This window comes from Phyllobacterium lublinensis (assembly GCF_020164435.1).
In the GTDB taxonomy this organism is placed as follows: Bacteria; Pseudomonadota; Alphaproteobacteria; order Rhizobiales; family Rhizobiaceae; genus Phyllobacterium; species Phyllobacterium lublinensis.
Window position 1 is genome coordinate 394808 of sequence record NZ_JAIUDQ010000001.1, and the last position, 108838, is coordinate 503645.

The window sequence follows — 108838 nt, forward strand, 5'->3', positions numbered from 1 at the left end:
CTGATCACCGAATGTGATTGATGCATTTTTCAGGTTGCGGCACAAAACAAAAACGGCTATTCGGAGTGCCGCAAGTGACACCGTTCGGAACGAAATTTCGTCACTTCCACAAGTAGTTAATTTCATTAACTATTTTGCAGTTGAGGCCTCGTGGCGGAGTGGTTACGCAGAGGACTGCAAATCCTTGCACCCCGGTTCGATTCCGGGCGAGGCCTCCATTCCTTCTATGCGCCACCCCAACTATTTGATTTTGCCTATCTTTTTCTCGGGTGTGGCAGTCTGGGACACCACCCCACCTTCAGGGTGTGGCAGTATGTTCCCGCTTTCACCCCAATCGATCTTCGAAACTGCCTGTCTGGCAAGCCGCGCACGCCGCGCATTCCGGGTGTAGATTTTCGACGCCTTGGCGTCCTTCCACCCAAACATTCCCTCGAGCATCAAATCGGTCGCTTCATTCTCTGCCATGTTCGTAGCGAGTCCCTTGCGGACGCTATGAGCCGTGAGGTGGGGGAGGCCAGCCTGCGTAAACCAATCGGACACGCGGTTCCCCAATCCCTTGATCGAGAATGGCCGACCGTATTCAGTCACCATGTACGACAGGTCAGTGACCGGGTGCAGCTTCAGCACAGCGTCGAGAATGGGATGCACAGGGACCTGTAGCGTTGTTGGGTTCTTGTTGCGACCCTTGAACACCCGGAAGGTCAAAACATCGCCACGGCGGTGTTGTGGACCTATTAACGCCAAATCCGATACGCGGACGCCGGTGTACATCAGGATCGTCAGAGCAAGCACGGCCTTTGATTGTGTGCCATGGCGAGCGACATACTGTGCGATATCGTCATCACGCATGGTTGCATGCCCGTCTGTCTTCACCCGAAATGATTCGACCAGTTTCGCTGTGTTGTGCATGACCAGCGGTTTTGGCTTGGCGGCCTTGCCGACCTCAAATATTTGACGAAGTATTTTTAACCGTTCATCGGCGGCGAATGGTGTGTCTTTCTTCCGATCGCGCAAAATCTCGATGTTGGTTACATCAAGCGCCGGGATGGGCATATGCGCAAACAGACGCTTATCTTCAGCACCGAGTGGTTCTAACAACATGCTGTCGATGATAGATCGGCGCTTTGACTGCGTTGTTGAATCAAGCTTCAGATAGGCTTGGCTGCCAAGGTAGTGCACGCAAAGGAAATGAAACGTGCCAGGCTGGGCGACGATCGGGACCGTGTTTTCCTTCTCCAGGGCAGTCTGAGCGGCTTCGTGTCCGTTACGAGCAGCCCAATATTTATCAGAGAATTCCTGACTGTCTGGATTGTCTGGAAGTCTGCATAGCCGCTTGCCATCGACGCGAAAATAAAACCGCTCCTTGCCGTGGCGGCTTCTGTTGGTCTCGATATAGGGCAGATCGATTGCAGCCACGTCTTTCATGCCGACGCTCTCCAATTCGAAACGTCGACCTCCTGTTCCCCGTCTACAGGCCATTCTGCCATAGCTGCTTCCAGTTCGGCGATGCGCCAGAACTTGCGGGTATGCCAACGCCGCGGGCGAGGGAGCATTCCTTCCCGGACCATTTCATCCACCGTGTTCGGCGCAACACCGATTGCAAGCGCGACCTCGGTCCTGCTCAGCCCAAGGCGCGGCACATTGCGGATGATGTCAATCTTAGCCATTCGGGTTATCCCCGCTATCCACCGCTGCGCCAGAGGTCAGCCATCTCTCGCGGTCGACCTGGGATCCGCTCATGCTGCAGTGCTCCTGAAGAATTCGCCTTGCGCTGGCATTTCGCCCCATTGATCGGCCATCGCCTCTGCAATGCCGGAGAAGAAGCGAGACCGTTCGCGCCAACGATCTGGACCCGGAGGCATGCGGTGGACACGTTGATCGCGGCCTCCAACAACGTTGGTTGGTGTCAATGGCTGGAGGTTCCTCAGCCAAAAACATGTCCGCTTCGTTTCACCGTGGCCAAATTGCCAAGGCTGAACTGACTGCGCTGGATCTCGATAATTTTTGATAAGTGCCTTGGCATGCCGATGCATAACAGGGTTTTCGACGCAAATGCGGTCGATCGGCGCATTCCAGAAGGCAGAGAACAGTGCCGCGCCTTCGCGCAGTTCCTCCTGCATCTGTTCCTTGGTTTTACCTGGAGGTGGTACTGAAAGCCAGCGCACGCCAGAATTGCACAATCTTGTGCAGGGTGGATGCGCTACAATGAGCAAATCCCATTCGTCTACGAGCAAGTCGCGAGCATCACCAACGATATGCTTGTTGCTACGATCTTCTGACGGCAAGAGATCGCATGACCATGCATCGTGTCCACGAGCTGCGAACGCACGCCTAACTGTTCCCGAAAATTCACATGCAACCAGAACTCGCAATTGTTTCATTTTAGCCCCGCGTTGATACAAACCCGCGTGAACGGATCTTCGCTTTGGATTTGGGATAGGTGCCGGTGTGCTTGGCAGCGACGCGCTTGACCTTGGCGATATCGCCCATGTCTGTGGCGGTCTTTTCACGATGGCATTTGACGTGAGCTACCTGCAGGTTCTCATCGCTGTCATCGCGGGAGATTGCCCAAGGGATTTCATGCTCGATTTCCCATGCCTCTCGCACACCATCGACTTTGCCATTGCAAAGATGGCAAACACCTGCGCGGAGCGAGAAAATGCGAGCCCGGTCTTTTTGATTGAAAGACTTCCGGGCCATTAGTTCATGTCCCACTTTTCATCCGACAGAACGCTGTCCAAGTGTTGGGCAAGGACACGTTCACAAGCGGCAACCTCTTGCTTCAGACGCGCGTGGGTTGCGTCGTACTGCCCGGCGAGCTTGCGGGATCGCCGGATTTCGTACGGGGCGAACAGGGGAATGGCAGTCATGCGGCCTCGCTTCGCGCTGTAGCGCCGTGCTCGACACCCAAAAGGTCATCGATGAAGTTGAGAACGGTTTCCTTGGACTTCTGGAATTCTGCGGCGCCCATGGCTTTCACTGATTGGCTCTTCGCCGTCATGACGTGAACGACACAGTTGAGCGGAACGACAACGCAATAGTCATCCATGGGACGGATGAAGGCGGCTACCCGTTCAGCTTCGGCTTTGGAGGCGCAGACGATCGAGCGCTCGTCGCGGTACCCGGTGCGGATCAGCGCTTTCTTACGCAGATGCCCGACGGTGGGATATTCGCCGAGCATGGAGTCGTGCAGATTATCAAAGCCGTTCTTGATCGATGCGAAATAGTGCCGATGTGAATTTTCCGAGTGGTCATGGTGCTCGATCAGCTTGTAGTGCCCGCCGATGACAAAATGCTCGTCGGCGACCTTGGCAAAGAAACCACTCGAAGGCTTGAAGATGCCTTCGCCTTCGTATTGGAGTGAGATGGGGCGAGGCGTCATGATCAACCCGCCGACATGTTCCGGACTAGTTCCGGCTGATCCATGATGTTCGTGGGCGGTGCCTTTCGCTTGGCAGTACCTTCGATGATCTTCTTGAGTTCAAGCGCATCGGTCGGCGATTTTGCCCAGAAGGTGCGCAGCGGTTCGCGATTGGCGTCAACCCATTTGGCAACGGTCAGCGGATCAGTTTCATTGATGAACTGCATTGCGCGGTCGAAGAATTGCCCGACCGGCACATTTTCAAGTGCCCATCCATCGCCCCAGGTAACGGTGATGGCATCGTTACCGGCAATCAGCTTCAAGCGGTGTTCTTCCCGCTCGTGCTCGACGATCTCGGAAGCAGTCAGGTCCAGCATCTTGGCGCGGTCCAGTTCGGCTTCGTCATAGAGGCCGGTGAACTGTTCGGGCCATCCGGCGCGTAGCGCCTGCATTTCGGCGCACTTGGCGATCATGAGGCGGGGCATCTTGCACCAGTTGCCGCTATCGTCGAGCGACGCAACTGCATCCGGTTTCAACGTCTTTTCGTACTTTGGATTGCCATCCGGCCAAGTCTCGCCGGTATCAACCTTGTTGTACTGGCTCGCGGCATAGGAAAGCGGGGCAAACTCATCCCAGAACGCCTGTCCGGCCACTTCGTACCATTCCGCAGTCTTGGGGTCCTGCTTCCACAGATACACGGTTGCGGAAACAATGCCGTGCGGATTTTGCGGTCCCTTGAGCTCAGTAACCGTTTCGTAGGTCGGTGTCTTGCTGGCTGGACGATAGTCGCCACAACGCTGCGCGATAACACGCTGCCCGTCGCGGCTGATGATAATTGTCATCTTCCGCTTCTTGGCGTTGTCCTTCGAGAAGATCATTGGAATGATCTGACCGAGGAAGGGATCAAGACCCTTTGCACGAGCCACTTCAATAAAGAGGTTGAACTCGCCGGTGTTGCAATCTTTGGCGACAGTGCTCTGGATAAGGGCGATTTGCTTCGATGAATGGGTGAATGGCGCTATAGCGTTCATCATTTCCTCCTGATGGAAATTGAGACAGAACCGTTGTCGAGGTGGGCACCTGGAATGTCTTCCTTGGCCTCCAGCGCTTCTTTCAGCGCCTTTTTGTCGAGCTTCGGTTCCACCTTTGGGATGGTCCAGAACGTGGCCGGAATGTCCGCCTCGTTGTCGATAACGATGTTGGGCTTACGCTTTGACAGGAAGATCGTTGCCGTAGGCAGCGTAATCTTCTCCTGTTCAGTGACCATCATGGCTTGTTCCATGGCGGCGCGTCTCCGTTCGATGCGCTGCTCGATCGCCTTGCGACGGTCGGCGTATGCCTCTTCCTTCGCCTTGAGCCCAATGATCAGGACGTCATCCTCATCGTTTGCGTCCATTGCCGCAGTCATGGCTTCGAAGAACGAGGTTTCACCTTCGATGGCGGTTTCAACGATCTCCTGATCGTCGGCGTCACCACTCTCCCTGAGGCTGGCTAGCAGTCGCTTGGCCGCTTCTGTCTGGCGGTGCAGGGAATGAGACGCATCGCTCATGCCAGTTCCTTCCGTTCAAAAACTGCGTTGAATGCGCGCTTCAAGGCGTATCTGACTGTCTCGTCAGGCTCGTTGAGCAATCGCTTTTCGATGTGCCGAAGCGCTTCGCCCCGCGAAAGCCTCTCGATAATGGCGCGGTCGGAGGCAATGCAGATCTGAGCCGCCGTCATATCGCACCATGGTTTCTGGCGATGAAGCGCCGGCAAAATGCAATTGCGCTGCGGAGCTCGTCATCGCTGGCGGTGTCGATGCCGTTCGGGACTGATCGAAGGATACGGGCGTTCTGCGCTTCCGTGCATTCGGTCAGCAGGGATTTCAGTTCAGATCGCAATTCGTCGGCGAGGGCGTCATACACGCGCTTCATGGCCTTCATGCTCATGGCAGCACCCAATAGGTCAGAACGGTCCAGAAAAAGCCGTTGCCCCAAAGGATGGCTGCCCGAATGGCGAAGGTGTCGCGAATGGTGGTGCGGGGCACGGTCATGCTGCTGCTCCACTGCGATCTTCGGCGTCAAAGACGAATCCAGGAACGATGGGGAGGGGAACGGTGCGCGAAGTGGTTAGAGCGCCAGCCTTGCGAAGCGCTTGCTCGATCTCGAGCTGCAGGCGCATCTCAGTGTTGGCCACGTAGGAAATGCCGTTGTGGTCAGCATCTGCGCGTTCCGCGAAATACTCGTGCGCTTCTTGCAAAGCTGAGATCATTGCTTCCATGGGAGTTTGTGAGCGGGTCATCAGTTCACCCTCGATTTGAAACCGTTGCAGATGATGTGAGTTTCGCGAGCCAGCAGCTCTTCGATGTCGCGCATGTGACCGAGCAGGGCGTACTGTTCGACCATCTGGTCAGCTGCCTTGCGATTGAGCGGGATCAGCGCTTCAAGTTGCTGGAAAACCGTCCACGTAGCGCGTGGTAGCTTTGCCAGAGCGATTGCTGTTTCTAGATCGCCAGTCAGATTGGCGTGGTCTGTGAAGAGAGATGATGCGGTGTTGCCGGATCCCGTCCGCACCCAGAACGCAGCCTTGCCGTCAGCCGCAGCGAAGCAAGCAAACTGTTTTGAATTGGTGTCTGGATAGGAGCGCAGCGCATCAGCAATGCTTTCGATGACAAAGCCTGTTTCTGCTTCAACCTGTTCCCGTGTTCTGAATTCTTGGTTGATGATGTTCATAGCATCCATCCCGTTGTTGATGGATGAATTATGCGATAATCGCACAATAAAAGCAATAACAATTTGTGCGAAAAAAGCACAATAATGCTATCGAGCCATGTACGTTCGTTGAAAATCCGACTCGACTAATGTTTTTCGATCTGCTTTTTGTCAGAACAAAAGGAGAACAAAATGAGCTTGGCGTTGGAAAATTATAACCGTGTATTTGCGCTGCATATTCGTTGTGCGAATTGCATTCGGGAGAGCGTGAAAGAGATATGCGGAGGGGAAGCGGGCCCCACAAATGTGGATGAGTTAGTCGAGAGCGGCCTGATCGAAAAAGTCCGGTTTGAATGCTTTCAATGCGAAAGCGTGATTGGACAACTAGTCGCGATTACTGAGCTTAAGGGGTGACGAATGGCAGGCATTAAGATTTTTCCTAGGATAACGCTTTAAGATAATTTTGGCTTTCGACGTGTCCTTGGCTGGCAGCCTTGTGCCACCATTCGGCCGCGGTGGCTGTGTTGGCATTCACGCCAAGCCCATCATGGTACATAACGCCCAGATTGAATTGTGCGTTGGCCGATCCTTGATCCGAGGCTCTTGTGAACAACTCTAAGGCTCGCTTGTAATCCTTGGTCACGCCTAGTCCTTGGAAATACATAAGCCCTAAAGATAATTGCGCCCCAGTGTGATCCCGTGACGCCGCCTTAGTGAAGTACTCCAAGGATCGAGCGTAGTTCAGAGAGATGCCTTTATCCTCGAGGTAAAACATGCCGAGATTATATTGAGCGGTGACATTTCCTTGGTCCGCAGCCTTGTTCAACCAAACAAGGGCTTTGACAAAATCCTGGGGGACACCCTTCCCGAAATAGTAATACGAGCCAATATTTGCCTGGCCGACGGCGTTTCCAAGCTCAGCAGATTTTCTATACCATTCTGCAGCCAATTCGTAGTTTTGCGGTACTCTTAACGATTTTCCGTACATAGCGCCAAGGTTATTCTGAGCCTGAGCATATCCCTGGTCTGCAGCCATCCGAAAGAGCGTAAAGGCCGCGGCATAATCTTGGGAAACGCCAAAGCCATTTAGAAAGAGCAGACCTAAGTCGTACTGCGCCTGTGCCGAGCCCTGTTCAGCTAGCGGTTTCCAGTGGTTGTAAGCCTCAATATAGTTATGAGCTTGGTATGCTGCATCGCCTTGTTCTTGTCCTGCACGAGCAATGTTCGGTACCGTAAATGTGATCATCAGGACCAGAAACGCAACATGCAACCACTCACCCCAAAGGCAAATCATTCACTATACGGCGCACAAGCATTATGATTTCAACGGTTGAACCATCATCGGCGTGCATGTCGCGAGTGATCACGATAGGCTTATGTTTTGCGTTGGTTGAGCGCGGATGGAACTCGGTCCGATCGTGATAAATCTCGATCTGTTTGATCGACCACTCGCGCGTATGGCCACCGTCGCGAGTGCGCTGAACGACGACAATCATGCCGTCGCGGAGGGTGGCTTCGTGAGCCACATCTTCATAAGCTACACCTACCGCGCGGTCCCCCGAAAAAATCGGTCGAGGCTTTAGGGCATTCATAGAATCGCCCTCGACATCAAATGCCATCTGCCTTGCACCCGGAAATCGATCATCCGGTGGGAGCGAAATAAAAACTTGTTCCGACTGGTCCAATTCATCCACCTCACGAAAGGAACCTGCTTCCGTTTTGCCAACGACCGGGACCGGGATCAGACCGCCGGCCGCGGCGCGGATCTCCGGCGTAGGGGGCGTTACACCAAAGTATGCTGCGGCTGCCGTGACCTCATGGGTCTTTAACTGGCGCTTACCTTTCACAACCTTGTTGATAGCCGATGGATGCAATCCGAGGCTTTCGGCCAGGCCGGTTTGGGTCTTGCCGGGCTGCTCAAGGTTTTCAACAACCCACTTTATGTAAGGATCTTCAATCATATGTGATTTTCGCACACGAAAAATCAGCCGTCTTGTGCGAAGATCGCATATTTAGGCTTGCGTTATTTGTGCGATTATAGCACAATAGAGTTATGACACACTCACTAGAGCCAGCAACGAGCATTATTTCCCGTCTCGGCGGATTGGGTATCGTCCAAGAAGTGACGGGGGCAAGTCGCACTCGCGTGTACCGTTGGACGCAACCAAAAGAGAAGGGCGGTACGGGCGGGATTATACCGTTGAACCATGCGCCTAAGCTGTTGTCATACGCTAAGGAGGCCGGCGTCGATCTTACCGCGAATGATTTTCTCCCGATCGAGGAGAACGCTGCATGAGCGCCGAGGCGGAAATCAAACAATTGATCGACCGCATTCTCCGCCTCAAGGAAGAGCAGGACGCGCTCGGCGAAGATATCCGCGAGGTTTATGCGGAGGCCAAGGGTAGGGGTTACGACAAGACCGCGCTCGGACACGTGGTTTCCCATGTCCGCAAGGTCCAGAAACTTGGCCAGGACACGCTGCATGAGCGCGAAGCGATCTTCGATTTGTACCTCACCGCGTACGAGACTGGTGGTCAGGCGCCCGCGTCTGCGCGCACACGAGAAAACATTGACGAATTTCCTTCCAAAGAACTTAGCAGCCAAGTGGCTGCCAACACAGGAGGCGACGATGTAGATGGCAGCGCGGCGCGCGCATCGACCCAAAACGAGGTGGACGTCGCTGGTCCCGTTAATGAAGCTTCCACATCCACGTTCAATCCGCCTGCATTTCTGCAGGATCAGACGAAGTCGATCCGCGACTATCGTCCACATTGTCAGAAGCCTGATGCCTGTGGCGCTTCCGGTCTGAAGCATTGCTACTCCTGTGCGAAATTGATTGCGCCGGAAAGCGAGGTCGCATGACGACCACGACCCTGATCAGCGAATGGCTTGAGAAGAACGGCGGTCCCCGCAAATTTGCGCAGGGTGACAACAGCGATTTCCTTGCGCTCCGCCGCTATCTCGAAAAGCACGGCTACCGCATCAATGGGCATCGCTATCATTACATCGTTTCCAAGGGAAAGTTCCGCAGGCAGTTTGAACGCCGTGGCTTGACCAAGTTCGTTGACGAGCTGCGTGTTGCAGAAGGCCTTCCTCCGATCCTGGCGAGGGCTTCCTGATGGATCGCGCCTCATTTGAGCTTCTGTTCTGTCCTGAAATTCTCGTTGGCGTGTCCTGCCAAGCTAACGCCGTTTCTGCGAATGCGCGCACGGACGTCCAGCCGCACAATCGAATTGCAGCCACCACCTCCCTGTTCCCCTCCCTGGCTGTAAAGACTGACGGAGGAAGCCGCGGCTTTGGCTTCCTCCGTCCCTTTTCTTGCCTTCACGCGGGACAGGAGTGCGCCGGCAAGAAATCCAATCTGTTTTTCGGACCAATCATCAACCTCGTGATCCCCATCGCTCTGGTTGTTGCGGTCGCTCGCCCTATCAAGGGCATCTTCTTTGTGCTTCGTCGCTGTCTCCGTTTTGTTCGGTGTCTCATCGCTCATGTGGTCAACGATATGAGCGGAGTCACCCAAAGTGCCGGAAACATCTCCCAAGCCCGTGGAAATCTCACCCAAGTTTTCGGAAGGTCTAGCCATGTCTGACGCCGATCTTGCCGCCAACTTGCTCGACGACGTCATCGGAAGTCGCGGAGTACGCGAGCCTGTCAAGAGCATGTTGGATCGTGCGTATCGCGCCTTGAACAAATGCAACGACGAATGGACGCGCCGCCGCGTCCGCTCGATTTTCAACAAAGAAACTACACGGATCGACCATCGCGAGATCGAAGAGATGCGCGCAGTGATCCGAGCGAGGGAGACGCATGCAGCATTCAAATCCGAGACCGCCGCTATTGCTGCGATGGCTGTCAACTCAGCGTCGTCTGAAAATCGCGGTGAAACTGCGCGATAAGGCAGCCTCGCTTGCCGAGTGGATTGCGCCTGAGATCAGGGGTGTGAAATGAGTAACTTAAGAGCCCTTGTTGGGACCGAAATTGCCCAGCTTCAAAACTTCGGAAAGATTGGGGGGCTCAATCGTATCTGGACCATGTCCGGGCGTTCTTCTGAACAATGCTTCCAGGACCAAAGGTCGATCTGCTCTAACATCTTTATCTTGTTCTACAAGATGAAGATAAGTCTCCAGCATAGTGTTTCGCTGTCTGGCGTCATCCATCAGCAGAAGCGATCGCATGTTGAATCTAACCACGATGCGAATGAGCCAGATAAAAAGGGCTACTGGGAGTGTTACGAGCACGAGGCGGCTAACAGCGGCGATCAAAATTGCGGTTTCGGTAGCATTTTCTGGAAGGTCGACCAGAACCGCTTGGCCGAGAGCATGGAAAAAGGCAAATATCGCCGCGGAGTTCAATATGGCCAAGACAGGAACGCCAACCAGCAGCAAGACAAGAACCACACAGGATGCAATGTAAGCATTTTTTGCGCGCTCAGCGCTTTGCGTCCAAAGCAGCCGAGCCTCTTTAAGTTTCAGTTCTTCCACTACGGTTGCCTTGAAGTTTTCAAACGCGGTTACCGGATCCCCGACCGTCTTTTGAAAATCATCCATTCTGCCTTCAAGGGTCATCAAATCGCGCGAAACGTGATTGTAACGATCGTCGATTGTGTCCGCAAAGACGCCAATATCCCGAAGCTTTTCCGCGCGTTTTTCGAGGTGCCGATCCACGAATTTGCCAATGACTTCCTCAGTCATATTCCGCCGACCACCGCCCAGCCCGATTTGTTCCTCAGGAAGCCCAAGATGATTGCTGCCTTTGGTCAGATTTTCTTCCTCAGCCATAACATTCCCCCCATTTCAGCCTTGCCAATTCATAGGCCGCTGGAAGCAACTATTGCAATGGCACAAAAGGGGGCTGGCGTGAACGACAACGACATCCCCGCTAAGCCTTGGGAAGTGGCGATCTGCATCGTGCTTTTGAGGCTGCTCGTTGTTCTGATTGTCCTCGACTACCTCTACACCGTTGAGGTGCAATGATGCACTTGTTTGACTGGCCCTTCGGCGACATCAACCCTCACAGCTTCGACATGATCATGGCCGATCCGCCTTGGCGATTTGTTGTCAGATCGCCGAAAGGGGAGGCGAAGAGCGCACAGTCGCACTACGAAACCATGCCTCTTGAGGAAATCAACGCCCTTCCGGTCATGGATCTTGCATCGCCGAATTGTGTGCTTTGGCTTTGGTGCACCGCGCCGATGCTTCCACAGCAGCTCACCACCGTAAAGGCATGGGGATTCGAGTATTGCACCGAGGGTGTTTGGGTAAAGATGACCAAACACGGCAAGGTGTCCTTCGGTACCGGTTACGGCCTTCGTGGTGCCCATGAGCCGTTCATTATCGCCAAACGAGGCGAACCGAAGCTTACCAAATCAACCCGATCGGTGATTCACGGAAAGGCGCGAGAGCATTCTCGAAAGCCTGAAGAAGCATATCGCGAAGCGGAACGTTTGATGCCTAGCGCATGTCGCATCGAGCTTTTCTCACGCACTGATCGGCCCGGATGGACCGTTTGGGGCAGTGAGACCGGCAAGTTTGGAGAAGCGGCATGATGGACCCCATTCCAAACCATGAGATGGCCGAGGAGCTGAACAAGCTCGTCATCGGGAAAGCCACGTGGCTTCAGGATTTCTCGGAAGGCCGGCGCAAACGTCCGCACCATGAGATTGAGACGAAGTGGCGGGAGCTTGCTGTCCTGAAACAGGCTGCATCCGATTATAGCCAAGCTGCCGAGCGAGACCGGGGTGCAGCATGAGTTCCGCTCCCGCCATGCCAGTGTTTCCAGACGCCTATCTGGCTGACACGACGCATCTTAGCACCGAAGAGCATGGCGCCTACTTTCTGCTGCTCATGGCCATGTGGCGGCGCAATGGGACGGTTCCTGATGACGACCGGGATATCGCCAGGATCGTCGGATTGGACTTGAAGGCTTGGCGCAAGATGCGGAAGCGTTTGATGCCGTTCCTCACCGTCGAAGGCGATTTTCTCACGCAAAAACGTCTCAAAAAAGAATGGGATTATGTGAGTGAAAAGCGCACCAAAAATGCGATCAATGGAGCACGCGGCGGCAGGCCTAGAGACAACATAAACAATCGCTTAGACAAAGCTAACGGTTCTCAAAATGAAAACCCAAACGATAATCGAAACGAAAGCCCCCATAACCCAGAACCCAATCCCATAGAAAAACTTGACAGTTTTTCAGAGCGCGCGAGCGCGCGAAAACCGAATGGATTTGTCCATGTTCGGAAATCAACAGATGCAGCACGTTCACTGATTCAGGAGCTCAAGGAAAATGAACAATTCGGAGAAGATCAAGGCGACAAAGTCATTGACCAAACTGTTCGGGAGTTTCCCGCAATCGCCCATGTCAGATCCTGATCTCCAGCTTCGTGCTTACCTCGATGCTGTCGAGGACTTCGAATGCGTCGACGTGGTTGCAGCCGTGGAGCGGTTCCGCCTGGGCGAGGTCAAGGAGGTCAACAAGGCCTATTGCCCGTCGACGGCGCAGCTCTGCGATGAAATTCGTTACCGCAAACAGATGCGGGAAATCATGGCCCGTGCCGGTGTGAAGCCGGGGCAGCCAGCTATCCAGTAGGAGTAAGCGTAATGTTTGAAATTGATGAAATTCAGGAACGCGCCAAGCGGCTCATCGCTGCCAGCCCTGCCTTGGCTCGTGAGATTGTGCGTCAGTACGATCCCAAGCCAAAAAGGCTGACCCATCGCCAGCAGCAGGCGCTAGACTTCATGAAGGCCTTTTCGAAGGAACATGGCGTGCCGCCGACGGACAAGGAGCTGGCTGGCTCACTGGGATGCTCGCCGGTTGCTGCTTTTCAGTTGCGACACCGGTTACAGGCACGTGGCCATATTGAGATAGAACCACGCCACAAGCGATCGATCATCTTCAAGGCAGCATGAGCAGTGTTGAGATTCTAAGGGCAGGAAATGAAAGCGGCGATCGATACAAGCAAACACTGGTACGTTGTGCGTACCACCGTGAAGGGCGAAGAGAAGGCTTTCGAAAATATTCGCAAAGCGGGGTATGACGTTTATTTGCCGCGCCGAAGGATGGAAGTGCAGCACAGGCGCACCAAGGCCTATGTCGTGAAGGATCAGCCGCTAATGCCGCGCTATCTGTTCGTAGGGCAGCCTAGGATAAATCCGGACTTCTACCGACTGCGAAAATGTGATGGTGTCGAGGGTGTGCTTGGCGTTAACGGCCGCCCGATCCGCGTTTCCGAATATAGCGTTGAAGATATCTACATCGCAGAAATTCAGATGGATTTTGATGATACCCGCGCAGCACGGATTCATAGAAAGGAAGAATTGGCGTCGGTGAAGGAGAACACGGCCCGCCAGTTCCCGCCCGGTCAGAGCATATTCGTGATCGATCCAGCAAATCCTTTTTCAGAGCATGCTGGTGTTGTCCAAGAAGTGACTAACGCAGGAAAGATCAGGGCCCTTATGCTAATATTTGGAAGAATGACACCAATAGAGTTTGATGCAAAACACCTTTCGTCTGCGGCGTAATCCGATTAACTGATAGGTATCCCGATTCTAGGAGTGAGTTGGCTTGCAATTTGAATACACCGATCCTCAGACTGAAATCGAGCAGATGTTTGGCGGTCATTTTTCGATTAATGTAATCGGGTTTATCGAACCTGGTGACGATATCAAGTTTCAAGAGTTTTTGGCACGCGTTGCGCCGCCACCCCGAACTGACATCTACATCAATTCATCTGGTGGCGACGTCGAGACGGCAATTAATATTGGAAGAATTATTCGAGGTGCTTGGTTTTCGACGAATGTTGGGAGTTACGTACTCGACCACGATAAGAACAGCCAATATTTTGTTGCGCGCAAGCTGTTGCCTGGCCAATGTATGAGTGCCGCAACTCTGATATTTCTAGGCGGGAAGCTTAGATACTTTAACAGTGGGTCAAAGTTTGGCGTCCATCAGTTTTCCTTTAGGGACCCCAAACCAGACCACATTGGTCTGTCGCAAGTGCTTTCGGCCAAGATTGCGCGCTATATAAGCGATATGGGTATTTCGCCGGATTTTCTTGACCTGTCGACCTCAGCGGGTAGCGATGCGATAAAGCTAGTTAACGAGGATGAACTTGAACGGATTGGGATCGTCACCGGAGGCGAAACTGACGTCACCTGGAGCATACAAGGGCGCAATAAGATCCTTTACGTGCGCGGCGAAAGGGACTCATTGTATGGGCACCATAAAGTTATGCTCGGTTATGTGCGCGATGAAGGCTTTTACTTTCACGCAGTGATTGAAGCCCAAGGTCGCGAGACGGAACTGACTGAATTTCCACTCGTGGAGATCGTGGTGAATGGAGAAGAGAGTAAAATCGACATTTCCAATAGGTCGGCGCGTTCCGTGGTTGGTATCTACGTCAATGTTTTTGCTAAACTGGATAAACAAGAAGCACAATTAATTGCGAACTCAAACAGTTTCGGTGTTCAGATAAGGGGATCTTCAGAAGCCGAGATGTTTTTAGGGATCAGAGCAATGAATACCGAAGGCGGAAAAGACCAACTACAGAGTTTCAATTACGTCCTGCAGTGAAACCGTTACAAATCGCAATCAGGAGAAAATAATCCTTCCAATAGGAACGAAATCAGGTTAAACACGAAGGTGGATGATTTGATGTTCAGTGCGGACCTAGGGACAGGGAATACTCGCCGGTCAAACCCAGTCCGAGCAGATTAGCTCGCGGCAAATGGATTTCTATGCGGAGTGGAGAAGTGGTGTCTCGGCCGGCTCATCAGCAGACCGGCGGCAAATCCGGCGTGCCGCAACGATCCCAGAGTGGCTTTCAACGTAAATCGTCATTTCGAGAGAGTGTACCCAATCGCGGCACCGATTGTGATGCCTACCACAATTCCGATCGAGACACTGTCAAACAACATGTTCCCCAGTGTCGCCCCGATTCCAATACCTAAACCCATCCCGAGAACCATTATCAACGCTCGCTAATGGTTGTGGCGGACATCGGGGCAATAAACTTGGACAATGTCTCGATCGTCAGCTTGGATTATCTCTACGCAGCCCCCCGCTTCGCTGCGAAGAGATATTTGAATGCTTTAGAGGGGGCGGTAGGTTCTGGCACGCTCACGCTCGCGCGCTAATTCTTCGTCAGTAAGATCAGGACTATCCCCATTAAATTGTTCCCAACCTTCCTCTCGGTACATTGCACGGCGTGCATCAATGTCCACAGGTCGGTTATCGTCGAGGATGGAGCGTGCAACGTCTGCCTTATCATCATTTACTCGCGCGGAAACGAGGGTACTGCCACGACGGACGCCTTCCGCATAAACGTGGGCCTCATCTTCATGAACGCCGGCGCTCGTCAACGAGCCAATAAGCCCCCCGGCTGCGCCGCCTGCCACTGCACCTGCCGCAACACCAGCTGCCGTTGCCGCGAGCCAACCCGCAGCGACAACCGGGCCAATACCGGGGATTGCCAGCATACCCAAGCCGGCCAGCAAACCCCCGGTTCCACCCACAACGGCGCCGACGCCAGCACCTGTAGCAGCGCCTTCGCCCGCATTACTTTCGTTGTCGAAGCCGTCACTATCCCGGCCAACAATAGTGATGTCCGAGGACGAAATGCCTGCATCCTCCAACGCGGTAACGGCTGCGCGTGCATCGGAATAGTCATCGTAAAGTCCAGCAAATGTTTGCATCGTCAAACCCTCCAATTTGTTGTTCTTATTTAGCGGCTTCAGTAATGTTTCCCTGGAAGTCCAATTTTACCTCAAAGGGTTTGCCGGACTTCATCGCGGTACCCGTCCAAATGCCATCTTCACCCTTGGTGAGGGCTGTGACATCGGTGTAACCCTTAGCCTCTATGCGTTCCTTGGCCTGACCCTCGGTGAAGCTGTTTTCGCCCGCTACTGGAGCTGCGGGATTCTGGGTATCGGGGGTTGCAACTGCCGGAGTTTGGGCATCTGTAGAGGGCTTGGTCGCATCTTGAGCGCTTGCCGTGGTAATCAGGGTCATTGCCGCTAGGGCTAATACTATGCGTTTCATGTATTTCTCTCCTAAGCAGGATTCTTTACGAGAGAATAACCCTCTACCTAAATGAAAGGTTCCGAAGCGGATCAAACCCTTGAAATTTTACGGCCTCTACGAACATAGCCAGTAGATCGTCGGTCCGAATTCGACCAGCCGCAACCAATTCGATAGCGAGACGCCGCGATTGCTCGCGGCGCTGCGTTTTCCACCAATGCATTCTTTGCCAGCGGAGAGCGGGCCTAATCGGTCATCTTTCGATGATATGCACGACCTTACGAGTCTGGGGGTCAATCAGTACGGTGCGACCGTCCATTTGGACGTACTGATACTTGTTCGGCAGCGTGTTGTCGGCAAGTGCGCCAGGCTTGAATACGTCCGGAATAATCGCCCCGATCACCAGTTCAAAGTTGGAGGGACGTTCGACTACGACCGGGTTGGTTGTCACATACTCTCGGACTACTGTTTCCTGCTCGGGCGTGACCACAACAGTCTGAGCAGCCGCAATAGCAGTTCCTGCAAGAAGGATGGTAATAGCAATCGTGTTTCGGAAAATCATATCGGTCTCCTGTTTCTAACGTATTGTAAAACCAATGCCGATCGAAAGGGTTCCGAACTATTCAGCGTCTGAAGCAATATGGTTACCGACGCCCGGCGGTACCGGCCAAGCGTCGGTTGCTGTCAACTGGTCATCTACGCAGTTTCGCGGATTTTAAGGATTGCCTCGCGGAATAGAGCGATTGTCTGAGAGCGTTCTGGGCGCCCAGATAAAACTACCACTTCAGTGGAAAAAATATGTCCAATCCGCTGAAGATCGGCAGCAAGTTCACCAAGGTTTCGTCCGTCCTCGATAACTAGAGGCGGAAGCGGTGGTGACGCGACGAACGTGATTTCGAACCTGGTCATTCTGCCTCCTCGGGGTTTGAAAAGAATCAAAGGTAATCAATCGTGGCAGGTGGTGGCAAGAGCGCGAGGCAGGGCGCAGGTCGAGAGCCTCCGCAAAGCGAACGCGCGCAATGGCGGATACGGCATAGGCCGAAGGCTTAACGCCGTTAGAGGTCATGAGGATTCTCGGCTATCGTAGGAGCGGGCGGTACTTGATGCCCGCTCCCAAGACCTTTTGTCAGATATGGGTTAGTCTTTCACTGACCTAAATCGATGCTTCATACACCCTCCCTTTGCCTTTCTCAGTATCTCAGCAATTGATTGCGGAGGCAGTGAGGTACCATTTGCTTGCGCCTTCACCTTCTGCAGGAGCTCCGGCGGTGCGGTCCGTTTCCCGATTGGCTTTGACGTGATAGCTTGCATGTCTGCAACTCTCTCGACTAGCTCAAGATCACGCCGCGTGGCTGTCTCTAACCTGCCTGGAGCTTTCGCCGGCGATCGTGTTGCCGATACCGCCGATGGCAATCCGGCGCGGCTTCATCTCCTCAGGAATCTCTTTTTTGAGCTCGATGACGAGTAAGCCGTTGTCGAGATGCGCATCCATCACCGTCACGTGATCGGCGAGTTCGAACCGATGAACGAAGGGACGCAGCGCCAATCCATGATGAAGGTACTGGAGTTCCTCGTCACCTGACTTGTCGCCTTTGACGACCAACATGTTCGGTTCATGGGTAATAGAAAGGTCATCCTGACCAAAACCCGCCACAGCGATGATGATCCGATATTTATCTTCGCCCACTTTGACGATGTCATAGGGCGGCCATTTGTCCGAACCCTGGGGCTGAGCAGAGTTTTCAAGCAGGTTGAATATGCGGTCGAAACCGACGCTCGACCGATAGAACGGGGAAAAGTCGACGTTGCTTCTCATAGCTAAGTCCTCCTTTGAGCAACATAGAAATGAGGGGCGCCAAGAAGCTTGGCGCTCCCTGACTGTCGGCCCAACCATGCGACCGACGGCAAAAAATTTGGTTATTGAAAAGTGCCCCGTCAAGGTTTTCCGACGGTCCAAGGAAAAATTTTTTCCCCGCTCGGAAACTCACCCAGGATTCAGTTTGTCGGAGTGGAGTAGTCTGGTAGCTCGCTTGGCTCATAACCAAGAGCGTCAGGTTCGAATCCTGCCTCTGCAACTAGATTAGCGCCTGAGTCTTAGGTTTTTCCGGGTTCGCGCTTCTGTTGGGCGGCCAGGCGCCTGCGCTTCATCCTGTCAAATACTATTATGGCGCCCAGAACTACCGGGCTGCCCAGCACCACGAGATACCATAAATAGAGAGTCATTGGTTCCTTATATGGTTCAGATGGTCGAACCTCTGACGCCCTGGAGTGGACAGGCAGTTGCGAAGATTACTATCTGCGTGCTTTTCGGCCACTGACAGACGCATTTATCCTCTCGCAGTCACCGTTGAATTTAATGATTAACTGCTCGGCATCATCCCTATTAAGCTGGAATGCTTCCATCAGGTGATCGACAGTGTACGTTTCTCCAACTTCCCCCGGAGCGCGATTCTTCCAATTGGCTGTTGGCTCTTTATCAGTCATTTCGATTTCCTTCCGCGCGTAACCCGCTTGCGCCTATGATAGCAACGCTTTCTCCCCCTTGGGCGTTCCGCCTCGCTTCGGTCAGTAAGGCCTCCCGCTCAGCGCGCGATTTGTCCTTCAGAAATTTGATTGACGTCTTGGAAATTCGAAATTGGCCGCAGTTAGGGCAGCTAAACTCAATCAAATCTTCTGCTCTCGGAAACACTTCATGAACTGGTTCGTCGCAAATCGGGCAAGAATAGTAGGTTTTGGGCATATCTCCTCCGTGGAAGCTTTGAGTGTACACCCAACACCGGCAATCACCTAAGAAACCGGTGGCCGCTTCGCGAATTACCGAGGTCTTCGAACAGGACGGGCAGCTGGCCCTGCATTAGGTATAGGGAAGTACCGTCCCGCGTCGGGAATGCCGTGGCATGCATCCTCATCCCCATTCGCATTACTCAGACTGCGCAAAGACTGATCGCGTCCGCTCAGGCCAGCAGAGGTGACGCATGCTCAATGACAGCAGACAGGCTTAGACCATGGCATTGAAGACTCTGAAGCCGAGGGTTAGCACCTTGTCCCCAAGGCTGAAGCGATATGCGCCAGGCGATGAGTCTGAGCGCTCACGTTATAGAGACGAAACCCAGGAGTGGCGGAAGTGGTACAAGACTGCCCGTTGGCAGAAGCTCCGGATGAGTATCCTTGTGCGCGATCTGTTCACCTGTGGGATGTGCGCAAAGATAGAGCCTATTACCTCCCAGTTGGTAGCTGACCACAAACTACCCCATCGTGGCAGCGCGTGCCTATTCTGGAAGGACACCAACCTCCAGTGCATATGCAAGACGTGCCACGATAGCGAGAAGCAGAGACAGGAGCGCTTGTCCTACTAAGCGTTCATTGGCGGTCTCATGAGATCATTCTCCAATGGCTTACTAACACAGACGGGGGGTGGTCAAAAGTCTGAAGCTGTTCCCCAGGCTAGACCCGCGTGCCCCGCATGGGCAGATTTTTTTCTGCTGGAGAGTTTGCACCTGCGAACCGAAGAGCGAGCAAGTCAATGACCACCAAAAAAATAGCAGTCAATTGGGCAGAGATCGAGAAGGACTATCGCGCCGGAACCATGGGTATACGGGAGATGGGGCGTTGGTATCAACTTTCCGACACAGCAATTCGCAAGAAGGCGAAGGCTGAGGGATGGGTTCGCAACGCGGCGAATCTTCGTTCGCAGGCGGTTCGCACATCGGAAGTGCACGTAGAGCCAGTCATTATGGCGGGGATTGATGCGACCAAACCAGAAAACATTGTTGGAAAGGGCCGAAACCTTATTGCTCGTCTACTTGAAGAATTGGACGCCGTTACCACGAATAATACCGACCTATCCGAAATGATCGAAGCAGAGGAGAGCGATCCCCGTCGACGAGCTGCCATGTTGAAGGCAATTGATCTGCCAAACAGGGCCAACGTCGTTAAATCACTGGCGACGGCTTTCAAGACCTTCTCCGAAGCGCAGGCTCCGGAAGGTAAGAAAGCTCAACGTCAACACCAAGCTGAGGAAGCGGCTGCGAGTGGCTCCAAATACGCCACGCGGTCCGGTCCGCGATTGGCGATCAATAACACCTGATGGAATGGACGACAGCTTGCCTCGATTGGAACGAGCGTATCGTTGCCAAACGGTCTCTAATCCCATTCTCGCCATTGTTTCCCGACGAGGCCGAACATGCGCTGAACGTTTTCAAATCGCTGCGCGTGGTGGACATTCCCGGGCAACCCACTTTTGGCGAAGTCTCTGAACAATGGGTATTCGATTTCGTCGCTGCAATTTTCGGCTCGAACGATCCAGAGACTGGACACCAGCTTGTCACAGAGTTCTTTCTACTAATCAGTAAGAAGAATGCGAAATCCACCATAGCTGCAGGCATCATGCTTACGGCTCTGATCATTAACTGGCGCCATAATGAAGAGCTTTTAATACTGGCGCCAACGATTGAAGTCGCGCAGAACAGCTACAAGCCGGCTGCCTCTATGGTTCGCGCAGATCCTGAGTTGGAGGAACTCCTCCTTGTCCAGGACCATGTGAGAACAATCACACACCGCGTAACCAAGGCAGCGCTAAAAGTTGTGGCGGCTGACACCGACACGGTTTCCGGCAAGAAGTCGGGTCGAATATTGATCGACGAACTGTGGGTATTCGGAAAACGACCAAATGCCGATTCAATGCTACGTGAGGCAACCGGGGGCCTGGTATCGCGACCAGAGGGCTTTATCATTTCGCTCTCAACGCAGAGCGATGAACCGCCAGCAGGGGTTTTCAAGGCGAAACTGGACTATGCGCGGGATGTGAGGGACGGCCGCATTCAGGACAAGAAGTTCTTGGGCGTACTGTACGAATTTCCCAAATCGATGATCCAGAATGAGGATTATCTCACACCGGCAAACTTTTATGTGACCAATCCGAATCTTGGGCGCTCGGTCCGCCAGGAATGGCTTGAGGACGAACTCCGCAAGGAACTCGCCAAGGGTCCGGAAACTCGTAACGTCTTTCTAGCAAAGCACCTAAATTTAGAAATAGGCCAAAACCTCAGAGCAAACCGTTGGGCTGGGGCCGACTATTGGTCGGCCAGATCTGATACCGCGATTACGCTCGACTACATTCTCGAGAACTGCGACGTGATCGTTCCGGGCATCGACGGAGGTGGCCTTGATGATCTTTTTGGACTCGCCATCGTCGGTCGGCAGAAACTGACAAGAGATTGGCTCTGCTGGTCTCACGCCTGGTGCCATGTCGGCGTGCTCGATCGGCGCAAGTCCATTGCGTCCAAGCTGCGGGACTTCGAGAAGGCGGGCGAACTGACGATCGTCGACGACAAGCTCGATGACCTTTCGGAGATCATCGAGATTATTCAGGACATCAAAGACCGCAACCTCCTCGCCGCGGTGGCAGTGGACCCGGCGGGCTTGGGCGAATTGGTCGACGCTCTCGATGATATCGGCGTAAACGACGAGGCCAAGAACATTATCGGTGCGCCGCAGGGTTACGCCATGATGAATGCAATCAAGACGACTGAGCGAAAGCTGACGAACGGCACGCTGCGCCACTCAGGCTCGGCGCTGATGAACTGGTGTGTTGGCAATCTCAAGATCGAGCCCACGGCTACGGCGATCCGCGCGACGAAACAGAACGCCGGCGACGCAAAGATTGACCCGGTAATGGCGTTGTTCGATGCCGTGACAGTGATGTGCCGCAATCCGGAAGCCAAGCGCGAACCGAAGTATCAGATGATCTTCGCATAGGGAGCACCCTACAATGAACAGAGCTTATTCCATCCTGACCGTGAAAGCGGTCGAGGATGACCGCCGTGTTATCCGCGGGACTGCCACCACACCGACGCCTGACCGGGTCGGCGACATCGTCGAACCTTTCGGTGTCTCCTTCAAGAATCCCATGCCACTGCTGTGGCAACATAAGAGCGACAAGCCTGTCGGCCTCGTGAAGTTCGATAAGCCCACCAAGGACGGGATCACGTTCGAGGCAGAACTTCCCCTGATTGATGAGCCGGGGACGCTCAAGGATCGCGTTGACGAGGCCTGGCAGTCGGTGAAAGCCGGCCTGGTCGCCGCGGTGTCCATTGGTTTCCGGGCAATCGAATACGCATGGATGGACGATGGCGGGATTCGCTTCGTCAAATCCGAAGTTTATGAGCTCTCCTTGGTGACAATACCGGCCAATGCCGACGCCACCATTTCACTGATCAAGTCGATTGATGCCCCAGTGCTTGCCGCGACAGGCAATGAGCCAAAGGACAGCGACCGACCTGTAAAACCCGGCGCTTCGGGTCGAGTAGTCAAAACAACCCCAGACACACCAGACCCGAAGAAAGGGACAGCAATGAAAACCATTGCCGAACAGATCGCTTCGTTTGAAGCAACCCGCGTTGCCAAGGCAGCGCGCATGGAAGAACTGATGAACTCTGCCGCTGAGGAGGGGGTCACCCTCGATGCAGAGCAGACTGAAGAATATGATGGCCTTGAGGCTGACGTGAAGTCGATCGACGCTCACCTTGTGCGTCTTGCAGCTCTCGAAACGTCCAATGCCGCCAAGGCCAAGCCAGTCGGCGACGTGAAGGACCAGCAGACCGGTTCGGATGCTCGCGGCGGCGCGGTTCCTGCCGTTGCAAAGACGGCTCTTCCAAAAGGTACCGCTTTCACGCGGTATGCTATCGCACTTGCACGCGGTAAAGGCAATCTTATGCAGGCCGCAGAAGTGGCCAAGGCTTGGGGCGACACACCGGAAGTCGAGATCGTCCTAAAGGCTGCGGTTGCCGCTGGCACGACTACCGATGCCGATTGGGCAAAGCCGCTCGTCGAATACGCGAACATGACTTCCGAGTTTGTGGAGCTACTGCGTCCGCAGACGATCATCGGCCGCATTCTCAACCTTCGTCGCGTACCCTTCAACATCAAGATTCCGCGCCAGACCGCAGGATCTGCTGCACAGTGGGTTGGGGAGGGCAAACCGAAGCCGGTCAGCGAGCTCGCATTCGATCAGATCACTCTCGGATTCGCGAAGCTCGCCGGTATCGTGGTGCTGACCGATGAACTGGTACGTTTCTCGAATCCCTCGGCTGAAGCGCTGGTCCGCCAGGATCTGATCAACACCATTGTTCAGACGATGGACAAGGACTTCGTTGATCCGGCCAAGGCGGTCTCTGCCGGCGTGTCGCCAGCTTCTATCACCAACGGTGTGACGCCCGTCGTCGCCAGCGGAACAGATGCTGACGCAGTGCGTGCAGACGTCAAAAAACTGTTTGCCAAGTTCCTGGCGGCCAACATGTCCCTTGCAGGGGCGGTGTTTATTATGACCGAAACGCAGGCTCTTGGTCTGGCACTCATGCTGAACCCTCTCGGTCAGCCTGAATTCCCGGGCTTGGCGGTCAATGGCACCAGCGGTGGCACGTTCTTCGGGCTCCCGGTTGTTCTCTCGGAGAACATTCCGGCAAATCCGGGTAGCGGCTCTCCTCTGGTTGGTGCTGGCTCGCGCATCATCCTCGCGAAGGCAACGGAAATCCTGTTGGCGGATGATGGCCAGGTGATGCTCGACGTTTCCCGCGAAGCTTCGCTCGAAATGGACAGTGCACCGACCAGCCCTGTGACTGCATCGACCGTCTTGGTTTCGCTTTGGCAGCACAACATGGTTGGCATCCGTGCAGAGCGGTTCATCAACTGGGCCAAGCGCCGCGCCAACGTCGTGCAGTACATCGACTCGGCGAACTACGGCGGCTGATACAGCGGAACATTTTGAAAGGCCGGGTCCGCCCGGCCTTTCTATCCCCATCGTTCGAGGAGGCCCAGATGAAGCTGATTGCGACCAAGTCCATGACCTATGCCACTCGCCGCCTACAGGCCGGTGAGCAGTTCGAGGCCGGTCCACGCGATGCCAGGCTATTGATTGCGATCAAGAAGGCCAAGCCAGGCGATGGCGATGGTGAAGCCGGCACATCCGTTCCCACCATTCCTGTGCCCGAACCGGTTGGTGAACTCGCGGTATTGCGCGCCGAGTACAAAGCTATTGCGGGCAAGGCTGCGTTCAATGGCTGGAATGCCGGAAAGCTGCGCGAGAAGATCGCTGAAGCCCAGGCAAAGGCCTGATCCATGCGAATTCTCGGCCTCACCATAACCCGCCAGAAGGCGGCGGCAACACTGTCTCCCGTCGACAATCGCGCTGGATGGTGGGGAATAGTGCGTGAATCGTTCGCAGGTGCATGGCAGCAGAATGTTGAAGTGAAGCTGGATACCGTCCTTACCTATTCGACGGTATTTCGCTGCATTTCGCTTATATCATCTGACATTGCCAAGATGCGCATGCGTCTCGTCCAAAAGGATGCGAACGGCATTTGGGATGAGGTGGACAATCCAGCGTTCTCGCCGGTGCTTCGCAAGCCTAACCGTTTTCAGAACCGCATCCAGTTCTATACATCGTGGATGGAAGCCAAGCTGATTCACGGCAACACATATGTGCTGAAACAACGCGATATGCGCGGAATTGTTGTCGCCCTTTATGTGCTCGATCCCCTCCGCGTGAAGCCCTTGGTGGCCGAGGATGGCGCGGTCTATTACGAGATGATGCGCGATGATCTTTCATCGCAGCACGCGAATAACGTGACAGTCCCGGCATCTGAGATCATCCACGATCGTTGGAACACCATCTATCATCCACTGGTCGGAACATCGCCGATATATGCTTGCGGGCTTGCCGCAATTCAGGGCATCCGCATCCAGTCGAACAGCGCGCAGTTCTTCGGCAACGGTTCTAATCCAGGCGGCGTCCTGACCGCTCCCGGCGAGATCGGGCCAGAGACTGCGCAACGTCTCAAAGACCATTGGGACGCGAACTACACCGGCAAGAATGTCGGCAAGGTCGCCGTTCTTGGCGATGGCCTGAAATACGAGGCCATGACCATGAAGGCGACAGACTCGCAGCTCATCGAGCAGCTTAAGTGGACATCCGAGGTCATTTGCTCGGTCTTTGGCGTTCCGGCCTTCAAGGTTGGAGTCGGGCCTGCACCACTGAATAACAATGTGGAGGCGCTCGATGCGCAGTATTATGCGCAGTGCCTCCAAGTCCACATCGAAAGCATCGAACTTTGCCTCGACGAGGGGCTGGGTCTCGATCGAGCCAAGGATGGCAAAACCCTTGGTACTGAGTTCGATCTCGATGATTTGCTGCGGATGGACACGGCCACCCAGATAGAGTCGTTAGCCAAGGCGGTCGGCGGATCGATCATGACGCCAAACGCTGCACTGAGGAAAATGAACCAGCCACCAATCGACGGCGGTAATACGGTTTATATGCAGCAGCAGAACTACAGCTTGGCGGCGCTCAACAAGCGCGATGAGAGCGATCCGTTCGCAAAGGTTGCAGCACCGGTTGCAGCGCCAACTCCACAAAATGACAACGCAGCGGAGGCCGCCAAGGCCCTTGATGAGATACGGAAAGGTTTGGCCTGATGTTTGATGGGAAGGCATTCGGCCAAGAGGTTGTGGAAATCGTCAAAGGGCATGTTGCAAAGGCTGTATCTGCTCTCACCACGCGAATTGACGCGCTGGAGAAGCGCGAGCCCCTGCAAGGCGACAGGGGCTGTGACGGGCAACCGGGGGCCGACGGTGCTCCGGGAAAGAATGGCCTGAACGGCGTCGATGGAAAGGATGGCGCGCCGGGTGCCCCGGGGAGGGACGGCGTCGACGGTGAACACGGTAAAGACGGACAGCCCGGCCGCGACGGCGTCGATGGAAAGGATGGCGCGCCGGGTGCCCCGGGAAGGGACGGCATCGACGGTGTGCCAGGTGAACACGGTAAAGACGGACAGCCCGGCCGCGATGGCGTCGATGGAAAGGATGGTGCGCCGGGACTTGACGGCAATGACGGCGAGCGAGGTGTCGACGGCCGCGACGGAAAAGATGGCGTCGGTCTTGCCGGCGCTCTCATAGACCGTTCCGGCTTCCTGGTCGTTACCCTGACCGATGGAACCACGCGCGACCTTGGTCCCGTTGTCGGGAAAGACGGTCAATCAGGTGAAAAGGGTTTGGATGGTAAGGATGGTGCGGACGGAAAAGATGGGGCGGATGGCCTCGGCTTCGACGACCTCGATGTCGTACATGACGGCGAGCGGGGATTCGCGTTCAAGTTTACGCGCGGCGACGTCGTCAAAAAGTTCAATTTCTCCATTCCCGCAATGATTTATCGGGGTGTTTTCAAGGACGGCACCAACTATTGCCGGGGCGACACCGTCACATGGGGTGGATCACTTTGGCATTGCGACGAAGAAACGATCGATAAACCCGAGCTCAACAAAGCCTGGACGCTGGCAGCCAAGCGCGGCCGTGATGGCAAGCAAGGCGATCGGGGTGGAGAAGGTCAGAAGGGCAAGGATGGCCGTGATGGCCGCGATCTTACCCAGCTTGGTGCCGATGGGAGCAAATGGTAATGGCCGATCTTGCCACACTCGCACAGGTTAAACAGGGGCTGCGTATCGACGTCACCAACACCGACGATGATGCGCTTCTCAACCTGCTGATCAAAGCGGCGTCTGAACGAATTGTAGGCTACATCAAAACGGAAATTCCAGATCCTGTGCCAAATGCCGTCGCTGTCGCGACGATTATTCTCGTCGGATACCTATATCAAAACACCGAAAGCGACCCGGATAAGGCATTTGACCTTGGCACATTGCCGTATCCGGTGACGTCGTTGATTTATCATCTTCGGGATCCTGCGCTTGCATGAGACCCGAGTGGTTTCCGGATTGGACCGGCGAGGATTGCGTAATAGTTGCATCGGGACCGAGCGCGTCTGAACAGCCAATCGAATTGGCTCGGAATCGATGCCGCGTCATCACAATCAACAACAGTTATAGGCTCGCGCCGTGGGCAGACGTTCTGTACGGCTCAGATGCCGAATGGTGGAAAGCAAGCCAGCCGGTATTTGACGGATTGAAGATCAGCCGTTGCACCGTCGACAATGTCCACAGGGTGGAATTGAAAAAGACAGCCAAGGGCGAGTGGCATCACGATCTGGTTCTCTTCGAGCCGGGCATCATTGGTGCCGGCGGTCACGGCGGTTTTCAGGCGCTTGATCTGGCCTATCAGTTCGGGTCGCGCCGAATCGCCCTCGTCGGGTTCGATATGCGTATCGATCTCGGAACTCATTGGCACGGCGATCATGCCAAGCCGTTGCGCAATCCCCATCAAGCCACCGCGGCTATCTGGATTGAGTGCACCGATCGGCAGGCATCCCGCCTGGTGGATGCGGGCGCTTCGGTAACGAATTGCTCTCCGGTATCGGCGCTGAGCGCGTATCCGAAGATGGGATTAGAGCAATGGTTGCTGGCGCAGACATGGCACGCCAACAGGATCGGAAAAGTGACCAATGGCAAAAAAAACTAACGCCGGAAGTCTCTTTTATACAGTCGCCTTCGACAAGCGCGTCCAGACCGACGACGGTTTCGGCAATACTGTGGCCAACTGGCAGGAACAGTTTCAAGCCCGGGCGGCATATCGTCATTTGCGAGGCGGCGAGGCGGTTATCGCTTCTCGACTCCAAGGAAAACACATCCAGGTGGTGACTGTTAGGGCCTATACCGCAACGAAGGCGGTGACGACGGACTTTAGGGTTCGAGACGCCCGAACCGGCCAAACTTTCAACATTCGGGATGTGACGCCGCACCTTGATCGGCAGTTCATCGACTTCCTTATCGAGAGTGGGGTCGCAGATGGTTGATGGTGTGAACGCTCTGACCGCGAAGTTGACGAAGCAAATCCCCGATCGATTGCGGAAATCAGCCATCGCCGCGATGGAAACAGGCGCGGACGAACTCGTTGCCATGATGAAAACGCTTGTGCCGGTCGAAAAGGGTGAACTGCGCGATAGCATTGGCTGGACATTCGGCAAGCCTCCGAAGGGAACTCGGGTTATTGGGCAGACCGATCCGAACTCGGGTGATCCCGTCATCACAATATTCGCTGGCAACGACAAGTCGTTTTACGCTGCCTTTCAGGAGTTCGGAACTGTCAACATGCAGCCGAACCCGTTCTTTTTCACGTCGTGGCGCACGTTGCGTCGTCGCATTCGAGCTCGCATCACGCGCGAAATTAACAAAGCGATCAAGAGTGGCTCGGTATGACGATCAGCGAAGAAATCCAAAAGATGCTTCTGGACACCTTAAAGGGTGATACCACGTTGATGGCTTTGGTGAATGGCGTTTATGACAGTCCGCCCACCGAATCTGTGAGATTTGCCGCTCCGAAAGAGGCTTTCATATCTTTCGGTCCCGCGGATGTGGTTGATGATTTCGCCGAATGCATCGACGGGGAGACACACACCATCCAGCTCGATGTTTGGTCGCGGACGGTTGGCAATATCGGATGCAAGCGGATCGTCGACATCGTCAAATCCATTCTCAATCGAGCAGACCTGTCACTCACTACGAACGCGCTCGTCCAAATCAGAACTCCGCTTGTGCGCGTTTTTCGTGACCCGGACGGGTTAACGAGCCACGGCGTTGTATCGGTCGAAATGATGGTGGAGGTGGCGTGATGGCTTGGGCGATCTTCAATGTAGAAAGCAACTGGTCGCGGCCAAACAGCCGTTATTCGTTCAACGCTCATCCGTCGCCGGATCCCCAAGAGCGTCCGCAGGATTTCATCGACTATTGCGTTGCGAAAGGATGGGCCAAGAAAGTCTCGAGCCCCTCGCGCGATCAGAAGCGCGCTCTTTTGAGCCGTAAGCGGGCGAAATAGCCCATCCCTGAAACCGGGCGTGTAGCCCTTCCTTGGCTGGTACCACCGGCCGCTTAGTTATGGAGAAAGCCCATGGCACGCGCCATTACCGAAAACTTTCATGAGTACGTCGTGGAAGTCGAGTCCGAGACGCCTGGCACTTATGCTGCAATTTGTGGCCTAACCACGCGCGGCATCAATCGGACATCCAATATGAGCACTTCGGAAGTCCCGGATTGTGACAACGAAGCCTTGCCGGCTGCCGTCGAGCGCGCTGTGCAGTCGCAGGAGGTCACTATCAGCGGTTCTGGTGTGTGGGCCTCGCAAAGCCACGAAATGATGATGGACTGGTGGTACTCAGGAGCCACCAAGAACATTCGCATCAAGCACACCAAGGCTGCAGTTGGCGATACCGAGATCGAATCCGGTGCCGCCTATCTGGTGAACCTTAATCATGCTGTTAATCGCGGCGAGAAGGTCACAGCCGAGATTGAAGTCCAGTTCGATGGACTCCCGACGCGTACCGCCAAGGCTGCTTGATGCGGCAGGGTAAGGAGATCGTTTGGCCTGGAGGTGAGCACACCTTCATGCTGAACATCGGCGAGCTGCGGGCGTTGGAGCAAAAGACCAACGCGGGCGCCTTCGTCACGATGACGCGGCTGATCTCGTCCCAGTGGAAGATCGACGATGTAATATCGACGATCCGCCTCGGCCTGGTGGGAGGGGGCATGTCGGAAAGGGATGCCCGTACTTTGGTCGACCACGCGTTCGATCTCGCCAGCGCCTACAAACTGGCGATCACGGCGGCTGTTATCCTCGAACATTCGCTGATGTGGGATGCAAACGACACGCCGGGGGAGCTGGCAGCGGGCGAGGGGAACGAGACCCGGACCCGCTCCCATACGGAATGACGCGGTGGTCGGGCTACTATGCCGCCGGCGCGGCCATGGGCTTCTCTCCCAGGCAAATTGACGAGATGTCGCTGTGGGAGTTTGGTGCTGTGATTGACGGCTACAAAAGAGCCAATGGTGTCGAGGAAGCACCACCCACGATGGCAGACGATCGCCTTTCGGAACTTGGCATTGTCGGATTTTGATCCTTTATGAACGGATTTTGTAATGGCCGATGAAACCGCTAACCGATTGCTTGTGCGCATTGAGGCGTCGCAGGCCAGATTTGAAAAGCAGATGGCTGCCATTGCCAAATCCGCTGCCGGTGGGGCCGACAAGATCGAGCATAGCTTCAAACGGGCAAACGACAATGCTGCCAAATCCGTTGGTGCGACACGTGCCGCGGTGTCGAACCTTTCGTTCCAGCTGAACGATATCGCGCAGGGGCTGGCCTCCGGAACTTCGCCGTTCACGATCATGGTGCAACAGGGCAGTCAGGTCACGCAAGCGCTTCAGGGTGCGGGCGGCGGTGTCGTCGGTGCCGTCAAAGCATTGGGCGGGGCATTCACCACAATGCTCAATCCGGTTTCCCTTGCCACGTTCGCGCTGATAGGACTCGGCGGTGCAGCCATTCAGTGGCTGACTTCTACGGGCGACAAGCTGCCAGACGTCCAGAAGCTGCTGGAAGAGCATGCTCGGCTGATATCGGAGATCGAGAAAGCATATGGCGGAGCCAAGCTTGCGAACACCGATTACACCGAGACGGCGCGTGCCAATCTCGACAAGCAGATTGCAGACCAGAACAAGGCGCTCGATGCCGCGCGCAAGGCTGCAGAAAAACAGGTGCAACAGCAGACGCAAACTGCAACTCCGACACTGACTGGATTTGAATTTTCTGGGGTCGCCGAACGTTTCAAACCATTTGAGGATGCGATAGTGCGCCTCAATCAGCAGATCAAAGAGGGAAAGCCAGATTATGATGCGTTTTACGCGTCCATCCGCAAAATCGCCGAAGGCGACAATACGGGCAAACTCGAAGGGCTCCGCCAGCAGCTGATCGGGATCACCTCGGATGCAGCCAGCGCCACGCAGGCTATTTCCCAGCAAGCATCGTCGGTTTCCAACTCGCAGATTGCATATGGTCAGCTTGCCGATGCGATCAAGAACATTGACGCCGGCACCGCGCGCGGAGAGCTGGAAAGGCTGGAAGTGCAGGCAAAAGCTGGCACAACGACCATAGCTCAGATCGAGCAAACGCTTCGGGAATTGTCGCACGCCAATCCGGATATGTCGGGACCGCTTGGCGCGCTGCAGAGGCTCTTTGATGCTGCGATCAAGACGAACGAAGCCATCGCCAACATCAATCGGGATGGCATGGGCGGGCGTATCACCGGTCCACAGCCTTTGAAGGATCTGAATTTCTCCCAACGGTTCGGCTTCGACGTGCCAGGGCTGGATGCTGCGAATAAAAAGATCGATCGCGAGGCCAAACCAAAGCGGGAAAAAAAGGACCGCGAAGACGAATACGAGCGCTTCACGCGTCGGTTGCGCGAACAGACGGCCGCCACCGAGGAAGAGTACAACGCTCAATCACAGCTCAATCCGCTGATTGACGACTATGGTTATGCGATGGAGGCCGCGAGGCTCTATCAGGAGGGCCTCAATGCCGCCAAACAAGCTGGCCTTAATCTCTCTCCTGCCGAACAGGAAGCGCTCAAACAGACGACCGATGGGTTAGCAGCGCTTCGAGCCGAACAAGAACGCCTTTCGGAAGAGCAGGGGAAGGTAAAACAGTCGTTTCAGGATTGGAACAACACCGCCAAGGATGCTGTTGGTGGCCTTATCTCGGATCTGACAAGCGGGAAGAGTGCAGCTGAATCCTTCGCCAATGCGCTTAAGAAAATCGCTGATCAGCTGATCGAAGTGAGCCTGAATTCTCTCTTTGATCCTAAGGGCGGGCTGATTGGAAGCTCGGGCGGTGGCTTTAACCTCCTCTCGTTGTTCGGTCTCGGGGCTAGCTCTGGCATCCCTGCTTTTGCATCCGGTACGAACAACGCGCCGGGCGGACTTGCCCTCGTCGGTGAACGGGGCCCGGAACTTGTTAATCTGCCGAAAGGCTCGCAGGTGATACCGAGCGTACCCTCGATGAAGGCGCTCGGTCGCGGTGGCGCAGTAAATGTCACCTACGCGCCTCAGAACAATTTCCAGGGCACGAGTGCTGAACTTGCTCAGTTTCGCAGGGAGCAGCTGAGGGACAGGCAGGAATTCTCCGCACGTGTCGTCGATACTGTACGCCGCGCTCAGAAGACGCGAAATCTCAAGAAGTAGCAGGACAAGATGGCGATCACGTTTCCGCTTTCGAGCGACTTCCTACATGACTTCCCCGGCTGGACACTTGATTTCGAACTCATGTGGCGTCAGGAGCAAAGCCGTTCCGCCGGTGGTCGAACCGTGGTCAAGGATCTCGGTTCGCCGCTCTGGAAGATGACGGTTCAGTCAAAGCCTCTCCAGCGTCAGGTTCTCGACACCTGGCGGGCACGTTTCAACGTGCTCGAAAATGGTCTCAATCAGTTCTACGCTTTTCCAAAAAGTCGGTGCTACCCAATCGCTTATCCGGCCGGTGTTGGAATGGGAGTCGTCACGGGTGCCCAGATCGACACCATGGACGCAAGCCGCAAGGCGATCCGGATTAAGAACCTCCCCGCCGGCTACACCGGCAAAGTCGGTGATTACATTCAGATCGGCACCAACAGCCTGCACCAAGTGGCGGAAGATTTCACAGCAAGTGGTGCTGGTCTGACACCCTTGTTCGAAATCCGCCCGCATCTTTGGCCGGCGGCGGCTGTCAATGACGCTGTGAAGGTTACGCGCCCGTCGTGTCTGATGACGCTTGTTCCTGGCTCATTATCGAGCACGGCTGAGTTGAATGGGTTCGGCTCGATTACGTTTCAGGCCATGGAGAGCCGCTGATGCGAAATATCTCGGCTGGCAACCTTGCCCTGATACAGGCGCGTAGAATTGTTGCGCGTGACTTTCTCTGGCTCAAAGCGCGCGCCATCGGGACCGGCGTACCCTTCAATTATGGGTTTTGGTCTGGTGTGGGTGATGTCCAGGTGCAGGTTGTGAATCCTGATACTGGCCTTGCCAACACGCGCAACTTCGAGGGTTCGGGCAGCCTGATCCAGATCAGTGACATCCCGCTCGTTGCCAATATCACAGTTCAGCAGGTGTCAATTTCAATGTCGCAACTCGATCCCGGTGTCGAGAACATCGTGCGCGGTTACGACTTAAAGCAAGCTGGCGTCGAGATTTATCGCGGCTTGTTTGACGTTGCCAGCAGGGAGCTCCTCGTGCCGGCGCTCTGCCGTTTCGTCGGGTTCGTGGATTCGGTAACGATCAATACGCCGGAAGAAAACGGCGACGGCGGCATTGAGCTTGCATGTGTCAGCCACACACAGGAAATGACGCGCGCCAATCCAGACACCCGCTCGAACGATAGCCAAAAGAGGCGCAGCGCCACTGACAACTTTTTTCAGGATGTAACGACTGTCGGCGAGACAGAATTCTTCTGGGGAGCCAAGCAAGGCAAGATAACGACAAAGGCATCCAACCGGCTCAACACCGCAATCGTGTTGAGGGGCATGTGATTAGGCGCGCGGCTGCAAACGACAAGGCTCGTTGCCTTGTCCTGGCGCGCAATTTTCATGCGTCCAGCGGTTTGCCCATTCCCTTCTCACCAGCGCACGCATCATTGTTATTCGACTTGTGCCTCGCAGATGCCGATCGACTATGCTTGGTCCTCGATAGTGAGGGTGGGGTCCAGGGTCTTTTGGCTGCGCAGGCCGGCCCATTGCCGCTTGCACCCGTCAAGGCTGCCACCGAACTTATCTGGTGGATTGAGCCGCATGCGCGGGGCAGGGCTGCCCTGGCGATGCTGGACGCTTACGAGGCATGGGCACGCGATCGCGGCTGCGTGTTTGCCAATATGGTCGGTCTTGGCTCCGACCCTTTACCCGCACGCCTCTACGAAAGCCGCGGCTATATCGCCGCCGAGCGCCATTATTCCAAGACTCTTTAAAAGCGCACACTAGGACAAGTACATGGCTGTATTTACCGGCTTGGCATCCGCCATTGGGGGATTGCTCGGCGGCACGTTTCTGTCTGGCGGTCTTAGCGCGGCACTGCTGAAAGCAGTCGTGGGAATTGGCCTCAGTTATGCCGCTCAGGCTCTGGCTGGCAAGAAGCCAGAGGCGGCACGGTTTAGCGTAAACGGCACGGTTCAATCAGGCGGCGATGTTGCCCGGTCGATCATCCTTGGACATACGACCACGGCCGGTTCACTCGTCTATGCCAATTCATGGGGAGAGTCGAACAAAACGCCCAACGCGTATTTCACGCAAGTTATTGCGCTTTCGGACGTTCCGATTACCGGTATCACCCAGCTTTGGGTGAACGGCGAGCCCGTGACTATCAACACCGCCGACTCGTCGTACATTATGGGTTACCCCATTACCCAGTACGCAACGAGCAAAGGGAATCACCTCTGGATCAGGTTCCACGATGGCACGCAGACGACTGCTGATCCTTTTCTGACCGGTACGGTGTCGAGCGGCACGCATCCTTGGGAAGCCACCCGCGTCGGGCATGGCGTTGCCTACGCGATTGTCACGTCCCAGATCAACCAGGAACTGTTCACCGGCTTTCCGCAGTTCAAATTCGAAGTGCAGGGCGCAAGACTGTACGATCCTTCGCGCGATACGAGCGTTGGCGGGGCTGGTTCGCAGCGCTTTGACAATCCGGCAACGTGGGGCGGCGACGGCGACGATCTACCGGCCGTACAGATCTACAATCTCCTGCGCGGCATCACATACGCCAATACCTGGCTGTACGGATTGCAGGGGCTTGCTGTCGCACGTGTTCCTGCGGCCGATTGGATTGCACAGATCAACAAGTGTCGCGCCGACATTGCGGGTCCATCCGGTCCAGAGCCAACCTATTACACTGGCGGTGAAATTGAGGTGGGTGCGCAGATCGCAGAAGCGATCGAGGCTATCCTGACGGGCTGCCAGGGCAAGCTTTCCGAGGCTGGCGGTGTTTACAAGGTTCGGGTCGGTTCTCCCAGTTCTGCGGTTTTCGCCTTTTCCGATGCAGATATTTTGTCCACGGAAGAGCAGGAGTTTACGCCGTTCTTCGGCCTTGCCGACACCATCAACGGTATCAGTGCGACCTATCCGGAGCCTGCCGAGGCTTGGAACACCAAGACTGCACCTGCGCTTTACAACACGACGTACGAAGCGCAGGACGGCAACAGGCGACTGATGGCCGATGTCCAGATGGACATGGTGTATCGCGCGAGCCAGGTGCAACGCCTGATGAAATCTGCTCTTGCTGAGGCAAGGCGTGCACGCCGTCACACATTGGTGTTGGGCCCGGCGGCGTGGCCACTCGAACCGGGCGACGTGATTGTTTGGAATTCAACGCGTAACGGCTACGAAGACAAGCTGTTTCGCGTCGACGGCGTGGCCGATCGCGGCAACCTCGATGTGATGATCGACATCACGGAAGTCGATCCATCCGACTACGATTGGGATCAGGAAACAGATTATACGCCGCCGATCTTCGGACCAGTTGGTCCGGTTCGGCCGCAACCACAGCCCATCGTTGATTGGGCGGCAGACCCTGCCGTGGTGCTCGACAACAATGGCAGTCCAAGAAGGCCGGCTATCCTGCTGACTTGGGATGGCGCGCAGCCCGATGTTATAGGTGTAGAGTTTGAGGTCCGCCTGGCATCCAGTCTGGTGACCGTCTATCAGGGCAGTACGCGCCAGCCGACTGTTGGTTCGATCATCATCAGTCAAGGATTGCTGCCGAATACCCTGTACGGTGTGCGTGGCCGATACATCCCCGGCACGCCGAGGCCGGTTGAATGGTCGGCCTGGCTGAATGTCACCACGCCGAATGTGCTGCTTGGCTCGGAAGACATCTACGTCGATGACATCGTTGATGAGGTGAACGAACAAATCGGGGAGCATTTGGAGTGGATTGGCGAAAGCACCCACTGGCCGCGAGATGAACTCGAGCGTCTAAATGCACTGGCGGCGAATGCCGGCGCTCAGTCAGCGCTCGATAAGTACGAAATACTCAAGGAAGTTGGCAACGTTAGCGCCAAGTATTCACGAGAAATACGGGTTGTTGCGACCGCCACCGAGGCAGCGGTAATCCGCATTGAAGAACTGACGGTCAAGGTTGATACCGACATAGCCAATGCGATCGACTCGCTGTCCGCCAGTATCGCGATTGTTGATGGCAAGGCGGAAGCCAATGCAGACGCCATTACGGCTCTAAATGTTTCGGTAGGCAACTTCTCGGCATCTGGGTTGTTTCGCGTTTCTGTCACGGCAACCGAGTCGGGAGCGCTGTCGACGATTGGTCTTTCCGCCGCGGCGACGGGTGGCGGCACAACTACATCGGCGGCGTTGTTTCTAAGCGCCAAGACGGGTGGCATCTCGACGGTAACCATTCTGGCAGACAGGTTTGTAATCTCGAATGGTACTACGCCTGAGTTTCCATTCATCTTCCAGAGTGGCGTCCTGACCATGAACGCAACGCGCGTGAATACCATCACGGCCGGAATGCTGCGCTCAAGCGATAGCAAGATGCAGGTCGATTTGACGAACCGGCGCATCCTCATTGCGGACTAAGCGGCAAGGATAGAAAAAGAATGACCAACCGCGTCCTTATCGGGGATTTTGGTGGCGGTGATTATCGGCTTCGTGGCTCCAAGCCAGGATACGATGTCACCGGCGCACTTGACCCTGAAAGACTGGCTTTCGACAGCGCCTGGACCGACACAGCCGTAATTTACATGAAGGGGCTTGTAGCGGTTCCTTCGACACCACCCTCTGGCTTTGTCCAAATCAACTTTGGCGAGACACTGCCAGCGGTCCCGTTTGTCATCTGCTTCAGGAAAATCGCAGGCAACGCCTATCGCATGGGATCGGACGATTCTACGGCGACAGTGTATCGACCCTACTTTTACACGGTGACCACCACCTACATTCGTTTTTGGCAAAATGAATCGCCAACAGGCGGTGGCGGCAACGCTTATACAGCAGGCTATCTGATCTTGCGGAGTATCGTTTAATGGTGAACCGCATTGTGGTTGGCGAGCACCCTACGTGGGGCATGGGAGCATTTGTCAGCAAGCCTGGTATCGACGCGATCAGCGCGAGCAAGTTCGATTTCATGTTTTCGACGATGTACGAGAACATGCAAATTCACCAAACCGGCTCGTTCACCATGAACGGGACATACGGAGCCTACACAACCTTCTCTTGGCCAGACCTTGGGTATTTTCCCCTGATCATGCTGGCCAGTCCTTTGTATGAAATTCAGCTTGAATACCTGTCGACGGCTGCAGCCAGAGTGAGGCGGCTGGCGTTTGGCGAAACCTTCTCTGGCATAACGACGGAATCGAACGCGCCGCTGTACTATGTCGTTCTGAAGACGCAACTGCCATGACCAACAGACTTTTGATCGATCCGAATGCCTTTCGGCTATCGAAGGCTGGCATCGATGTCCTGTCGGTCAGTTCCTACGATTCGCTGCTGTTTGATTCTAACTTTGGCTCACCGGCCAAGTTCATCAAGGGCTCAGTGTCGGCGAGCCGCTCGGGAAGCGGGACAACGACCACTTCGGCCGCATTCGGTAAAACCTTCTCTGGTCCGCCGACGTGCATCATCAATTTTACACCCACATCGGGCGCGAGTTTTCCAGGCGAGACGTACCCGATCAAGAACTTTAACGACAGCCAGACCCCGTGGAACAATATGATGTTCTCCTGGTCTCGGTTCAAAGTGAACGTCTTCACCGACCATATCGAATTCAGGTTCACGAGCTTTGGGTCGGCGGTGACCTACACCATCGATTACCTCGTCCTTGATTACAGGATTGGCCTCTAAGCAATGGGAAAACAATGTTAATCAATCATGATGAGCGCGGGTATATTTACCACAGGCGCAACGAACCCAATGACCCGGAAGTGCTTGCAGTGCTGCTGGCAGAGGATGGTGCAATGCTCGTTCCTGGCATTCAGTTGCCACCGGTCGTGGTGCGCGACGACGAAGGCAATCCTATCATCGAGGAGGGCAAGGTAAAGCGGGTATCGCCTGGTTATGTCGAGCCGACTCACGAATATCACATGGTGAAAGACGGCAAGGTTGTTGATCGTCCGCGGATTTCCGCAGGTGATGCCGAAATAAAGGCAGATGGCGTCGACGCTTATGTGGTGTCTGATCTGCCGGCCGGTAGCGTGATCCTGCTGGATGGCCAAGAGATTGCGCTGGACGACGGCACGCTCGAATTCACCACCACTGATGCTGGTACCTATGTCTTTGAGGCTGGGTTTCCGTTCGTCGACTGGCGAGCAAGGGTGGTGGCCGTATGAAGATTACGGGAAAGAAAGACCTAACAGTCGAAAGGCTGAGGGGTAGGGCGGCGGTTGACGCCGTGATGGTGCCGCGCATCAACGAGGCCATGGGGCCAAAGTTCGCGTTGTACCAAATGAAAGCAATGTTGGCCCAAACCGGATATGTGATGAGCGTAGGCGATGAAGCCGACGATATCCTGACGCGTTTTTCGTCTACAGCCAAAACAGTGGCCATCCTCGAGACCGAGCGCCAAGCCCTGCAGGCTCGGATCGACTCCGCCGCCACGGCCGCCGAAATCGACGCAATAGTCGCAGCCCTCTAGCCAACACTTAACATCCCAATTTTACAATCTGCCTCGCGGCGGCAAGGAGTTTCCAATGTCTGAATCCAAGCAGGTGCCGATCGCACCGCAGGCGGCGCTCAACGAGTACGCGGCGCTGAACGAATTTCAGCGCAATCGCAACCTGCTCCTTGCGCAGCAAGTCCACGAACTCTCCGCAACTGTCGACGTGCTTTGCGCTGAATTGGCTGAAACCAGGGCCGCGCTAGAGGCTGAGCTAAACAAGGACGGCGCTTAAATGGCTGTAAAACCTGATTACACCGCAGGAACGGTATCTGTATCCGCGGGCGGCACTGTCGTCACCGGTGTTGGCTCGTTTTGGGTTGCCGCAGATATTCAGCCTGGCGACACGTTCAAGGTAAAGAACCTTGACGCCATTATCCTGTCAGTCGACAGCAATAACCAGATCACCCTCAAGGAAGCTTGGACGGGTGGAGCGCTCGCCGCTAGTGCATACGCGATCCGCTACCAGCCTGACGGGAGCCGATTTACGGCAGCCACTCGCGAACTGATCGAGCAGCTTGGAAACGGTAACGTGTTGGCGCTATCAGGTCTGACGGGTGCTCTGGACGAAATACCAGTCTTTACTGGTGCCGGCGCTATGACGACGGTCAGTAAACAGGAGCTGACAAAAGGGATTGACGTTGACGCCAAAGTCGAGACTCTTGCAGAGCGAGACGCTTATGACGGTCAGGCTGAGGGCTTTACCGTCCTTGTCGCAGATGTCGGAGATGGACGTTCAGCAGTTTATTTCAAAGCATCCAACACGCTGGGAGATTGGTCGGAACCAGCCTTTCTGACCGGGCCGAATGGGTCGTTCCAATCCAAGGGCAATTACAGCGGGGCGACCGCATACGTGCTTGGTGATGTGGTGCGGGATCAAGGTTCATCATGGGTGGCTAAAGGCGATACGACTGGCAACGCGCCGCCGTCACTTCCCACCGATAACAACACCTGGTGGGAGCTGTTAGCCGAGGCGGGCAACGGTTTTGTGTTCAGAGGGGACTATTCAGGCGCGACAGCGTACGTGAAAGATGATGTGGTCTTTGATCAAAACTCGTCATGGATCGCGCTGCAGGCCACGACTGGAAATGCACCGCCTACACTTCCAACGACCTCAAATGCCAATTGGAAAGCGATAGCGGTCCGTGGTGCTGGTGACGTCAGCGGCCCGGCTATCTCCGTCGATGGCCGTTTGGTCGAATTTGACGGCACAAGTGGCAAAGCTATCAAAGATGGTGGCGTCACAATTTCCACGTTTGTCAAAACATTGCTGGACGACGCTAGCGCTGGGGCTTTCAGGGACACTCTTGGTGGCGTCGGTGCAGTTCGACAACAAGCTTTTGTTACGGGTTCACCTACTACTTACACACCGCACGCCAATATGATTTTCTGCATTATTGAATGCATTGGCGGCGGCGGTGCCGGTGGTGGTGTGCTTGGTGTCGCCGGACAACAATGTACCGCTTCAGGTGGTGGCGGTGGTGGCTATTCTCGCAAGCTTGCAACAAAAGCCCAGGTGGGTGCTTCGCAATCACTGACAATTGGTGCCGGTGGCGTTACCGGTGGTGCAACAGCGGGCGGCAACGGTGGCGCAACGAGTGTAGGGACACTCTGCAAAGCAAATGGTGGAACTGGCGGTCCGATAGGTCAGTCGGGTGTTGCCATTAGTAACGGTGGTCCGGGCGGAAGTGTCACCGGTGCGATTGGTGATATACAGATTCCCGGCGGTGACGGTGGCGGAGGTATGGGTTCAGCAAACACCTTCTTGTTTTGTGGTTGGGGTGGCGGGTCATTTTATGCCGGTCAAACTACACCGCCGTTGGCAGCTAACGGCAACCCCGGAAAGGTACTTGGTGGCGGCGGTTCCGCTGGCAATTCGCTCGGTGCCACAAGCTATGCGGGCGGCAACGGTGCAACCGGTGCAATTATCATCACTGAATTCTGTTCGTCTTAAAAGGGGTCGCCATGATGTTTCATGTTGAAGATTTTGCACCCATTGAAGGTGCGCCAAACCAATGGGTGCATTCCAGCCTGCGCGAAATGGAAGACCCGGAAACCGGTGAACCCATTGAAGTCCGGATCAACGACGGGTGGTTTACTGGTCGTCCCGGCCAGACCCTCGAAAGTTTTGTCGCGGAGTTGAATGACCCCGATCCAGCCCCACGCGTTATTATTCCTGACCGCGTGTCACGCCGGCAGTTTAGGTTGCAGCTCATCGACGATGGTCTTCTGGCCCTCGTCGAGGGTTGGATTGCCACGCAGGACGAGCGGACGCAGGCAGCATATGCCGACAGCGGCACATTCGTCCGCACTGACGCTATGTTGCAGGATGGTTTTGCGGCGTTGGAATTTGATAGCCTAAGGGTGGATCAGTTCTTTACTGCAGCTGCGAAGCTCTAGCAGTGAGGCTTGGCCGGCAGCGGATGGCTTCGAACCGACCAAGCCTTCATGCTGCTGGGTGAAGGGGAGCCCAACTGAACTAAACGCTATAATGCGGGATGGGTTCCCGACGGTTGAAGGCTCGGGGTAATGCCATCGGTGTAAACCGCCGATGCCACGATCACCATCGCCGCTATTATGATGAAGGCTAGGAGAACCACATCGCTCTTTGGCATACTTCGTAATGTCTCGTATCCCGATCGGTGGCGCCCTACAACGCCCAATCTACTAATCGCACTGCCAGGTAAAGCATCAAACAGATGACAAAGATCGCGAGCGCGAAACCCATCGCTTTTTCCATGTTCGCGCAAATCCTACAAGGGCGGCTTCAGTGGGGCCCGGCGTGTGTGGGCATTATATAGGCGCCAGGCCCCGGCTGACCGAATGTCAGCAAAGCTTATACGTCTCCGTCCGGCATTTGGTTCCGATGCCATGGCCCGTGCTCGGCGCAAGGCATGGCAAACCAGTCGGTTACACCGAGCCTCTGCCGGGGAGTTGTGGGCTCCCGACACTTATCCAATGCCTTCAGCCAGTACAAGTTCCGGCCATACATCGAACTGGCTAGTCCGAAATAAATGAGACCCAATCCACCAGAACGCGCCGAGGGACCGGGTCGAATGCTGAAAAACAGATGTGATGACTACCTGCGATCGCTGCAGTGGGCCGCCCATCATCCAATCGCATAAACAACCGCAACACATCGAAGGTAAAACATGAAAGCGAAGTTCTCTTCGGCGCTTGCGAACGTGCTCGTCCATGAAGGCGGCTATTCCAATCATCCCAAAGATCCCGGCGGGGCGACTATGTGGGGGGTGACGCAGCGGGTCTATGACAATTAGATCCCAAGCCAAGAAATCGCAACCAGTAAGGAACATCAATGCCGCCGAACGGGACGCGATCTATCGCAGGGTGATCAACTTCCGGCCGGCGTCGATTACGTCACACTCGATGGGCGGTTAACAGCGGTGTCTCGCAATCGGTCAAATGGGTACAGCGCGCGCTCGGTAGCTCATATAACGGCGCGATCGACGGCATCATGGGCGAACTTAAGCATCATGAAGAAGTGAAAGATCGCAAGCGCGATCGCTTCTACCGTTCAGTCAGCATTCGGATCCGTGGGCGATGAGGCTCGGTGCTGGCGCTTCTTGACGGCGGGTCTCACCGAGCCTCTCCCGGAAGTTGTGGGCTCCCGATATTGTTCCAATCCCTGGGAGTAAGACAGGTTCCGGCTGTACATCCAACTAGCTAACGATCGCCTACGAAGCTCAAAAGCCTGAAGCTTCACCGCCTAGTACAAGAATCTAATCGCCAACACTGACCGGTTCTTTCTGTCTTTCCAGAAGTAAAACCGCACACCTCCCAATATCCAAGGAATTAACCATGCGTCCAATCAACGAATTGATTTGGCATTGTACCGCCACGCCTGAAGGAAGGGAGGTATCAGTCGCCACAATCCGCCAGTGGCACAAAGACCGAGGCTGGTCGGACATCGGGTACCACAAGGTTGTGCATCTTGACGGCTCTGTCGAGGATGGCCGCCCTGAGAGCAAGGTTGGCGCCCACTGCGAAAACCACAACACAGGCACGATCGGTTACGTTTATGTCGGCGGGTGCGACAAGAACATGAAGCCGAAGGACACCCGCACCGACGCTCAAAAGAAAACGATGCTGGCAATCACAAGGGCGGCAATCGCCAAGTATGGAATCAAGAAGGTTACTGGCCACAACCAGTATGCGGCGAAGGCCTGTCCTTCGTTCGACGTCCGCAAGGACGAACTCGGCAAACTCATCTGACACCAATCTCTCAACGGAGGACTATATCATGCGCACACTGCTTTTCGCAGTGGCGGCGGCCCTTGCGCTGTCCGCCTGTAACACCACTAAGGTCGACGAAACGATTCAGAAGAACCTTCCGCGGACCTGTTCACTGATCAATCAGACTCATGCCGCATTCGTCACGGTTTCCATCAGCGGCAGCATCTCTGTCAAGACTGTAGCCAAGGAAGCAGCTGCTTATGATTCCGCCCAGAAGGTTTGCGCAGATCCCAGCTCGGTAACCGCGTCGACTGCACTGGTCAAAGCGGCCGAGGTCTATGCGACTATCGCCATCGCTCTGCGCGAAGCCAAGAACGCGAAGTAGGAGCGGCGGTTATGAATGTACTGTTCTTCTTTGCCGTCATGTTCGCGATCGTCCTCGCGGTTATCGTTGATCCTGCGTTCGCGCAGGATCTGACCGAAGCGCCGCCAGCGTGGTTCAATGAAATCTGGGTTATCCTGCAGCCGGTCATCGTCATGCTGGTTTCAACCGTCGGACCGATCCTGATCACCTGGCTCGCCGCGAAGCTTGCCTTTCTGTTGCAATCGACAGACGAGGCGAAGCGAAACGAAATTGAGGAACGATTGCGCGTTGCACTCCACACGTCAGCCTTCAATGCTTTGAAATACGCTGCGTCTCGATCGGGAATCCAACTTCCTGACATGCTGTCTTCTGCATCGCCGGCAGTGCTGAGCGCGATCGATTACATTCGGTCGAAAAACCCTGACGCTGTTGATGCATTCAAGCTATCCAACGAGCAGTTGGCCGAGATCGTTATCTCCAAGCTTCCTGACGTCAAAGCCATCATCGCCGCGGGGCAGCCGGCGGACGCCAAGCAGTAGTTTTGATGACCGAGCAAAGGGAGAAAGCCGATGTCAGGTGACGAAACCACTCTGAGCAGCCCGGATCTTCGGGTCCGGGTCAATGCTCTGGAACATGCTGATGCGGCGATCATTGCCCGGCTCAACACGCTCGAGCAGTGGCAGCGCCAATCCGAAATTGCCGAAGCGCACAAAAATGAGAAATGGCTGCACGTGGATTACAGATTCAACGAGCTCGAGAAGAAAATCGAAAAGATCAGCGGGATCCTCTCTAAGATCATGTGGTTGATCCTGGGCGGAATCGTCATGGCGTTTGTGGCTTTCGTCGTCAATGGCGGTCTACGCGTTCCCTGACAGCAATGTTTTCAACAAGTATCACCGCGCCTTTTGAGCTATGATCGTGACAAAGCCGCGGTGATATAGGATTGTTCTAATCATTTAGGATTAGACATGCCGAACCACTTGTTGATTGCTGGTACCGGTCGTGCAGGGACAAGCTTGCTTGTCCGATGCTTGGCGGAACTCGGTCTGGAAACCCAAATTGCAAACGTTGGTGATGCGTTCTGGTGGAGCGAAGATGCCAATGCGGGGTTGGAAGATTTTGTCCACCACAATGGCCGAAAGCTCAGCTACGTTGTCAAGTCGCCATGGCTTTATGAATTTATAGATGAGGTTCTGGAGCGCGAAGACATCACGATCGATGGCGTGATACTGCCAGTACGCAATCTAGCGGAGGCTGCAAGCAGTAGAACCATTCTGGAGATGCAAAACATCCATCGTAACAACACGTGGATGGCTGGCGAAGCGAGAACGTGGGAGACCTGGGCATTGACGCCAGGTGGCGTCATATATTCGCTCAACCCGCTCGATGAAGCGCGATTGCTGGCAGTGGGCTTTCACCATCTCGTGGAACGCCTCGCGAACGCAGGAGTACCCATATATCTCCTCGCATTTCCGCGATTCTCGCAAGATCCCGAATATTTTTACTCCATTCTTAAAGGGTGCCTTCCGTCTGCTGTCACAGTGGAAGACGTCAAGGCCGTACACGCCAAAGTCGTGGAACCTGAAAAAATCAGGGTAACCGCTGAAATTTCACAGCCGGTCGATGGGCAGCCCCTCAAGTCACCAGAAGGTTACCCGGCCTTGGAGGAGCTTGACAACATCGCATTGCGCCGCGAGTTGGAGAAACTCAGGAGTGAACACAACTCCACCTTGGCAGCTTGTTCATCGGCAACCAATGACGCCCAAACCACGCGATCCGAGCTGGTAGCCCTTCAGGAACAAGTCCAGGCGTTGCAGTATGAGATCGCATCAAAATATCAGGAAGTTGAAGAACGACGACAGCAGGTGGAAGCGTTTCACCAGAGCACTTCATGGCGAGCAATGGCTCCACTTCGAACACTTGCTGGGTTTGTCCGCAAAAAGTAGGTGCAATGAGTCAAGCTTCCACCAGTTGTGGCGAATCCGAACTCTAATGCGTTAGGTTAATAGATGCTCAAGGCGACTTACGACAAAATGCGTCCTGAATCGCGCTAATGACCAGCATTTCTGCGTTTTTGTCGCGATCGGCGGGGTGAGTTGCAAGATACCGACGAACAACGTCGGCGAGCTGACCGAGCTTTACCGAATGGCGTACACATTCGGTATCGCCTTCTCTGATGCGCCAGAGCTCCATGGTGTCTGACACTCCCGCGACATAAGCGATACAATAGCCATAGCCGGATGCCCCAGGATTGGCGCTACAGTGCTTATAGAGATCATTACCTTCGTAATATCCAGCATGCCCGGAGACACATGTGGCCGAAATCAACGCCGCGGCTAACATAAAGCGCCTCATAATTCACCCCGAATTAGCCACTCAGATCAAACATCTTGACTACCTCCTGAAATGTCAACCCACGCTGAAAGCTATGGGAGAACTGATGGCCAATTGTTTTGTGGCAAACTGTCTAGGTTACAAGGCGCTAATGCCGTTTAAGATTTCAGGACTGAAAAAAGAGCCACCGCCAACGCCGCCATGATTGCAATCGCAATCAGGGCAGAAATAATGACGGCAAATAATCGAACTCTCTTCTGGTAACGAGATCGACGTCCGCTCCAATCGTAACCTGGGTAGATGTTCAAGCGGAAAAGAATCCTCAGGTGGGAGAAAGGCTGAGGTCCGGATATGACGATCTGAAGCAAAGTCGGAGCCGGACCTCATGCCTGACATGTCGTTGTCAGACGTGGGTATCAAATCACCATATTCGGGCTGTGGCAATCGGTTCATTACTGTTTTGGCCTGCGATCCCTTGCCAGGGTATATTGGCGCTTGCCCCACCGCTGCAGCTTTCCGTTTCCCGCCGGCATAGGTTTATCCTCTACAAATATCCCAGCTTCTCGCGCCGCCTCCACAAAGGCCACAGAAGCCAAGGATACGGACACTGCGAAGCGATGAGGCCACTCAAATCACCTCGCTACTCGTATATTTGGTTTGCTATGGAACAAGCGCCTGTTCCGACGGTTGAAGTTCGTTGTAGTAAGGCAATTGAGGAGAAAGCAAATGCCAGACAATGAGGATCGGAAATCCAAGTCCGCCCAAGGCGGTAAAAGCAGTTCTGGGCAACAGAAGCAAGAGAGCGGTTCAAAAGGATCGCAACAAGGATCTGGGTCTACGCGCGGCGGTTCCCCAGAACAGCATTCAAAAGCCGGCCAACAAAGTAATAAGAACAAATAATGATCTGAAAAGCCCGTCAACGTAGTTGGCGGGCTTTTTGGTATTCTCGCCTGAGGCGTACTTAAACAACCTGTTTTGCGGCGGGAAGAAGAGCTTTCAAAATAATAAGTGAAGAAGAGTGGTCATTATTATCAAAGACTTGATTTACGATGCTGAAGATCTGGCTAGGATGCACACCGCGTATCATATGGCCTCTCTAATTCTTCGGCGCGATCCAATTTCCCACGAGCACGCAGATCGGCTCGCACGCATTGTCATAAAGATGTTTGATGAGAACATGCGCGATGTGAAAGCAATCGCCAGAAAAGCAGCCGCTTTGGAGGCAGCCATCTGCGGATCCAAGTTACCCCCTGATTGTGAAAAATCGGCCAGTAGGCTGAGGCAGAGCCGAATTCCCTTCCATTAGAACAGTCATATTTCTGCAGGGGATCTTGTATGTGACACCACGATTCACGCGGGGTTAAGGTCTGGTCGCAAAAAGACCCGGGCCGCCTCGCAAACGGGCCGGGTCTCTTTAACGTGGCTCGGAATTGGCTTCGCGGATGGCCACGTTGGCTGATGGGCAGCACAGTGTTGAAACGTGCTTCAGCGTTCAAGGTTCCACGACGATGGACGAGTTCAAAAACAGGCTCGGCGGCGGATCTATGGGCGGGGGTTGGGGGGACCGGCGCCGAGCCTATGCTACAAGGACGCAGCACTAGGCAATTATACGCTGATATCTGATCTCAACCATATACAAGAATGGGCTACGGCGACCCAATTCTCTTAACTCTAGCTACCGAACTCCAGCTTGCAGTCAATGGGTGGGGCTTACCGGCTCGATTTGGATTCGCATATACGGACGAGCTGACCGCGTGTTCCGATCTAAGCAACGCATTTTCGCTCAGATTTAGTCAATCCGTAGCTCAAAATAATTAGATTGGGCAGCTTTTACAACTGATACCGTCCTTTTATAATCCTTTCGGATTAGCAGTCCGTCGTCGCACACGTGCGTTCGTGGCTTGTTCGATTTCGCAGCGTCTAAGTCCAGTTTGCACGAGTTTAAATTTTTCCATCAGATCGGCCATCAAGGTATCCATGACTGGCCCAATGGATGCATTCGTCACTTTTTGATGAAACTCGTCGATCTGCAGGCGCATGACCGCCGCTTCTATGCCCAAGGTGTCAAACACGGACAGTTCCGGCATTGTCGATTTGTGCCTCATCGCTCATTCCTTTCGGTCCCGCTTATGAGCCTTGCGAATTAGATCGCGGTGATCATGTTGCGGCAATGAAACGCTGCTGACGGACTGCGGCCATCGCACTGGCGCGCTATCCTAAAATAGTCCTGTTGGATGATTTTTCATTTAAATATGACACGCTTTTGCAGACTAAACTTCGTCCCTCGCCTACGCGTTTTACCTTGGCTGCCATGTATCTTTGCTGCTGGAACCGCAGCTAAATAATTACGTTACTGGACATGGACACGATACACTTTTCCCCCGTCAAGTTGGCCATTACTGGCCAAGAGTTCAGGGTGGTGCGCTCAGTCCAGGAAGCGTGGACATTGCTTGCTGAGCAATGGCCGATGCGCCCGGGTAAGGCGCACCATAGAGCACTGACAATTTGTACTATAGCACTTCAGGGTCGAGCCGGAGCCGAGATCGCTCGTGAGGCGTTGATAGGAGCGGCGGCGGAGGCGGGCATTTACTTGTCGGCAGGTAGTCAGCCCCAAAAAGACACGTCCAATTTGTTGCGGAGCTCCCTTCCAGTTCCACACCTTATTGGGATCGGGCCTTCGTGCGATTGAAGATGATTTGTTCAAGGATCTGCTTATTCGACTTGAGCAAGCGGAGAGGGACCAGAGAGGACAGTGACCAAAAACAAAGCCTGGCTTATTCAGGTTACTGTCTTTGCCATAGTCCTTACTATCCTTTTCTTTGCATCCATCTATTTTTTGCCGTCGTAGTCGTCACCGGGCAATTGCATGGTTCGAAAACGAATGCCTGAAGCGCGCGTATTTGACAGGTTTGCGGGCTTCATTCCTTCCGGATTATCTGACCATCGTGAAGCTCAAAGACACCATGATGCCCACCTTGCCTATTGAATGCCTTTTCCAGATCGCCCCAACTAGCAAGAAAACCGCCGCAGCTGGTGCAGCTGATCGGAGTGTCGCTAGTAACGTTTTCTGGGATGTTGAGATAAACAGTGCCGCACTTGGGGCACTCCAGTTCTTGGTCCAACTTCTGATCCATCTCAGTTGCCCCGCAAAAAAGAAGAAGAACGGGAAAAATTATATTTTGGTTTTCTGATTTTTCAAGGCCGCGATATCGCTAAGGACGGGCACATCTCTAGATCTCCGCATCTCGCTTATGCTCGCCGCAGTACCACTCTTGGCCGTAACGCCTTTCGAAGCCAAACGCTCCCCACGCCTTGCAGCCCTCATGCATGCAGTAATGCTCGAATGTGCCAGCTGTCACACCGGGCGTTCAACCCTATGTTCATTTAGAAATCTGATCGGCAGCAGACACATTATCTCCTGATTGCCAATTCGATTGACACCTTCGCCTATGTGGCAGAGGATTAAGCATCGTCAAGTGCACCTTTTGGCCGCTGGCGCTTGAGAGATGCGATGTGCACCCGCCTGACCGTGAGCCGCGCAATGTATAAATTCTTTTATGATCACAAGTTCACGTCTGAAGAGTGCCAGACCCTCTCATATGCACACGACATGGCAGCTGCTATCCTACAGACTGACACTCGGATCATCTACGGCGACTTAAACCTTGGTCGCACTATCATGGAACTTTTCAACGAGGGTATACGCGACCCTAAGCAGATAGCGATCGCAGCGATCGATAGGCATCGCGCCTCAGAGCGCCTAATTTCATCTTGGTCCTGAGCCTCGGAAGCCACCCGACTGCACCACCCAAACTATCGTTCTCCGGTCACTGAGTGTCAAAGATTGGTGACAATGATTGCAACCGCTATCAACATCGCGACGACGGCCAGAAGGCTTCCGCCCAAAACCATATATGAACGATGGCTGAGGGGAGGTTTATCATTTTCGTTGTCGACGTGATATGGCATTGCTTGACCTTCCATACAGTGCGTGCAGCGATCCATCATGGACACAAACACGGTGACAGTCGGATGGTTCCGAGGTTCAGAACGAGGCCCGGTTGGACGATGTGAAGCAAAGTCGGAACCGGACCTCATGCCTGACATGTCGGTGACACACACTGCATGAGACTACCTCATCAAGTCTGAAGCAAGGAGCTCAATTCACTTATTTCCTGCTCTTTTTCCCACCGCTTTTGCGCGTCACCCGTTAACCTTCGCTTTCGTACCAGTCATGGTTCGGGTCAAGTAAAATACCATCCACGTCGACATTCCATTGCTGCTCTGGAATCCCGGAAGCCTTGGCGGCCACCAATGCGTCGATGGCTTGTTGCGCGCGTATCAGTCTGCCGGTGGATGCATCTTGTTCGCCACCTGTGGCTAACTGAGCCTCGCGCCAGCGGACTTGTTTCAACATGGCGATCTTGTCGTCAAGGTTCATTCTCTTCTCCGTTGTGCCGCCAGACAGCGCTGGCATGCCGTTACTTCATCGTGAGATCCCAGCCCTTCAAACCATATAGGATCTCCGAATCTGAGCTAATTCGAACTCCGTCAAAGTTTCGTCAAAGCCATTTCGGCCCGCCTCCGGTCCAAACCTCGGTCCGCAAATATTGCTGATCGAGCATCATCGTCCTTGACGAAGTTGGGAATATGTTCTCATTTCGTTCTCCATGACTCGAATCCTCAAAACTCTGGGCGAAGCAGCACGACACGGAATGCTCGTGCGAGTGACTTGCCGCAAATGCGAGAAAACGGGATTCTTCGTGGCAAGTGATCTGGCTACCGTCAACGGCCACGGTCGATCCTTCAGAAGCCTAAAATTCCGCTGCCGGGAATGCGATGTCGTCGATTGTGAAGTCGTGCCATTCGAAGACGATCGTGACCGGGTTCATAAAAAGCGGACTGTTTGGCGACCGGTGCAGTTGTAGCCATGGTGATGTCACTCGGCACCATTGGCGCGTTAATCGATACTGATCATATGCTCCGCGCCTGCTGCAACAATCCAAAGTGCCGCCACTACGCCAAGCTTGACCTGGTGCTATTGGCCGAAAAGTTTGGGCGAGATCACAGCATTATGCGGAACGACCTGGTACCCAAACTCAAATGCTCGAAATGCAACTCGAAAAACATCAGTGTGCTTCTATCGGCCAAGAGCACGGAAGGGTTTGGACATGTGTGATAAGTGGCAAAACATCGGTTAGACGATGGACTTGCCAACCAGATTTTCGGCAGCCTTCATTGCTTTGAGACGCGTCGTGCACTCCAACACGGGCGCGCCGTCATCAAGGAAAACCTGCCAAAAGCCTTTAATCGAATGCAGGGTCGAATGGCGGACGCGAGCGACCGGCACATCGTCTACAATCGCAGTGAAATCGAAGTTTTGTATGAAGTCCCCGACACGGGTTCGTTGCCAACGGAGCGTGGATTGGAGCATAATCATTGCCTCCTCCAGAAACAAAAATACATCATTGCTCGTGGTGATAATGCTGGTTGGGCCATCCAGCCCCTGCATCGCAGTTATCCAGTTGGCATCGACATACACCGGCGGACCAGTGGCCGGTCTGTGAGTAAGCATCTATCCTCCCCCTTTATTGGCCCACCCAGTCGGATAACCACCTGAGATGTTCCTCTGCCGCATCAATGCCGGGATGTTCCGCCATTGGCCGGTCCACACCAGTCATCCTGCAATCGCGCAATCGTCGGCCGCCCTTCGAACTGCCATGACGCAGAGTGCTACCATGCGCGATTTTCTTCTGCTCTATGTCCAAACCCTGATGGTGCAGACCACTTCGACAGCAATTGCAAATAGCAAATACCTTGTGGATGCTCGTTTGGCACGCTGGCTGTTAATGGTGGACGACCTAACGAGGGGTAACGACCTTATTATCACCCATGAGCTTTTATCGATCATGCTCGGTGCGCGTCGACCATATATAACAGCTGCCCTACGTGATTTGAAAAACAACAATCTCATTCGCTCCAAGCGTGGGCAGCTTACCATTATCGACCGAAATGGCCTTATCCACCTCGCGAATGGATCATATGGCATGGCAGAAAAGGAATACGATCGGCTTTTCCACCAAGTAATCGGGTGAGCACATTCTTATTGTAACAATCCATGTTCTTGCGACCGAACACCCCAGTGCGGAGAACACTGTATGCGAAGGTACGATTCTTGGCGCCGTGGGTCCCAAGGGGCGGCAATCGCGGCCGCAGCGGTATTCCGAGCGGAGAGGGGAGATCCAAAACTAGTGCGGGGATCGATGCTAGAGCCGCTCAGCTTTCACCAACAGGTGTATGATCTATGTACTGGGTATCGAAGATCAAACTAGTCACACCCAAAATATTGCCATCAGATTTCCTGATCGTGAGCCTTATGTTTCCGCTACCATTCAATTCACCATCACATGCCAAATCCGTTACGATCCTCGATGCTTCTTTGATGGCGCCGGCATGGTCAGCAAGTTCAATGCCTTCTTCATCGAGAGTTTTTCCATCGCCATTTTCCAAATCAAAGTAATATCGGCTCATGCATTCGTTCCTCTTCTGACACACAAGCCTATTTCAATGATTAAGTTCCTGAAGCTTTGACATTAATGTTTGTTACATTCGTCGGCTGCACTCTGGGTGTCCATCAAGGAAAGTGAACGGCCTCGGGACTCTTACCCGGGTGTTGTGGGCGACGGTTCACTCAGCCGTCAGGTTCCTGTTTTCTCATCGGGGGCTGTTGCTTCCTTCGACTCAGGAGACCCGCGATACCTGAGGTAAATTGACAGGACGACGAGCATCGCTGTGGAGAAAAATTCAGACTGCCAATTCTGGAAAGATTCGAACCAGAACTGGGTATTGGCAAGATAACTGTAGGGAGAGAGGGTGGCATTACCGTGTATGATCGCCTGCGAATTATAAGAGGCGAGACTTGCAAGGAAGTGTCCGGCCAAAGACAAAATGAACAGAACAACCAGTACGAGTCCGAGCGAATGATCGTAGAGCCAACTGCTAGTGCGAGGTACCTCTTTGTTTTCCGCTTCGTCAGGGTCCCGAGACTCTGCTGATCCCCGCTGAAAGAGATAAGCGGTCAGCACGACATATGTCGCCATTTGCAACCATTCACTTTCCCAGTTCTCAAACAGTGCAGACCAAAATGTCTCTTCCTGAAGATAATCGGAGAGTGAGAGCAGCGGCTGCGCATGCATGCTCAGTTCATGATTTTCTTGACTCCAACCGGCCCATATCATGCCGACTATACTTCCAAAGAAGGCCAGTAAAAGCGCGATGGTCAGGCCATTGTCTCGCAGGAAGCGCATTTCGTATCTCCGTGGCTAACATGGTGCGGTGGTATCCAGAGTGCGGTTCGTCCCGAAGCGCGGTCCATCGCCTGGCTCACGATTCTCTTCATGCTATCCAGTTCTCCAAAACTTCCTCCGTCGAAGCCGTTTCAACCTGTTGGGATAATCTTTGATTGTAGAAAAGCTGCATGGCATCGTGGGCCGCGTCGGATGAACTGCACACGGCGTCAGAAACGACAATCACCCTAAATCCCAGATCAACGGCACCTAGCACCGTCGTGAGCACGCATACGTCAGTTTCGCCGCCTGATATAAGAAGTGTATCGGTGCGGCGGTCTCGCAACAGCGCCAAGAGATTGTTCGCCCACCAAGGCGAGTAAACCACCTTGTCCACGACAACCGCCGGCGGAACGAACCTCTTTAGTTCAGGCACGATGTCAACCTTAGACAACTCGACCCGATCCAGCGTGAGGCTGTCCCACCTTTGGTAATATCGCGCCCAGGTCCCGCCTGCTTCATCGGCATTTTTCGCTGGTAGAAAACGGGTGAAGACTGTCATAGAAGGGTCGTGCTCAATGAGCGCGCCAATGGTGGGCAACACCTTGTCGAACCACGGCATAGCCCACGGGCTTTTACCCCTAAACAATTCCTGCATATCGACACAGATGTGGCAGGCGGTGCGGTTAATTCGCCCGAATCTCAGTCCCTCAGCCATAACATTTTCCGAAAGGTAACCGGGCAGGAGAGGAGCGTCATTTGCGACGCTCCTCTTCGTTCAAGCCGCCATTGCGGCCGGATTTAGCGAGCCTTCGGCCAGTACCGTCAACGCCTCATCTGTTTTTGTTTCCTCCTGCAGCGTTGTGACAAGGAGTTTTTGCGCATCTTTCAAACCGAGCTCGCCGGCCCAGCGTGCCAAGGTGCCGTAGCGAGCCATCTCGTAGTGCTCGACTGCTTGAGCTGCGGAGGCAAGTCCGGCATCGAGGGCCGTTTGGCCTTTGAACTCGTCGAGGATTTCGTCGCCTTCGGCAAGAAGACCTTCAATGGCTTCACAGGTCTTTCCACGGGCAGGCTTTCCCAGAATCTCAAATACTTGCTGGAGGCGTTCCACATGCACCTCGGTCTCGTCACGATGCTTTTCAAACGCAGCCTTCAGGTCGGGCGATTTCGCGCCACGTGCCATTTTGGGAAGTGCCTTCAGAATTTTGCGTTCGGCATAGTAGATATCCTTGAGGGTGTCATGGAATAAGGTTTCCAGTGTTTTCTCGGGCATGGTTCCTCTCCTCTCATGCTAGAGCTGCCATCCAGGTGTCTAACTTAAACTATCAAAGTGGCTCGTGGCTTGGACTTAGATGAGACCCCGCCAACGCTAATAAACTTGTGGACGTCAAGAATGTTCCCTTGCTTGGTAACGAACCCACAGCGAGGTTTTTTAGCAGTGCGACTCGCTACACGTGTAATGGAGAGCGGTAGTCCATCCCATTGCCGTCCGCCATTGCGCGACTAGCGGTATCGTATCGCAAGCACGTGCCTATCTGCTAAGCTTGGCCCCTTCATGCGCACCGGACCTCTGACATGAACCAGTCTGGAATTGGGCGAACTTATCCGCCTGCATTATGCCATCATAGAAACCATAGCGCATGCCGCTGTAATTGGGCCTATTGTTCAGCGGGGCGTTGAGTTCGGCGGAAGCCAGTGGCCAGGCGGGTCTGCTGATCCAACGGCTCGCCACCTGCTAAGCCAGCAGAAAACGGACGAGTAGATTAGCTACCAATCCGCCTGCTACAGCTTCGTCTGGTGGAGGACGGAGGGTTGACGAAAGGTTACAATGGTATCTTTATAGGGTTATTCACCGGGTCTAGTTCACGGCACACCAGTGGGGAAGACCGGATTCGGCATGATCGTCCACCATACCGACGCCGAGCGCGAATATGCGTACGACCGCGGTACGGAATTTGGCCGCCTCGACAAGGCGCTGGATGCTGCCGCGGTGAACAGTGGTCTGTCGTGGACATGAAGGCCGACTGGAAGCAGATATTTCCCGATAATTAAGGTAGTTCTCTCAATGATGGTGGTGGACCGCGAACAAGCCTCTGCTTGGCCACCGGTTTCTAGAAGACCCCGTCCGCCTCGCCGCAGTTTCGGTCGAGCGTTTGGCCCTATGGCACCTTGCGGGCCTTCGATTCGGTTATGAGGGCCGAGAATTGGAACGCAGCGATAGCGTCTCCGCAATGAACTGCTCCTGGCGGACTGCGGCTGTCGCGATAACATTTTCATCGCGCAAACCATGGTCGAAGAGCGTCATTACCCTTTTGGCGACGCGGCGGTGCTTTTCCTCAGCGTCGGGAGAAATCGCGAGTGCTCGGCAGGCGCTCCGATGCGCTTGCTCCATTACGTCCCAATCCTCGTGAGAATAGATCTTAAAGGTTCTTAGTTTTCCCATATTACCTCCAGGGACGGTGGGGTCTGGGGGATGACTTTCGTCTTCCACACCCAATTATCATTCGAAGCCTTGATCAACCTTCCGGACACAGTGGCTTTGAGGACGGCTCTGTCTCGCTGGCTCCAGATATTACTCACGGTAACTTCCTGCTCCACAGCCTGCATGGCAATCAGCCACTCATCGCGCAGGCCCTGATCGAACAGGTTCATCACAGTCCTGGCCAGCCGGTTAGCGTTTTCGTGCGTTTTGGGACAGCGATGAAGGATTTCTGATGCTCTGGCATGGGCCCGCTGCATCAGGTCCCATTGCTCGGAAGAATAGTTATGATTGGGAAGGTGAAGCATGGTGTTCTCCCTCTAGTTACGGCGGGAGCGCATTCCAACTCTCAAGCGCCAGTAGCCAAAAATGCCTGGCGACTTTCCCAGCATAGGCCTGATGCGTAACTTGTCATTTAAATATGACACGCTTTGCGGAAATGATGGTTTGCGGCCTTATTCCTTTCGGATGATCTGACCATCGTGTAGGTCAAATACCCCATGCTGCCCGCCTTGCCTGTTGAATGCCTTTTCCAGTTCGCCCCAACAAGCAAGAAAACTGCCGCAGCTGCTACAACTTATCGGCGTGTCGCTGGTGACGTTCTCTGGGATGTTGAGATAAATAGTGCCGCAGCTTTGGCACGCTAGTCCTTGGTCCAACTTCTGATCCATCACCGTTGCCCTCGTGTAAAAGAAGAAGAAGAAGAACGGTAAAATTATATTTTGGTTTAATGCTTTTTCAAGAGCGATCCCACGGAACCAATGTGATTTGAGCGGGTTGCTGCTGACAACGGTGCGAGTCCTAATGATAAGAACAAAGCTTGCGGGGAATGGGACCACAATTAAGCTGCTGCGCAGAAACGTGTCGAGACTCGAGTTTCAACAATCAATGAGGTCGGGCCACTTTCTCCCCATTAATGACGACACTTTTTATGATCTTTTAAAGAGGCTGGAAGAGGCGGAGAAACAACAGCCATAGCCATAGATTCTCCATCGTATTCTGCGCGCGCTGCAGCATGTGCGACGAACTTATACCCAAGCTGAAATACTCGATATGCAGATCGAGAGACTTTATCTAATCCTCTCGCAAGAGCCCGGGAGTTTTGGAGATCAAAGAGTCGTCTTCGAAGGCAGATTGTCCCTGCACTCTGAACTCTGTTCTGGAATTGCAGCGGCGCCCGATTTCCGAATGCGTTCGGCTTCTTCGAGGGCCTCGAAGATCAGGTAAGCCAGCATGGCCTGACCATCTTCGTTGGCCATTGCGCGAAGATGAGCGAGCCTATCGCAAATCACCTCAATCGGCTGTCGGATCGTTTGGTTCATGCACTACTCCCAAGGAGGGCCCGACCTTCTTACTCAAACACAATCCGGGTCGGACCCGCTGGCACTGTGTCAGCAAGAAACATCATGAGCCACCATAGTTAATGAAAGAATAAGCTTGCCAGCGTGTGATCAAGGTGTGGCAGCGGCTGGTGTAAGTCATTGATTTTGTGTGAGCGAAATTACTGCCACACCTGTTGATAACGATTTGAAATCATTCACTTTGACGGGTTCGGGCGAGGCCTCCATTTTCCAAGACCACTCATTCAATCTGCTGATGCTGTTTGTGCCCTGGTGGGTCAAGGCACCGTCAGTTACGGCCGCTGCCCGTGTTCTTCAGGTTGCGCTGCCAGGCTGGTATCGGGTTTGAATATTTGACGGTCCCGTATCGGGGATTGCGCATCTCAACAGTTCCGTTCGGAAGTACCCGGTAGCTTATGCCCGACGCGGTCGTGGCTGAATCGCCGGGCCGGCCTTCGCCGCCGAGAATCCTGTTAAGCGTTGCCGCGTTGCTGCCCGTCACGGCGCGCTGGGTTTGAGCGGATGCGGGTACGGCCATCACCGCAATGGTGCCAAGTGCTAACGCCATCCATGTCCGTTTCATCGAGATCGCCTTTCCTGATGCTGGAACAATGGATTTAGGCCGCTCTGACGGAGTTTGCCAAACACCCTGCGGTAACATTTTCGTTTTCTGGAAATAGTCCGTCGGCGGGTGGCACGCGAAGGTGGGGGCAGAGGCGCGTGCAAAGATGGGGAGGCGGTTCGACCGCCGCCCCGATTGTGGATCAGTCCTTGCACTCTTCCGCTTTGGCCATGGCGGTCGGGTCGCCCTTTTGCTGCGCTTGGACGTCCTGCTGCGAGGTGGCGAGATTCTTGTCTCCGCCGCCTTCGGCATTTGCTAGCGGCATTGTCTGGCCGTCCTTCTGCAAGCTGGCGCTCGGATTGCTGCTCGTCGTCGTGCCGGAGCTTGCCGCGCTGGTCTGATCCTGACTGTTGGCGCTGTTCTCAAGGGGCGCGTGCGTGCCATCCTTGGCCATTCCCTGCTGCGCAGTGGGCTTGATCGATCCGGTCGTCTCGGGGCAAGCCGCAAAAGCGCTGCCGGAGATAAGGGTTATCGCGGCAACCGCCGCCATCATTGGTCCAATCGGCTTCATTTCGATCGTCCTTTGCTGGTTTATCGTGTCTGATAAACCAATCTCAGGAACGATGGTTCCCTCAGTCGTTCGACCGATGCAGCGTAAAGGGATCAGACCATGGGTGATTGCTTTAGCTGGACCTTCGCTCGGAATAGCGCCGATAGACGCCCTTGCCAGCCTTCTTGGCGATGTAGAGCGCGGCATCGCCGCACCACAGCAGGCTTTCGGGCGTGTCGCCATCGCGCGGTGCCAGGGCTGCTCCGATCGTGACGCTGATCGCCACCGGCTCGGCACCGCCGAGATCGTAGGGCTGCGAAACCGCGCCGATGATGCGGTCGGCAACGCTCGCGACTTCGTTGGGAGTCACTTGCAGCAGGACGATGGCAAATTCATCGCCGCCCATGCGATAGACAACATCATTCTTGCGCAGGGAGGACTGCAAACGGTCCGCGACAAGCTTTAGCAAAGTATCGCCTTCTGCGCGGCCGTAACGGTCATTGAAATTCTTGAAGCCGTCAAGATCAATGCAAAGAATTGCAAATTGAAGGCGGTCGTCAAAGTCACTTTGTGCATAAGAACCGCAAAGACTGTCGAGATGTTCCTCAAGCGCGGCTCTATCGGCCAGTCCGGTCAATTCATCCTGGCTTATAGGGAAATCATTGAATCCCTTGATCTCAATCATTTGCTTCGCATTCCTGCCGTTCATCGAACGACTCCGTTTCCTCAAGTATAGAATGACAGGTACGGCCATTGAGTTCAATCCCGGATCGGACGTACGGTTAAAGGATCGCAAGGCCCTTGAGGACACGAAGATGGGCCGACCGGGCGCATTCGTGCCAAAAGTGGTGCAGGGAGGCCTCATTAAAAAAATATCGGAAGCCGCGGGGGATCGCAGCGTTAGTCATTCATTGACGATGATTAAAATTTTTGCCACATCCTCGCTAAAGTTTGTGCTTCGGTCAGGAAATGGTCACGCGGGTGCGGCCATACTGGGAATGGATTCAACGCCGATCCGGCAGGAGCACGTTACGCACTTGCAAGCGATTTGTATTGCAGGTGCCTTTAGGAAAGCTTGTAAGACCATGACGCTGAATTTCGAAGAGCTGCGGATCAAGATGGTCGACAATCAGTTGCGAACGACTGATGTGACCGACAAGCCCTTGCTGCAGGCCTTTCTGGATGTGCCGCGCGAGAAATTTGTTCCGGCTGCGCGCGAACCCCTTGCCTATATCGATGATGATGTCCTGCTTGCCACGACCGATTCCGGCGCGCGCTACCTGATGCAGCCGTCGCCTTTTGCCAAGCTGCTCCAGCTTGCCACCATTCAACCTGGCGATACGGTTCTCGATGTCGGATGCGCCACGGGCTATTCCTCGGCCGTCATTTCGCGAATCGCCAGCAAGGTGGTCGCCGTCGAGAACGAGCCGGAACTTGCCGATGTTGCCCGCTCGGTTTTGCCTTCGCTGGGGATCGAGAATGTCGACATCGAGCAGGGCCCGCTGCAGGCCGGCTGCCCGGCCAAGGCGCCCTTTGATGTAATCATAATTGAGGGTAGCGTTGATCAGGTTCCTGGTACATTATTTGAACAGTTGAAGAATGGGGGGCGACTTGTCGTCGTTGAAGGGGCTGGAAACGCTGGAAAATCAATGCTCTATCTGAAAAACGAGGGAATCGTTTCGGGGCGCCGCGCTTTCAATTCAGCCGTCAAACCGCTTCCTGGCTTTAAAAAAGTGGCGGAGTTCGAGTTCTAAACAACGCCACTTATGAGACAAAAGTGCAACGGTTGACCAGTTTGTTTGCAGATTAGAAATGTGTCTGTGGTCAACTTGTGAATTGACGGGTAATTGAAAACAGACTGTCGAACCGAATGGTTCGGTCGGGGCTATCGAGAGAATGAAGGGGTTTATAGTGTTCAAAGCGGGCAAGCGAGTACTAACCGCGGCGCTGATGTCGGCAACGGTCCTAACCTCTGCGCCTTCAATGGCCGAAACGATCTTTGGCGCGATGGCCAAGGCCTACGATAACAATTCTTCGCTGAATGCCGACCGTGCCGGTGTACGCGTCACCGACGAGGGCGTCGCTGTCGCCAAGTCGCGCTATCGTCCAACGGTCAGCGGTACGGCCGACCTGACGGTACGGCACACCCGCCTGGATCAGTCGAATGCCTTTGGAGTGGATAGCGGCACAAGCAAGACAGGCACTTTCGGGATTGTCGTCAACCAGTTGCTGTTTGATGGCTTCACCACGAGGAACAATGTTGCTTCCGCCAAGACCCAGGTGCTTGCCGCCCGGGAAAACCTGCGCAACAACGAGATGAACCTGCTGTTCAGTGCGGCGCAGGCCTACATGAACGTCTATCTGGCCCGCCAGATCGTCATCCTGCGGCAGAAGAACCTCGAGTTCCTCGATGAGCAGTTGCGCGCTGCCAAGGCGCGATTTGACGTGGGCGAAGGAACGCGTACTGACGTGGCGCAGGCCGAGTCCGAAAAGGCCGCTGCGATCGCAACGCTCAATGTTGCCAAGTCCGATGAGAAGACGGCGGTCGCAACCTATATCCAGATCACCGGATCGAGCCCGGATCGCCTCAAGCCAGCGGCCATGGCAAAGAATTTGCCGCGATCAATGGATCAGGCATTCAGCATCGCCACGTCCAATCATCCGGCGATCCTGTCGACGCAATATGCAGTGGATTCAGCCGGTTATGCGGTGAAGGCCAATGAGGGCCTGCTCCTGCCGCAAGTCAATCTGCAGGCCGATGTTTCCCGCAACGAGATTTTTTCGGGTTCGGAACTTTCGAGCGACGCGGACAACACAACCGCAACGGCTGGAATCCAGGTGACAATCCCGATCTACAGCGGTGGCCGTACATCGGCTCTGGTTCGTCAGTCCAAGGAAACCCTCGGACAGCGGCGGATCGAGGTCGATGTGGCGCGCGACAGCGTACGTCAGGCGATCGCCCAGGCCTACTCGGAAATGGAAGCCGCTCAGGCCTCGATCGTCGCACAGCGATCAGTGGTTGCTGCGGCACAGCTGGCCCTGAATGGTGTTATCGAAGAACGCAAGGTCGGCCAGCGCACCACACTCGACGTGTTGAATGCGCAGGCTGACGTTCTGACCGGCCAGATCAATCTGGCACAGGCCGAGCGAGACAGTGTCGTGACAAGCTATGCCGTTCTTTCGGCAACCGGTCGTCTGACCGCATCACAAATCGGGCTGCAGGTTACAGAATATAGGCCTGAAGAACATTACGAAGCCATCAAGGACAAGTGGATCGGTCTTCGCACGCCTGACGGCCGTTAAGCACTCCAGAGAGCGCACAATTCGTGATTGAAGAATTGCCGTCCGGTCGTTGACCTGGCGGCATTTCTGTCTTTGCTCTCGAGCGGATTCGAGAAAAGTCTGTGGGTTAGTCGCAAAGCTTCACGGTGGGGATTCTCAAACGCAATTCAAGCTTCTACACTTGATACAGATTCGTTGCACCGCACCGAAACAAGATGTAGTAGGCAAGACTGTCATGGCACAATCATCCACTGTGGCGCGTGAACCCTCGATGGAGGAAATTCTCGCATCGATTCGTCGCATCATTGAAGAAAGTGACACGGGCGGCCGAACCGATGACGCCTTGCCGCAGCCCGTCAATTCCGACGTTCCAGCGCGCACGGCAGAGCTGGAGTCGCGGCGGGTTGAACAGGCCGGCGAGGAACAGCTGCCTCCGCGGGAAGGCATTGCCGTTTCGCAACCGATTTCACATCCTTACGAAGCGGCGCTTGGGCGCACGGCTGCCTCGCCACAACAGAGGCCTATCGAGCAGGGTGCCATTGCCGTAATCGAGCCGTTGGCCGAGAGCCCGCAGCCGAAAGCGGCGCCTCTGGCTGCGACACAAGCCACTCCGAGGCCGGATTTCGAGGAAGACGCGCTGGAGGCGTACCTGGCCTCTGCAGAATCGGTCCTCAAACCAGCTGCACCGGTGGAACAGACCTTCATCGCCGAACCGGCCCAGCCTGAGATTGAAGTCGAAGCCGTGGCGACGACTGTGATGCCGCCCGTGGTTGAACATGAAAACGAAGCGAGAGCGGCGGAAGAACCGCTCGATTTCGAGCGGGCACTTGAGCCCATTCTTTCGGAGGCCGCGGAGCGTCAGGTCAGTTCGGCCTTCGAAGACCTCTCATTCGCCGTGCGCAATGAACAACGCCGCTCGTTCGACGAGATTGCCCAGGACCTCATGCGCCCCTTGCTGCAGGAGTGGCTGGACAACAACCTGCCGACACTGGTCGAGCGCCTCGTGCGCGAGGAGATTGAACGTGTGGCACGGGGAGGCCGGCGCTGAAGCCCGGCGCTGCTTAGTTTCCCACAATCACTTTCAAAATCTTTGGCGGCAGATGGCTGCTGCTGGCCGACTCCATGTCCATCGCCGACAGGCGACCGTTTGCAACCGCATCCAGAACACGTTTACAAACGACAGATGGGGCGTGTTCAACCGGTACACGCGCTAGCGTTGCCAAATTTTCGCGGTCATCTTGTGACCGGGCTTTGAAATCGTGAATGCACGACTCGAGTATGGTCTTTTTGTAAGTCGGATCCTGCAGGTTCTTCTTCCATTGCATGCTGCGCATTGGTGCCGAAGTGCAGCCGGCGAAGGCAAAAGATGCCGCGAGTAATATGGTCAGTGACGACATGTAGAGTATGATGGAGTTTTGCATCTTCATCGAAAATTTCTCAAAGAAATGTTGTTGAATGAATTTCTTCTGAATAATCGCTGTGGTTGTAATAAACAATTCAACGAAAGTCGCATGCAGTGCGTTTTCATGTGCGAGCCACGTCAGCATTGACTTATAGGCGGCCATTCGGTTTACACCGTAGCCAATTCCTTTCCGCAAATGACGGACAATTCTTATGCTTGAGAAGACCTATGACGCAGCGGCCGTAGAGCCGGAGATCGCAAGACGCTGGGACGAAGCCGGTGCCTTCAAGGCCGGTGCTGGATCAAAGCCGGGAGCCGATCCCTTTGCGATTGTTATTCCGCCGCCGAACGTGACCGGTTCCCTGCATATGGGCCATGCGCTCAACAACACCATTCAGGACATCCTGGTCCGTTTCGAGCGCATGCGTGGCAAGAACGTGCTCTGGCAGCCCGGAATGGACCATGCGGGTATCGCCACGCAGATGGTGGTCGAGCGGCAGCTGATGGAACGGCAGCAGCCGGGACGTCGTGACATGGGCCGGGAAAAGTTCGTCGAACGGGTCTGGGAGTGGAAGGCCGAGTCGGGCGGCATCATCGCCGGACAGCTGAAGCGTCTTGGCGCCTCGTGCGACTGGTCGCGTGAACGCTTCACGATGGACGAAGGACTCTCGAAGGCGGTTCTGGAAGTGTTTGTAACGCTTTACAAGGAAGGCCTGATCTACAAGGACAAGCGCCTCGTCAACTGGGATCCAAAGCTCCTGACCGCTATTTCGGACCTTGAGGTCGAGCAGCGGGAGATAAAGGGCAACCTCTGGCACTTCCGCTATCCGCTGGAGAATGTAGCGTTCGATCCTGAAAATCCACACACCTACATTGTGGTGGCGACGACGCGGCCGGAAACGATGCTTGGGGATACCGGCGTTGCCGTTAACCCCGACGATTCCCGTTATCATGCGCTGATCGACAACAATGTCGTCCTGCCGCTCGTCGGGCGCCATATCCCGATCGTTGCCGATGACTATGCCGATCCGGAGGCCGGTTCCGGTGCCGTCAAGATTACGCCGGCCCATGATTTCAACGATTTTGAGGTGGGCAAGCGCAATGACCTGCGCCAGATCAATATCCTCAACACGGATGCGTCCATCCATCTGAAGAACAATGACGAGTTTCTGGAAGGACTGGAATCATCAAGAAATCTCAGCCAGCTCATTCATCTGCTGGACGGCCAGGATCGCTTTGCCGCGCGCAAGCTTATCGTCAGCATGATGGAAGAAGGCGGCTATCTCGACAAGATCGAGGAGCACACCCACATGGTTCCGCATGGGGATCGCGGCGGCGTTCCGGTTGAACCCTACCTTACCGACCAGTGGTATGTGAACGCAGCAGAGCTTGCCAAGCCGGCCATTGCCAGTGTGCGGGAGGGCCGGACCAACTTCGTTCCGAAGAACTGGGAAAAGACCTATTTCGAGTGGATGGAGAACATCCAGCCCTGGACGATCTCGCGCCAGTTGTGGTGGGGGCATCAGATACCGGCCTGGTATGGCCCGGACGGACAGATATTCGTAGAGCGCACTGAAGAGGAGGCGCTGAGCGCTGCCATCCAGCACTATCTTGCCCATGAAGGGCCGATGAAGGCCCACGTCCAAAACCTCATCGAGAGCTTCAAACCGGGTGAAATCCTGACGCGCGACGAAGACGTGCTCGACACATGGTTTTCTTCGGCACTGTGGCCGTTCTCGACACTGGGATGGCCGGACAAGACGCCTGAGCTTGCCACCTATTACCAAACGGACGTGCTGGTTACCGGCTTTGATATCATCTTCTTCTGGGTCGCCCGGATGATGATGATGGGCCTGCACTTCATGAATGAAGAGCCCTTCCATACGGTTTACGTACATGCACTGGTCCGTGACAAGAACGGCGCCAAGATGTCGAAATCCAAGGGCAATGTCATAGACCCGCTCGAGCTGATCGATGAGTACGGCGCAGATGCCCTTCGCTTCACCCTGGCGATCATGGCGGCGCAGGGCCGCGATGTGAAGCTCGATCCAAGTCGCATTGCCGGCTACCGCAATTTCGGAACCAAGCTCTGGAATTCGACGCGCTTTGCCGAAATGAACGGGGTCGCCCGCGATCCATCGTTCCGGCCGGAGAATGCGAAACTGACCGTCAATCGCTGGATCCTGACCGAACTTACCAATGCAGCCCGGGATGTCACTGACGGCATCACCAGCTATCGTTTCAACGAGGCTGCCGGTGCTGCCTATCGCTTTGTCTGGAACCAGTTCTGCGATTGGTACATCGAACTCCTGAAGCCGGTGTTCAACGGCGAGGATGCCGAGGCAAAAGCGGAAGCACAGGCCTGCGCCGCATATGTTCTCGACGAAATCTACAAACTGCTGCACCCGTTCATGCCTTTCATGACTGAAGAGCTTTGGGCCCACACAGCGGGCGAGGGGCAAACGCGCGAGACATTGCTGTGCCACGCTGGCTGGCCCACGCCCGAATTTCTCGATGCGGAAGCTGCCGCGGACATCAACTGGCTGATCGATCTGGTGACCGGCATCCGCTCCGTGCGTGCGGAGATGAACGTTCCCGCGTCGGCGATGGCGCCGCTGGTCGTCATCGGCGCCAATGATGTAACACGCGAACGACTGCAGCGCCATGACGCATCAATCAAGTGGCGCGCTCGCGTCGAGACGATTTCATTTGCTGACAATGCACCGAAGGGCTCGGCACAGTTCGTCATCGGCGAAGCCACGGCCTGCCTGCCGCTGGGAAGCCTCATCGACGTAAACGCCGAGATTGCAAGGCTTACCAAGGAAGCCGGCAAGATTGCCGATGAATCGGACAAGATTGGCAAGAAGCTCGGCAACGAGAAATTCGTAGCGAATGCGAAGCCTGAAATTGTCGAGGCGGAACGCGAGCGCCTCGCAGAACTGCGTGCCGCGGCAGAAAAGATCGAAACGGCTATCCGCCGCGTCCGCGAGGCAAGCTGATCCGGCAGTGGTCCGTTCGGGCGAATCTCGGACGGAATTAAATCAGGACTTCCCCTTGTCATGCAGGGGGAAGCTCCCCATTTCAGCCGATGAAAAGCCCCAATTTCGTCATTTTTGAGCGACGTTGCATTTGCGCAACATTGGCTTTTTGGAAGCCAAAAACCTCCGATTTCGGCGCTAACTAATTCGGTCTAATACAGAAAATCGCTGAATCCCGATCAGCTGCGCGCGAAAATTCGGCATTTTGCGTTCCTCCCGCGTTTTTCCGGTTAATCGTCCCGTCGTAAATTCGTTGCACGATTGGCGAGCTTTGTTACCTATTACGTATTGGTAACAATTTTGCTGAACTGTGGTGTGTTCAGGAAGCTTTTTCAGACTTTCGGGGAGGACTAATGTCAAAAGCTATATCAACAATTCTGGGTGGGGCATTGCTTTTGACGGGCGTGGCATCTGTTGCTCAGGCCGGGGGGCTCGAGCGCGGTGGCTATAACTGGGAACTGCTGTTTGAGCCCGGCCGCGTCGCAACGGAAGCTGGCGTGATCTATGTCATGCCAGATCGCCGGATCAAGAATGCCGTGGACACCAATCCTCGCGATGGCAGGGGCGCCAACGGCATCGGCGGCGGCGCGACCTCCGTCGATGAAACACCGGACTATTCCGTTCCGCGTTTTGGTTTCAAGGTAGGCATCACGGATGATGCCGACTGTCTTGCTACATATAGCCAGCCTTGGGGTGTGCACACCGATCCCGGCGCTGACTGGGTGGGTGCAAACCAGAACATCGAAACCAAGATCGACAGCGATGACTACGGCCTGACCTGTTCCTACAAGTTTGCCTTGAGCAAGGGATATCTGCGCGCCATTGGCGGCGTCTCCTATCAGGAACTCGATGGTTTCAAGAACAGGCTGGTGTTCGGCAATATCTTCCAGACACCATATGCCGCGCTTGGCTACGACGGACAGGGCGTTCTTTCGTTGAATGCTGACGGCGTCGGCTGGCGTGCCGGTGTTGCCTATGAGCTTCCGGAATACGCGCTGCGTGCCAGCCTGATCTATAATGCCGAGATCGACCTCGACCAGATCAACGGCACGGTCGACCTGACAGAGATCCCGGGAGCCCTGGCGGGCGTCCTGCGCAACCCGTTCGTCGGCCGCGTGACCGACGTTTACGGCACAGCGACGATGCCGCAATCACTCGATTTCCGTTGGCAAACCGGCATCGCGCCAGATTGGCTTGCGTTTGGTCAGGTGAAGTGGGTCGATTGGAGCGTTCTTGAAGTTGTCGCGTTCTGCCCGACATCAACAAAGGCGCTGGGAGCCTGCGGACCGAGCTCACCCTTCCGCCTGACGTCACTCGACCTGATGTTCCAGGACGGCTGGACGGTCTCTGCCGGCCTTGGCCACAAGTTCAACGACCAGTGGAGTGGTTCGGCTCAGATCAGCTGGGATCGCGGCACGTCGACCGGCCTGACGACGCAGACCGACACCTATCTGCTCTCCGGCGGCGTTTCCTACACGCCGAACAAGAATGTCGAGATCCGCGCCGGCGGCGCAGTGGGCGTGCTGACATCCGGATCGTACGGCCCCACGGCCTGCCCAGGCACGCAAACCTGCGGTACGGACGTGACCTATGACTTTGGCGATGACTTCGTTGGTGCCCTGTCACTTTCGGGCAAGCTCAAGTTCTAAGCCCAACTGTTTGATAACAAAGAAAAGCCCGGCATCGCCGGGCTTTTCTGTTTGGCGCAGCTGGATCGGTGCCCGAAACGGACACCGGGCCAATATTGCGGGCAGATCAAATTTTGTGACGATTCAGCAACACTTCTGCGCGATGATTTGCGGCACGGGGCACAGGGGCAAATTTGCCCATTTTGCGCCACAAACCCGGAGCACCACGAAAGGGCGGCGACCGCGGTTGGTCGAATGGCATGTGCAATAGTGCAGATGTTCCGCACGGGGAAATGATGGACGCAACTTTTCACTTACAGGCAAACAGTTCAAGCCGGTACGCTTTGCCTGACTCCCATGGGGTTTATGATGCGGCTTCCCCAACTCACGCCGATGTTACCGCTGAACGAAGCTTTCGCGCGTCCACTGGCCGTACTATTGCCGGAAATCGGTCAAATGATTGCTGGAATGACGTGCAAGATTTGAACATCCCGCTATTGGCTGCCGTGTGGATGCAGACTGGCGGGTGTAGCACCCGGGCCGATGCTATGGCGCGCGTTGCCGCGACACAGCCGAACGGGGTGAAGAAAGAATACTGCAATGCTCATCGCTGATCGTTTTCTCTCTCCGCTTGTCGGGATTGGCCTTTTGATGAGCGCCATGGCGGGGCCCTGCCTTGCCTTCGATACCCAGAACGAAGTGAAGGAAGACTCCAGCCCTTTTGCCCTCTTCAAGTTCGGATTTTCGGCCTACAAGAATGGTCACAAGGATGAAGCCGTCAAGGCGCTGCGTTTTGCCGCCGAAAAGGGGCATCAGGGCGCTAACTGGAAGCTAGCGCGCATGTATGCCGAGGGCGACGGGGTCAAGGAAGATGACTACCAAGCCTACAAGATGTTCGAGCAGGTCGTCCAGGAAGGTGCAGATCAGGGCACCGAGAATGAGAGCTATGTTGCCGATGCTCTGGTTGCGCTCGCAGGTTATGTGAAGCGCGGCATCCCCAATTCCCCGATCCGCTCCAATCCCGGTGCCGCGCGCGACCTTTACCTGCAGGCTGCGTCCAACTTCGGCGACTCCGATGCACAGTTCGAGCTTGGCAAGATGCTGATGAAGGGCGAGGGTGGTCAGCCCAATCCCAATCAGGCGGCGCGCTGGTTCCGCCTGTCGGCCCAGAAAGGCAATGCGGGGGCGCAGGCGATGCTTGGCAACCTGCTGTTCCAGGCGGGCAAGACGGTGCGTGGCCTCGCCATGATGACAGCTGCCCTTGAACACGCGCCCAAACAGGACCGGGGCTGGATCGGCGACATCCAGGAACAGGCCTTCTCTCTTGCCGACGAGGCCGACCGACGCACTGCGATGGTGCTAGCCGAAGATATCGTCAAGACCGGCGATTTCTGAAACGGTCATTCCTGATTAATTGCAGCGCTCCGACGAAGCCGTCGCGCGTAGTGTCCCTTCCAAGTCCAGTCTATGTAAGAGTGACGATCGTCGTTTTCGCTTCCGCAACAGGCGCCGAAACGCCAGAATAAGTAAAAAACGACCGTCCGAGAAATGTACGGAAAGACTAATAAAAGTAACAGTTTATATAATACGCAATGCTCGTGCATAATTGAGCATTGTATCGGTCATGTGACATCAGGCGATATAAAATCGGGCCGCTCTGTGGTCAATGCGCCGAAAGTATAAGAGCCCGTCTTGAAAGTCTACTGCGGCGGTCATCTGGCGCGATTTTCTGCGTTTCCGGTGCTCACGTACCCGAATGTACGCTGCGCTCCGGTTCTCGGAAGCCACGCCATATGCCTCGCCGCAGCGACTTTCAAAACAGACTCTTAGGCGAAATCTGTACTAGATCTTCTTGGATCAGGGGATGGTTATGGAAATAGCCACCGGCACGTGGTCGGATGGCTTTTCCCAGGCGCGTACATGCTTCTCGATACTGGCGGATTCGAGAAGGTTAGTGGCCTCCGGCGACAGCATCAGGTGGTCGATGCGAATGCCGTTGTTCTTCTGCCAGGCACCCGCCTGATAGTCCCAGAACGTGTAGGCGGCAGCATCGGACACGCTGCGGACGGCGTCGGTAAATCCGAGGTTTTCAAGCCGCCGGAAGGCCTGACGAGTCTCGGGCTGAAAAAGTGCGTCATTGACCCAGGCTTCCGGATTTCTTGCGTCGATCGGTTCGGGAATGACATTGTAGTCACCGGCCAGGATGAGCGGCTCTTCCAAAGCAAGCCGTTCCTCCGCCCAGCGTTCAAGCCGCGCCATCCAGCGCAGTTTGTACGGGAATTTTTCGGTTCCGACCGGATTGCCGTTGGGCAAATAGAGCGAAACGACGCGCAGGACGCCTTTCTCGGTGGAAAAGACCGCCTCGATGAAGCGGGCCTGCTCGTCTTCATCCTCACCCGGAAGGCCACGGGTCACTTCCTCCGGGGATTTCTTGGACAGTATGGCCACGCCATTGAAGCCTTTTTGGCCATGGGTTTCCACGTGATAGCCGAGAGCTTCCAGTTCGAAGCGCGGGAAACCATCGTCAAGGGATTTGATTTCCTGCAGGCAGACAATATCCGGGTTGGATTCCTGCAACCATGCCGTAAGCACTTCTATGCGCGCCTTGACGCCATTGATGTTCCAGGTAACGATTTTCATGGAGATCCCGGTTTGTGTAACAACGGCGGTGCTGGCAAGCGATTGTCAGATGGAGAAACTTGTTCCGCAGCCGCACGACGCAGTCGCGTTGGGGTTGCGGATCTGGAACGACTGACCCATCAGATCATCGACGAAGTCGATTTCGGAGCCGCCAATATAGGGCAGGGAGATCGAATCGATCAGCACTTTCGCGCCGAGCTTTTCGATGACGATATCGTCTTCATCCTGGGCGTCGACCAGATCGTATTTGTAGGAGAAGCCCGAGCAACCACCGCCTTCAACCGAAATGCGCAGGGCGGTTTTTTCCGGTTCAGCCTTCAAGATCGCCGAGATGCGCTTTGCAGCGGCGTCGGAGACGGAAACATTGGCAATTTCGCTCATTCTTCAAAGGTCCTTCGCGGATTGCTCCGCTTGCTATCGCCAAGGATTGACATTGCACTGTCACATCTTGCCGTTCATCATACACAATAGCTAAGAATTGGCGACTGCGAAGTCAACGGCGCGGGGTATCTTGGTGGCACATAAGATGTGCGTGGTTCGACAAGTTCACCATGAGTTGTTCTCACAATGAGGGCAATGGATTGTTTGCGGGGCACCGAGTTGCAGTTCCGCATATGCGATCCACCTACCTCCCTCATGGTGAGCTTGTCGAACCACGCACATGGAAACGCGAAACCTAAGGCAAGAATAAAAATGAGCATGCAGGACATCGGTTTCGGTTACAGGGAGAGAGCGCCCTATGCGTGCGATCCGAACGCGAGTCGGGGCCGACTCGTATCTGAAGCCGAGAGTCCGACGCGTACCATGTTCCAGCGCGACCGCGACCGGATCATTCACTCGACTGCATTCCGGCGGCTGAAGCACAAGACGCAGGTCTTCATCGCGCATGAGGGCGATCACTACCGCACCCGATTGACCCATACGATCGAGGTGGCGCAGATCGCCAGGGCGCTGGCGCGATCGATGCGCCTGGATGAGGACCTCGCCGAGGCCATCGCCCTTGTGCACGACTTTGGCCATACCCCTTTCGGCCACACGGGTGAGGACGCACTCAATGAAAAGATGCGAGCATTCGGTGGCTTCGACCACAACGCCCAGTCCCTGCGCATCGTGACCAGCCTTGAACGGCGTTATGCCGAATTTGACGGGTTGAACCTGACATGGGATACGCTCGAGGGGCTGGTCAAGCACAACGGGCCCCTGATTGGTGCAAGGGGCGAAAGGTTGGGCCATCCGGTGCCCGCAGCAATTCTGGAGTACAATGCCAGACACGATCTGGAACTGGCGCGCTTTGCCTCTCTTGAAGCGCAATGTGCCGCCATCGCCGATGATATCGCCTACAATGCACATGATATCGATGACGGGCTTCGTTCAGGCCTGCTATCGCTTGACGCCCTGGAAGATGTGGCGGTGACCGGAGATATCCTGCGCGCTGTCCGCCAGAAATATCCCCGTCTCGACGATGTGCGCACGTCCCACGAGATCGTCAGGCGACAGATCACGATCATGGTCGAAGACGTGATCCGCACCGCACGGGCCAGTCTCGATGCGCTCAAGCCACAGAAGGTGAGCGATATTCACGATGCCGGGCGGACCATCGTCCGATTTTCAGCGGCGCTGCGCGAACAGGAAAAGATGCTCAAGGCATTCCTCTACAAGAACCTTTATTTTCACGAAAGCGTGGTGCGGGTCCGCAAATCGGCGGACAGGATTGTAAGGGAACTCTTTGACGCCTATCTCGCCGATGAGAAGTGCATGCCGGAAGGCTGGCGTGACGGCCAGAATCGCAGCGACGAGAGTGCCTCTGCGCGGCTTGTTGCGGATTTCCTGGCAGGCATGACCGATACCTATGCTGTGCGCGAGCACCGCAGGTTGTTTGACCATACGCCCGATTTGGCTTAAGGGCAGGGCCAATCGCGGTATAATCGCCGCATCAATGTACAAACCCCGAATGAGTAGACACAAATGAATATCTTCGCCGACTTCGACGCGCGGATCAAAAAAGCCCTGCAAGCGCTTGAATTGAAAACAACCGATGGCGCTGAGGTTGATCTGTCCCGCGTTGGCGTGGAACCGCCCCGCGACCCGAGCCATGGCGATATCGCGACCAATGCGGCCATGGTTTTGTCGAAGGCGGTGGGGCAGAATCCGCGCGATCTTGCGGTCAGGATCGGGGAGGCGCTGAAAAATGACCCGGATGTCGGCTCTGTCGACGTGGCCGGGCCCGGCTTCATCAATCTGCGGCTGAAGGACACCTACTGGCATGGGCAACTCGCCGCCATGCTGAGTGCAGGTCTCGACTACGGCCGGTCGAAGCTCGGCTATGGTCATCGCGTGAATGTCGAATATGTTTCGGCAAATCCGACCGGCCCCATGCATGTCGGCCATTGCCGGGGTGCGGTCGTAGGCGACGCGCTTGCCAATCTTCTGAAGTTTGCCGGGTACAGCGTTGCCAAGGAATATTACATCAACGATGCCGGCGCGCAGATCGATGTCCTCGCGAGTTCAGTCATGCTGCGCTATCGCGAAGCATTGGGCGAGCAGATCGGTGAAATCCCGGCAGGTCTTTATCCGGGCGATTACCTCGTTCCCGTCGGGCAGTCGCTTGCCGCTGATTACGGCACGAAGCTGCTCGAGATGCCGGAAGATGAGGCGATTGCAATCGTCAAAGACAGGACGATCGATGCGATGATGGCGATGATCCGCGACGATCTCGCATCATTGAACGTCCATCACGACGTGTTCTTCTCGGAACGGACACTGCACGCAAACAATGCCAAGCTGATCCGGTCGGCGATCAACGACCTGACGCTGAAGGGGCATGTCTACAAGGGCAAGTTGCCGCCACCCAAGGGACAATTGCCGGAGGATTGGGAAGATCGGGAGCAGACACTGTTCCGGTCGACCGACGTGGGCGACGACATCGACCGGCCGCTCGTCAAGTCCGATGGCCAGTTCACCTATTTCGCCGCCGACGTTGCCTATTTCAAGGACAAGTACGACAGGCACTTTGACGAGATGATCTACGTGCTTGGCGCCGACCATGGCGGCTATATCAAGCGGCTTGAATCTCTCGCACGCGCCGTTTCGGGCGGTACAGCCAAGCTCACAGTCCTGATCTGCCAGCTGGTCAAGCTCTATCGCAATGGCGAACCTGTCAGAATGTCGAAACGTTCGGGCGAATTCGTCACGCTGCGCGATGTGGTGGAGGAAGTCGGGCGTGATCCTGTCCGGTTCATGATGCTGTACCGGAAGAATGACGCGCCGCTGGATTTCGATTTCGCCAAGGTTACCGAGCATTCCAAGGACAATCCGGTTTTCTACGTGCAGTATGCTTCGGCGCGCTGCCATTCGGTTTTCAGGCAGGCAATAGAGCAGCTTGGCCTTGGCGAGGAAGCGTTGGCTGCCAGCGCCCAGCATTTCGGCCTGCTGACGGATGAGAGCGAAATTGCGCTTATCCGCAAGCTTGCGGAGTACCCGCGGCTCATCGAAACGGCAGCCTTGCACCAGGAGCCGCACAGGCTTGCTTTCTACCTGTATGACCTGGCAAGTTCGCTGCATACGCAGTGGAACAGGGGAACCGAAAATCCGGACTTACGTTTTATTAAGGTTAACGATCCAAACTTGTCCCAAGCCAGGCTAGGGCTGGTTCAGGTTGTTTCGAAAGTCCTGGCGTCCGGATTGACAATTATAGGTGCGGACGCTCCGACTGAAATGCGCTAAGGCGCAGAAATCCTGTCAACTTTTGCCCACATTGCGCTGGTATGGCCAATGCGTGACGTTTTTTTACGTCCACAGTTGAGAGTACAGGATTAACGCCATGGCGGACAATTATATTCAGCGTTCTCACCGGCAGGATGATTCGCAACTCGGCAATGACGATCCCTTGATGGAGCTTTCCCGTATCATGGGAACGCCGGACGAGGAGTCGTCAGCGGGGTCGAATGACGATCTTGCTCTGGATCTCGAACGCGAGCTGATGGGAGGCTTCGATGAGCAAGCCGTTCCGCAGTCCGCCGGGGCTCTCCCCGATGATCAGCAGGCGGTCGACGACGACCGCTTTGCCGTCCAGGAATTCCAGGACTCCATTGAGCGCGAACTGGGGATGAGCGAGCCGTCTGTGATCGCTGCAGCCGTTGCGGCCTACGAAGAACCTGATTACGCCGATTACGAGCCCGACACGTCCTATGCGGATGGTGAGACCGGCGAAGGTGTGACGCCTCAAACCAGCGTCGAAGCAGTTGCCTCCCCGTACGAAGAGGGTGCGGCGGTTGCGGCGCCACCGGTTAGCCTTGAAGATGAGCTGGAGACGTTGCTGGCAGGATCGGCACAGCCGGTCGTGCAAAGGTCAGCCAATGCCTCGTGGGGGTATGGTTCGCAGGCGCAGGTCGCAGGGCGGACAGAACCGGCACCCGTCATCAGTCGGATGACCAGCTACCAGACACCAGCAGCTCCGGAACCGGATCTCGAGCAGGTCGAGCCGGCAGCTGAAGCTGAGATCTCCCAGGCTGCGCCAGTGCAGGAGCCGGTCATCTATGATGCGACCGAGGAGCAGGCGCAGCATTCCGAGCACGAAGATTTTGACGCTGAAGAGCTGATGGCAGCGTTCGACGATTTCGACGTGCACGCCACAGTCAACGATGAGGTCGAGGAAGAAGCTGCCGTTGAACAGGAGGCCGCAGCCGAGTCCAGCGAGCCTGTGTTCCCGCGCTACCATAGCGTCGTGCAGCCTGAAGCCACCGTTCGTGAACCGATATCCGTGCCGGTGGCAAGCCCGATTGCAAGCGCGCCAAGATTGCCTGAGGTGCATGATCTGAGCGACTATGCGGATGAGCTTGACCGTGCAGCCGCATCGCTGGACGCTCCCGACGTCGATACTGTGGCGGTGACGGAGAACCGGGTCGAGTATACGGAGGCACTTGATCTGCCGGCCGTGCATTACGAGGACGATGCGCCGGCCAATAACGGACTTGGCGAGCTTGAAAGCGAATTTGCCGAGGTGTTCGGCTCGATCGAGGCGGAAGATCCTCGGACGGGCTACGCGGCTCATGAAGAGACGCCGAAGTCCGAGACCGAACAGGATCAGTATGCCGATATTTTCGCCGATGTTTTTGGCAACCAGGCGGAACAGGGACCACACAGTCCGTCGAGCTATGCCGCGGCCGCTGCCGGAGCTGCCGCCGTTGGGATGGCCGGAGTCGCGGCTGCAAAGAGCCGGGCACAGGCCTATCAGCATGGTCCTGAAGAGGATTCGGACTTTGCCTATGATCCACAGCGCGACGAGGTGGATATTGCCGCGACGCCCTACGGACAACAGGACGGAAAGAGGCAGCGCAGCAGTTTCTTCGTGCCCGGCGTGGCCGCAGCCGTCGTGCTTGTCGCTGTCGCAGGCGCTGTCGCCTACAAATGGACTAGCGGATCGGGCGGCGAGCCCGTCGTCATCACTGCCGACAAGACGCCGATCAAGGTTCAGCCGGAGACCACCGGCACCGCGGTCGTTCCCAACCAGGACAAGGCCGTATACGACAAGGGCGCGACCATCGCTCCCGAAGCGCCGAAACAGGATCAGCTGGTGACAACGCGTGAAGATCCGGTCGATCTCGCAGCGGATGAAGACGAAGACATGCCTGCAACCGACAAGGTCGAGGAGCGGGTTGATCCGGCCATTGAAGATGTTGCATCCAGCGAGCCGCCAGCACAGCGCAACGGCGCTATTGCGCCGCGCAAGGTGCAGACAATGGTCGTCAAGCCGGACGGAACGATGGTTGCCGCCATTCCTCAGGAAGGCGAGGCGTTGAGCACCGGTCCTGCCGTTGCGCCAGTTGATCGCCCCGAGGCACCCGCTTCGGCAGCATCGGACGCCCTTGCGCCGGTTGCCTCGAATGCACCTGCGCCTGCCGCCGACACGATCCCGCTGCCGGATGAATCTGCCGATGATGCAATTGGCTCACTTGTCCAGGGCAATGATCTGCCTGCGCCGCCGCAAGCCGCCGAGGCACCCGCACCGGCTCCCGTTGCTGCCAAGCCTGCAGCAGCAACACCGGCGCCTGCGGCTGGAAACCTGCCTGCCAAGCCTGTCGAAACGAAGAAGATTACGCAGGAAACGGTGGCCACCGCTCCGAAGAATATCCCTGTGGTTGAATCACGGCCTGCCGAACAGCCGCTTGATATTGTCGATCGCGTACCGCCCAAGAATGCCGCGGGTCAGCAAGTGGCGTCCACGGCTCCTGCAGCGGGCAGCTACATGATCCAGATCGCCTCGCAACCGAATGTGGAAGGTGCGCAGAAGACCTACGCCACGCTCTCACAGAGATATGCAAGCGTGATCGGCGGGCGTGGCGTCGACATCAAGCAGGCGGAAATCGCCGGCAAGGGTACGTTCTTCCGTGTCCGGATACCTGCGGGTTCCAAGGCGGACGCGGTCGCTCTCTGCACCAAGTACAAGTCGGCCGGTGGTAGCTGTTTCGTCACCCAGTAGGGTCGCCACCATGGACGTGAAAAGGCGGCCACGGCCGCCTTTTCCTTTTTTGCATTGAAGAAGTAGACTTTGCACATGAGCGAATCAAAAGCATGGATTGCCGGGACAGCCGGTTTGAAACTGACCCCGGATGAGATCGCGTTCTTCCGCGATGAGCGCCCCTGGGGTTTTATTCTGTTTGCACGCAATGTCAGCGAGCCGGCGCAGATCGAGGACCTTTGCGCGCATTTGCGCGATCTCGTCGATCGCGACAATGCACTTGTCCTGATCGATCAGGAAGGCGGGCGCGTGCAACGTCTGCGGCCGCCGCTTGCGCCAAACTATCCGGCGGGCTCGGCGCTAGGCGCGCTTTACCGCGAGGATGAGGAGAGAGGCCTGCGTGCCGCCTGGCTTCTGTCGCGGCTTCATGCCTTTGATCTGTTGAAGCTGGGCATCAACGTGGACTGTCTTCCTGTGCTCGACGTTCCCGTCGAAGGGGCCAACGATGTGATCGGCACACGCGCCTATGGCAAGCATCCCGAGATTGTCACCGCCATGGGGCGCGCCGCGGCCGAGGGCCTGCTTGCTGGCGGCATGCTGCCGGTGATGAAGCATATTCCGGGGCACGGGCGGGCATTCGCCGATACGCACCACGAGCTGCCGACCGTCTCCACACCGCTTGAGGAGCTGGCCGAGCATGATTTCGCGCCGTTCCGGGCGCTGGCCGATCTGCCAATGGCAATGAGTGCCCATGTCATCTTCTCGGCGGTCGACCCGAAGTCTCCGGCAACGACATCCGGCAAGGTGGTGGAAGAGATCATCCGCGGCCATATAGGCTTTGACGGGTTGCTGATGAGCGACGACGTCTCCATGAATGCACTTTCTGGGGATTATTTCGACCGGACCAAAGCAATCTTTGCGGCTGGGCTCGATATCGTGCTTCATTGCCATGGCATTATGGAGCAGATGCGCGCAGTAGCGTCCTGCACGCCTGAACTGGAGGGCAAAGCCCTCGAGCGGGCGATACGGGCGATCGATTACAGAAAAGAGCCGGATACCTCCAGCGAGGAGGAACTCCGGGAAGAATTCCAGCGTACCTTCGAGGCGGTGGCATAGAAACGAGAACGATTTGGCTGCGAGCGAGCAAAAGATAAACGGCAAGAGCGCGACTCCCATGGAGGCGTTGTGGGAAAGTCCGGCTGATCGCGGCCTCAGCGAGCCATCATTGGTCATTGATATCAAGGGGTTCGAAGGGCCCCTTGATCTGTTGCTGCATCTTGCCCGGAACCAGCGGGTTGATCTTGCCCGCATCTCAGTGCTGGCGCTCGTCGAACAATATCTGATCTTCATTCGGCAAGCGCAGGCGCTGCGGCTCGAACTTGCGGCCGATTACCTCGTCATGGCGGCATGGCTTGCCTATCTGAAGTCCAAACTTCTGATACCCAAGGCGCCAGGCGATGATGGCGAAAGCGGTGAAGAGCTGGCAGCGACGCTGCAGTACCGGCTGAAGCGGCTTGAAGCGATGCGCGACGCGGCGGCCAAGCTGGTCAATCGTCCCCGGCTTGGGCGCGATGTCTTCGCCAGGGGGATGCCCGAGGCTGTCATCGTCGATCAAACCAATACCTATGCGGCGAGCCTCTATGAATTGCTGACTGCCTATGCCTCGCAGCGCCAGAAGCGGGCGGTGTCCCAAGTTCAGATCGCACGACGCACCGTCTGGTCACTCAAGGATGCACGCGTCATCCTGATGCGGCTGGTCGGCGAGACGAAGGACTGGACGGCGCTCGATCAATACTTGCTCGAGTTTATTGTATCGCCGGCGGAGAGAGCGACGGCAATTGCCAGTTCTTTTGCAGCCAGTCTTGAAATGGTGCGCGAGGGACATCTCGAGATCCGCCAGACGGGCGCATTTGATCCGATATACCTTCGCAACAAGCCAGCAAGGGCGCTCGAAAAGCGCGTTGCGCCATTTGAGGACATGGTCGATGGCTGATTCTGTGCAGGATACCTTCAAGACCGAGGATGAGGTAACCCAGCCATCCGGACAATGGAACGCCGTGTTTCCCGTGGCGGAGGCGCTGCGCATGGCGGAAGCCATCCTGTTCGCCTCTGCAGAACCGGTGACTGAGAAGGCGCTGAAGGATCGGCTGCCGTCCGGCGTCGATGTTGCGGCGTTGCTCGGCGAGCTGCAGGAAATCTATTCCAAGCGCGGTATCAACCTTCGCCAGGTTGGCGGAGCCTGGGCCTTCCGGACGGCAGCTGACCTGGCATTCCTGATGAACCGCGAGGCGGTCCAGCAAAAGAAACTTTCGCGTGCAGCGCTCGAGGTCTTGGCAATCATTGCCTATCACCAGCCGGTTACACGCGCCGAACTCGAGGATATTCGTGGCGTCGAGACGTCCAAGGGCACGCTTGACGTCCTGATGGAAACGGGCTGGATCAAGTTCCGCGGCCGCCGCCGGACGCCAGGGCGACCGATTACCTATGGCACGACCGCATCGTTCCTCGACCATTTCGGCCTGCAGGAAGTACGTGATCTGCCCGGTATTGATGAATTGCGCGGGGCAGGGCTGCTTTCTGCTCGCATGCCGTCGAACTTCTCGATCCCCATCCCGGCCAATGATCCGGATGAACTGACCGAGGAGGAAGATCCTCTGACCGATATCGACCTTGAGGAACTGGGTCTTCTGACGCCCCGCGTCGAACATGATTGAGACAAGCTTGCCGTTTAATATTACCTGCAATGTGGCCCTAAAGCCCGTTGCGGAAGAATTTGTGCCGGAGATTCCACTTCGCACTTGCGCAGCGTTTACATGAATGTGAAACAGCAGAAGACACTTGTGTTTGAAAAGCACGGGGAAAAGGCATAGATGAGCCCAGATTATTGGGCGAATGTGAGGATCAAATGGGTAGTTTTTCAATCTGGCACTGGCTTATCGTGCTGGCAGTCGTGCTTCTTCTCTTCGGTCGCGGCAAGATTCCGGAACTAATGGGCGACGTTGCCAAGGGCATCAAGAACTTCAAGAGCGGCATGAGCGATGACGATGCCACCGCCGACAGTTCGAAGACCATCGACAACCAGACGAGCCAGCCGGTCAATTCAGTCAAGGAAAAGACGACAAAGTCTTGAACGACAAGAATTAGTCTTGTCCTGCACGCGGTTTCACTGCCGCGTTGTGGCTGGAGCATGATGAATGTTTGAAGTTGGTTGGTCGGAAATCCTGGTTATCGTGATCGTTTTGATCGTGGTGGTCGGTCCGAAGGATTTGCCAAAAATGCTGCGCGCCTTCGGCAAGGCGACGACGAAGTTTCGTGCGACGGCGGGGGAATTCCGTCGCCAGTTCGATGAAGCGCTCAAGGAAGCCGAGCTTGATGATGTCCGTGACATCATCAACGATGCAAAGAGCCTTGATCCGCGCAGCGATATCCGCAAGGTCTTTGATCCGGTCCGTACGATCGGCGAGGAAATCCGCTCAAGCCTGAAGGACGCCACGGCAACCGCCCGGGAAAACGTGGCCATTCCGGACCCGGAAGCGCCCGGAGCTACCCAGCTGCAACCACAGGTCATGGAGCCGATATCGGCCGCAGCCGTGGAGAAGGTGGCGCCTGCCAAGGCCACACCCTCAAAACCGAAGGCTCCTGCTGCGAAGAAGGCTGCCGCACCGAAAACGACTACTGCAGACAAGCCGGCCAAGTCACCAGCGAAGCGAACGGCAAAGCCGCGTTCCAAGACCGGCGACACGGGGATTGAATCTTGAACAAGATCGACGATGATATTGACAAGAGCTCGGCGCCGCTGATCGAGCACTTGATCGAATTGCGCCACCGTCTGATCTGGGCCCTGGTTGCGTTTTTTGTCGCATTCCTCGTCTGCTTCCATTTCGGCAAGCAATTGTTCAACCTCCTGGTGATCCCCTATCAGTGGGCCGTCGGTTGGGCAGGTTTTGATCCGGCCAAGGCGCAATTGATCTATACAGCGCCACAGGAGTTCTTCTTCACCCAGGTGAAGGTCGCCATGTTTGGCGGCGTTGTTCTTGCGTTCCCGGTTATTGCGTCGCAGATCTACAAGTTCGTGGCTCCCGGCCTCTACCGCAATGAAAGGATGGCGTTTCTGCCGTTCCTGATCGCGTCGCCCATTCTGTTCCTGCTGGGCGGGGCACTGGTCTACTTCTTCTTCACGCCCATGGTCATGTGGTTCTTCCTCGCCATGCAGCAGCAGGGCGTTGAGGGTGAGGTGCAGATTTCGCTGCTGCCGAAGGTTTCCGAATATCTGAGCCTCATCATGACGCTCATTTTCGCCTTCGGCCTGGTGTTCCAGCTGCCGGTCGTGACCACATTGCTGGCACGCGTTGGTCTCGTCGGTTATGAGGGTCTGAAGTCCAAACGCAAATATGCGATCGTTATTGCGTTCATCGTTGCTGCCGTTATCACGCCGCCCGACCCGGTCAGCCAGATCGGCCTTGCACTCCCGACGATCATTCTCTACGAGATTTCCATCTGGATGGCGCGTCTGGTCGAGAAGAAGCGTGCGGCGGCCGATGCCGAAACGCAATCGGAGTCCAGCGAAATCTCCTCGTCCTGACGCCACAGATTTCGCCGGGCGCTAGCGCGCCTCAAGTCAACCAGTTCATTCCAACACGGCTTTATTCCCATGCTCGATATCAAATGGATCCGCGAGAATCCGCAAGCGCTTGACGCAGCTCTGGCCAAACGGGGAACCGAGCCGGCATCGTCTCGGCTGGTCGAGCTTGATGAACGTCGCCGCCAGCACATCGCCAAGCTGCAGGAGGCGCAGGAGCGCCGCAACGCCGCATCAAAGGAGATCGGCAAGGCCATGGGCGCCAAGGATCAGGCGACAGCCGACCGGCTCAAGGCGGAAGTGGCGGAGATCAAGCTGTTTCTGCAGACAGCCGAGGAGGAAGGGCGCCAGCTTGACCGGGCGTTGAACGATGCGCTGTCGGTGCTGCCGAACGTGCCGCTGGAGAGCGTGCCTGTCGGCGAGGACGAGGCCGGCAATCTCGAGACACGGCGCGTTGGCGCTTTGAAGAACTTTGCCTTTGAACCGAAAGAGCATTTCGAAATCGGTGAGCAGCTTGGCTACATGGATTTCGAGCGTGCGGCAAGGCTTTCGGGCAGCCGCTTCACAGTCTTGAAAGGCCAACTGTCCCGCCTGGAGCGCGCGCTCGGTCAGTTCATGCTCGACCTGCACACCACCGAGCATGGCTATACGGAAGTGAGCCCGCCGCTGCTGGTGAACGATGATGTGCTCTACGGCACCGGACAGTTGCCCAAATTCGCCGAGGACCTGTTCAAGACGACTGATGGCCGCTACCTCATCCCGACTGCCGAGGTGCCGCTGACCAACCTGGTGCGCGAGGAGATCCTCGACATTCGTGACCTGCCAATCCGCATGACCGCCTTGACGGCTTGCTTCCGCTCGGAAGCGGGTTCGGCCGGCCGCGATACGCGCGGCATGTTGCGTCAGCATCAATTCATGAAGGTTGAGCTCGTGTCGATAACCGATGCCGAGCGCTCCATCGAAGAACATGAGCGCATGACCTCCTGCGCGGAGGAAGTGCTGAAACGGCTCGACCTGTCGTTCCGCACGATGACGCTTTGCACGGGAGACATGGGCTTCGGTGCACAGAAAACCTATGACCTTGAAGTCTGGCTTCCCGGCCAGAAGGCATATCGCGAAATCTCCAGCTGTTCGGTGTGCGGCGATTTCCAGGCGCGTCGCATGAATGCGCGCTATCGTCCGGAAGGCGAGAAACAGACGCGTTTCGTCCACTCGCTAAACGGGTCAGGCGTTGCAGTTGGACGAGCGCTGATCGCTGTGGTGGAAAATTACCAGAATGAGGACGGCAGTGTCACAGTTCCTGACGTACTCGTGCCCTATATGGGTGGATTGAAACGGATCGAAAAAGCAGCTTGAACCCAGAGGTAGGCAATGCGCATTCTCCTGACCAACGATGATGGAATTCATGCGGAAGGTCTGAGCGTGCTTGAACGCATTGCCCGCCAGCTGTCCGACGATATCTGGGTGATTGCACCTGAAACCGACCAGAGTGGCCTCGCGCATTCGCTGACCCTTTCGACGCCCCTGCGTTTGCGCAAGATCGACGAGCGGCACTTCGCGGTGCGCGGAACGCCGACCGACTGCGTCATCATGGGTGTCAAGCACCTGATGCCGGAGCCGCCGGATCTGGTGATCTCCGGTGTCAATTCCGGTTCCAACATGGCGGACGACGTGACCTATTCGGGCACTGTCGCCGGCGCCATCGAAGGAACGCTGCTTGGTATCAAGTCCATCGCCTTGTCCCAGGAATACAATCTCGACGGCGGCACGCGTGTGCTGCCGTGGGAAGTCGTGGAGGAACGGGCGCCGGCGCTTCTGAAAAAGCTCCTGACAGTCGAGCTGGCGAAGGGCGTTCTCGTCAACATCAATTTCCCGAGTTGCGATGCTTCAGAGATTGCCGGGGTCCGGGTAACGGCGCAAGGCAAGCTTTCGCATGGCCTGGCGATCGAAGAGCGGCATGACGGCCGCGGCCTGCCCTATTACTGGTTGCGCTATGGCCGCGGCAAGGATGTGCCCGCTGAAAACAGCGATGTGGCGGCAATCCGCCAGAACTATGTCTCGATTACGCCCCTGCAACTCGATCTTACCGCCCATGAGATGCGTGCAACCTTGGAGAATGCATTCGCATGAAGCCTGCACTCTCGGACCGGGAAGGATTTGCCGCATTTGTCCTTCGTATGCGCTCGCTCGGCCTTACCGACCAGCGGCTGATGAGTGCAATCGAAGCCACGCCGCGCACGGCGTTCGTCAACGGCAATCTCGGCAATGTTGCCTATGGCGACGGAACGCTGCCGATCGAATGCGGTGAATTTATCGAAGGGCTCGACCTGCAGGCCCAGCTGATCAAGGCACTGGACCTTGAACCTGCGCACCGCGTGCTCGAAGTCGGTACGGGTACGGGGTTTTCGGCCGCGGTGATGGCACGCCTGTCTGGCCGCGTCCTTTCGCTCGAGCGCTACCGCACGCTTGTGGAGCTTTCCCAGCAGCGGCTGCAGGCGCTGAAAATCGAAAACATCTTCATCAAGCATGCCGATGGCAGGCACGGACAGATTCATGATGGGCCTTTCGACCGAATCATCGTCTGGGGCGCGTTTGAAGCCATGCCGCGCCAGTTCGTGGAATTGCTGTCGTCAAATGGGGTCATGGTGGCGCCGATCGGGCCGCTCGACGGCAGGCAGGTCATCGCGCGTCTTTCCAAGATCGGCAGCCGGTTCGAACGGCAGGACATGATGCAGGTACGCTTCCTGCCGCTTATCGAGGGCGTTGCTTCAGCGCTTTGAGACTTGAAATCCGTGCCATCTGTTTCGCCGCGGCGATTTTCGAAAATGGGCTTCAAAGTTGCAACGGTTGAGGAACTTGGTGAATTTTTTACGAATTTTATTCGTCTTTTAACGGTCGAGTAACATTAACGCGATCTAATGCAGCCAATATTCTTGTATTGAGTACGGGCGGGACATGCGATGCGTTTGAGTACACTGAACAAAGCGTCACGGCGGCTGGCTCTGAATGCCGCTATTCTCACGATTGCCGTTGCAGCTGCGGGTTGCAGCTCTGGAGTGCAGCGCTTCACAAGCGCCGATTTCAGTTCCGGCTACAGCGACAACCAGCGTTCGATCATGCAGGCCCAGAACACGGGTCCGCAGCCCTATACGCCACCGGTTGACTCAACCCAGACCGCATCGGTCAGCCGCGGTGGCGTGCAACGCAGCAGCCTGCCGCCCGTGGGCGCCGTAAGCACATCGTCGCTCCCTCCTGTTTCGTCTGAGCCCCAGCGTCCGGCACTCGCTCCCGTCGCAAATGCGGCTCCCTCGCGCAGCCAGCAGATGGCATCCGCCGAGCCGGTGCAGGCGCGACAAGCCGCGCCGCTCGGTGCGAGTTCCGGCACGTTGAAGACGCCGGACGGCCGTGAGGCCAAGATGTCTGCTCAGGCTGCTCCGTCGAATGGCGCAGCGGTGCTGCAGGCTCCGCAGGCCAAGGAAAAGCCGGCTTCTGCTGCGGCTAAGAACACCGCACAGGCCAGCAGTGGCGGTTCCTATACCGTCCAGAGCGGTGACACGCTGCATGCGATCTCGCGCAAGACCGGCAGCAATGTCGAAGCGATCAAGCAGGCAAACAACATGACGGACGGCACTGTTCGCATCGGACAGTCGCTGATAATCCCGCCATCCAATGCTGCGCTGGCGCAGAATGTTGCCAACAATATGAAGGCGAAGGGTAGTGTCGATCAGGTCAAAACGGCATCGACGCCCCTGGCTGAACAGCCCAAGGTCGTAGCAAGCGCTGCGCCCCAGACAGCTGCGCCATCTGCTGCGGCCGCGCCGCAGGCTGACCCGCAAGCCAAGCCCTATACTCCGCCACAGGCGAGCGAAAAGGTCATCAACGACGCCGAGAAGGATGTCGCCGCCGCACCGTCCGCCACCGGCGTTTCAGGCATGCGCTGGCCGGTACGCGGCCGGGTGGTTGCCAACTACGGCAAGGGCAGCGACGGTATTGATATTTCGGTGCCGGAAGGAACGCCCATCAAGGCAGCAGAAAACGGCGTTGTCATCTACTCGGGCGATGGCCTGAAGGAGTTCGGCAATACGGTTCTTGTCCGTCATGACAATGGCCTGGTTACGGTCTACGGCAATGCCAGCAAGTTGAATGTCCAGCGTGGCCAGAAGGTCAAGCGCGGCGAGGAACTTGGCAAGTCCGGAATGACGGGCAATGCGACTTCACCGAAACTGCACTTTGAAGTGCGCAAGAACTCGACGCCGGTCGATCCGACGAAGTATCTGGAATCCTGATCTTTCGTGATCCGATGAAGCCCGCGTTGAAAGACGCGGGCTTTGTTGTTTAAAGCTTTTTGCCGAGCCGGCCGGCCAGGTCCTGCGTGAACTGCCAGGCCACGCGCCCGGAGCGCGAACCGCGCGTTGTCGACCATTCCAACGCCTGTGCGTGGAGTTGTTCCTTGTCCAATGGCAGGTCGAAATGCGCGGCATACCCGTCGATCATCGACAGGTAGTCGTCCTGGCTGCATTTGTGAAAACCCAACCAGAGTCCGAAGCGGTCCGACAGGGACACTTTTTCCTCGACGGCTTCGGACGGATTGATGGCGGTCGACCGTTCGTTTTCGATCATGTCGCGCGGGAGAAGATGACGGCGATTGGACGTGGCATAGAAGATCACATTGTCGGGTCGGCCTTCCACGCCACCTTCCAGGGCAGCCTTCAAGGACTTGTAGGACGTGTCATCATGGTCGAAGGACAAGTCGTCACAGAACAGGATGAAGCGGTAGGTGGTGTCCTTGATCGCAGCCATCAGGGCAGGGAGGCTGTCGATATCCTCCCGGTGGATCTCGACGAGCTTCAAGGGATGGCTGCCGCTGAGCCCCGCCGCGTTGACCGAGGCGTGCACAGCCTTGACCAGGGACGACTTGCCCATGCCGCGCGCGCCCCACAGCAGGACATTGTTGGCCTGAAATCCGTCGGCGAAGCGTTTCGTGTTGTCGAATAGAATGTCGCGAACCGTATCGACGCCGCGAATCAAGGAAATATCGACCCGGTTGACCTTGTTGACCGGATCGAAGGCAAGGCGGTCTGGGTTCCAGACGAAACAATCCGCCGCATCAAGGTTTGCCGGCTGCGGCTTGGGTGGCGCCATGCGCTCCAATACAGCAATAAGACGGTCGAGTTTATCGGTCAGCAGTTCGTCGGACATTCTCGTCAAGCCCTCATTTCGTCTTCACCCGCACAATTAGAGCGCTCTATCATGTTGATGGTAAATCGAAAAGCAGCGCACGTAGTTTTGTACGGTTGCTTTTGATCGTGCAAACATTGTATTGCGCAGGCTCCAATAGCTTCAAACTTACTTTTCTCTCTGGAGGTCGTCTCGATGTTCGTAACCCCCGCATATGCACAGGCAACGGGTGCCGGTGGCGCACCGGAAATGCTCATGAGCATCCTGCCCTTCATTCTGATCTTCGTGATCATGTATTTCCTTATCATCCGCCCGCAGCGTACGGCCGCGAAGAAGCGGGAGGAACAGCTGAAGAATATCCGTCGTGGCGACACGATCATCACGGGTGGCGGCTTCATTGCCAAGGTGACGAAGGTGTATGACGAGACCGGCGAACTCGATGTTGAAATTGGCGACGGCGTCAAGGCACGCGTGGTGCGCGGCATGGTGGCCGATGTCCGGGTCAAGGGCGAACCGGTTGCCGACAACAAGAAATAAGGCATAGTTGCGGGGCGGCCAAAAAGCCGCCCTGTTGATTCTAGGCGCAAAGGGTCGCGACTGTATGCTCTATTTTAGCCGCTGGAAGACCGCACTCATCTGGGCCGTCGTGCTTGTTGGCGTGTTGATCGCACTGCCAAACATCTTCACGCAGAACCAGTTGGCAAATCTGCCGGACTGGCTGCCGAAGAAGCAGCTCGCGCTTGGCCTGGATCTCGAGGGCGGTTCGCGGCTGCGTCTGCAAGTGGACAAAGACCATCTTGCCGACACCGACGCGACAATCGCGGTTCTGAGCCGCCGTCTCGGCGAGCTGGGCTATACCAATCCCAATGTCGAGGGCCAGCGCAATGGTCGCATCCTGGTCGAAGTGCCGGGTCTCTACGATTCACAGCTGCTGAAGGACATTCTGAGCCTCACTGGAGAGCTCAGTTTCCAGATGGTCGACACGTCGATGCCGGTGCAGGAGGCGATCGACGGAACGCCGCCCGAAGGTGATGAAGTCGTCTACTCGTTCGACGACCCTCCCGTTGCCTATCTGGTCAAGAAAGAGCCGCTTGTATCCAACTCGAACTTCGTGGACGCGCAGGCGGGCATCGACACGAGCACGCAAGAACCGGTCATCACCTTCCGTCTGGACAGCATTGGTGCCGACCGGTTTTCCAAAGCGACAAAGGCAGGCGTAGGCCAGTCCTTCGCCATCGTGCTTGACAATCAGGTGCTTTCGGCACCGGTGATCAGCGAGGCGATCCCCGGCAATACAAGCCAAATATCCGGCAATTTCGACCTGTCCGGCGCGAGCAACCTTGCGCTTGTCATGCGGGCCGGTGCATTGCCAACCGACGTTACCGTGATCGAGGAACGGACCATCGGTACCGACCTCGGTGCCGCTGCTGTTTCGTCAGGCAAGATCGCGGCCCTGATCGGAGCTGCTCTCGTCATTCTTTTCATGCTCCTGACCTATGGCTTGCTCGGCGTCATTGCCAACATCGCCCTGATCGTCAATGTGGTGCTCATTCTCGCAGTCCTCACATTGTTCGGCGCGCCGCTGACACTGGCGGGTGTCGCGGGTATCGTGCTGACGATCGGCATGGCCGTGGATTCGAATGTGCTGATCTACGAACGCATTCGCGAAGATCGCCGCGCCGGCTTCTCTGTGATCCAGGCCATTGATTCCGGGTTTTCCAGGGCTCTCGCGACCATTGTCGACGCCAACGTCACGACGCTGATCGCGGCTCTCGTCCTGTTCATTCTGGGAACAGGCCCCGTTCATGGCTTTGCGCTGACGGTAACTATCGGCATCGTCACAACATTGTTCACGACATTCACATTGACGCGCTGGCTGGTATCGATGTGGGTACAGCGTTCGAAACCGAAGGAAGTTCCAGGCGCGCCGCTTAGGCTTGTCCCGAACGACACCCAGATTCCTTTCATGAAGCTGCGCGGGCTTACGCTCGGCTTTTCATTGTTGTCGAGCATTGCCGCGATTGCGCTGTTCGCGATTGTCGGCATGAATTTCGGCATCGATTTCAAGGGCGGGACGATGATCGAGATGCAGTCGCGAGAAGGCGCGATCGATCTCGATGACGTTTATAGCCGGCTCGACGAACTGAACATCGGCGAGGTCAAGATCGAACCATTCAAATCGGAAGACCGGGCGCTGATTACCGTTGGCAGCCAGGGCGAGGGCGAGGATGCGGAGCAGACGGTCGGTGTCAAAATCCGCGGCGAGTTCCAGGACGATTATGAGTTTCCGCGGATCGATGTGATCGGCCCTGCCGTATCAAGCGAATTGTCCCAAGCCGGCGGTCTTGCAGTGGCACTGTCGTTGCTTGCGATCTTTGCCTATGTATGGTTCCGTTTTGAATGGCACTTTGCGCTTGGTGCGATCCTTGCGACGGCTCACGACGTGCTGTTGCTGCTTGGCATGTTCGTCATCTTCCAGATGGAGTTCAATCTCTGGAGCATTGCCGCCTTGCTTGCCATTGTCGGGTATTCTCTCAATGATACGGTCGTGATCTATGACCGCGTGCGTGAGAACCTGAGGAAGTACGGCACGGGCATGTCCCTTTCGGCGATTCTCGATGCGTCGATCAACCAGACATTGTCCAGGACCATCCTGACGTCGCTTGCCACATTCCTGGCGCTGATCGTCCTTTATCTCTATGGTGGCGACGATGTCCGTTCATTCGCGCTCACCATCGCAGTCGGCATTGTCGTGGCGACTTATTCCTCCATCTTCGTCGCCGGTCCGCTGCTGATGCTCTTCGGACTGAAGGGGCGAGATGTGATCGGCAATGAACCGCCGGCGACGGCTTCCGAGCAGAACGGAGTTTGAAGTAATTGGCCAAGGGGATTGAAATCCGGGATGCCCATTTCCCTGGGCGCGCACCCATCGATGCCTATGGCAATGGCGGGTTCCGCTTCGCCGACATGTCGCATCGCGGTTCGATCCTTTGCCTGCCGTCCGGCATTCATGGCTGGGAGCCCAGTACGCCGCCTGTGTTGATGGTGTCCGATCTGGCGCTCGTCCTCGAACAGGCCGATGCCATCGAGATCCTGCTGGTTGGCACCGGAACAGAACTGCGCCGCCTGCCGCAGGATGTCCGAGATGCCTTGCGGGCCAAACGCATTTCAGCCGATCCGATGAGCACAGGGGCAGCCGTGCGGACCTACAACGTGCTGCTGGCGGAAGATCGCGCGGTCGCCGCCGCCCTCATTGCTGTAGATTAATCCTAGGTTGTGTGGACAGTTATGGATTGGAGCGTGGTATGAGGGAAAATCGTTCAGGTTTAGAAGCAAAACCGAAGGTGGAGCTATCGTCCATCGAGGGTTTGCGACGACAAGCTGAGCGATTTTCACCATATCCCTTTGGGACGCGGCAGATTTTGCCGCTGAATGCGTCAAAAAACCCTCGTGGAGGGTCAACTCCACCACGCCCTTTTCTCCTGTTCAGGAACAAAATTCACTCGCGTCACGCCCAATCGCTAACTGTCCACACGACCTAGATCGTGTCGCTATATCTCAGCCCATGAATGCCAACGAAACCCACTGCATGCAGTTCCTGAGGGAAGCGGATCCTGATCGCTACCTATCCGTATTGTATGCCCCTGAAGACAAGCGCGGTGCACTGGCTGCCCTCTATGCATTCAATGCGGAAATCGCCCGCATTCGTGACCTGATTCGTGATCCGCTTCCGGGGGAAGTCCGCCTGCAATGGTGGCGGGATCTTCTCAATGGCAGGGAACATGGGGCGGCTTCCGCCAACCCGGTCGCAGCGGCGCTCCTGGATACGATCAAGAACCATGATCTGCCACAATCGGCCTTCGACAATTATTGCGAAGCGCGGATATTCGACCTCTATGACGACCCCATGCCCAGCCGCAACGATCTTGAAGGTTATTGCGGCGAGACGGCATCCGCACTTATCCAGCTTGCAGCGCTTATCCTTGATGCCGATACGGCTCCCGCGCATGCGGATACGGCGGGACACGCGGGTGTCGCCCAGGCAATCGCGGGATTGTTGCGTCTTTTGCCTCTGCACCGGCGGCGCGGTCAGATATACATCCCGGCCGACATTCTTGCAGCTGTGGGCTGCAGTGCTGCCGTGCTGTTGAACGGTTCGGACAAGGAAGCAATCAAACGCGCAGTCGATGCAATGATCGCCCTTGCCGAAGAACATCTTGCGACGTTTGAGGCGGCTGCGAAAGCTTTGCCGGTCTCACTGCGCACCGCCTTCCTGCCAGCAAGGCTTACCCCAACCTATCTGAAGAAATTGAGGGCGGCTGGCACGGATGTGGCCAACGACACGGCCAATATCTCGCCCCTTCGCCGTCAATGGGCAATGTTCAGGGCATCGGTGCGTTAGAGCACCGACGCTCGGACCACCAGACAAAGCTGTCTGGTTATTCCGCTGCTTCGGCGATGGCAGGAAGCCCGAGCCACGTACGGCAATCTGCCAGCGCACGGGCACTCATGGCGCGTTTCTTGGCATTGGATTTTTCCTTGCCGCGGAGCCGCTTGCCCTCGGACTTTGGCGCCTCGATTGGCGGGAACAGGCCGTAATTGACGTTCATCGGCTGGAATGACCGTTTGCCCGGCTCTTCGTCCGTGACCAGGTGCCCGCCGGTAATGTGCGCCAGCAATGCGCCGAAAGCCGTGGTTGCAGGCGGCGGCGTCGCCGCGCGGCCTAGGCGCTCAGCAGCGGCGAAACGTCCGGCAAGAAGGCCTATCGCGGCCGATTCGACGTAGCCTTCGCAGCCGGTGATCTGGCCGGCGAAGCGCAAGCCAGGGCGGCTCTTCAACTGCAGGGTCGGGTCAAGCAGGGTGGGTGAATTCAGGTAGGTGTTGCGATGCAGCCCGCCGAGCCGGGCGAATTCGGCATTCTCGAGACCCGGGATCATCCGGAAGATGTCGGTTTGGGCGCCGTATTTCAGCTTGGTCTGGAATCCGACCATGTTGTAGAGCGTGCCGAGGGCGTTATCCTGACGCAGTTGGACCACTGCATAGGCCTTGACGGTCGGATTGTGGGCGTTGGTCAGTCCCATCGGCTTCATCGGGCCGTGGCGCAGCGTTTCGGGTCCGCGTTCGGCCATGATCTCGATCGGCAGGCAGCCATCGAAATAGGGCGTGCCTTCCCATTGCTTGAATTCGGTCTTGTCACCAGCAATGAGCGCCTGAACGAAAGCCTCGTACTGCTCCTTGTCCATTGGGCAGTTGATGTAGTCCTTGCCTGTACCGCCCGGGCCGACCTTGTCATAGCGCGACTGGAACCAGCAGACATTCATGTCTATGGAATCGAAATGAACGATCGGAGCGATGGCATCAAAGAAGGCGAGGGCGTCCGCGCTGGTTTCCTTGCCGATTGCTTCGGCCAGTGATGGCGCGGTGAGCGGGCCAGTAGCGATGATGGCCTTGTCCCATTCGGCCGGAGGCAGACCGGTGACTTCTCCACGCTCGATGGTGATCAACGGATGCGCCTCCAGCTTAGCGGTGACCGCCTGGGAGAAACCATCGCGATCGACCGCCAGCGCGCTGCCCGCCGGAACCTGATGGGCATCGGCAGATGCCATGATCAGGGAATTGGCGAGACGCATCTCCGCATGCAGGACGCCAACGGCATTGGTTTCGGCATCATCGGAGCGAAACGAGTTGGAGCAGACAAGTTCGGCAAGATCGTGGGTCTTGTGTGCATCGGTACCGCGAACGGGACGCATCTCGTGCAAAATGACAGGAATCCCGGCTTCGGCAAGCTGCCAGGATGCTTCGGAGCCGGCGAGACCGCCGCCAACAATATGTACAGGTTTTATCGACATAGGCATCCAATAGTCTTTTTGGCGCGCCGCTTCAATGTAGAAAAGCCGCCGCAAGGCAGGCGGCGGCTTTGTGAATGCAAGGCTCGTTCAGGCGCTGGCCTTGTCGAGTTCGGCGATGTCATCGTCGCCAAGCTTGAGGGATGCAGCCTTGATCAGACTTTCGAGTTGCTCCAGCGACGTTGCGCTCGCTATTGGCGCGGTAACGCCCTGGCGCTGGATGACCCAAGCGAGCGCAACTTCTGCCTGTTTTACCTTGTGCCGAGCGGACACGGCGTCGAGCGCGGCCAGAATGCCGTATCCACGTGGGTTCAAATACGCCTTAACCCCGTCGCCGCGCGGGCTTTGGCCGAGGTCGGCTTCGCTGCGGTACTTTCCGGATAGAAAACCGCGCGCAAGGCTGAAATAGGTGATGACGCCAATGTCTTCGGCAATGCACAGGTCACGCAAAGGACCATCAAAGCTCGACCGGTCATAAAGATTGTATTCCGGCTGAAGTACGGCATAGCGGGGCAGACCGCTGGACTTCGACACATCCAGCGCCGCCCGTAGTTGATCCGCGTCGAGATTGGATGCACCGAACGATTTGATCTTGCCGGCTTTCAGCAGTTGCTCATAGGCGCCCAGGGTTTCGGCATAGGGCGTGTCGGCGTCGGGCCAATGGGAGAGATAAAGATCAATCGCCTCGATCTGCAGCCGTTTCAGCGAGGCCTCTACGGCCCTGGTGATATAGGCGGCGGAAAGATCCTTCCTGCCTTGGCCCATATCCCCGCCAACCTTGGTGATAATCGTCACCCTGTCGCGCGCGCCGCGCGATTTCACCCACTCGCCGATGATCGTTTCGGATTCGCCGCCTGAATGTCCCGGCACCCAACGCGAATAGACGTCGGCAGTGTCGATGGCATCCAACCCCGCATCGACGAAACGGTCGAGAAGGTCGAACGACGTTTTCCGGTCGGCAGTCCAACCGAAGACGTTTCCGCCGAAGACCAATGGGGCGATGGACAGGCCAGTCTGGCCAAGGCGACGTTTTTCCATGATTTTTCTCTCCGGGGAAACGTGGGTGGGGTTTTGCATGTAGGCGCGAAAGACAGGTGTTTCCAGCCCCGATGCCCACAGAAACCATAAGACGCAAATTCGATAGGCTACGGCGATGGCTCTTGCTAGGATAGCAGCATGCGCATGACCGGATCACGACGCACATTCCTTGTTCTCGCCGTCCTGTGCGGCACAGCGTCCATTGCGCAGGCGCAAAGCTTCAGCATCTGTCATGGCTATGGTTGCACCTTCAAGACGAAGGTGTCACTGACCGCGGCGGACCAGGCACGTATCGCCTCCATCATGGCGGCCGGCCGCGGGTCGGCCCAGGCCGAGCGGTCAGCGGTGAGACGCGCAGTGCAGGTTTTCGAACGCCGCAACACGCAGGTTATTGGTGTGATTGACCGGCCGAAGATGGATTTTGGCGAGGGGCGCCAGAAGGGGCAAATGGACTGCGTCGACGAATCGACCAACACGGACCATTTTCTCCGTTATCTCCAAAGCGCGGGACTGTTGCGATTTCACACGGTAGACCGCCGCGACGCGCGCGGCATGTTCATCGATGGCCGTTATCCGCACTTTACCGCCGTCCTGCGCGACCGTTCAGGTACGCTGTGGGTGGTTGACTCCTGGTTCGAGCCGGGTGGGGGGTTGCCGGACGTGATGCGCTTGGCGGAGTGGAAGGTTCGAGGTGTTGGGGGCGCGCGTTAGGTGCTCTAGCCGAGCCTGAGGGAGCCCAGAAACAACAACACCCACCGCGGGAGGAGGTGCGGTGGGTGCCGTTTTGTAAAGACCGGCTGGGAGGAGGAGTGCCGGCCTTTGATCGCGGGGGCTTCGGGAGGAGGATAAGCCCCGGCGATATTCGGTATGCGATTAGCGTACTGCGGACTTCTTGGCGACGAACGGGATGTCCGAACGGGCAATGCCCAGATCGCTGAGTTCGCGGGTCGACAGACGGTTCAGCTCGGAAACCGTGTCACGATAACGGCGCCAGTTGCTGTAAGAGCGGATAAGGTTCATTTCAATCACCACTTCGGTTCGTTGTTTGGTTGATCACTGTTTGATCGTTGAGCTGAAGATAGTGGATGACCTTCGAAACTTGCAGAGCCAAGTTTGCAGATCAGCTATGCAATTGTTGCATTGCAACATTAATCGAAATTAATTGTTGCGTCGCACAAATGTCCGCTTTGAGGCAACGGCAAGCCGAGTCGGCCAAGATTGCGTTTTTTCTCGCTCTGGCGTTAGCTGAAGCGGTTAGGCGATTCAGGAGCGGCCCGTGGCAATTTCCTTCGGCGTACGAAAACACATTGCGCGCTGGCAGCGGGACGGGCTGATCGATGCCGCTACCGCCGAAAGCCTGCGCAAGGACGTCAATAGCAGAAGCTCCGGATTCGGTCTTGGTGGCATACTTGCGCTTCTTGGTGCTGTCCTGCTTGGTGCAGCCATCGTTTCGCTCATAGCGGCCAATTGGGAGGCCATGCCGCGTTTGTTGCGCGTCGCCCTGATAATGGCCGTGCTTTTCATCGGCTACGTCGGTGGTGCGTGGCGGGAGAGTCGCGGCGACGGGATTTTCAGTCAGGCGCTCTACCTCACGGCTGCAATGACGTTCGGTGCCGGGATTGCTCTTGTTGGGCAGATGTATCACCTGTCGGGGGAAGCATCCGACGCGGCATTGCTCTGGGTCGCCGGCACCATGTTTGCGGCACTGATGTTGCGCTCGCCGGTCCTTGTTTCGGCGAGCGTCGCCATCACCGGCTATTATATGTCCTGTTCGCTGCCGGCGTCGTCGGGGCATTTCGACTATCTCTGGCTCGTACCGGTGCTCGGATTCATCAGCGCGGGCCTGGTGTGGTATACCAAGGGCAAGGCGGCGCGACATTTCATTGCCCTCCTGCTGATCAGCTACGTTTTTGTCGTAAGGTTCGATCTCGAACAATCGGGAATCCTGTGGCTCGCAGCCATTCTCGGCGGCGCGCTTTTCCTCGTCGATGCGCTGCGGCACAGCGCGCTGGAGCGGCTGACCGGCTGGGCGGAAGCCATCGGTGGCTACGGGTTCATGATGCTGTTGGTGGCGCTGATATTCTTCCAGTTTGATGAGTTCAGCGAAGGGGTCGCCAACCAGGTGATCATTGGCTTTGCCATACTCGGCTGTTCAATTGCCGGGCTCGCGCTTTCTGGTCACCGCAACCTGGCAGTGCGCTGGAGCGCCTATACGGTTTTTTCACTGGAGGTGCTCTATCTCGCATTTGCAACGATCGGCACGTTGATCGGTACGGCAAGCTTCTTCCTGAGCGCTGGCGTGCTCGTGCTGCTGCTCGCGACCTTTGTCATTCGCATGGAGCGGCGCCTTCAGAAAAAGAGTCCGAAAGATGGGGTAACGGCATGATCTGGAAGAACAGTCGTTATATCTGGCTTGGCGCAGCAGTTGCCATCGTACAGTCGGGCGCGCTCTACGCCATGGTAGCGCAGCGGGCCTCCATCCTGCGCAGCGGCACCAATATCACACTGCTCACCGAACCGGTCGACCCGAACGATTTCTTGCGGGGCGATTACGTCTCTCTTGGCTATGGCATATCCACTGTCGAAGCAGGCAAGGTTGGCGGCACGCCGCCGGCCGCAGCGGGGCCGACGGACATCTATGTGACAGTCAAGCCGGGCGACGATCGCGTCTGGACACTATCGGAAGCCTCGTGGCAGAGGCGCGAGGACGTGCCGGATGGTCAAATCCAGCTTCGCGGTCGCACCACCCATTCCATGAATACGCCAGCCTCCAGTCAGCTTCGCATCACATACGGGATCGAACGCTACTACGTACCCGAAGGCCACGGCCTGGTAATCGAGAACCAGCAGCGGGAGCGCAAGATCGAAGCCGTGATTGCTGTCTCGCCAGATGGTGAGGCGCAGATCCGAGCGCTCAAGAACGACGGCGAGATAATGTACGAAGAGCCGATCTACTGATCAATCTCCAGGCTTTGCGCGACGAAAAATATAGCTGTCATTTGCTGGCCTTTTCCCTTTGACCCGGAATAATTGGATGATATAGAGACCGGCGCTTGGGGTGCGGTCGTGTCCCATTCGGCGGATGTGGCGAAATTGGTAGACGCACCAGATTTAGGTTCTGGCGGGAGACCGTGGGGGTTCGAGTCCCTCCATCCGCACCACTTACACGTTGATTTTACTAGATATTTATTCTATGATTCTGCCGTTGCAGATATTTAGGGTACAATTTTGTGCCACAAGACTGACAGCGTGTGTGACACATTGTACCATGCGAGGTTGCTATGGTGTACAAAAGTCATCCGGCAGAAGATCCCAACATCCTGTTAACAAATATTTCCGTGAGCACGGGTTATTTCCCACACCCGAGCACGTACTTTATTCGCTTAGGCACTCGTTTAGAGAGCCAATGGAGGAGGCCGAACTCGATTATCTTCTCAGCGAGAGAGTGATGGGCCATAAGTTACCGTTCCCAAGATACGGCCAAGGGGCATCGTTGGGGAAAAAAACGATCAGACTGGAGGATATCGCACTTCCTTTCGACCCTTCGATTGTTTGAGGCGCTTGCGTATGTCTCTCAACAGCTTTTGTTGTCGTTTCAGCGCTCGACAATGGGCAAATGTAGATAGATCTCGCTTCCTGCCTTCGCACATCCTACCGCCAAAGTGTCAAGACACCGCTCTAATAGTGCTTTAGAAACGGATGTGGGCGGGGTTCCGAGCATCGGTGCGAACTCCGCCAACAATTCCTGCAGAGCGCCAGAGCGCAAATGTTCGTTGATCCGGTAAGAAAGCACGCGAATAATGCCGATACCGGCTAGCGCAGCCTGAATGGCAGCCTCTGTCGTGTTGACCGCGAGTTTGAGGCGGCTCGACGGCGAAAGCCGCGCCGTCCCGGCGGTATCGCCATTTCGGGGCGGTCGCGAAGCCCTGGAAGCTTATGCCATCATGCGTGCGAGGTCTTCCGGCTGATGCGGCACTCCTCGGCGGGCGAGATAGTCGGGGCTCGCCCAGATCACCCGGCGGACGGCACCAACCCGTGTTGCAATAATCGCGCTGTCCGGAAGGTGCCCGATCCGTAGGGCTACATCGACGTGCTCATCCGTCAGACTTAGCTGCCGATCAGTCAGGGTCAGCCGCAGGTTGACATCGGGTTGCTCTTTCAGGAATTCGAGCGCAATTGGCAGCAGATGGCGCTCGCCGAAGGCAATCGGCGCGGTCACGTGCATCCCGCCACGCAGCGCTCCATAATCGCCGCTGGCCTGCCGCTCCGCCGCGTCCAGTTCCTCGAGAATACGACGTGACGCGGCGACGAAGGCGCGCCCCTCTTCCGTCAAGGCGAGGCCGCGGCGGGTGCGCACGACCAAGCGAACGCCAAGATGCTTTTCAAGATCGGCCATTTTGCGGCTGACCGTGGCCAGCGGCGCATTCAGCCGCCGTGTCCCGGCAGAAACACTGCCGGCGTCGACCACCGCTAGCAGCACCGACATCGCTTCAAACCGATCCATCGAATCCTTCCGGAAATTGAGAGGAAAGTTTCCGCAATGGCAGGATACCCTATTGGTTGTGGATATCATAGCTTTCATCTCGCCCAGGGGATGCCGGCTGGCTCTCCGTATTTCCCATGATCCGGAGGAAGAAGTCATGCCTCATCTGTCACGTCGCGTCTTTATCAGCGCCCTTCCTCTAGTCCTCAGCGGAGGGAGCCTCCTCGGGGGAGGCCTGATCGGTGGCACTTCCGCGCCCGCCCTTGCCGAGACGCAGGATACCGTTAAGACGCCGGTCAGCGTTACTCCGCTAGCGCAGATCCGCATTGGCCGCTTCACGGTGACGGCCCTGACGGACGGGTATGCCGATATGCCTTATGACTACTTTCCGGGGCGCTCAGCGCCCGAGGTCGAGAGGGCGGCAAGCGCACAGTTTACCGCCCGGCCGACTGGGGTTCGGTTCCTCTTCAACCAATATCTCGTCGAGGATGGCGAGCGCCGCATCCTAATCGATGCCGGTGCGGCAGGTTCGATCGGGCAGACCGGACATTTACCACAGGCACTCGCCGCGCTCGGTCTGAAGCCCGACAAGATCGACGCGATCGTCGTAACGCATATGCACCAAGACCACATGGGTGGGCTGGTTCTGGGAGGTAAGAACAACTACCCCGGAGCCGAGCTTTATATCGATCGTCGCGACATCACTCACTGGACCGATCCGGCCAAGCGCAACGGCGCGCCTGATTACCTGCAGACGAGCTTCAGGATGGCAGAGGAGGTCGTGCGGCTATATCCGAGGCTCCAAGCGATCGACGGAGAGCGCGAGATAATGCGGGGCGTTTCGATCGTCGACTTGACCGGCCATACACCCGGCCATATCGGCGTGCGAATCGAAGATGGTGGGAAGAGCATGATCATGGTTTCGGATATGATTTTCCCGGTCGTACATCCGGCCGCGACCGACGTGTTCTTCCTGTTTGAGCAGGACCGTGCCGCTGCGAAAGCCATGCGTGATCGCTTCTTTCCGCGTGCCGCGTCGGAAGGCGCGCTCATCGCTGCCACGCACATGCCGTTCCCTGGGCTCGGTCGTGTCGTTGCTGATCATGGGGAGATGCGTTGGCAGGTCGCAGACTGGGCCTTGCAGGACTGATGTCTGTTTCCGGTGATCTTAAGGGTACAAATGCCAAGCACTGATTTCGGCTACCCAAGAAAGATCCGGGCTCGCCTGCCTGGGCAAGATGGGTTTCCAGCACGCATAGAACCTCAAGAACTTCAAGGCTGCTTTGCGCAAGCGGACTTCCCGATCCTATGCAGATGGAGGCGGGCACCTAAGGTTACGTTGAACACTCAGGCCGACCCCTGAAGCGAGCGGACCAACGTCGTTCGCGCCGAGGTCATGTGGCGCAGGCACGTGCGTTCGATTTCGTGCATGTCTCCGCTGAACAGTGCGTCGATGTAAGCGAGGTGCTCGCCGATCGCCGCCTCGTTACGCTCCAGTTCATCTTTTTTGTTCCACTGGTAGTGGTAGTGGAAGATCAGGGTGATGACGTCGTAAAAGTCGTCAATGAAACGGTTCGGCGCAGCGCGATTTATGAGGCGGTGCAGGCGATTGTCCAACCGCGAAAAATCGTGGAAGCGCCGGCCAATTTCCAAGAGCAACTGTTGGTGCGCCGTCTTCAGTTCGGCAAGTTCCGTCCACAAGGGGGAGTCATCGGGCAGTTCAGCGAAGAGGATGGCCGAGCGCATCTCGAACATGACGCGGATCTCGAAAAGCTCAAGCGCGAACTCCTCGGTAAATCCCTTGAACAGCCAGCCTGAGTTCTGTTTTTTCTCAATGAGCCCAAAACGGCTGAAGCGGATCAGGAATTCCCTAACGCCGTTTGTTGCCACGCCAAACTGTCTCGCCAGTTGCAACTCGTTGATGAGCGTGCCTGGCTGGGTATCCCCTCGCAGCATCCACTCCATGAACTGTTCTTCGACATGCTGGCGTTTCGACGTCGTCTCAGGATCAGGAAAATAATCGGATTCCTGAACGGGTCTGCCCGCACTCGGCCCGTTGCCGGACGCCTGCTTTATTCCGCGGACTTGAAGCTCGCCAAGCACCTTGCGAACGGTAGTGCGGCTGACGCCTATCCTTGCGCGCAGAGCGTTCTCAGACATCGCGCCAATAGCGATATCGCCGGCGTCCAGCAGTTGCAGCGTGCGGTTGAATGCTTTCTTGAAAACTGAATCGGGCTTCACAACTTTTGCCTGTATTTTTTTGGGTTGCTTATTACTTATAAAAAACAACTTGACGTTCGTCCAGTCGTGCGGCTTTTTATCGATAAGAATACAAGCCCCGGGTTGCATTGTCATCTAGGAGGTTGTGTTGACAGGCATGGACGAACCGCTTGATCCAGAAGTCGCTGAACAGCGAGCGTCCGCCGTTGCGAACAGCGAGCGCATAGCGGTTGCGATCTGCCTCAAGATGCTCGGTGCCGGCGCGATCCTCATATTGTTCGGACTCGTTCTGGCATTGAGCTTCTTGTCGCCGTATTTCTTGTCGCCGCGCAACCTCGGCAACATCCTGGCGCAGACCGCGGTGATTTGCGTCGTCGCCATGGGACAGCATCTGGTTATCCTGACCAAGGGGATTGATCTTTCGGTCGGATCAAACCTCGCACTAGCGTCCGTGCTCGGAGCGTTGAGTTTCCACGCCGGAGCTTCGACGCTGACGGTTGTTACCGTTATGGTCGCGGCCGGCGCGGCCGTCGGTGCAGTCAACGGACTGTTTTATGTCTACGGACGCCTGCCGCACCCGTTTATCATCACATTGGCGACGCTCAGCATAGCCAGAGGCATCGCCCTGCAGCTTGCCGACGGCCGCGCCATTCCTGGGATGCCGCCAGCCATCCGGAGCTTGGGCCAAGAGGCGTTTGCCGGGCTCCCCGGGTCGGTTTTCGTGGTCGCAGGGGTTGCGGGGCTGATGTTTGTCCTGACGCAGTCGACGGTCTGGGGCCGCTGGATGTATGCCGTAGGCGGCAGGGTCGATGCCGCCGTCCGCATGGGCATTCCGGTTTCCGCGGTCTTGGTTTCGACCTACCTCATTTCGGGAACTTGCGCAGGCATAGGAGCAGTACTTCTCGCCGGCCGCACCGATGCGGGATCGCCTCTGTTCGGCAGTCTACTGGAGCTCGACACCATAGCCGCGGTCATAATCGGCGGAGCGAGTTTTCTCGGGGGTCGCGGGCACATCGGCCACGCGTTGATCGGGGCGATTATGATCGGCGTGATCCGCAACGCCCTCAACCTGATGAACGTTGGGGTGTTTTACCAGCTGATCGTCATCGGCGTTGTCATCGTCGTCGCCGTCGAGGCTGACGTCCTACGCAACCATCTCGAGTCCCGCATGCGTGTGCTGCGGACGGAGACCGGGCCATGACACAGCACCAGCTCGCCGCACATCCGCAACATCCGGTACTGTCCGTCCGTGGCGCTTGCAAACGTTTCGGCTCGGTGGTTGCACTCGACGACGTCAGCATCGACGTCGATCGCGGCGAAATCCTCGCCCTGCTCGGAGACAACGGCGCGGGCAAATCCACGCTTATCAAGTGCATCAGCGGCGTTCACCGGCTGGACGCAGGCGAGGTCGTGATAGACGGCGCGGCCAACGTTCTGCGGTCGCCCGCCGACGCGCGGTCGGCCGGAATCGAGACTGTCTATCAAGACCTCGCGCTTTTCGACAACCTTACCCCGGCACAGAACTTCTTCGCCGGACGCGAGATCGCCGGTCCAAAATGGCTACCGCGCGCCATGCGCTTCCTCAACAAGCGGAGGATGGACGAGCAGACGCGCTCGTTGATCCAATCGCTCAACGTGTCGCTGCCCCACCTCAATGCGGTCGTGGCGTTGATGTCCGGAGGACAGCGCCAGGCCATTGCAGTCGCCCGCTCGGCAGTCTTTGCCCGCAAGGTGGTCATCCTGGACGAACCGACCGCGGCGCTCGGCCTGCGCGAATCTCGCAAGGTGCTCGACCTTATCGGCGCACTACGCGACCGCGGAAATGCGATCATTTTGATCACACACAACATGGAGCACGTGACGGAACTTGCCGGTCGGGCTGTGGTGCTCAGACAAGGGCGGAAAGTTGGCGAGCTCGTTCCGACACACGGCAACAAACAGGAACTGGTCTCGATGATCGTCGGGGCTTGAGCCGAAAAAATTGCGGGTTCAAAAGGCGGCCGCGAGGAGACCGCCAGGCCCGTCAAAACAGGGAGGAAGCGCGATGAAACTGAAGTTCTTTATGGGACCGGCGCTGGTCGCCGTCATGGCCAATCCGGTGGCTGCCGCCGAAAGCGTCAAGATCGGATTGATCACCAAATTTCCGGTTCCGTTCTATTCGACGATGGAGGAGGCCGCCAAAAAATACGCTGCCGACCACCTCGGGATCGAGCTCGTCACCGGCCAGGGTCAGTCGGCAACCGACATCGAAGGCCAAATCGCCCTGATAGAATCGATGGTCACGCAAGGCGTCAAGGGATTGGCGATCACGCCCGTCGACCCCACCGTCGCACCCGCGCTCGACAAGGCGGTCGCTGCCGGCATCAAGGTTGTGCTGGTCGACAACAGCATCCCGGGCTGGAAGGGCCAGACGGCGCTGGTTTCCACCAACAACCTCAACGGCGGCAAGATCGCCGGCGAGTTCCTGAAGACCAAGCTCAAGGATGGCGACAAGATTGCCATACTCGAAGGGGTGCCGGGTGTGCCGGCGCTGGACGAACGCGTGACCGGGATGATGGAGGGATTGGGCGGCGTCAAGGTCGATGTCGTCGCCAAGGGCGCAACCAACTGTACGCTCGAACTTGGAACCTCTGTCACCGAAGACATCCTGACTGCCAATCCGGACCTCAAAGCGATCTACGCGGCCTGTGGTCCGCCCATTCCGGGAGCCGTCAAGTCGCTCGCCAATGCGAACATTGCCAACGACAAAATCATTCTTGTGGGTTTTGACGCCTGTTGCGGCGAACTTGAAGCGATCAAAGCCGGAACGGAAGATGCAAGCGTCGCGCAGTTTCCCGCGAAGATGGGCGAGCTTGGCATTGCGACCGTGGTAAAGGCCATCCATGGTGACCCGGTAGACGCCAACGTCGACACGGGGGCGGGGCTCGTTACGTCGGAAAACGTCGAGGATTTCGAATAAACCAGAAGAGCCCGCCGGTATTCCGGCGGGCTCTTCCAAACGCATCTGAACTCGAGGATCGGCACGATGAAAGCCGTTGTCTGCGTTTCTCCCGGCAATCTCGTTCTCGAAGATCGTCCGGAACCGGAAACTCCGCCGAAGGGATGGGCCCTTTTGGCGGTGAAGCACGTTGGCATCTGCGGAACGGACTTTCACATTTTTGAGGGAAAGCATCCGTTCCTGGCCTATCCGCGCATTATGGGGCACGAGGTTTCCGGTACGGTGATCGCAGTTGGCGACGAAGTCGGCATTCCCGTCGGACAGGAGGTCTATGTCAATCCATATCTTGCCTGCGGCGAATGCGTCGCGTGCCGTCAGGGAAAACCGAACTGCTGCGTCAAAATCGAGGTGCTCGGCGTACACCGCGACGGTGGTATGTGCGAGCGGATGCTGGTTCCGGCCGGCAATCTCTATTCCACGGCCGGGCTTTCGCTAAGCGAGGCCGCGGCCGTGGAATTCCTGGCCATCGGCGCGCACGCCGTGCGTCGGTCTCTGGCGGAGAAGGGAAGACGGAGCCTTGTTATCGGCGCTGGGCCGATTGGTCTGGGCGTAGCCGTGTTTTCCAGGCTCGCGGGGTACGGGGTTGTGATTGCTGACGCCGCGCAGGACAGGCTGGAATTTGCCAAACGACAGCTTGATTTGGAAGCATTCGACATCTCGGAAAGATCTTCCTCGTGCACTGGCAATGACGGTTTCGACATCGTTTTCGACGCCACCGGCAATGCAAGGTCGATGGAATCGGCCTTCGGTTACGTTGCGCATGGCGGCTCGCTTGTCCTCGTCAGCATCGTCAAGGACATCATCCGGTTCTCTGATCCAGAGTTCCACAAACGCGAAATGATGCTGATCGGTAGCCGCAATGCATTACACGGAGACTTCGAGCACGTTGCAGCTTCGATCCTGAACGGTTCCGTTCCAGTCTCGAAGCTGGTGACCCACCGGACGTCACTGGAGCACATACCTGACGCTATGTCGCGGTGGACAATCGACAAGTCTGGCTTGGTCAAGGCCGTGATCGAAGTCGATGCTCACCCGTGAGGACCGCTGTTGATGTTGCGAGTAGCCTTTGTGCGGAATCGGTTGCGCCGCAAGATCGGACAGGAACCGTGCGACCACCGCCGCCGAAAGCGCCCGGCTCACCGGAGGGACTACCGCCCTTCGAACGCATTGCGTTCGTTTGCTGCAGGCGGGCGGGCGCGCTCGGCACTAATCAGGTAGGCATCTGTCAGAACCTAGCCGAGGATGATCTTCATCGCGACTGGACCGCCGGAATTTCCATCGGCGCGATCAAAGCTGCGCTCATCACAGGTTAATCCGCCCCGGAACCGCCGCGAAGCTCCAGCAGTTCTGGGAGTTTGTCACTTCAAGCGATCCATATCCGATATTCAACCATCAAGATTTTGAAAAGCGTCGAAGATCAAGACGTGCATTTAGTGGTCGGCGTTCGCTTTTAAACATGCGCAGGTTTGAACCATGCCGTGATTCAATGGAGTCCGGAAGATGTACTCTTTTCCAGCGATCGCTCGATGCGCTGGCGAAGTGCTGCTTGAACCGTCTCATCAAGCGGAAAGTTCCACATAATGCTGATTGCCGCTAGTTTGAAGGAAATTGGCAACCAGGCATAGAGTCCCGCCAAAACGTCTAGGGCAAGCTTTTCGGATTGGCCAGCACCGTGTGCGTCGAACCCCGACCATTGCAGGATGGGAAAAACCAAGCCGACTCCGATCGCGAGCGCCAGTTTGCTGGCAAGGTTCCATGCCGCAAAATAAATTCCCGTCCTTTGAACCCCAGAGCTGGCGGTGTCGATGTCAACAACGTCTGCCTGGATTGAAGCGGGGAGGGCGAGATCAAATCCCAAGAGCAGGCCTGTCAGGCCGCAAATCACGGCAAAGAGGCCAACGTCGCCTTTGTCGAGAAAGGGGGTGAACACAAATACCAGGCATGCACCGCACATTGCGTAGCACCATGCCCGGTGTTTACCGAACTTTGTTGCTGTCCAGGTAGCGATAGGCACACCTGCTATGCCGCAGAGAAAATACAGGAAAAGCAATGGACCCCGCATATTCGGGGCATCAAGCCGGTGCGACACAAAATAAAGAAACAGCGTGGCAGGAATGGCGTTGGCTAATCCGTTCAGCACGAAGGCCAACAGAAGGCGCAGAAACGTACCATTGTTAAGGATGGAACGCATTCCTTGCATTAAAGGCACGCTCTTGCTCGATCGGTTGCGCGGCTCGCTGACAAGAAATGCCGCAGCCAACCCCGCGGCCGGTAGCAGCAGCGCGACGACGATCCCGATCGCCGCAAGTCCGTGGAATGTTGAGTTGCTGCCGATTCCCACCGCAAACGGCAATACGATCGCAAGCAGAGTGCCGATCAATGTCGCACTTTCTCGAAATGCGGCGACCGTCGATCGTCCCCGATAATCGGTCTCAAGTTCCGCGCCCCAGACCGTCCAGGGCAGTATTGTCGCGGTATGTCCAATCGACAACACGCCACCCCAGAACAACAGATAAAGCGCGCCGGCGCTTGAGGGTGGCCAAAACACCATCAAGGCTGCAATCGAGGTTACGGGTATAGACAACAGGAACAGGGTGCGTCTGCGGCCGAAGGCAGGCGAAAAACGATCGGACAACCAGCCAATGACTGGGTCGCTGCCTGCATCGAGAAGCCGGATCATAAGCAGAATTGAGCCGAGTGTGGCGAGCGACAGTCCTGTGATCTCGCTGTAGAACGTTGGCACGATCATATAGAATGGTAGTGTAAGCGCCGCTATCGGGATGGCCGGAAGTGCATAGGCAGAGTAAACCAACCAACGGGCTTTGCTCGGGTTTGAACTGTTCATTCGCCTATGCGGGCCGTACCGACCTTGCCATCGTCACGAAGCCAGGAAAGTTTGCTTGCGCCAATCTTTCTTAACGCGAAACAGAACTGTCGACCATCATACCAGGTCGGCCACTTCTGGCACAGCACGTTCCCCTGCACCCACCATTTTCCAGTTTCCCGAGGTGTGAATATCCGCGCTACGGATATTCCAGAAATGTTGCCTACGACGTTTCCGTCTGTTTGGTAGATCAGGGGAAGTTCGACGCCGAAGGGTGTTGCAAGATAAATTCTTTGGCCGCTAACCAAATTCTTGATCTCTGTTCCCGACAAGTTCTGAGCGTTGCCAGGATTGCTTGGTGTTGTCACAACTAGAAGCGCGCCCAAAAAAGTGACAGTCTTCGATGGGATAAACATCGGCACATCCCTTTAGTAAGCAGCTTCTAGCTTGCGCTAAACATTGTAGCGTCACTTGCGGAACGACGTAGATACGTCGAAAATCAATCCTTGGATTGCTGCCAAATGAATTTTTAAGATCCGCCCATCAGGCTTGCCCAAACGCGCCCTCAAAGCCCTAAGGGTCCGCCAGCGAACAGTTCAGGCGCATTGATAATTGAGCAGTTGGTTATGAAAACCGCGCTTTGAGTTTCCTGGCCGCAACAGCATATCCGCCCGCGGCACCATCGATGAAATGCATGTGACCAGGTGCCAGTGGCGTTGGAACAAAGCACGTCATAAGTGCGGATTCTTGGCGATGGAGTCCGAACCTGCAAGTGCCGGTAGTTGCTGCGTTTTCGAGTAGGGTTTCAATACGGTTCAATCGACCAGCATCAAGGTCAATTGTCATCTTCAGCCCGTCCTCAAACTTTCGAAAGTCAGAATTGCGCGCAACTTCACGTTTATATTGTTTTGGATCAAATGCACCAACTCTCAATCCCATTTTATCAAGGGTGATGGCCACGCAAATTTCGCCGAAAATGGCGATCCTGTGGCGTAGACCCCAACCCCTCGACGCTCGTGCCCGTGCTTCTATTGCAATGCCTCGCGTCGTGAAGCTAATGGGCGGTCCCGCGGAAGGTATTGGATGAGATGATCTGTCCTGTTCGGAAGCAATTGATATCACTTCTGAGACTAGCGACCGGAACTGTTGATTGGTCGCAGTGCGACCGGGCATGGCTATGATCGAGACTATTTCGCCGTTGCGCGTTTCTATCGGGTCCCACCGACAGGATAAACCATGCAGATCTGGCATTGTACCGGATTGAGCCGCCTGGACCTTATACTTTCCGGCTTTCATTTGTGCTTCTGCCCAACTTGCACCACCACCAGCAAACATTGCGTACGCCACATCTCGACTGACCTTGTGCCGTGCCACCCTCACGTCCAGACCGGCTGCCCGTATGTCCGTCATAGGAACGATCGCAGCGCGCAAACGCAATTCCAGGACGTCGAGCACCCATGCCTGTACGGCCGCCAGTGCCAGCCGCGCTTTATCCGCCGCTGATGCAGGCAACGCAACCAGCGCTCCGTCGCCACCAAAGACAAAGGGGTAAGTGTGATTGCAAAGCGCATTGAGAAGCGCCGATATGACGCTCGCGCCAGCCATGTTCACAGCCTTGTATCGGCCTTCCTCGATTGCCCTGGTCGACTGTACGATATCCGCCAATGCCAGAAACCAATCTTCGGGTAGTGGCTCGTAGTGACGCATGTCGGCAACGCCTTCGAATTCCTCGAAGACCGACAGCGTATCAAAAAATTCATCGTTATTGCTCATCGACATATTGCCCGACAAAGGCTTCCGATACGAAAACGTCAAAAGTCGCGGAATTCGGGAGGCTCCGTAGCGTTGATGCTTACTCTTACATACGTCCAATCTGTATTGTTGGATCCCACAACAACTGTGCCAAGCTTCTGCTGCAGCCCATGTTCTGCAACCTGAATTCCTTTGCGAAGGAAGACTCGGCAAGTCTGGGTTGTCGTTCTACGACGCATATGGGGTGCGGTTGTCGCGGGCAAAGGGTCGCGTCGACTACCAGAAGTCACGCTATTTGTACGGTCGTGGTGTTCTCGCATTCAACAAGTTTGCAATTGCGGCCGTGAGTGGCGCCATTGGTATTGGCTTTGTCAGCATGACGCTGCCAGGTAAGCCCTTATGCGACCAATCGCCGACGTCGTCGGCGCTCAAGTATATAACCGGCAGGTCTACTACGCGTTGTCTGGCACGGCTGGCAACAGCCCAACCATCTGGACCCCGCCCAAGCCTGATATCTGTTATCACGCCGTCGATTTGCAGCTTCAATCTGTTTGGTAGCGTCAAGACCATCCTCAGCTATCAAAACTTGAAATCCGGCGTCACTCAGTGCTTCTTCGACGACCAAGGCAATTAGTGGTGTGTCCTCAACGACCAGCAACAGAGGCGTTTCGATGGGTTCGTCGGCAAGCGTGCTCATTATTCGGCCCGATAGCTTGTTCCTTACGCATATACGTCCTTCCAAACGGTTTAGCCGGAAATGGGTAGGGGGACTCGCGCGATAAGAATACTACCAGCGCGTCAAGGAGTCCGTAGGTTGCGGTAATGGTGCTACCAACCCACCGAGTGGCCCTCGTAATCCAGGAAAGTTCCGGTTTGAGCGGCAGTCATGTGGTCAATGACGTTCAAGAGTGTTGTGGCTGCGGCTGCCGGTTCTAATTTTATGCGATGGGAGGTAAAGGGACGGCTTAGTCTCGTGTCGACCGTGCCGGGATGTAGGGCAACGCAAACAGATTCAGGGCGCGATCGAGCAAGCTCGATGGAGGCGGTTTTGACAATCTGATTCAGCGCCGCTTTCGATGCGCGATAGGATATCCATCCCCCAAGCCGATTGTCGGATATCGAGCCGACTCGCGCAGACAAAACGGCAACGACGGCCTTTGATTGCTTTCGAATGAGCGGGGAAAAATGTTTCAAGAGCAACGCTGGACCAATTGCATTCACGCGAAATATTTGCGCCATGCTTTCACCGTCCAATGCACTCAGCGACTTCTCAGGCCTGGAGCCAGAAAGACTGAGTATGCCCGTTGCAACGATAAGCAGATCAATACATTCGACACGCGCCCGGAGATCCTCGGCTACATTTACAATCGAATTCTCATTGGCGAGTTCAAATTGCGGGAAGGTGATCCGGTCCACACCTTGGACGACGTTGCAGCGTGCATCAATCTTCAAGGCATTGAATAGCGCGCCACCGATACCGCCGTTCGATCCGACGACGACCGCGTTGTAGCTATATCGGAGAGTTTGCATTGGAGACCTGGTGTTGGGGCGTAGACTTATTTTCGGAACACAACGCGGGTGCGCGCCACAGGAAATCCGTACTTGCTCACCCAGGCACTGTTGATAAGGACGCCGTTGCTCATCCACTTCATGGTATCGTGAAAACGGACGCGGTTTTTCCTGTTGTCGGCGTCCAGATAGACATCGTAGCTGAAACGCGCAGTATCCCCCCTCACGGTCACAAGGGTCTGACCGACGACATCCTCTCTTGTGCCAACGTAGGTTGTGGGACTTGTCTTTAGGAACCTCCAGGTTTTGATGTCTTTTTCACCATCCGAATACGTGAAATTCTCTTTGAGGGTCAGTAGCTTGCCATTCCATTTTCCGGTCAGGAGA

The 108838-nt window shown here is 56.1% G+C and carries 128 protein-coding genes, 3 tRNA genes and 2 pseudogenes (1 of these 133 only partly in view); 84 read left to right on the forward strand and 49 right to left on the reverse strand.

Annotated elements, in window-relative coordinates; genetic code table 11:
* Positions 1-144 precede the first annotated feature (144 nt).
* A tRNA-Cys gene (locus K9U38_RS01930) sits at positions 145-218 on the forward strand.
* A 22-nt stretch (positions 219-240) separates the two neighbouring features.
* Here K9U38_RS01930 and K9U38_RS01935 read toward each other — a convergent pair.
* The 12 genes from K9U38_RS01935 to K9U38_RS01990 all read right to left on the reverse strand — a co-directional run bounded on the left by K9U38_RS01935 (position 241) and on the right by K9U38_RS01990 (position 6072).
* Positions 241-1425, reverse strand: a complete 1185-nt coding sequence (locus K9U38_RS01935; RefSeq protein ID WP_224492640.1) for a tyrosine-type recombinase/integrase — start codon at positions 1423-1425, stop codon at positions 241-243.
* A complete protein-coding gene (locus tag K9U38_RS01940; protein WP_224492641.1) occupies positions 1422-1667 on the reverse strand; it encodes a hypothetical protein in 246 nt (81 codons plus the stop codon). The genes K9U38_RS01935 and K9U38_RS01940 overlap by 4 nt, the downstream gene beginning before the upstream one ends.
* A gap of 69 nt (positions 1668-1736) precedes the next feature.
* Entirely contained in the window at positions 1737-2381 is a 645-nt protein-coding gene (locus tag K9U38_RS01945; RefSeq protein ID WP_224492642.1) for a hypothetical protein, read from the reverse strand.
* Between the two features lies 1 nt (position 2382).
* Positions 2383-2700: an HNH endonuclease signature motif containing protein gene (locus K9U38_RS01950; protein ID WP_224492643.1), complete on the reverse strand. Its 318-nt coding sequence runs from the start codon at positions 2698-2700 to the stop codon at positions 2383-2385.
* A complete protein-coding gene (locus K9U38_RS01955) occupies positions 2700-2870 on the reverse strand; it encodes a hypothetical protein (protein ID WP_224492644.1) in 171 nt (56 codons plus the stop codon). Before K9U38_RS01955 ends, K9U38_RS01950 begins: the two co-directional genes overlap by 1 nt.
* The gene (locus K9U38_RS01960; protein ID WP_224492645.1) at positions 2867-3382 is read right to left on the reverse strand and encodes a hypothetical protein; all 516 of its coding nucleotides are present in this window, start codon (positions 3380-3382) and stop codon (positions 2867-2869) included. The genes K9U38_RS01955 and K9U38_RS01960 overlap by 4 nt, the downstream gene beginning before the upstream one ends.
* Before the next feature lie 2 nt (positions 3383-3384).
* Entirely contained in the window at positions 3385-4392 is a 1008-nt protein-coding gene (bet, locus tag K9U38_RS01965; RefSeq protein ID WP_224492646.1) for a phage recombination protein Bet, read from the reverse strand.
* Positions 4392-4910, reverse strand: coding sequence for a siphovirus Gp157 family protein (locus K9U38_RS01970; RefSeq protein WP_224492647.1), 519 nt, complete (start codon positions 4908-4910; stop codon positions 4392-4394). The genes bet and K9U38_RS01970 overlap by 1 nt, the downstream gene beginning before the upstream one ends.
* Positions 4907-5080: a hypothetical protein gene (locus tag K9U38_RS01975; RefSeq protein ID WP_224492648.1), complete on the reverse strand. Its 174-nt coding sequence runs from the start codon at positions 5078-5080 to the stop codon at positions 4907-4909. Before K9U38_RS01975 ends, K9U38_RS01970 begins: the two co-directional genes overlap by 4 nt.
* Positions 5077-5289, reverse strand: a complete 213-nt coding sequence (locus K9U38_RS01980; RefSeq protein ID WP_224492649.1) for a hypothetical protein — start codon at positions 5287-5289, stop codon at positions 5077-5079. Before K9U38_RS01980 ends, K9U38_RS01975 begins: the two co-directional genes overlap by 4 nt.
* A 100-nt stretch (positions 5290-5389) precedes the next feature.
* Positions 5390-5641, reverse strand: coding sequence for a hypothetical protein (locus K9U38_RS01985; protein WP_224492650.1), 252 nt, complete (start codon positions 5639-5641; stop codon positions 5390-5392).
* Complete coding sequence (locus tag K9U38_RS01990; protein ID WP_224492651.1) at positions 5641-6072, reverse strand: hypothetical protein; 432 nt, start codon at positions 6070-6072, stop codon at positions 5641-5643. Before K9U38_RS01990 ends, K9U38_RS01985 begins: the two co-directional genes overlap by 1 nt.
* A 171-nt stretch (positions 6073-6243) precedes the next feature.
* On the opposite strand from K9U38_RS01990, the gene K9U38_RS01995 reads away from it, so the two are divergent.
* Entirely contained in the window at positions 6244-6465 is a 222-nt protein-coding gene (locus tag K9U38_RS01995) for a hypothetical protein (protein ID WP_224492652.1), read from the forward strand.
* A 25-nt stretch (positions 6466-6490) separates the two neighbouring features.
* On the opposite strand, the gene K9U38_RS02000 is transcribed toward K9U38_RS01995, so the two are convergent.
* Positions 6491-7321 carry a tetratricopeptide repeat protein gene (locus K9U38_RS02000; RefSeq protein WP_224492653.1) on the reverse strand — a complete coding sequence of 277 codons (831 nt, stop codon included), beginning with the start codon at positions 7319-7321 and terminating at the stop codon, positions 6491-6493.
* Between the two features lie 4 nt (positions 7322-7325).
* The gene (locus K9U38_RS02005; protein WP_224492654.1) at positions 7326-8012 is read right to left on the reverse strand and encodes a LexA family protein; all 687 of its coding nucleotides are present in this window, start codon (positions 8010-8012) and stop codon (positions 7326-7328) included.
* Between the two features lie 331 nt (positions 8013-8343).
* Here K9U38_RS02005 and K9U38_RS02010 point away from each other — a divergent pair, with 331 nt between their 5' ends.
* The gene (locus K9U38_RS02010; protein WP_224492655.1) at positions 8344-8913 is read left to right on the forward strand and encodes a DUF2312 domain-containing protein; all 570 of its coding nucleotides are present in this window, start codon (positions 8344-8346) and stop codon (positions 8911-8913) included.
* Positions 8910-9170 (forward strand): hypothetical protein, encoded by a 261-nt coding sequence (locus K9U38_RS02015; RefSeq protein WP_224492656.1) that lies wholly within the window; start codon positions 8910-8912, stop codon positions 9168-9170. The genes K9U38_RS02010 and K9U38_RS02015 overlap by 4 nt, the downstream gene beginning before the upstream one ends.
* 11 nt (positions 9171-9181) lie before the next feature.
* Here K9U38_RS02015 and K9U38_RS02020 read toward each other — a convergent pair whose 3' ends face one another.
* On the reverse strand, positions 9182-9634 hold the full coding sequence (locus tag K9U38_RS02020) for a hypothetical protein (protein ID WP_224492657.1): 453 nt from the start codon (positions 9632-9634) through the stop codon (positions 9182-9184).
* Here K9U38_RS02020 and K9U38_RS02025 point away from each other — a divergent pair.
* The gene (locus K9U38_RS02025) at positions 9633-9947 is read left to right on the forward strand and encodes a hypothetical protein (RefSeq protein ID WP_224492658.1); all 315 of its coding nucleotides are present in this window, start codon (positions 9633-9635) and stop codon (positions 9945-9947) included. The two genes, K9U38_RS02020 and K9U38_RS02025, sit on opposite strands and share 2 nt — an antisense overlap.
* 57 nt (positions 9948-10004) lie before the next feature.
* Here the strand turns inward: K9U38_RS02025 and K9U38_RS22095 are convergent, their stop codons facing one another.
* Positions 10005-10829 carry a DUF6161 domain-containing protein gene (locus K9U38_RS22095; protein WP_370631803.1) on the reverse strand — a complete coding sequence of 275 codons (825 nt, stop codon included), beginning with the start codon at positions 10827-10829 and terminating at the stop codon, positions 10005-10007.
* 191 nt (positions 10830-11020) lie between these two features.
* Here K9U38_RS22095 and K9U38_RS02035 point away from each other — a divergent pair, with 191 nt between their 5' ends.
* From K9U38_RS02035 to K9U38_RS02065, 7 genes are read left to right on the forward strand one after another with little or no spacing between them, the layout of a single operon-like run.
* Positions 11021-11596: an MT-A70 family methyltransferase gene (locus K9U38_RS02035; protein ID WP_370631804.1), complete on the forward strand. Its 576-nt coding sequence runs from the start codon at positions 11021-11023 to the stop codon at positions 11594-11596.
* Positions 11593-11799, forward strand: a complete 207-nt coding sequence (locus tag K9U38_RS02040) for a hypothetical protein (RefSeq protein ID WP_224492659.1) — start codon at positions 11593-11595, stop codon at positions 11797-11799. The genes K9U38_RS02035 and K9U38_RS02040 overlap by 4 nt, the downstream gene beginning before the upstream one ends.
* Positions 11796-12422: a YdaU family protein gene (locus K9U38_RS02045; RefSeq protein WP_224492660.1), complete on the forward strand. Its 627-nt coding sequence runs from the start codon at positions 11796-11798 to the stop codon at positions 12420-12422. Before K9U38_RS02040 ends, K9U38_RS02045 begins: the two co-directional genes overlap by 4 nt.
* On the forward strand, positions 12409-12639 hold the full coding sequence (locus K9U38_RS02050) for a hypothetical protein (protein WP_224492661.1): 231 nt from the start codon (positions 12409-12411) through the stop codon (positions 12637-12639). Before K9U38_RS02045 ends, K9U38_RS02050 begins: the two co-directional genes overlap by 14 nt.
* A gap of 11 nt (positions 12640-12650) precedes the next feature.
* Positions 12651-12959, forward strand: coding sequence for a LexA family protein (locus K9U38_RS02055; protein ID WP_224492662.1), 309 nt, complete (start codon positions 12651-12653; stop codon positions 12957-12959).
* Positions 12960-12986: 27 nt separating this feature from the next.
* The gene (gene nusG / locus K9U38_RS02060; protein ID WP_224492663.1) at positions 12987-13571 is read left to right on the forward strand and encodes a transcription termination/antitermination protein NusG; all 585 of its coding nucleotides are present in this window, start codon (positions 12987-12989) and stop codon (positions 13569-13571) included.
* 43 nt (positions 13572-13614) lie between these two features.
* A complete protein-coding gene (locus K9U38_RS02065) occupies positions 13615-14622 on the forward strand; it encodes a COG3904 family protein (protein ID WP_224492664.1) in 1008 nt (335 codons plus the stop codon).
* 518 nt (positions 14623-15140) lie between these two features.
* Here K9U38_RS02065 and K9U38_RS02070 read toward each other — a convergent pair.
* From K9U38_RS02070 to K9U38_RS02085, 4 genes are all read right to left on the reverse strand, one after another.
* Positions 15141-15743 (reverse strand): general stress protein, encoded by a 603-nt coding sequence (locus K9U38_RS02070; protein ID WP_224492665.1) that lies wholly within the window; start codon positions 15741-15743, stop codon positions 15141-15143.
* Positions 15744-15768: 25 nt separating this feature from the next.
* A complete protein-coding gene (locus K9U38_RS02075; protein WP_224492666.1) occupies positions 15769-16089 on the reverse strand; it encodes a PepSY domain-containing protein in 321 nt (106 codons plus the stop codon).
* A 232-nt stretch (positions 16090-16321) separates the two neighbouring features.
* Entirely contained in the window at positions 16322-16630 is a 309-nt protein-coding gene (locus K9U38_RS02080) for a DUF1236 domain-containing protein (protein WP_224492667.1), read from the reverse strand.
* 777 nt (positions 16631-17407) lie between these two features.
* Positions 17408-17884, reverse strand: a complete 477-nt coding sequence (locus K9U38_RS02085; RefSeq protein WP_224492668.1) for an Hsp20 family protein — start codon at positions 17882-17884, stop codon at positions 17408-17410.
* 185 nt (positions 17885-18069) lie between these two features.
* Between K9U38_RS02085 and K9U38_RS02090 the strand changes: the two genes are divergently transcribed.
* A tRNA-Met gene (locus tag K9U38_RS02090) sits at positions 18070-18143 on the forward strand.
* 217 nt (positions 18144-18360) lie between these two features.
* Here the strand turns inward: K9U38_RS02090 and K9U38_RS02095 are convergent.
* Complete coding sequence (locus K9U38_RS02095; RefSeq protein ID WP_224492669.1) at positions 18361-18552, reverse strand: hypothetical protein; 192 nt, start codon at positions 18550-18552, stop codon at positions 18361-18363.
* Positions 18553-19591: 1039 nt separating this feature from the next.
* Here K9U38_RS02095 and K9U38_RS02100 point away from each other — a divergent pair.
* The 7 genes from K9U38_RS02100 (at position 19592) to K9U38_RS02130 (ending at position 26815) form a co-directional block, all read left to right on the forward strand.
* Positions 19592-20155, forward strand: a complete 564-nt coding sequence (locus K9U38_RS02100; RefSeq protein WP_224492670.1) for a hypothetical protein — start codon at positions 19592-19594, stop codon at positions 20153-20155.
* Complete coding sequence (locus K9U38_RS02105) at positions 20155-21825, forward strand: terminase large subunit (protein WP_224492671.1); 1671 nt, start codon at positions 20155-20157, stop codon at positions 21823-21825. The genes K9U38_RS02100 and K9U38_RS02105 overlap by 1 nt, the downstream gene beginning before the upstream one ends.
* A 13-nt stretch (positions 21826-21838) precedes the next feature.
* The gene (locus K9U38_RS02110) at positions 21839-23815 is read left to right on the forward strand and encodes a phage major capsid protein (RefSeq protein WP_224492672.1); all 1977 of its coding nucleotides are present in this window, start codon (positions 21839-21841) and stop codon (positions 23813-23815) included.
* A 68-nt stretch (positions 23816-23883) separates the two neighbouring features.
* Positions 23884-24180, forward strand: coding sequence for a hypothetical protein (locus tag K9U38_RS02115; RefSeq protein ID WP_224492673.1), 297 nt, complete (start codon positions 23884-23886; stop codon positions 24178-24180).
* Between the two features lie 3 nt (positions 24181-24183).
* The gene (locus K9U38_RS02120; protein ID WP_224492674.1) at positions 24184-25539 is read left to right on the forward strand and encodes a phage portal protein; all 1356 of its coding nucleotides are present in this window, start codon (positions 24184-24186) and stop codon (positions 25537-25539) included.
* Entirely contained in the window at positions 25539-26516 is a 978-nt protein-coding gene (locus tag K9U38_RS02125; protein WP_224492675.1) for a collagen-like domain-containing protein, read from the forward strand. The genes K9U38_RS02120 and K9U38_RS02125 overlap by 1 nt, the downstream gene beginning before the upstream one ends.
* On the forward strand, positions 26516-26815 hold the full coding sequence (locus K9U38_RS02130) for a head-tail connector protein (protein WP_224492676.1): 300 nt from the start codon (positions 26516-26518) through the stop codon (positions 26813-26815). Before K9U38_RS02125 ends, K9U38_RS02130 begins: the two co-directional genes overlap by 1 nt.
* Before the next feature lie 161 nt (positions 26816-26976).
* Here the strand turns inward: K9U38_RS02130 and K9U38_RS02135 are convergent, their stop codons facing one another.
* Positions 26977-27237: a hypothetical protein gene (locus K9U38_RS02135; protein ID WP_224492677.1), complete on the reverse strand. Its 261-nt coding sequence runs from the start codon at positions 27235-27237 to the stop codon at positions 26977-26979.
* On the opposite strand from K9U38_RS02135, the gene K9U38_RS02140 reads away from it, so the two are divergent.
* From K9U38_RS02140 to K9U38_RS02270, 27 genes are all read left to right on the forward strand, one after another.
* Positions 27214-27474: a hypothetical protein gene (locus tag K9U38_RS02140; RefSeq protein WP_224492678.1), complete on the forward strand. Its 261-nt coding sequence runs from the start codon at positions 27214-27216 to the stop codon at positions 27472-27474. The two genes, K9U38_RS02135 and K9U38_RS02140, sit on opposite strands and share 24 nt — an antisense overlap.
* A complete protein-coding gene (locus K9U38_RS02145) occupies positions 27458-27808 on the forward strand; it encodes a phage head closure protein (protein WP_224492679.1) in 351 nt (116 codons plus the stop codon). The genes K9U38_RS02140 and K9U38_RS02145 overlap by 17 nt, the downstream gene beginning before the upstream one ends.
* Complete coding sequence (locus K9U38_RS02150; RefSeq protein WP_224492680.1) at positions 27801-28211, forward strand: HK97-gp10 family putative phage morphogenesis protein; 411 nt, start codon at positions 27801-27803, stop codon at positions 28209-28211. The genes K9U38_RS02145 and K9U38_RS02150 overlap by 8 nt, the downstream gene beginning before the upstream one ends.
* Positions 28208-28624 carry a DUF3168 domain-containing protein gene (locus K9U38_RS02155; protein ID WP_224492681.1) on the forward strand — a complete coding sequence of 139 codons (417 nt, stop codon included), beginning with the start codon at positions 28208-28210 and terminating at the stop codon, positions 28622-28624. Before K9U38_RS02150 ends, K9U38_RS02155 begins: the two co-directional genes overlap by 4 nt.
* Positions 28624-28827 carry a hypothetical protein gene (locus K9U38_RS02160; RefSeq protein WP_224492682.1) on the forward strand — a complete coding sequence of 68 codons (204 nt, stop codon included), beginning with the start codon at positions 28624-28626 and terminating at the stop codon, positions 28825-28827. The genes K9U38_RS02155 and K9U38_RS02160 overlap by 1 nt, the downstream gene beginning before the upstream one ends.
* A gap of 72 nt (positions 28828-28899) precedes the next feature.
* On the forward strand, positions 28900-29346 hold the full coding sequence (locus tag K9U38_RS02165; protein WP_224492683.1) for a phage tail tube protein: 447 nt from the start codon (positions 28900-28902) through the stop codon (positions 29344-29346).
* Positions 29346-29717 carry a gene transfer agent family protein gene (locus tag K9U38_RS02170; protein ID WP_224492684.1) on the forward strand — a complete coding sequence of 124 codons (372 nt, stop codon included), beginning with the start codon at positions 29346-29348 and terminating at the stop codon, positions 29715-29717. The genes K9U38_RS02165 and K9U38_RS02170 overlap by 1 nt, the downstream gene beginning before the upstream one ends.
* On the forward strand, positions 29714-29902 hold the full coding sequence (locus K9U38_RS02175; protein ID WP_224492685.1) for a hypothetical protein: 189 nt from the start codon (positions 29714-29716) through the stop codon (positions 29900-29902). The genes K9U38_RS02170 and K9U38_RS02175 overlap by 4 nt, the downstream gene beginning before the upstream one ends.
* A gap of 22 nt (positions 29903-29924) precedes the next feature.
* Positions 29925-32024 (forward strand): phage tail length tape measure family protein, encoded by a 2100-nt coding sequence (locus K9U38_RS02180; protein WP_224492686.1) that lies wholly within the window; start codon positions 29925-29927, stop codon positions 32022-32024.
* A 9-nt stretch (positions 32025-32033) separates the two neighbouring features.
* Positions 32034-32666, forward strand: coding sequence for a hypothetical protein (locus K9U38_RS02185; RefSeq protein WP_224492687.1), 633 nt, complete (start codon positions 32034-32036; stop codon positions 32664-32666).
* Positions 32666-33343 (forward strand): hypothetical protein, encoded by a 678-nt coding sequence (locus tag K9U38_RS02190; protein ID WP_224492688.1) that lies wholly within the window; start codon positions 32666-32668, stop codon positions 33341-33343. Before K9U38_RS02185 ends, K9U38_RS02190 begins: the two co-directional genes overlap by 1 nt.
* A 146-nt stretch (positions 33344-33489) precedes the next feature.
* The gene (locus K9U38_RS02195) at positions 33490-33774 is read left to right on the forward strand and encodes a GNAT family N-acetyltransferase (protein ID WP_224492689.1); all 285 of its coding nucleotides are present in this window, start codon (positions 33490-33492) and stop codon (positions 33772-33774) included.
* 22 nt (positions 33775-33796) lie between these two features.
* Positions 33797-36397 carry a phage tail protein gene (locus tag K9U38_RS02200; protein WP_224492690.1) on the forward strand — a complete coding sequence of 867 codons (2601 nt, stop codon included), beginning with the start codon at positions 33797-33799 and terminating at the stop codon, positions 36395-36397.
* A 20-nt stretch (positions 36398-36417) separates the two neighbouring features.
* A complete protein-coding gene (locus tag K9U38_RS02205; protein WP_224492691.1) occupies positions 36418-36840 on the forward strand; it encodes a hypothetical protein in 423 nt (140 codons plus the stop codon).
* Entirely contained in the window at positions 36840-37217 is a 378-nt protein-coding gene (locus K9U38_RS02210) for a hypothetical protein (protein ID WP_224492692.1), read from the forward strand. The genes K9U38_RS02205 and K9U38_RS02210 overlap by 1 nt, the downstream gene beginning before the upstream one ends.
* Complete coding sequence (locus K9U38_RS02215; protein ID WP_224492693.1) at positions 37214-37657, forward strand: hypothetical protein; 444 nt, start codon at positions 37214-37216, stop codon at positions 37655-37657. The genes K9U38_RS02210 and K9U38_RS02215 overlap by 4 nt, the downstream gene beginning before the upstream one ends.
* A 14-nt stretch (positions 37658-37671) precedes the next feature.
* The gene (locus tag K9U38_RS02220; protein WP_224492694.1) at positions 37672-38142 is read left to right on the forward strand and encodes a hypothetical protein; all 471 of its coding nucleotides are present in this window, start codon (positions 37672-37674) and stop codon (positions 38140-38142) included.
* Positions 38139-38447 carry a hypothetical protein gene (locus K9U38_RS02225; RefSeq protein ID WP_224492695.1) on the forward strand — a complete coding sequence of 103 codons (309 nt, stop codon included), beginning with the start codon at positions 38139-38141 and terminating at the stop codon, positions 38445-38447. The genes K9U38_RS02220 and K9U38_RS02225 overlap by 4 nt, the downstream gene beginning before the upstream one ends.
* Before the next feature lie 55 nt (positions 38448-38502).
* Positions 38503-38703 (forward strand): hypothetical protein, encoded by a 201-nt coding sequence (locus K9U38_RS02230; RefSeq protein ID WP_224492696.1) that lies wholly within the window; start codon positions 38503-38505, stop codon positions 38701-38703.
* On the forward strand, positions 38704-40422 hold the full coding sequence (locus K9U38_RS02235; protein ID WP_224492697.1) for a glycine-rich domain-containing protein: 1719 nt from the start codon (positions 38704-38706) through the stop codon (positions 40420-40422).
* 11 nt (positions 40423-40433) lie between these two features.
* Entirely contained in the window at positions 40434-40868 is a 435-nt protein-coding gene (locus tag K9U38_RS02240; RefSeq protein ID WP_224492698.1) for a hypothetical protein, read from the forward strand.
* 752 nt (positions 40869-41620) lie between these two features.
* Positions 41621-41746 (forward strand): glycosyl hydrolase 108 family protein, encoded by a 126-nt coding sequence (locus K9U38_RS02245; RefSeq protein WP_224492699.1) that lies wholly within the window; start codon positions 41621-41623, stop codon positions 41744-41746.
* Positions 41747-42287: 541 nt separating this feature from the next.
* Complete coding sequence (locus K9U38_RS02250) at positions 42288-42701, forward strand: N-acetylmuramoyl-L-alanine amidase (RefSeq protein WP_224492700.1); 414 nt, start codon at positions 42288-42290, stop codon at positions 42699-42701.
* Between the two features lie 28 nt (positions 42702-42729).
* Positions 42730-43047: a cell wall anchor protein gene (locus K9U38_RS02255; RefSeq protein WP_224492701.1), complete on the forward strand. Its 318-nt coding sequence runs from the start codon at positions 42730-42732 to the stop codon at positions 43045-43047.
* A gap of 11 nt (positions 43048-43058) precedes the next feature.
* The gene (locus K9U38_RS02260) at positions 43059-43565 is read left to right on the forward strand and encodes a hypothetical protein (RefSeq protein WP_224492702.1); all 507 of its coding nucleotides are present in this window, start codon (positions 43059-43061) and stop codon (positions 43563-43565) included.
* A gap of 30 nt (positions 43566-43595) precedes the next feature.
* Positions 43596-43898, forward strand: a complete 303-nt coding sequence (locus K9U38_RS02265) for a hypothetical protein (protein ID WP_224492703.1) — start codon at positions 43596-43598, stop codon at positions 43896-43898.
* Positions 43899-43994: 96 nt separating this feature from the next.
* Positions 43995-44972 carry a hypothetical protein gene (locus tag K9U38_RS02270; protein WP_224492704.1) on the forward strand — a complete coding sequence of 326 codons (978 nt, stop codon included), beginning with the start codon at positions 43995-43997 and terminating at the stop codon, positions 44970-44972.
* A gap of 67 nt (positions 44973-45039) precedes the next feature.
* On the opposite strand, the gene K9U38_RS02275 is transcribed toward K9U38_RS02270, so the two are convergent.
* Positions 45040-45369 carry a Rap1a/Tai family immunity protein gene (locus tag K9U38_RS02275; RefSeq protein WP_224492705.1) on the reverse strand — a complete coding sequence of 110 codons (330 nt, stop codon included), beginning with the start codon at positions 45367-45369 and terminating at the stop codon, positions 45040-45042.
* A 1841-nt stretch (positions 45370-47210) separates the two neighbouring features.
* Complete coding sequence (locus K9U38_RS02280) at positions 47211-47465, reverse strand: hypothetical protein (protein WP_224492706.1); 255 nt, start codon at positions 47463-47465, stop codon at positions 47211-47213.
* A 254-nt stretch (positions 47466-47719) separates the two neighbouring features.
* On the opposite strand from K9U38_RS02280, the gene K9U38_RS22100 reads away from it, so the two are divergent.
* Positions 47720-48049: a DUF982 domain-containing protein gene (locus K9U38_RS22100; protein ID WP_224492707.1), complete on the forward strand. Its 330-nt coding sequence runs from the start codon at positions 47720-47722 to the stop codon at positions 48047-48049.
* 1521 nt (positions 48050-49570) lie between these two features.
* Here the strand turns inward: K9U38_RS22100 and K9U38_RS02290 are convergent.
* Both K9U38_RS02290 and K9U38_RS02295 read right to left on the reverse strand, forming a co-directional pair.
* On the reverse strand, positions 49571-49801 hold the full coding sequence (locus tag K9U38_RS02290; RefSeq protein WP_224492708.1) for a hypothetical protein: 231 nt from the start codon (positions 49799-49801) through the stop codon (positions 49571-49573).
* A gap of 756 nt (positions 49802-50557) precedes the next feature.
* Complete coding sequence (locus K9U38_RS02295) at positions 50558-50872, reverse strand: hypothetical protein (RefSeq protein ID WP_224492709.1); 315 nt, start codon at positions 50870-50872, stop codon at positions 50558-50560.
* Between the two features lie 226 nt (positions 50873-51098).
* Between K9U38_RS02295 and K9U38_RS02300 the strand changes: the two genes are divergently transcribed.
* Entirely contained in the window at positions 51099-51455 is a 357-nt protein-coding gene (locus K9U38_RS02300; protein WP_224492710.1) for a Crp/Fnr family transcriptional regulator, read from the forward strand.
* Positions 51456-51636: 181 nt separating this feature from the next.
* Here the strand turns inward: K9U38_RS02300 and K9U38_RS02305 are convergent, their stop codons facing one another.
* The 4 genes from K9U38_RS02305 to K9U38_RS02320 form a co-directional block, all read right to left on the reverse strand.
* On the reverse strand, positions 51637-51891 hold the full coding sequence (locus K9U38_RS02305; RefSeq protein WP_224492711.1) for a DUF6894 family protein: 255 nt from the start codon (positions 51889-51891) through the stop codon (positions 51637-51639).
* 167 nt (positions 51892-52058) lie between these two features.
* On the reverse strand, positions 52059-52667 hold the full coding sequence (locus tag K9U38_RS02310; RefSeq protein ID WP_224492712.1) for a DUF6766 family protein: 609 nt from the start codon (positions 52665-52667) through the stop codon (positions 52059-52061).
* An 88-nt stretch (positions 52668-52755) separates the two neighbouring features.
* Complete coding sequence (locus K9U38_RS02315; RefSeq protein ID WP_224492713.1) at positions 52756-53364, reverse strand: cysteine hydrolase family protein; 609 nt, start codon at positions 53362-53364, stop codon at positions 52756-52758.
* Positions 53365-53424: 60 nt separating this feature from the next.
* Complete coding sequence (locus K9U38_RS02320) at positions 53425-53919, reverse strand: YciE/YciF ferroxidase family protein (RefSeq protein WP_224492714.1); 495 nt, start codon at positions 53917-53919, stop codon at positions 53425-53427.
* 606 nt (positions 53920-54525) lie between these two features.
* On the opposite strand from K9U38_RS02320, the pseudogene K9U38_RS02325 reads away from it, so the two are divergent.
* Positions 54526-54698 (forward strand): annotated as a pseudogene (locus K9U38_RS02325) (haloacid dehalogenase-like hydrolase); the annotation flags it as partial.
* A gap of 378 nt (positions 54699-55076) precedes the next feature.
* On the opposite strand, the gene K9U38_RS02330 reads toward K9U38_RS02325, so the two are convergent.
* The 5 genes from K9U38_RS02330 to K9U38_RS02350 form a co-directional block, all read right to left on the reverse strand.
* Positions 55077-55433 carry a hypothetical protein gene (locus K9U38_RS02330; RefSeq protein WP_224492715.1) on the reverse strand — a complete coding sequence of 119 codons (357 nt, stop codon included), beginning with the start codon at positions 55431-55433 and terminating at the stop codon, positions 55077-55079.
* Positions 55434-56234: 801 nt separating this feature from the next.
* A complete protein-coding gene (locus K9U38_RS02335) occupies positions 56235-56447 on the reverse strand; it encodes a hypothetical protein (protein ID WP_224492716.1) in 213 nt (70 codons plus the stop codon).
* A 307-nt stretch (positions 56448-56754) separates the two neighbouring features.
* Complete coding sequence (locus K9U38_RS02340) at positions 56755-57048, reverse strand: hypothetical protein (RefSeq protein WP_224492717.1); 294 nt, start codon at positions 57046-57048, stop codon at positions 56755-56757.
* Between the two features lie 181 nt (positions 57049-57229).
* The gene (locus K9U38_RS02345; protein ID WP_224492718.1) at positions 57230-57598 is read right to left on the reverse strand and encodes a hypothetical protein; all 369 of its coding nucleotides are present in this window, start codon (positions 57596-57598) and stop codon (positions 57230-57232) included.
* Positions 57599-57710: 112 nt separating this feature from the next.
* Complete coding sequence (locus K9U38_RS02350; protein ID WP_224492719.1) at positions 57711-58286, reverse strand: GGDEF domain-containing protein; 576 nt, start codon at positions 58284-58286, stop codon at positions 57711-57713.
* 376 nt (positions 58287-58662) lie between these two features.
* Here K9U38_RS02350 and K9U38_RS02355 point away from each other — a divergent pair, with 376 nt between their 5' ends.
* From K9U38_RS02355 to K9U38_RS02365, 3 genes are all read left to right on the forward strand, one after another.
* On the forward strand, positions 58663-59331 hold the full coding sequence (locus tag K9U38_RS02355; protein WP_224492720.1) for a protein-L-isoaspartate O-methyltransferase family protein: 669 nt from the start codon (positions 58663-58665) through the stop codon (positions 59329-59331).
* Between the two features lie 142 nt (positions 59332-59473).
* The gene (locus tag K9U38_RS02360; RefSeq protein ID WP_224492721.1) at positions 59474-60880 is read left to right on the forward strand and encodes a TolC family outer membrane protein; all 1407 of its coding nucleotides are present in this window, start codon (positions 59474-59476) and stop codon (positions 60878-60880) included.
* 214 nt (positions 60881-61094) lie between these two features.
* Positions 61095-61907 carry a PopZ family protein gene (locus tag K9U38_RS02365; protein ID WP_224492722.1) on the forward strand — a complete coding sequence of 271 codons (813 nt, stop codon included), beginning with the start codon at positions 61095-61097 and terminating at the stop codon, positions 61905-61907.
* 13 nt (positions 61908-61920) lie between these two features.
* Here K9U38_RS02365 and K9U38_RS02370 read toward each other — a convergent pair whose 3' ends face one another.
* The gene (locus tag K9U38_RS02370; protein ID WP_224492723.1) at positions 61921-62424 is read right to left on the reverse strand and encodes a hypothetical protein; all 504 of its coding nucleotides are present in this window, start codon (positions 62422-62424) and stop codon (positions 61921-61923) included.
* 49 nt (positions 62425-62473) lie between these two features.
* Here K9U38_RS02370 and K9U38_RS02375 point away from each other — a divergent pair, with 49 nt between their 5' ends.
* From K9U38_RS02375 to K9U38_RS02385, 3 genes are all read left to right on the forward strand, one after another.
* Complete coding sequence (locus tag K9U38_RS02375; RefSeq protein WP_224492724.1) at positions 62474-65260, forward strand: valine--tRNA ligase; 2787 nt, start codon at positions 62474-62476, stop codon at positions 65258-65260.
* 392 nt (positions 65261-65652) lie between these two features.
* Positions 65653-66948, forward strand: a complete 1296-nt coding sequence (locus tag K9U38_RS02380; RefSeq protein WP_224492725.1) for an OmpP1/FadL family transporter — start codon at positions 65653-65655, stop codon at positions 66946-66948.
* 579 nt (positions 66949-67527) lie between these two features.
* Positions 67528-68322, forward strand: a complete 795-nt coding sequence (locus tag K9U38_RS02385) for a tetratricopeptide repeat protein (protein WP_370631805.1) — start codon at positions 67528-67530, stop codon at positions 68320-68322.
* A 462-nt stretch (positions 68323-68784) separates the two neighbouring features.
* Here K9U38_RS02385 and xth read toward each other — a convergent pair whose 3' ends face one another.
* Positions 68785-69567 carry an exodeoxyribonuclease III gene (gene xth, locus K9U38_RS02390; RefSeq protein WP_224492726.1) on the reverse strand — a complete coding sequence of 261 codons (783 nt, stop codon included), beginning with the start codon at positions 69565-69567 and terminating at the stop codon, positions 68785-68787.
* 45 nt (positions 69568-69612) lie between these two features.
* Positions 69613-69948: an iron-sulfur cluster insertion protein ErpA gene (gene erpA, locus K9U38_RS02395; protein WP_255606885.1), complete on the reverse strand. Its 336-nt coding sequence runs from the start codon at positions 69946-69948 to the stop codon at positions 69613-69615.
* Positions 69949-70260: 312 nt separating this feature from the next.
* On the opposite strand from erpA, the gene K9U38_RS02400 reads away from it, so the two are divergent.
* From K9U38_RS02400 to K9U38_RS02460, 13 genes are all read left to right on the forward strand, one after another.
* Complete coding sequence (locus K9U38_RS02400; RefSeq protein WP_224492727.1) at positions 70261-71469, forward strand: deoxyguanosinetriphosphate triphosphohydrolase; 1209 nt, start codon at positions 70261-70263, stop codon at positions 71467-71469.
* Positions 71470-71532: 63 nt separating this feature from the next.
* The gene (gene argS, locus K9U38_RS02405) at positions 71533-73290 is read left to right on the forward strand and encodes an arginine--tRNA ligase (RefSeq protein WP_224492728.1); all 1758 of its coding nucleotides are present in this window, start codon (positions 71533-71535) and stop codon (positions 73288-73290) included.
* 97 nt (positions 73291-73387) lie between these two features.
* The gene (locus tag K9U38_RS02410) at positions 73388-76045 is read left to right on the forward strand and encodes an SPOR domain-containing protein (protein ID WP_224492729.1); all 2658 of its coding nucleotides are present in this window, start codon (positions 73388-73390) and stop codon (positions 76043-76045) included.
* A gap of 75 nt (positions 76046-76120) precedes the next feature.
* Positions 76121-77140: a beta-N-acetylhexosaminidase gene (nagZ, locus tag K9U38_RS02415; protein ID WP_224492730.1), complete on the forward strand. Its 1020-nt coding sequence runs from the start codon at positions 76121-76123 to the stop codon at positions 77138-77140.
* Positions 77141-77153: 13 nt separating this feature from the next.
* Complete coding sequence (locus K9U38_RS02420; RefSeq protein ID WP_370631806.1) at positions 77154-78017, forward strand: segregation and condensation protein A; 864 nt, start codon at positions 77154-77156, stop codon at positions 78015-78017.
* On the forward strand, positions 78010-78738 hold the full coding sequence (gene scpB, locus K9U38_RS02425; RefSeq protein WP_224492731.1) for an SMC-Scp complex subunit ScpB: 729 nt from the start codon (positions 78010-78012) through the stop codon (positions 78736-78738). Before K9U38_RS02420 ends, scpB begins: the two co-directional genes overlap by 8 nt.
* A gap of 191 nt (positions 78739-78929) precedes the next feature.
* On the forward strand, positions 78930-79154 hold the full coding sequence (locus K9U38_RS02430; RefSeq protein ID WP_224492732.1) for a twin-arginine translocase TatA/TatE family subunit: 225 nt from the start codon (positions 78930-78932) through the stop codon (positions 79152-79154).
* A gap of 64 nt (positions 79155-79218) precedes the next feature.
* The gene (gene tatB / locus K9U38_RS02435) at positions 79219-79782 is read left to right on the forward strand and encodes a Sec-independent protein translocase protein TatB (RefSeq protein WP_224492733.1); all 564 of its coding nucleotides are present in this window, start codon (positions 79219-79221) and stop codon (positions 79780-79782) included.
* The gene (tatC, locus tag K9U38_RS02440; protein ID WP_224492734.1) at positions 79779-80606 is read left to right on the forward strand and encodes a twin-arginine translocase subunit TatC; all 828 of its coding nucleotides are present in this window, start codon (positions 79779-79781) and stop codon (positions 80604-80606) included. The genes tatB and tatC overlap by 4 nt, the downstream gene beginning before the upstream one ends.
* A gap of 69 nt (positions 80607-80675) precedes the next feature.
* Positions 80676-81959, forward strand: coding sequence for a serine--tRNA ligase (serS, locus tag K9U38_RS02445; protein ID WP_224492735.1), 1284 nt, complete (start codon positions 80676-80678; stop codon positions 81957-81959).
* Between the two features lie 15 nt (positions 81960-81974).
* The gene (gene surE, locus K9U38_RS02450; RefSeq protein WP_224492736.1) at positions 81975-82733 is read left to right on the forward strand and encodes a 5'/3'-nucleotidase SurE; all 759 of its coding nucleotides are present in this window, start codon (positions 81975-81977) and stop codon (positions 82731-82733) included.
* Positions 82730-83383 (forward strand): protein-L-isoaspartate(D-aspartate) O-methyltransferase, encoded by a 654-nt coding sequence (locus K9U38_RS02455; RefSeq protein WP_224492737.1) that lies wholly within the window; start codon positions 82730-82732, stop codon positions 83381-83383. Before surE ends, K9U38_RS02455 begins: the two co-directional genes overlap by 4 nt.
* Before the next feature lie 180 nt (positions 83384-83563).
* On the forward strand, positions 83564-84889 hold the full coding sequence (locus tag K9U38_RS02460; protein ID WP_224492738.1) for a peptidoglycan DD-metalloendopeptidase family protein: 1326 nt from the start codon (positions 83564-83566) through the stop codon (positions 84887-84889).
* A gap of 49 nt (positions 84890-84938) precedes the next feature.
* Here the strand turns inward: K9U38_RS02460 and K9U38_RS02465 are convergent, their stop codons facing one another.
* Entirely contained in the window at positions 84939-85802 is an 864-nt protein-coding gene (locus K9U38_RS02465) for an ATP-binding protein (protein WP_224492739.1), read from the reverse strand.
* A gap of 174 nt (positions 85803-85976) precedes the next feature.
* On the opposite strand from K9U38_RS02465, the gene yajC reads away from it, so the two are divergent.
* The 4 genes from yajC (at position 85977) to K9U38_RS02485 (ending at position 90183) form a co-directional block, all read left to right on the forward strand.
* A complete protein-coding gene (gene yajC / locus K9U38_RS02470) occupies positions 85977-86318 on the forward strand; it encodes a preprotein translocase subunit YajC (protein ID WP_224492740.1) in 342 nt (113 codons plus the stop codon).
* Positions 86319-86382: 64 nt separating this feature from the next.
* A complete protein-coding gene (secD, locus tag K9U38_RS02475; protein WP_224492741.1) occupies positions 86383-88653 on the forward strand; it encodes a protein translocase subunit SecD in 2271 nt (756 codons plus the stop codon).
* Positions 88654-88658: 5 nt separating this feature from the next.
* Positions 88659-89048 (forward strand): Mth938-like domain-containing protein, encoded by a 390-nt coding sequence (locus tag K9U38_RS02480; RefSeq protein WP_224492742.1) that lies wholly within the window; start codon positions 88659-88661, stop codon positions 89046-89048.
* Positions 89049-89346: 298 nt separating this feature from the next.
* Complete coding sequence (locus K9U38_RS02485; protein ID WP_224492743.1) at positions 89347-90183, forward strand: phytoene/squalene synthase family protein; 837 nt, start codon at positions 89347-89349, stop codon at positions 90181-90183.
* Between the two features lie 37 nt (positions 90184-90220).
* On the opposite strand, the gene trmFO is transcribed toward K9U38_RS02485, so the two are convergent.
* Both trmFO and K9U38_RS02495 read right to left on the reverse strand, forming a co-directional pair.
* The gene (gene trmFO / locus K9U38_RS02490) at positions 90221-91630 is read right to left on the reverse strand and encodes a methylenetetrahydrofolate--tRNA-(uracil(54)-C(5))-methyltransferase (FADH(2)-oxidizing) TrmFO (RefSeq protein ID WP_224492744.1); all 1410 of its coding nucleotides are present in this window, start codon (positions 91628-91630) and stop codon (positions 90221-90223) included.
* Positions 91631-91717: 87 nt separating this feature from the next.
* On the reverse strand, positions 91718-92665 hold the full coding sequence (locus K9U38_RS02495) for an aldo/keto reductase (RefSeq protein WP_224492745.1): 948 nt from the start codon (positions 92663-92665) through the stop codon (positions 91718-91720).
* Positions 92666-92803: 138 nt separating this feature from the next.
* Here K9U38_RS02495 and K9U38_RS02500 point away from each other — a divergent pair, with 138 nt between their 5' ends.
* The gene (locus K9U38_RS02500; RefSeq protein WP_224492746.1) at positions 92804-93376 is read left to right on the forward strand and encodes a hypothetical protein; all 573 of its coding nucleotides are present in this window, start codon (positions 92804-92806) and stop codon (positions 93374-93376) included.
* 162 nt (positions 93377-93538) lie between these two features.
* Here the strand turns inward: K9U38_RS02500 and K9U38_RS02505 are convergent, their stop codons facing one another.
* Positions 93539-93685, reverse strand: coding sequence for a DUF1127 domain-containing protein (locus K9U38_RS02505; RefSeq protein WP_100001090.1), 147 nt, complete (start codon positions 93683-93685; stop codon positions 93539-93541).
* Between the two features lie 256 nt (positions 93686-93941).
* On the opposite strand from K9U38_RS02505, the gene K9U38_RS02510 reads away from it, so the two are divergent.
* The 3 genes from K9U38_RS02510 to K9U38_RS02520 all read left to right on the forward strand — a co-directional run bounded on the left by K9U38_RS02510 (position 93942) and on the right by K9U38_RS02520 (position 95826).
* Positions 93942-95051: a DUF2157 domain-containing protein gene (locus tag K9U38_RS02510; RefSeq protein WP_224492747.1), complete on the forward strand. Its 1110-nt coding sequence runs from the start codon at positions 93942-93944 to the stop codon at positions 95049-95051.
* Positions 95048-95623 (forward strand): GDYXXLXY domain-containing protein, encoded by a 576-nt coding sequence (locus tag K9U38_RS02515; RefSeq protein WP_224492748.1) that lies wholly within the window; start codon positions 95048-95050, stop codon positions 95621-95623. The genes K9U38_RS02510 and K9U38_RS02515 overlap by 4 nt, the downstream gene beginning before the upstream one ends.
* A gap of 120 nt (positions 95624-95743) precedes the next feature.
* Positions 95744-95826 (forward strand) — tRNA-Leu (locus K9U38_RS02520).
* A 560-nt stretch (positions 95827-96386) separates the two neighbouring features.
* Here the strand turns inward: K9U38_RS02520 and K9U38_RS02525 are convergent.
* A pseudogene (locus K9U38_RS02525) lies at positions 96387-97169 on the reverse strand (LysR family transcriptional regulator); the annotation flags it as partial.
* 136 nt (positions 97170-97305) lie between these two features.
* Between K9U38_RS02525 and K9U38_RS02530 the strand changes: the two are divergent.
* Positions 97306-98298, forward strand: coding sequence for an MBL fold metallo-hydrolase (locus tag K9U38_RS02530; protein WP_224492749.1), 993 nt, complete (start codon positions 97306-97308; stop codon positions 98296-98298).
* A gap of 197 nt (positions 98299-98495) precedes the next feature.
* On the opposite strand, the gene K9U38_RS02535 is transcribed toward K9U38_RS02530, so the two are convergent.
* Positions 98496-99389, reverse strand: a complete 894-nt coding sequence (locus K9U38_RS02535; RefSeq protein WP_224492866.1) for a GntR family transcriptional regulator — start codon at positions 99387-99389, stop codon at positions 98496-98498.
* Between the two features lie 226 nt (positions 99390-99615).
* Between K9U38_RS02535 and K9U38_RS02540 the strand changes: the two genes are divergently transcribed.
* The 5 genes from K9U38_RS02540 (at position 99616) to K9U38_RS02560 (ending at position 103679) form a co-directional block, all read left to right on the forward strand.
* Positions 99616-100569, forward strand: a complete 954-nt coding sequence (locus K9U38_RS02540) for an ABC transporter permease (protein ID WP_224492867.1) — start codon at positions 99616-99618, stop codon at positions 100567-100569.
* The gene (locus K9U38_RS02545; RefSeq protein WP_224492750.1) at positions 100566-101339 is read left to right on the forward strand and encodes an ATP-binding cassette domain-containing protein; all 774 of its coding nucleotides are present in this window, start codon (positions 100566-100568) and stop codon (positions 101337-101339) included. Before K9U38_RS02540 ends, K9U38_RS02545 begins: the two co-directional genes overlap by 4 nt.
* A gap of 73 nt (positions 101340-101412) precedes the next feature.
* Positions 101413-102327: a sugar ABC transporter substrate-binding protein gene (locus tag K9U38_RS02550; protein ID WP_224492751.1), complete on the forward strand. Its 915-nt coding sequence runs from the start codon at positions 101413-101415 to the stop codon at positions 102325-102327.
* Positions 102328-102393: 66 nt separating this feature from the next.
* Positions 102394-103404, forward strand: coding sequence for a zinc-binding alcohol dehydrogenase family protein (locus K9U38_RS02555; protein ID WP_224492752.1), 1011 nt, complete (start codon positions 102394-102396; stop codon positions 103402-103404).
* Between the two features lie 68 nt (positions 103405-103472).
* A complete protein-coding gene (locus K9U38_RS02560) occupies positions 103473-103679 on the forward strand; it encodes a hypothetical protein (RefSeq protein ID WP_224492753.1) in 207 nt (68 codons plus the stop codon).
* A gap of 170 nt (positions 103680-103849) precedes the next feature.
* On the opposite strand, the gene K9U38_RS02565 is transcribed toward K9U38_RS02560, so the two are convergent.
* The 3 genes from K9U38_RS02565 to K9U38_RS02575 all read right to left on the reverse strand — a co-directional run bounded on the left by K9U38_RS02565 (position 103850) and on the right by K9U38_RS02575 (position 106969).
* Complete coding sequence (locus K9U38_RS02565) at positions 103850-105211, reverse strand: MFS transporter (protein WP_224492754.1); 1362 nt, start codon at positions 105209-105211, stop codon at positions 103850-103852.
* A complete protein-coding gene (locus tag K9U38_RS02570) occupies positions 105208-105606 on the reverse strand; it encodes a hypothetical protein (RefSeq protein WP_224492755.1) in 399 nt (132 codons plus the stop codon). The genes K9U38_RS02565 and K9U38_RS02570 overlap by 4 nt, the downstream gene beginning before the upstream one ends.
* 208 nt (positions 105607-105814) lie before the next feature.
* Positions 105815-106969 carry a DUF3095 domain-containing protein gene (locus K9U38_RS02575; RefSeq protein ID WP_224492868.1) on the reverse strand — a complete coding sequence of 385 codons (1155 nt, stop codon included), beginning with the start codon at positions 106967-106969 and terminating at the stop codon, positions 105815-105817.
* Between the two features lie 193 nt (positions 106970-107162).
* Between K9U38_RS02575 and K9U38_RS02580 the strand changes: the two genes are divergently transcribed.
* Entirely contained in the window at positions 107163-107576 is a 414-nt protein-coding gene (locus K9U38_RS02580; protein WP_224492756.1) for a hypothetical protein, read from the forward strand.
* A gap of 194 nt (positions 107577-107770) precedes the next feature.
* Here K9U38_RS02580 and K9U38_RS02585 read toward each other — a convergent pair whose 3' ends face one another.
* Together K9U38_RS02585 and K9U38_RS02590 are read right to left on the reverse strand one after the other, a co-directional pair.
* On the reverse strand, positions 107771-108589 hold the full coding sequence (locus K9U38_RS02585; protein ID WP_224492757.1) for an SDR family NAD(P)-dependent oxidoreductase: 819 nt from the start codon (positions 108587-108589) through the stop codon (positions 107771-107773).
* A protein-coding gene (locus tag K9U38_RS02590; protein ID WP_224492869.1) for a DUF3833 family protein crosses the window boundary here: on the reverse strand, positions 108499-108838 show its 3' portion. It continues 149 nt past the right edge of the window; the window shows 340 of its 489 coding nt (coding positions 150-489); the start codon falls outside the window, past its right edge; its stop codon occupies positions 108499-108501. The genes K9U38_RS02585 and K9U38_RS02590 overlap by 91 nt, the downstream gene beginning before the upstream one ends.

Coding starts and splice junctions, on each gene's coding strand:
- K9U38_RS02495 (WP_224492745.1), bottom strand. CDS start 92,665: ATGGAAAAACGTCGCCTTGGCCAGACTGGCCTGTCCATCGCCCCATTG.
- K9U38_RS02145 (WP_224492679.1), top strand. CDS start 27,458: ATGGCAAAAAAAACTAACGCCGGAAGTCTCTTTTATACAGTCGCCTTC.
- K9U38_RS02115 (WP_224492673.1), top strand. CDS start 23,884: ATGAAGCTGATTGCGACCAAGTCCATGACCTATGCCACTCGCCGCCTA.
- K9U38_RS02035 (WP_370631804.1), top strand. CDS start 11,021: ATGATGCACTTGTTTGACTGGCCCTTCGGCGACATCAACCCTCACAGC.
- K9U38_RS02280 (WP_224492706.1), bottom strand. CDS start 47,465: ATGAGGCACAAATCGACAATGCCGGAACTGTCCGTGTTTGACACCTTG.
- K9U38_RS02365 (WP_224492722.1), top strand. CDS start 61,095: ATGGCACAATCATCCACTGTGGCGCGTGAACCCTCGATGGAGGAAATT.
- K9U38_RS02235 (WP_224492697.1), top strand. CDS start 38,704: ATGGCTGTAAAACCTGATTACACCGCAGGAACGGTATCTGTATCCGCG.
- K9U38_RS02020 (WP_224492657.1), bottom strand. CDS start 9,634: ATGGCTAGACCTTCCGAAAACTTGGGTGAGATTTCCACGGGCTTGGGA.
- K9U38_RS02010 (WP_224492655.1), top strand. CDS start 8,344: ATGAGCGCCGAGGCGGAAATCAAACAATTGATCGACCGCATTCTCCGC.
- K9U38_RS01940 (WP_224492641.1), bottom strand. CDS start 1,667: ATGGCTAAGATTGACATCATCCGCAATGTGCCGCGCCTTGGGCTGAGC.
- K9U38_RS02290 (WP_224492708.1), bottom strand. CDS start 49,801: ATGAACCTTGACGACAAGATCGCCATGTTGAAACAAGTCCGCTGGCGC.
- K9U38_RS22100 (WP_224492707.1), top strand. CDS start 47,720: ATGGACACGATACACTTTTCCCCCGTCAAGTTGGCCATTACTGGCCAA.
- K9U38_RS02210 (WP_224492692.1), top strand. CDS start 36,840: ATGGTGAACCGCATTGTGGTTGGCGAGCACCCTACGTGGGGCATGGGA.
- K9U38_RS02385 (WP_370631805.1), top strand. CDS start 67,528: ATGCTCATCGCTGATCGTTTTCTCTCTCCGCTTGTCGGGATTGGCCTT.
- K9U38_RS02160 (WP_224492682.1), top strand. CDS start 28,624: ATGGCTTGGGCGATCTTCAATGTAGAAAGCAACTGGTCGCGGCCAAAC.
- secD (WP_224492741.1), top strand. CDS start 86,383: ATGCTCTATTTTAGCCGCTGGAAGACCGCACTCATCTGGGCCGTCGTG.
- K9U38_RS02345 (WP_224492718.1), bottom strand. CDS start 57,598: ATGAAGCCGATTGGACCAATGATGGCGGCGGTTGCCGCGATAACCCTT.
- K9U38_RS02465 (WP_224492739.1), bottom strand. CDS start 85,802: ATGTCCGACGAACTGCTGACCGATAAACTCGACCGTCTTATTGCTGTA.
- K9U38_RS02375 (WP_224492724.1), top strand. CDS start 62,474: ATGCTTGAGAAGACCTATGACGCAGCGGCCGTAGAGCCGGAGATCGCA.
- K9U38_RS01935 (WP_224492640.1), bottom strand. CDS start 1,425: ATGAAAGACGTGGCTGCAATCGATCTGCCCTATATCGAGACCAACAGA.
- K9U38_RS01975 (WP_224492648.1), bottom strand. CDS start 5,080: ATGACGGCGGCTCAGATCTGCATTGCCTCCGACCGCGCCATTATCGAG.
- K9U38_RS02515 (WP_224492748.1), top strand. CDS start 95,048: ATGATCTGGAAGAACAGTCGTTATATCTGGCTTGGCGCAGCAGTTGCC.
- K9U38_RS02040 (WP_224492659.1), top strand. CDS start 11,593: ATGATGGACCCCATTCCAAACCATGAGATGGCCGAGGAGCTGAACAAG.
- K9U38_RS02545 (WP_224492750.1), top strand. CDS start 100,566: ATGACACAGCACCAGCTCGCCGCACATCCGCAACATCCGGTACTGTCC.
- K9U38_RS02025 (WP_224492658.1), top strand. CDS start 9,633: ATGTCTGACGCCGATCTTGCCGCCAACTTGCTCGACGACGTCATCGGA.
- K9U38_RS02295 (WP_224492709.1), bottom strand. CDS start 50,872: ATGCAGGGGCTGGATGGCCCAACCAGCATTATCACCACGAGCAATGAT.
- K9U38_RS01945 (WP_224492642.1), bottom strand. CDS start 2,381: ATGAAACAATTGCGAGTTCTGGTTGCATGTGAATTTTCGGGAACAGTT.
- K9U38_RS02575 (WP_224492868.1), bottom strand. CDS start 106,969: ATGTCGATGAGCAATAACGATGAATTTTTTGATACGCTGTCGGTCTTC.
- K9U38_RS02430 (WP_224492732.1), top strand. CDS start 78,930: ATGGGTAGTTTTTCAATCTGGCACTGGCTTATCGTGCTGGCAGTCGTG.
- K9U38_RS02565 (WP_224492754.1), bottom strand. CDS start 105,211: ATGAACAGTTCAAACCCGAGCAAAGCCCGTTGGTTGGTTTACTCTGCC.
- K9U38_RS02150 (WP_224492680.1), top strand. CDS start 27,801: ATGGTTGATGGTGTGAACGCTCTGACCGCGAAGTTGACGAAGCAAATC.
- K9U38_RS01990 (WP_224492651.1), bottom strand. CDS start 6,072: ATGAACATCATCAACCAAGAATTCAGAACACGGGAACAGGTTGAAGCA.
- K9U38_RS01960 (WP_224492645.1), bottom strand. CDS start 3,382: ATGACGCCTCGCCCCATCTCACTCCAATACGAAGGCGAAGGCATCTTC.
- K9U38_RS02315 (WP_224492713.1), bottom strand. CDS start 53,364: ATGGCTGAGGGACTGAGATTCGGGCGAATTAACCGCACCGCCTGCCAC.
- K9U38_RS02205 (WP_224492691.1), top strand. CDS start 36,418: ATGACCAACCGCGTCCTTATCGGGGATTTTGGTGGCGGTGATTATCGG.
- xth (WP_224492726.1), bottom strand. CDS start 69,567: ATGAAAATCGTTACCTGGAACATCAATGGCGTCAAGGCGCGCATAGAA.
- K9U38_RS02530 (WP_224492749.1), top strand. CDS start 97,306: ATGCCTCATCTGTCACGTCGCGTCTTTATCAGCGCCCTTCCTCTAGTC.
- K9U38_RS02180 (WP_224492686.1), top strand. CDS start 29,925: ATGGCCGATGAAACCGCTAACCGATTGCTTGTGCGCATTGAGGCGTCG.
- tatB (WP_224492733.1), top strand. CDS start 79,219: ATGTTTGAAGTTGGTTGGTCGGAAATCCTGGTTATCGTGATCGTTTTG.
- K9U38_RS01980 (WP_224492649.1), bottom strand. CDS start 5,289: ATGAGCATGAAGGCCATGAAGCGCGTGTATGACGCCCTCGCCGACGAA.
- erpA (WP_255606885.1), bottom strand. CDS start 69,948: ATGAGCGAAATTGCCAATGTTTCCGTCTCCGACGCCGCTGCAAAGCGC.
- K9U38_RS02570 (WP_224492755.1), bottom strand. CDS start 105,606: ATGTTTATCCCATCGAAGACTGTCACTTTTTTGGGCGCGCTTCTAGTT.
- K9U38_RS02550 (WP_224492751.1), top strand. CDS start 101,413: ATGAAACTGAAGTTCTTTATGGGACCGGCGCTGGTCGCCGTCATGGCC.
- K9U38_RS02130 (WP_224492676.1), top strand. CDS start 26,516: ATGGCCGATCTTGCCACACTCGCACAGGTTAAACAGGGGCTGCGTATC.
- K9U38_RS02070 (WP_224492665.1), bottom strand. CDS start 15,743: ATGCAAACATTTGCTGGACTTTACGATGACTATTCCGATGCACGCGCA.
- K9U38_RS02110 (WP_224492672.1), top strand. CDS start 21,839: ATGAACAGAGCTTATTCCATCCTGACCGTGAAAGCGGTCGAGGATGAC.
- K9U38_RS02005 (WP_224492654.1), bottom strand. CDS start 8,012: ATGATTGAAGATCCTTACATAAAGTGGGTTGTTGAAAACCTTGAGCAG.
- K9U38_RS02055 (WP_224492662.1), top strand. CDS start 12,651: ATGTTTGAAATTGATGAAATTCAGGAACGCGCCAAGCGGCTCATCGCT.
- K9U38_RS01970 (WP_224492647.1), bottom strand. CDS start 4,910: ATGAGCGATGCGTCTCATTCCCTGCACCGCCAGACAGAAGCGGCCAAG.
- K9U38_RS02350 (WP_224492719.1), bottom strand. CDS start 58,286: ATGAACGGCAGGAATGCGAAGCAAATGATTGAGATCAAGGGATTCAAT.
- K9U38_RS02260 (WP_224492702.1), top strand. CDS start 43,059: ATGAATGTACTGTTCTTCTTTGCCGTCATGTTCGCGATCGTCCTCGCG.
- K9U38_RS22095 (WP_370631803.1), bottom strand. CDS start 10,829: ATGGCTGAGGAAGAAAATCTGACCAAAGGCAGCAATCATCTTGGGCTT.
- K9U38_RS02240 (WP_224492698.1), top strand. CDS start 40,434: ATGATGTTTCATGTTGAAGATTTTGCACCCATTGAAGGTGCGCCAAAC.
- K9U38_RS02105 (WP_224492671.1), top strand. CDS start 20,155: ATGGAATGGACGACAGCTTGCCTCGATTGGAACGAGCGTATCGTTGCC.
- K9U38_RS02140 (WP_224492678.1), top strand. CDS start 27,214: ATGCGTATCGATCTCGGAACTCATTGGCACGGCGATCATGCCAAGCCG.
- K9U38_RS02120 (WP_224492674.1), top strand. CDS start 24,184: ATGCGAATTCTCGGCCTCACCATAACCCGCCAGAAGGCGGCGGCAACA.
- K9U38_RS02540 (WP_224492867.1), top strand. CDS start 99,616: ATGCTCGGTGCCGGCGCGATCCTCATATTGTTCGGACTCGTTCTGGCA.
- K9U38_RS02250 (WP_224492700.1), top strand. CDS start 42,288: ATGCGTCCAATCAACGAATTGATTTGGCATTGTACCGCCACGCCTGAA.
- K9U38_RS02185 (WP_224492687.1), top strand. CDS start 32,034: ATGGCGATCACGTTTCCGCTTTCGAGCGACTTCCTACATGACTTCCCC.
- K9U38_RS02305 (WP_224492711.1), bottom strand. CDS start 51,891: ATGAGCCGATATTACTTTGATTTGGAAAATGGCGATGGAAAAACTCTC.
- K9U38_RS02310 (WP_224492712.1), bottom strand. CDS start 52,667: ATGCGCTTCCTGCGAGACAATGGCCTGACCATCGCGCTTTTACTGGCC.
- K9U38_RS02265 (WP_224492703.1), top strand. CDS start 43,596: ATGTCAGGTGACGAAACCACTCTGAGCAGCCCGGATCTTCGGGTCCGG.
- K9U38_RS02050 (WP_224492661.1), top strand. CDS start 12,409: ATGTCAGATCCTGATCTCCAGCTTCGTGCTTACCTCGATGCTGTCGAG.
- K9U38_RS02460 (WP_224492738.1), top strand. CDS start 83,564: ATGCGTTTGAGTACACTGAACAAAGCGTCACGGCGGCTGGCTCTGAAT.
- K9U38_RS02095 (WP_224492669.1), bottom strand. CDS start 18,552: ATGACTGATAAAGAGCCAACAGCCAATTGGAAGAATCGCGCTCCGGGG.
- K9U38_RS02225 (WP_224492695.1), top strand. CDS start 38,139: ATGAAGATTACGGGAAAGAAAGACCTAACAGTCGAAAGGCTGAGGGGT.
- K9U38_RS02170 (WP_224492684.1), top strand. CDS start 29,346: ATGCGGCAGGGTAAGGAGATCGTTTGGCCTGGAGGTGAGCACACCTTC.
- K9U38_RS02165 (WP_224492683.1), top strand. CDS start 28,900: ATGGCACGCGCCATTACCGAAAACTTTCATGAGTACGTCGTGGAAGTC.
- K9U38_RS02505 (WP_100001090.1), bottom strand. CDS start 93,685: ATGAACCTTATCCGCTCTTACAGCAACTGGCGCCGTTATCGTGACACG.
- K9U38_RS02045 (WP_224492660.1), top strand. CDS start 11,796: ATGAGTTCCGCTCCCGCCATGCCAGTGTTTCCAGACGCCTATCTGGCT.
- K9U38_RS02135 (WP_224492677.1), bottom strand. CDS start 27,237: ATGAGTTCCGAGATCGATACGCATATCGAACCCGACGAGGGCGATTCG.
- K9U38_RS01995 (WP_224492652.1), top strand. CDS start 6,244: ATGAGCTTGGCGTTGGAAAATTATAACCGTGTATTTGCGCTGCATATT.
- K9U38_RS02275 (WP_224492705.1), bottom strand. CDS start 45,369: ATGTTAGCCGCGGCGTTGATTTCGGCCACATGTGTCTCCGGGCATGCT.
- K9U38_RS02125 (WP_224492675.1), top strand. CDS start 25,539: ATGTTTGATGGGAAGGCATTCGGCCAAGAGGTTGTGGAAATCGTCAAA.
- yajC (WP_224492740.1), top strand. CDS start 85,977: ATGTTCGTAACCCCCGCATATGCACAGGCAACGGGTGCCGGTGGCGCA.
- K9U38_RS02485 (WP_224492743.1), top strand. CDS start 89,347: ATGAATGCCAACGAAACCCACTGCATGCAGTTCCTGAGGGAAGCGGAT.
- argS (WP_224492728.1), top strand. CDS start 71,533: ATGAATATCTTCGCCGACTTCGACGCGCGGATCAAAAAAGCCCTGCAA.
- K9U38_RS02230 (WP_224492696.1), top strand. CDS start 38,503: ATGTCTGAATCCAAGCAGGTGCCGATCGCACCGCAGGCGGCGCTCAAC.
- K9U38_RS02500 (WP_224492746.1), top strand. CDS start 92,804: ATGCGCATGACCGGATCACGACGCACATTCCTTGTTCTCGCCGTCCTG.
- K9U38_RS02335 (WP_224492716.1), bottom strand. CDS start 56,447: ATGAACCAAACGATCCGACAGCCGATTGAGGTGATTTGCGATAGGCTC.
- nusG (WP_224492663.1), top strand. CDS start 12,987: ATGAAAGCGGCGATCGATACAAGCAAACACTGGTACGTTGTGCGTACC.
- K9U38_RS02220 (WP_224492694.1), top strand. CDS start 37,672: ATGTTAATCAATCATGATGAGCGCGGGTATATTTACCACAGGCGCAAC.
- K9U38_RS02270 (WP_224492704.1), top strand. CDS start 43,995: ATGCCGAACCACTTGTTGATTGCTGGTACCGGTCGTGCAGGGACAAGC.
- K9U38_RS02175 (WP_224492685.1), top strand. CDS start 29,714: ATGACGCGGTGGTCGGGCTACTATGCCGCCGGCGCGGCCATGGGCTTC.
- K9U38_RS02155 (WP_224492681.1), top strand. CDS start 28,208: ATGACGATCAGCGAAGAAATCCAAAAGATGCTTCTGGACACCTTAAAG.
- K9U38_RS02320 (WP_224492714.1), bottom strand. CDS start 53,919: ATGCCCGAGAAAACACTGGAAACCTTATTCCATGACACCCTCAAGGAT.
- K9U38_RS02245 (WP_224492699.1), top strand. CDS start 41,621: ATGAAAGCGAAGTTCTCTTCGGCGCTTGCGAACGTGCTCGTCCATGAA.
- K9U38_RS02380 (WP_224492725.1), top strand. CDS start 65,653: ATGTCAAAAGCTATATCAACAATTCTGGGTGGGGCATTGCTTTTGACG.
- K9U38_RS02555 (WP_224492752.1), top strand. CDS start 102,394: ATGAAAGCCGTTGTCTGCGTTTCTCCCGGCAATCTCGTTCTCGAAGAT.
- K9U38_RS02370 (WP_224492723.1), bottom strand. CDS start 62,424: ATGGCCGCCTATAAGTCAATGCTGACGTGGCTCGCACATGAAAACGCA.
- K9U38_RS02215 (WP_224492693.1), top strand. CDS start 37,214: ATGACCAACAGACTTTTGATCGATCCGAATGCCTTTCGGCTATCGAAG.
- K9U38_RS02200 (WP_224492690.1), top strand. CDS start 33,797: ATGGCTGTATTTACCGGCTTGGCATCCGCCATTGGGGGATTGCTCGGC.
- trmFO (WP_224492744.1), bottom strand. CDS start 91,630: ATGTCGATAAAACCTGTACATATTGTTGGCGGCGGTCTCGCCGGCTCC.
- K9U38_RS02400 (WP_224492727.1), top strand. CDS start 70,261: ATGAGCATGCAGGACATCGGTTTCGGTTACAGGGAGAGAGCGCCCTAT.
- K9U38_RS02410 (WP_224492729.1), top strand. CDS start 73,388: ATGGCGGACAATTATATTCAGCGTTCTCACCGGCAGGATGATTCGCAA.
- nagZ (WP_224492730.1), top strand. CDS start 76,121: ATGAGCGAATCAAAAGCATGGATTGCCGGGACAGCCGGTTTGAAACTG.
- K9U38_RS02085 (WP_224492668.1), bottom strand. CDS start 17,884: ATGAGAAGCAACGTCGACTTTTCCCCGTTCTATCGGTCGAGCGTCGGT.
- K9U38_RS01955 (WP_224492644.1), bottom strand. CDS start 2,870: ATGACTGCCATTCCCCTGTTCGCCCCGTACGAAATCCGGCGATCCCGC.
- bet (WP_224492646.1), bottom strand. CDS start 4,392: ATGAACGCTATAGCGCCATTCACCCATTCATCGAAGCAAATCGCCCTT.
- K9U38_RS02255 (WP_224492701.1), top strand. CDS start 42,730: ATGCGCACACTGCTTTTCGCAGTGGCGGCGGCCCTTGCGCTGTCCGCC.
- K9U38_RS02340 (WP_224492717.1), bottom strand. CDS start 57,048: ATGAAACGGACATGGATGGCGTTAGCACTTGGCACCATTGCGGTGATG.
- K9U38_RS01950 (WP_224492643.1), bottom strand. CDS start 2,700: ATGGCCCGGAAGTCTTTCAATCAAAAAGACCGGGCTCGCATTTTCTCG.
- K9U38_RS02190 (WP_224492688.1), top strand. CDS start 32,666: ATGCGAAATATCTCGGCTGGCAACCTTGCCCTGATACAGGCGCGTAGA.
- K9U38_RS02455 (WP_224492737.1), top strand. CDS start 82,730: ATGAAGCCTGCACTCTCGGACCGGGAAGGATTTGCCGCATTTGTCCTT.
- K9U38_RS02075 (WP_224492666.1), bottom strand. CDS start 16,089: ATGAAACGCATAGTATTAGCCCTAGCGGCAATGACCCTGATTACCACG.
- surE (WP_224492736.1), top strand. CDS start 81,975: ATGCGCATTCTCCTGACCAACGATGATGGAATTCATGCGGAAGGTCTG.
- K9U38_RS02330 (WP_224492715.1), bottom strand. CDS start 55,433: ATGCTTCACCTTCCCAATCATAACTATTCTTCCGAGCAATGGGACCTG.
- K9U38_RS02300 (WP_224492710.1), top strand. CDS start 51,099: ATGCGCGATTTTCTTCTGCTCTATGTCCAAACCCTGATGGTGCAGACC.
- K9U38_RS02080 (WP_224492667.1), bottom strand. CDS start 16,630: ATGATTTTCCGAAACACGATTGCTATTACCATCCTTCTTGCAGGAACT.
- serS (WP_224492735.1), top strand. CDS start 80,676: ATGCTCGATATCAAATGGATCCGCGAGAATCCGCAAGCGCTTGACGCA.
- K9U38_RS02100 (WP_224492670.1), top strand. CDS start 19,592: ATGACCACCAAAAAAATAGCAGTCAATTGGGCAGAGATCGAGAAGGAC.
- scpB (WP_224492731.1), top strand. CDS start 78,010: ATGGCTGATTCTGTGCAGGATACCTTCAAGACCGAGGATGAGGTAACC.
- K9U38_RS02360 (WP_224492721.1), top strand. CDS start 59,474: ATGAAGGGGTTTATAGTGTTCAAAGCGGGCAAGCGAGTACTAACCGCG.
- K9U38_RS02015 (WP_224492656.1), top strand. CDS start 8,910: ATGACGACCACGACCCTGATCAGCGAATGGCTTGAGAAGAACGGCGGT.
- K9U38_RS01985 (WP_224492650.1), bottom strand. CDS start 5,641: ATGACCCGCTCACAAACTCCCATGGAAGCAATGATCTCAGCTTTGCAA.
- K9U38_RS02355 (WP_224492720.1), top strand. CDS start 58,663: ATGACGCTGAATTTCGAAGAGCTGCGGATCAAGATGGTCGACAATCAG.